Source organism: Geothrix fermentans DSM 14018 (genome assembly GCF_000428885.1).
In the GTDB taxonomy this organism is placed as follows: Bacteria; Acidobacteriota; Holophagae; order Holophagales; family Holophagaceae; genus Geothrix; species Geothrix fermentans.
Genome location: NZ_KE386810.1, coordinates 450,784 through 562,186 on the forward strand (window position 1 = coordinate 450,784; position 111,403 = coordinate 562,186).

The following is a 111,403-nucleotide window of genomic DNA, read 5'->3' on the forward strand; positions in this document are numbered from 1 at the left end:
CGGAGACCTGCTTCTCCATGGAAGTGCCCGCCGAGGCGCCGGTCCGGCTGGAGCCGAAAGAGCACAGCGAGTTCAGGTGGTGCGGGCCGGAGGAGGCCCTGGCCCTGATGAAGTGGGAGGGTTCGAAGGCGGCCCTGAGATGCCTCCAGGGCTGGTGGGCCGGGGCCTGAGGCCCCCGCAGACCTGGGAGCCCCGGCTTCCCTGGCCGGGCCATCGCCTTGGGCGCGGTCTGCGATCCGCGGCACGGCGCGACCCCGGGCCCCGGAAGCCTGGAGCCGGGTTGTTAACCTGGAGCGTCTCCGGAGCGCCCATGTTTCCCCAGTTCACCGATGACCAGACTGCTGTCCGCGACGCCGCGCGGGACTTCGCCCAGGCCGAGATCGCGCCCGGGGCCGCGGCCCGCGATGCCAGCGGGGAGTTCCCCGAGGCCATCTTCCACGAGCTCGGCGAGATGGGCTTCCTGGGCATGACGGTGCCCGAATCCTATGGCGGCGCGGGGGTGGACTTCCTCAGCTACATCCTGGCCCTGGAGCAGGTGGCCTACGCCGACGCCTCCGTGGCCGTGGCCATGAGCGTGAACAACTCCGTGGCCTGCGGCCCCATCATGGCCTTCGGCACCGAGGCCCAGAAGCAGAAGTACCTGAAGCCCCTGGCCAGCGGCGAGGTGCTGGGCGGCTTCATGCTCACGGAGCCGGACGCGGGCTCCGACGCCGCGGCCCTCAAGAGCCGCGCCACGAGGGTGGAGGGGGGCTGGCGCCTGAACGGGTCCAAGGCCTGGATCACCAACGGCGGCGTGGCCCGCTACTTCGTCACCATGGCCCGCACAGACCCGGACAAGGGCAAGAAGGGGATCAGCGCCTTCATCCTCGACGCACAGCAGCCCGGCGTGGTCATGGGCCGGCCCGAGGAGAAGATGGGCCTGCGCTCCAGCAAGACCGTGATGGTCGCCCTGGAGGACGCCTTCGTGCCCGAGGACGCCATGCTCGGGAAGCCCGGCGACGGGCTGAAGGTGGCCTTCGGCGGCCTCGACGGCGGCCGCATCGGCATCGCGGCCCAGGCCCTGGGCATCGCCCAGCGGGCCATGGACGAGAGCGTGGCCTACGCCAAGGCCCGCACGTCCTTCGGCAAGCCCATCGGCGAGCACCAGATGATCCAGACCTACCTGGCAGAGATGGAATCCCGCCTCCAGGCCGCCCGGCTGCTGGTCTACCGCGCCGCCGCCCTCCGGGGGGCCGGGAGGGCCTGCACCCTGGAGGCCGCCACCGCGAAGCTGTTCACCACCGAGAGCGCGGTCTGGATCTGCGACCGGGCCGTGCAGATCCACGGCGGCTACGGCTACTCCCGCGAGTACGCCGTCGAGCGCCTCTACCGGGACGTGCGGGTCACCACCATCTATGAGGGCACCAGCGAGATCCAGCGCATGGTCGTGGCCCGGGAGCTCCTGAAGTAATTATTTTCAACACCCGGTGAAATACTTCTTGCCCTCACCATGCGAGGGAGGCATGCTGCTTCCCTGGGCCCATCTAAACCGGCCCAAGGTCCCGCCCGTAGGCACCTTGTCCCCGTGGCGGTTCTTTTGATCCTCTAAGGAGTGGTGATGATGCGTCCCCCGATCCTCCCGGCCCTGCTCGTGGCCTTCTCCCTGGTGGGTCAGGAGGCTCCCAAGACCGGCGCGGCCCAGCCCGCCGCCACGAAGCTGACCCTCCAGAGCGCCATCGAGACCTCCCTGAAGAACAACCTCCAGGTGCAGATCGCCGTGGAGACGCGGGACTACACCCGGGCCGGGCTGACCATCGAGGAGGGCGCCTTCGACTGGAACCTCACGAGCAGCCTCAATGTCGCGAAGTCCGAGGACGCCAGCCGGACCCAGACCTTCATCGGCGGGCCCTTCACCTCCTCAGAGACCACGTCGTTCAACCGGAGCTTCACCCTGGGTTCCACCAAGGCCTTTGGCTGGGGCGGCAACCTGAGCCTGAACTACGCCCCCACGTACCGGTTCAGCAAGGGCACCGTGAACGGCGGCCCTGAGACGCCCTTCACCACCAATCCCTACGACGGCAGCTTCTCCGCCACCTACACCCAGAGCCTGCTGAGGGGCTTCGGCCGGGCCTCGACCGAAAGCCGCCTCATCGTGGCCCGCAAGAGCGCCCAGGCCGCGGATCTGAACTTCCAGCTCGCCATCATCAACCTGGTGGCCAGCACGGAGTCGCTCTACTGGGATGTGGTGTTCGCCCAGCGCAACCTGGAGAACAAGCAGCAGGCCCTCGCCCTGGCCCAGAAGCAGCTCAAGGAGAACCAGATCCGCGTGCAGGTGGGCACCCTCGCCCCCATCGAGGTGACCTCCTCTGAAGCCTCCGTGGCCCAGCGCGAGCAGGACATCATCGCCGCCGAGGCCCAGCTGCTGAACGCGAAGGACGCCCTCATCCGGGCCCTCTACCCCGTAACCGAGCGCCCGGCGGGCCTGGAACCGGCGGACGCCCCGGGCATCAAGCCCCTGGAGCTGGACGAGGCCGCCGCCGAGAAGCAGGCACTGGCCAACCGCATCGAGCTGAAGACCGCCCGTCTCGACCTGGAATCCAAGCAGGCCCTCGAGACCGCGGCCAATAACCGCACCCTCCCCCAGCTGGACGCCTACGCCACCTACAACGGCAATGCCGCCTCGCAGGTCCCGTCGGAAGGCCTCTCCGCCGTCAACAAGGACCTCTCCAAGGGCACCTATCCCGGCTACGCCGTGGGCCTCCAGTTCTCCATGCCCATCCAGAACCGGGCGGCCCGGGGCAGCCAGGCCCAGGCCCGCGCCAACCGCCGCCAGAGCGAGCTGACCCTCCGCGACCTGGAGCTGGGCATCACGCTGGAGGTCCGCCAGGCTTTCCGCAATCTGGACGCCTCGGCCAAGGGCGTCGCCGCCGCCGAGAAGACGCGGATCTTCCGGGAGAAGGACCTCGAAGCCGAGCAGAAGAAGTTCGAGAACGGCATGAGCACCAACTTCCTGGTGCTCTCCAAGCAGAACGACCTGGACACCGCCAAGAGCAGCGAGCTCCAGTCCCAGATCACCTACGCCAAGGCCGTCACCTCGCTGGAGAAGGCGCTGGGGCACCTGCTGGAGGCACGGAAGCTCGAAGTCAAGTGAGGCCTCCGCCGCTTCACGGCGGAGGCAGTTCAAAGACAGAGGAGAATAGAAGAAGCCCGGCTTTGCCGGGCTTCTTCGCGGGGGTTCGGGGGTGTGCGCGCAGCGCGGGACCCCCGGATAGCCAGAGGCTCAGTCCATCCGCAGGCTCAGGTCTGCGGCCGGGGCGCTGTGGGTGAGGGCGCCGACGCTGAGGAAATCCACGCCGGTCCCGGCCACGGACCGGGCCCGCTCCAGGGTGATGTTGCCGCTGGCCTCCAGGAAGAGGCGCCGGCCGCTGCGGTCCCGCAGGGCCACGGCCTCGCGCATCTGCTCGATGGACATGTTGTCCAGAAGCACGCCGTCCACGTCCGGCAGGTCCAGACAGGCCTTGAGCTGGCCCAGGTTCTCCACCTCCACCTCGATCTTCACGAGGTTCGGCGCCGCGCGGCGGGCCGCCTCCACGGCAGCCCGGACGCCTCCCGCGGCGGCCAGGTGGTTCTCCTTCAGGAGCACGCCATCCCCCAGGGTCAGCCGGTGGTTCACGCCGCCGCCGCAGCGCACGGCGTACTTCTCCAGGAGCTTCAGGCCCGGCGTGGTCTTGCGGGTGTCCAGGACCCGTGCGCCTGTGCCCTCGATGGCATCTACGAACTTCCGGGTGAGGGTGGCCGTTCCCGACAGGCGCTGCAGGAGGTTGAGCATCACCCGTTCGGCCAGGAGGATGCCGTGGCTGGAGCCCCGCAGCCGCATGACCTCTGTCCCCGGCCCGACCCGCTGCCCGTCATGCCGCGCCAGATCGGCATTGAGGTTCGAACAGGTGAGGCGGAGCGCTTCCACCGCCATGGGAAGTCCCGCCAGCACCAGGTCGCCCTTGGCCACCACCCGGGCCGTCATGGGCCGGTCGGGCACCGCCGACGTACTCCAGTCCTGGGTGCCCCAGTCCTCCCGCAGGAAGGCGCGCAGCTGGTCGCGGTAGGTCTCGGGGTGCGGGGGATGGAACATCGGTCACTCCGGCCCCAGCGTACAATGCTCGACACCGATCCCAAACCAGGAGCCTCCCATGTCCTTCGTTCTCGTCGAGAAAGCCGACCGCATCGCCTGGGTCACCCTCAACCGGCCCGAGAAGCTCAATGCCCTCAACAACGAGGTGCTGAAGGAGCTGGAGCAGGTCTTCGCGGAGCTGGAGCAGGATCCGGCCGTGGGCGCCGTGGTGGTCACGGGCGCCGGGGAGAAGGCCTTCGTGGCCGGGGCCGACATCGCCGAGCTGAAGACCCTCGACACCGCCAGCGCCCGGGTCCAGGCCCTCCGCGGCCAGGCCGTCTACCAGCGTATCGAGTCCATGCCCAAGCCCGTCATCGCCGCCGTGAACGGCTTCGCCCTGGGGGGCGGCTGCGAGCTGGCCCTGGCCTGCCACATCCGCATCGCCAGCGAGAACGCGAAGTTCGGCCTGCCTGAGGTGAGCCTGGGCATCATCCCCGGCTACGGCGGCACCCAGCGCCTGCCCCGCCTCGTGGGCAAGGGCGTGGCCCTCGACATGATCCTCAGCGCCGAGATGACTCCCGCCGCGGATGCCCTGCGCATGGGCCTGGTCAGCCGCGTGGTGCCCCAGGCCGATCTGAAGGCCACCGCCGAGAAGCTGGCCAAGACCATCCTCTCCCGGGGCCCCCTGGCCCTCCGCAGCGCCCTGGCCGCCGTGAACGAGGGCATCGAGATGCCCCAGGACCAGGGCCTCCAGTACGAGGCCGCCCTCTTCGGCCTCCTGGCCGCCACCCAGGACATGCAGGAGGGCATGGGCGCCTTCCTGGAGAAGCGGGCCGCGCAGTTCAAGGGCTTGTAGCCTTTCTCGTTCTCCAGAAAACGGCGGGCCGGATGGCCCGCCGTTTTCTGGAGCATGGAACAGCTACCGCTTGGCGGGGGCCCCGACGCTGACCGCCGCCGTCTGCTCATTGTTGTTCTGGTCCGCCACCTTCACGAGCACCCGGTCCCCGCGGACGGCATCACGGGGCACGACCACCTCGAAGCGCTCGTCCTTCTGGTCGAAGACGCGGTCCTCGGGCACGATCTGGAGCCAGTGCTCCCCATCGGCGCTGACGGCGGCCTCCTTCAGGGTGGAGGTCTCGTCCCGGGCCACGAAGCGGACCCGGACGCCCTCCCCTTCGGAGACGGCGCTCAGCTCGGAGATGACCGGCGGCGTGTGGTCCACGATGAAAGGGGCCGTTCGCCAAGTGCTGGTGAGGGCGGCGTTGAAGGCGGCGGTGGGTGCGTCAGAGGCCGTGACCTCCAGGCGGTAGCGGCCGTCGGGCACAGGCAGGGTGTCGAAGCTGAAGAACTTCTCCTTCCAGGCCTTCTCCAGGAGGAGGGGCGCGCCGCGGTCGGGCACCAGGCGGATGGCGAACTGGAGGGTGTCGGCGTTGGGATCGTTCACGCGGAACACGAAGCTCTGCGCGCCCCGGCGGAAGCTGCGCTTTTCGGCGCCCATGTAGCCCATGGCCGGGATGAGCTTCTGGGTTTCCAGGGGCACCCGCTCGATGCCGATGTCGTCCGGCGGAGCCGTGCGGGTGATGACCAGGCCCGGGGGCATGATGTCCACGCCCTCCCAGACCGGGGCCAGGTTGCGGTGGGCCCAGTGCACGGTGACCGTCTCCACCACCGGCGTGGCCCCCCCGCGGGTGCTGCTCAACCGCAGGCGAAACTGGGCGAAGCGGGAGGACGGCAGGGCCGGCCGCTCGCCGCTACGCAGGGGGGGCGTCCAGGGGCTCCAGGTGGCGTCCGGCGTCTCGGTGCTTCCGGTCCTGAACTGGAACTCCACGTTGGTGCCCGTGGGGGTCTCGGCGTCCAGGTAGGCCCGGCCCCAGTCCGCCAGGGGCGCGCCCTTGAGGATCTTCGACTCCAGCGTGCCCTCGGTGGCCTGGGCCTCGGAGAGCACGTGCAGCTCGGCCGGGTTGGAGCCCACCACCAGCAGGTCTCCGCCCGAGGGCAGGAAGGCCGTGGCCTGGGCCGTCCCGAGTTCCTGCACCACGGCGAAGGGATCCGTGTCGCGGGCCCTGCCCAGGGGGAGCGAGAACAGGCGCGAGCGGTTGCCCGTGCCCACCAGCAGCTGGCCCTTCCAGGCCGTCAGCGCGTAGACCTGGCTCTGCGCGCTCTGCCAGAGGGTCTCCGGGACGCGATCCCGGTCCATGCGGATGACGGCGGAGCGGGCGGCCACGGCGGTGTCCGCCTGGAGGTAGCCCTCGCGGCGCTCCAGCTGCCCCGTGCTGAACTTCGGGGTGAGCCCATTGTCCGCCCCGATGTAGAGCTGCCCGTCCGCCACCGCCAGGGCCCGCACCTCCTCGAAGGGGGTGTCCATCAGTGTCTCCAGGCGGTCGCCCTGGCGGCTGTAGCGCAGCACCAGGCCGCGGCCGTGACTGCCAAGGTACCAGCCCCCCTGCCCGTCCGGCGTCAGGGCCGTGAAGGCCGTCTCGTCCGCCAGCTCCGTGAGCCGGCGGCTGGACCCGCTCCGGGCCTGCACCAGCACGGCGCCTTTCTCCGAACCGCCCGCCACGAGGACCGCATCCCCTTCCACGGCCAGGGCCCAGACGATGCGGGCCTCGATGTCGGCGAAGGGCTTCACGTCACCGGAGGGGGAGACGCGGAAGAGCTTGCCTTCGCCGGTGGGAGCGACGATCAGATCCTGCCCCATGCGCGCCAGGGCGAACACGATGCCGCCCTTCACCTGGCCCAGGGGCTTCACCTGGCCGCCGGAGTAGTGGAACAGCTTGCCGTCGGTTCCCGCGGACAGGTAGGCGCCGCCGGCGCCATCCGCCACCGCGGCCCAGATCACGCCTTCGGGCAGCTGGCCCACGCGGCGCAGGTTCGGAGCCAAACGCAGGCGTCCGTCGGCGCCGATGCGGACGCCGCGGGTCTCGGAACCCAGCCAGTCGTTGAAGCCCGAGAAGGTGGCCGTGGGCTGCTCCGCGAAGGCCGCCATCCCCATGGCCGCGGAAAGAAGGAGGGTCATCCAGCGCATAGATCCCTTTCGTCGCAGGTCCATTGTCTATTCGATCTCCACGTCCAGCTGGCTGAGCCCCCGCACCTCCCGGTCCAGGGGCAGGACGGCGCGGCCGACGATGCGCCGCTGCAGCTTGTTGTCGCTGCTGGCGCCATCGCCGCTCACCAGGCTGGCCACCGTGGGGGGGATGCCCTCGATGCGGCTGCCGCGGAGGCCGGCGCCAGGCTGGGTCTGCACCAGCAGGGCGTAGGCGTGGTTGTTCCGGAGGGCGCCGTTGAGCAGGCGCACCACATCGCCCAGGTTGGCCACCTCGATCATCCGCTCGTCGGGATCGGCGGCCATGAGGCTGAAGCCGTCGCCCACCATGAGGGTCGCCTTGCCCTTGGCCGCAGAGGAGGGTACCTGGATGTTGAAGGTGGCCGTCTCCCGCACACCCTGGATGTTCTGGAGGGTCACCAGCACCGGCAGCACCTCGCCCCGCTTGGCCCGGGCCTTGAGCAGGCGGACACCCGCGATGCCCGACAGGTCCAGCCGCTCCTCGGCCTTGATGGTGAGGGAGATGCCCTCGAACACGGGCTTCTCGAAGGGATTGAGGGTGATGGCCTGGAGCATGGCGCCGATGTACTGGGACATGCGCGAGGGGTTCAGGTCGGCGATGACGTTCTCGATCTGGATGGCGGGATGCCCGGCCAGCTTGATGTTGCCCTGCATGGAGAGGCTCTGGAGGCCGAGGCCGCGGGTATGGGAGTCCAGCGTCTGGGCCACGGCCGTGGCCACCAGGGCCGGGGTGGCCACGGGATGGTCCATGAGCTCGAAGCGGTAGTTGAGGGTGCGCTTGCCCCCCAGGTTCAGGCCGATCCGCAGGGGCACCAGGCGCGCCTCCGCGCCCAGGAGCCCCGCCACGCCGGAGCTGCGGTCCAGGCGCAGGGCCCCGATGGGCGCCACGGGCATGGCCATCTTGAAGGAGCTCTGGTAGCTGGCCACGGTGCTGGCCACCGTGGCGGACCAGAGCGGCAGGTCCACGGCCCCGAGGTTGAACAGCTGGTGGCCGAAGAGCAGCACCCGCTTGCCCGAGATGTAGGTGATGGTGCCGGCAGCGGCCAGGTCCAGGTCCCCCTGCATGAGGGTGATGGCCGCCATGCCGCCAGGCTCGAGGGGACTGGCCTCCTCCCGGGCGCCGCCGGACAGCACCGGGGCCGCGGCGAAACTCACCGGGAGGCCCGCCCACAGGCGCCGGGCCTCGGGCCCCAGGGGACTGCCCACGAAGGACATGGGCATGGCCTGGGGGTCCGCCTCGCCCATCAGGGTTGCGAAGTCCAGCATCTGCCCCGACAGGGCGGCCTTGAGCACCTTGGGCGGTTCCAGCTTGGGCAGGATCAGCGGCGTGCGGCTGGAGGGGGTCTCCGGAATGTCCCGGAGCTGGTCCAGCATCTCTGCGATGGGCGTGATGCCGCCGATGGCCTCCTTCTCGAAGAGGATGCCGGTGCTCAGGGCCCCGATGAGCTTCCCGTCGATGTAGCAGGGGCTGCCGCTCATGCCCGCCAGAATGCCGGTTTCCGCCAGGGGGCCACCGGAGGCCCGGACCATGATCCGGCTGCGCCCGGGGGCGGCATTGCGCTGCACGCCCAGCACCTCGAACTCGAACCGGTCGATCTTGCCGCCCTGGAAGACGGTACGGCCGTAGCCCTTCATGCCGGCGCGGATCTCAGCCACGCCCAGGGTGGCGGGTCCCTGTCCGGCCAGGGGGAGCATGGAAAGGAAAGCGATGGCGAGGGCGACCAGTTTCATCGATATCTCAAGGAATGCATGAAGCCTAGCAGGACGGTCCCGTAAACCGGGACGGCCGCCGACCGGGCGCCCCTGTGAATTTCAGATGCCCCGGGTGACTTTTTCGTTCCTTGACCAACAGATCCCTTTTATTGCGATGCCCCCCGTGGCTATTCTTTGGGGAACACGGAGGAACTTCTCATGCGCTCAAGGCATTTCGCCGGCTCATCCCTTGTCGCCTTGCTCGTCGCGGCGGCCCCCATCATGGCCCAGGGTGTCTCCACCCAGCTGGGCGGGCGTGTCCTGGACAACGCCGGTGCCGGCGTCGCCGGTGCCACGGTGGTCATCCGGAACACCGAGACCGGGCTCACCCGCACCCTGCTGACCAGCAGCGAGGGCCGCTACCTCGCCACGCTGCTGCCGGTCGGCCCCTACACCGTCAGCGTCACCAAGAGCGGCTACCAGACTGCCAGCAACGTCAAGGTGAACCTGAACCTGGGCGACGCCGCGCCCCTGACCATCAAGCTGGCCCCCGAGACCGGCGCGACGGTGGAAGTGGTCGCCGCCGCCGCCGTGGTGGATTCCGAGCGCGCCAGCGCCGCCGCCATCGTCTCCCCCGACAACCTCACCAACCTGCCCGTCTTCAACCGCAACTTCACCAACCTCGCCACCCTGACCCCCCAGGTGGTGGTGGACAGCAACCGCGGCAACCTCGCCATCGCCGGCCAGCGCGGCGTGAACACCTCCATCAATATCGACGGCGGCGACAACAACGAGCCCTTCTTCGGTGGCGCCACCGGCGCGGCTGAGGGCAAGACCCCCTTCACCATCTCCATCGAAGCCATCCGCGAGTACCAGGTCATCACCGACGGCGCCAGCGCCGAGTTCGGCCGCATGGGCGGCGGCTACGTGAACGCCATCACGAAGAACGGCACCAACGACCTGAGCGGCAGCCTCTTCTACTACCTGCGCCCCCGCTCCTGGGTGGAGGCCGGCCCGACCCTGCGCCAGCCCAACGGCAGCACCACCACCAACCCCGTGGGCAACTTCCAGCAGGAGCAGTTCGGCTTCAGCGTGGGCGGCCCCATCCTCAAGGAAAAGCTGTTCTACTTCGTGGCCTACGACGCCCAGCGCCGGAAGGAGCCCATCCACCAGGTCTGGGGTGGAAACACCCCCGTGACCCTCGATCCCGCCGCCAATCCCAACGATGCGGTGCTCCTCGCCAAGGCCGGCGACTACTCCGCCAAGGCCGATTCGGACGTCTACTTCGTCCGCTTCGACTGGAACCCCACCATCGATCACAGCCTCCAGTTCCGCATCAACCACTCCAAGTTCAAGGGTGTCACCGGCGCCAGCACCATGGCCGCCTCCGAGAACCTGGCTTCGGATGACGTGACCACGGACGCCTACGTCCTGCAGTGGAACTGGGTGATCAACGCGAACTGGATGAACGAGTTCCGGGTCAGCCACACCAAGGACGACATGCCCCGGTCGACCTACTCGAAGACCCCCGAGGTCAGCATCACCAACGTGGGCTACTACGGCGCCTATCCCTTCGACCGCACCTACAACACCAAGCGCACCCAGTTCCAGGAGAACATCAGCTACGTGACCCCCACCTTCCAGGTGAAGGCGGGCCTGGACTACAACGACATCAACGTGTCGGAGTTCTTCGCCGGCAACTGGCAGGGCGTCTACCAGTTCAGCTCCCTGGCGAACTTCCGCCTGGGCAACTGGTCCTACTACCGCCAGAACTTCGGCCTGAACAGCCCCGTCCAGCAGGCTGGCCTCTTCGACACCAGCTACAAGCAGATGGCCGCCTTCGTCCAGACCGAGTGGCGCATCGCCGACACCTTCAAGCTCGGCGTGGGCGTGCGCTGGGACCGCCAGGAGAACCCGGACTACCCGATCCTGGACATGAGCAATCCCCTGGCCAATCCCATGCCGATCACGGCCAAGATCCCCTCGGACAGCCAGTTCTCGCCCCGCGTCTCCTTCACCTGGACCCCGGCCTTCGACCAGGGCAAGACCGTGATCCGCGGCAGCGTCGGCCGCTACGTGAGCACCACGCCCGCCGTGTTCTTCTACCAGGCCTATGCCGCCAACGGCGTCCGCACGGGCTCCAAGGACTTCCAGCCCGCCGAGGCCGCCACCTACGGCATCCCCCGCGGCACCGCCTTCAACGCCGCCAACCCCTTCTGGCTGGCCTCCATGCCTGCCGGGGTCACCCTCTCCGGGTTCAACATCTGGACCTTCAACCCGGACTTCAAGAACCCCTACACCGACCGTGTGAACCTCGGCGCCGAGCGGCCCTTCTTCAGCGACCTGGTGCTGGGCCTGTCCGCCACCTACGCCAAGGGCAAGCAGCTGGAGCGCACCGCCGACGTGAATCTGGGCACCCCCACCATGGGCGCCTACGGCCGTCTGCTCTACCCCGCCCGGCCCAACACCGCCTACGGCACCATGGGGATGTACTTCTCCGATGCCACCAGCATCTACCACGCCTACACGGCCAGCCTGAAGTACCACAAGGACGGCAGCCCCTTCGACGCCCAGCTGTTCTACACCTACTCCATCAACAAGGACAGCGACTCCAACGAGCGCAACTACTCCGGCATCAGCATCCAGGATGCCGGCAACCTGGGCGCCCAGTGGGGCTACGCCGACACGGACCGCCGCGAGGTCCTGACCGGCTACTTCAGCTTCCTGGACAAGCAGGTGACGGGCATCCTCACCTCCGTCTCCATCCGCTACCAGACCGGCACGCCGTACACGCTCACCTACACCAAGGACATGAACGGCGACGGCAACTCCAGCAACGACCGGTTCTTCGCGAACGGGGTGGACTACGGGCGCAACACGTACCGCGCCGGCTCCCAGCTCTTCATGGACCTGGGCCTGCGCCGGGACATCGAGTTCACCCGCCGGCTGAAGATGACCCTCTCCATGGACGTGTTCAACGTCCTGAACCGCCAGGACACCTACCTGTCCACGCGGATCAACTCCGCCAGCACCGATGCCGTCCCGCAGCTCCAGCTGCAGCAGAACTGGGCCGGTTCCGCCCGCCAGATCCAGGTGGGCGCGCGCTTCTCCTTCTAGCCCCACCGGCACCACGTAAGGGCGGCGCTCCGGCGCCGCCCTTTTTCGCTAGGCTGGAAGCATGAAGATCTTGGCGCTGGGCGATGTGGTGGGGGAACCGGGGCGGCGGCTGGTGGAGGCCTTTGTGCCCGAGCTGCGCCGGGAGACCGGGGCCGACCTGGTGGTGGTGAACGGCGAGAATGCCGCCCACGGCCACGGCATCACCGACACCATCGCCCGGGAGTGGTTCGACCGCTTCGGCGTGGATGTCATCACCACGGGCAACCACGCCTTCGACGTGAAGGGCATCGACAGCTATTTCCGCCAGGAGCCCCGGCTCCTCCGCCCCGCGAACCACCCGCCGGACACGCCGGGCAACGGCTGGGTGAAGCTCCACACGCCCTCCGGGGCCGAGGTGCTCATCATCAACCTCATGGGCCGGGTGCACATGCCCGCCTGCGACTGCCCCTTCCGCTGCGTGGACGGCATCCTCCAGAAGGAGCGGGCGGACCTGGTCATCGTGGATATGCATGCCGAGGCCACCAGCGAGGCCCAGGCCATGGGCTACCACCTGGAGGGCCGGGCCGCCGCCGTGCTGGGCACCCACACCCACGTGCCCACCCTGGACGCCAAGGTCCTGTCCGGCGGCACGGCCTACGTGACCGACATCGGCATGACCGGCCCCTACGACGGCGTCATCGGCATGAAGAAGGAGGCCAGCATCGGCCGCTTCCTCAGGGTCCAGCGCCCCAAGTACGAAGTGGCCGAGGCCGACCTCCAGCTCCATGCCGTGCTCGTCACCACCGAGGGCCGCAAGGCAACCGGCATCGAGCGGATCCTGAGAAAACTGTAAGAACACTCGCAGAGAAAAGAGGAGACAGCGGAGGGGCGCAGAGGAAGCGAATCAGCCCCTCGTCTCTGCGCACCTCCCCTTCCTCGTCCTTTCTCAGCGAGTGTCTTGAAGGCCCTTGGCCCCAACCCGACTCAGTCCTCCAGCTTCGGGAAGAGCCAGCCCGCCAGGGCCGCGCCGATGAGCGGGGCCACCCAGAAGAGCCAGAGCTGGCCCAGGGCCCAGCCACCCACGAAGAGGGCCGGCCCCGTGCTGCGGGCGGGATTCACCGAGGTGTTGGTGACCGGGATGCTGATGAGGTGGATGAGGGTGAGGCAGAGGCCGATGGCGATGGGGGCGAAGCCCGGCACCGCCTTCCGGGCGGTGCTGCCCAGGATCACCATGAGGAAGAAGAAGGTCATCACCACTTCGGTCAGGAAGGCCGAGCCCAGCCCGTACTTGCCGGGGGAGTGGTCCGCGTAGCCGTTGGCGGCGAAACCGCCGATGGGCGAGCCGTTGCCCGTGACGATGACGTAGAGGATCAGGGAGGCGACCACGGCGCCCAGCACCTGGGCCAGCCAGTAGCCCGCCACCTCCTTGTAGGGGAAGCGCCCGCCCACGGCCAGGCCCAGGGTCACCGCCGGGTTCAGATGGCAGCCGGAGATGGGGCCGATGGCGAAGGCCATGGTCAGCACCGTGAGGCCGAAGGCCACGGCGACGCCGTGAAGGCCGATGCCCACCCCCGGGAAGGCCGCCGCCAGGACCGCGCTTCCGCATCCTCCCAGCACCAGCCAGAGGGTTCCGAAGAATTCCGCAACAAGCCGTTTGTTCACAGAGCCTCCCTTGGGAAGAAACGGACGATGACTGGAAGTTCGGGGCCAGTCTAGCCGCCTTCGGGGAGGATTCAAGCGGGGTCAGGACAGGCGCTCCCAGCCCTCCAGGTAGAGGTTGAAGGCCGGATCGCCTTCGGCCTTCTGCTGGACGAGGGCGCGGATCTGGGCCTCCTCGGCCTCCATCTGCTCGGGCGTCAGGTGGCCCGAGAGGGTCATGGCCCGAAGCCACACCAGGAAGGTCGTGAGGGCATCGAACTGGTTGTAGCGGACGATGCCGGCGATGTCCCCCGTTCGCCAGAGGTCGATGACGCTCTTGCCGTCGGTGCCCAGCTTGCCCGGGATGCCGCAGGCGGTGGCCAGCTCGTGCAGCGTGGACGAGGCCTTGCCCCAGCTCCCGGTCACCTCCCGCAGGTCGATGTGCTGGTTGCCGTAGCGGTCGAAGAAATCGCCCGGGGCCCACTTCTCCGCGCTGCGGCCCAGGCCCGGGATGGACAGGCGGTGGACCATGCCCCGCTGCACCAGGATGGGCAGGTCCGCGTCCCGGGAGTTGAAGCCCACCAGCTGCGGCTTCTTGTCCCCCAGGGCCACCAGGAAGCGGCGCAGCAGGTCATCCTCCGCCAGGGGCTCCGGTCCCTCCGGCAGCGCGAAGAGCTTGTGCTGGACCTCGCCGTGCCGCACCGTGCGGATCACCGCCGCGATGGACACCACGCGGCAGAGGATGGTCTTGAGGTAGGGCCGGGGATCCGCCTCCGTGGCGCCCCCGTAGGCCCACAGGCGCTCCGTCGCCTCCTCGTCGGGCATCTCCCGCGGCAGGTCCAGCACCCGCCGCCCGGTGGCGGGATCCGGCACCCACTCGGCGTCGAAGGCGAAGATCTGGTGGTGGGGGGGACGCAGCATCGTTCGACTCCTGAAAACCACACTCGCCGAGATCACCAAGGAAACAGAGAAGAGATGAGAAAGGCGAGAACGCGTTTTCCTCTGCGAACCTCTGTTTCCTCAGCAGTCTCTGCGAGTGTATTTGCTTCCGACCGCTAACGGTCGATGGCCCACTTGCCCCCGCCCCCCACGGCGCAGGCCAGGCCCACGAGCAGGCGGAAGAGGGCGGGCAGGTTCGACAGGGGACCCGCGCCGTGCATCCAGCCGTGCACCAGGGGCCAGCCCAGGACAGCCACAAGGATGCCGCCCGCCAGGGCCACCCAGACGCCGAGGAGGATCAGGGCGCCGCAGACCAGCTCGCCGAGGGCCAGCCCCCAGGTGGAGGCCTGGGCGAAGGTGATGGCCCCGTGGGCGCGGCGGAGGATCTCGAAGCCGTGCAGGACGGCCATGCCGCCCACGGCGAGGCGCAGCAGGAAGAGGGCCCAGTCGATCCGGGTTTTGGAGGCGGCCATGAATGCTCCGGGAAGCCATCATTGTAGGCTGGAACCCTTCCCAGGACCGCCATGCGCCCCACCCTCGCCTTCGACGCCGACGACACCCTCTGGCACAACGAGAACCACTACGCGGAGACCCAGGAGGCCTTCCGCGCCCTGCTGCGCCCCTTCCACGACGACGCCTGGATCGACGCCCGCCTCCACGAGACGGAGATGCGGAACCTGAGCCGCTACGGGTATGGCATCAAGGGCTTCACCCTCTCCATGATCGAGACGGCGCTGGAGCTGACCGAGGACCGCCTCGACGGGTCGGGCCTCCGGAAAGTGCTGGAGCTGGGTCAGGCCATGCTCGACAAACCCGTGGAGCCCCTTCCTGGCGTGGCCGAGGTCCTGGCGGGGGTGGCCGGGACCTATGACCTGATGCTCATTACCAAGGGCGACCTCTTCGACCAGGAGGCGAAGCTGGCGAAATCGGGCCTCGGCGGCCACTTCTCGAAGATCGAGATCGTCTCCGAGAAGGACGAGGCCACCTATGCCGCCCTCCTCCAGCGCCACGGCATCCAGCCCGGGGCCTTCACCATGGTGGGCAACTCCGTGAAGTCGGACATCCTGCCCGTGCTGGCCCTGGGCGGCCGCGCGGTGCACATCCCCTACCACCTGACCTGGGCCCACGAGGTGGTCGCCAGCCCTCTGGAATCCCCCTTCCCCGTGCTCGGGTCCATCCGCGACCTGCCGGCCCTGCTGGCGGGCTGGTGACCCCGTCCTCCGCTATGCTTGGAGGAAAGGAGAATCCCAGATGAGCATCCAGAACATCGGCGTCATCGGCGCGGGCCAGATGGGCAACGGCATCGCCCATGTCTTCGCCCAGGCGGGCTTCAGCGTCCTGATGCAGGACATCAGCGAGGCCTTCGCCGCCAAGGGCGTGGCCACCATCGACAAGAACCTCCAGCGCGGGGTGGACAAGGGCAAGATGACGGCCGACGAGAAGGCCGCCGTCCTGGGCCGCATCCGCACCACCACCAAGCTCGAGGACCTGGCCGGCTGCGACATCGTCATCGAGGCCGCCACCGAGAAGTGGGAGGTCAAGAAGCAGATCTTCGAGACCCTGGACAAGCTCTGCAAGCCCGGCGCCATCCTGGCCTCCAACACCAGCAGCATCTCCATCACCAAGCTGGCCGCGGTCACCAAGCGCCCCGAGGCCTTCATCGGCATGCACTTCATGAACCCCGTGCCCGTCATGCAGCTCATCGAGGTCATCCGGGGCCTAGCCACCAGCGACGCCACCTTCGGGGCCGTCATGGAACTCTCGAAGAAGCTGGGCAAGACCCCCATCCACTGCAACGACTTCCCCGGGTTCGTGAGCAACCGCGTGCTGCTGCCCATGATCAACGAGGCCATCTACGCCCTCTACGAAGGCGTGGCCAGCGTCGAGAGCATCGACGGGATCATGAAGCTGGGCATGAACCATCCCATGGGGCCGCTCACCCTGGCGGACTTCATCGGCCTGGACACCTGCCTCTTCATCCTCAACGTGCTGCATGAGGGTCTGGGCGACCCCAAGTACCGCCCCTGCCCCCTGCTCATCAAGTACGTGGACGCCGGCTGGCTCGGCAAGAAGAGCGGTCGCGGCTTCTACGACTACAGCAAGGCCTGAACCCATTCTGGGGACGGGCCTCAGGGCCCGTTTCCAGGTAAGATGACCGTTTGGATTCCAAGAAGAGGTGATGTGATGGCTACGGCGAAAGTCCGCGAGATCCTGTCCTGGTACAGCTCCGAGAACCCCGGCGTGAAAGCCAACCTGGCCAGGATGATGAACACGGGGCGCCTCGCCGGCACCGGCAAGTTCGTGATCCTGCCCGTGGACCAGGGTTTCGAGCACGGTCCCGCCCGCAGCTTCGCGCCGAACCCCGCCGGGTACGACCCCCGCTACCACGTGGAGCTGGCCATCGAGGCCGGCTGCAACGCCTACGCCGCCCCCCTGGGCTTCATCGAGCACGTGGCCTCGGACTACGCCGGTGACATCCCCCTCATCCTCAAGCTCAACAACAGCGACATCCTCAGCAAGGGCCACGAGCCCTGCAGCGCCATCACCGGCAGCGTGGAAGACGCCCTCCGCCTGGGCTGCGCCGCCATCGGCTACACCATCTACCCCGGCAGCGGCGACCGCAACCTCCAGTACGAGAGCCTGCGCGAGCTGATCCTCGAGGCCAAGGCCGTGGGCCTGCCCACGGTCGTGTGGTCCTACCCCCGCGGCGCGGGCCTGACCAAGGAGGGCGAGACCGCTGTGGACGTGGCCGGCTACGCCGCCCAGATCGCGGCCCAGCTCGGGGCCCACATCATCAAGGTGAAGCCCCCCAAGAAGCACCTCGAGGTGAAGGAGGCCGCTGCCGCCTTCGAGAAGAACGGCATCGCCATCGAGACCCTGGCCGATCGCGTGAAGGAAGTGGTCCGCAGCGCCTTCGGCGGCCGCCGAATCGTCATCTTCAGCGGCGGCGAGGCCAAGGGCACCGAGGAGGTGCTGAAGGAAGTGGCTGAGCTGGCCAAGGGCGGCGCCTCCGGCAGCATCATGGGCCGCAACGCCTTCCAGCGGCCGAAGAAGGATGCGATCAAGCTCCTGCATGACGTGATGGACATCTTCAAGCAGGCTTGATCGGGGCTCGGAACGCTGCGCGTTCCGAGTGTGGAAGAGCGGCGCGAAAGCGCCGCTCTTCTGTTTTGCCCTTCTCTCTTTTCCATACTCGGAATGCGAAGCATTCCGAGCCGCCCCGGGGTTACTTGGGCGGATGCTCCAGGAACGTCAGGCCGGCGCTCTTTTCGGCCGTGGTACGCCGCTGCCAGTCATTCTCGAAGAGGATGGCAGGGTTGCCCTCCGCATCCTCCACCAGCTCTCCCCAGAACTTGCTGGGCTCGGGCCAGCCGCCCTCGATCCAGCGGGCCATCTGGAAGCCGCGGGATTCCAGCAGCACCGGACAGGCGTACTCGTCTTTGAGGCGGTGCTGGAGCACCTCGAACTGCAGGCGGCCGATGGCACCCAGGATGGGCAGGGGCGCGCCGCCCTTGGGCCAGAAGACCTGCACCACGCCCTCCTCAGCGATCTGGTTCAGCCCCTTCAGGAAGCCCTTGCGGGCGCCGGGATCCGCCAGGCGCACGGAGGCGAACTGCTCCGGCGAGAAGCGGGGCACCGCGTGGAACTCGATGGGACCGGCGGCGCTCAGCACGTCGCCGATGCGGAAGAGGCCGGGGTTGATGAGGCCCAGGATGTCGCCAGGATAGGCCTCGTCCACGATCTGCCTCTCTCGACCGAAGAACATGTGGGGGTAGTTCAGCTTGATGGATTTCTTCTCGCGCACGTGCAGGGCGTCCATGCCCCGGTCGAACTTCCCGGACACGATGCGGGCGAAGGCCACGCGATCCCGGTGGGCCTTGTTCATGTTGGCCTGCACCTTGAACACGAAGGCCGTGAAGGGCTGCTCCGGTTCCACCTCGCCGCCGTTCATGAGGGGTCTCGGGCCCGGCGCGGGCGCCAGTTCCAGGAACTCCTCCAGGAACTCCGCCACGCCGAAGTTGTTCACGGCGGAGCCGAAGAACATGGGCGACTGCTCGCCGCGGAGGAAGGCCTCCCGGTCGAAGGCGGGCAGGACATGATCCATGAGATCCACGTCGTCCTTGAGCTGCTGCAGCTCGGCAGGGGTCAGCAGGGCGGCGATCTCGGGGTCGTCCAGCCCGCCTTTCCCAGCGACCCGGGCCTTCTGGCCGGCCTTGGCCCGCTCGAAGACCTGGATCTGACCCGTGGCGCGGACGTAGACGCCCTTGAAGTCCGTGCCGGACCCGATGGGCCAGGTCATGGGCACGGCGTGGAGGCCGAACAGCTCTTCCACTTCGTCGATGAGCTCCACGGGCTCCCGGCCCGGGCGATCCAGCTTGTTCACGAAGGTGAAGATGGGGAGCTTCCGCTCATTGGCCACACGGAAGAGCTTCTTCGTCTGCTCCTCCACGCCCTTGGCGCAGTCCAGGAGCATCACCACGGCATCCGCGGCCGTGAGGGCCCGGTAGGTGTCCTCGCTGAAGTCCTGGTGACCCGGCGTGTCCAGCAGGTTGATGGCCCGGCCGTGGTACTCGAACTGCATGGCCGCAGAGGTGACGCTGATGCCGCGCTCCTGCTCGATGCTCATCCAGTCCGAATGGGCCGCGGCGCCGCCTTCGCGGGCCTTCACGCTGCCCGCGCGGTCGATGGCGCCGCCGTAGAGCAGCAGCTTCTCCGTCAGCGTGGTCTTGCCGGCATCGGGGTGCGAAATGATGGCGAAGGTGCGCCGCCGCTGGATCTCTTCGGAGAGGGACATGGGCTTCCGGACATAGAAAGGCGCGGCGATTGCCGCGCCTTCCCATTCTATACGCTTTTCCCAGCTCCAAAGGGCGCGGATGCGCCCTTTGGAGCCATGAACGGCTACTTGGTGATGCCCACCTGCTTCAACATCCACGCCGTCTCGAAGGCCTTGTCCTTCAGGGCGTCATAGCGCCCGGAAGCGCCGCCATGCCCTGCGGGGTCCATCTTGATCTTCAGCAGCAGCGGGTTGGCGTCGGTCTTGAGGGTGCGGAGCTTGGCCACGTACTTGGCGGGCTCCCAGTACATCACCTGGCTGTCGTTGAAGCTGGTGGTGACGAGGATGGCGGGATAGGCCTTCTTCGCCAGGTTGTCATAGGGGCTGTAGGTTCGCATGTAGTCGAAAGCGACCTTTTCGTTGGGGTTACCCCATTCGAGATACTCGCCCACGGTCAGCGGGAGACTGGCGTCCAGCATGGTGTTCATGACGTCCACGAAGGGCACGGCGCTGTGGACGGCCTTGAAGAGGTCGGGCCTCATGTTCGTGACCGCGCCCATGAGCAGGCCGCCGGCGCTGCCGCCCTCGATGACCAGCCGGTCCTTGCTGGTCCACTTCTCCTTCACTAGGAACTCGGCAGAGTCGATGAAGTCGGTGAAGGTGTTCATCTTCTTCATGAGCATGCCGTCGTCGTGCCAGGGCTCGCCCATCTCGTTGCCGCCGCGGATGTGGGCGATGGCGTAGACCATGCCCCGGTCCAGGAGGCTGAGCCGGGGGATGGAGAAGGCGGCGGGCATGCCGAAGCCATAGGAGCCGTAGGCGTAGAGGAAGAGGGGCGCGGTGCCGTCGAGCTTCGTACCCTTCCGGTAGACCACGGAGAGCGGCACCTTCACGCCGTCCCGGGCCGTGGCCCAGAGGCGCTCGGTGGCGTACTGGGACTTGTCGTAGCCGCCCAGGACTTCGGTCTCTTTCAGGAGCGTCTGCTTCCCGGTGGCCATGTCGCAGTCGTAGACGCTCGGGGGCGTGACCATGGACTGGTAGGCGAAGCGGAAGGCCGTGGCGGTGTACTCGGGCGTGCCGCCGGGGAAGGCCGCGTACACCCGCTCCGGGAAGGCCACATCCTTCCAGGCGCCGGTCTTGAGATCCTGGATGCGGAAGCGGTCCAGGCCCTCATGCTTTTCGGCCACCACGAGGAAGTCGCGGAAGGGCTCGATCCCCTCCAGCAGCACATCCGCCCGGTGGGGAATGAAGGTCTTCCAGTGCTTGGGGTCCGGCGTGGCCACCGGGGCAGTGACCAGGCGGAAGTTCCGGGCTCCCTTGTTGGTGCGGATGTAGAAGGTGCCCTCGCGGTGCTCCACGTCGTACTTGTGGCCCTTCTCCCGGGCCAGGAGGACCTTGAAGGCGCCCGTGGGCTTGGACGCGGAGAGGTACCGGGTCTCCCAGGTGTCCGTGGACTGGCTATCCACCAGCAGGTACTTGCGGTCCTTCGTCCGCTCCACGCCGATGCGGTACAGCTCGTCCTTCTCCTCGTAGACCAGCTCGGGTTTCCCCCCGTCCAAGTCGAGGCGCCAAAGCTGGTTGGAGCGCTTGGTGACGCCATCCTCGGTCACGAAGAAGAGGTGTCGGGAGTCGGCGGCCCAGGTGAAGGAGGTCACCCGCTCGGCGAGCGGGCCCGTCACCTTGCCCGAGGCCAGGTCCTTCGTGAAGAGCTTGAACTGGCGGAAGCCCGTCACATCGGTGCTGAACAGCAGGGTGCAGTCGTCGTCGCTCACGGCCATGCCGCCCAGGCCCAGGAACTTCAGGCCCTTGGCCAGCTCGTTCTGATCCAGCAGCACCTCCTCGGCAGCCTTCTCATCGTAGACTCCGCCCTTCCCGGCCTTCCGCCGGCACTGGATGGGGTACTGCTTCCCCTCTTCGGTCCGGGCGTAGTAGTAGAAGGCGCCGCGGCGGACGGGGACACTGAGATCCGTCTGCTTGATGCGGCCCAGCATCTCCTTGTAGAGCGCCTCGGAGAAGGGTTTGAGGTCTGCGGTCATGGCCTCGGTGTAGGCGTTCTCGGCGTTCAGGTAGGCCACCACGTCGGGGTTGGCCTTCTCCCGCAGCCAGAACCAGGGATCCTCGACCTTCTCGCCATGCCAGACGCTGGTGTGGGCCTTCTGGGGCGCGACGGGCGGCTTGGGGGCAGGATCGGCGGCCATGAGGGTTCCGTAGGCAAGCAGGGTAGCGGAAATATGAAATAATCGGCGCATCGGTTGAACCTCACGAAACAAGGTATCACACAGGAAGGGGCCCCGGGGGGCCCCTTCCATCATTCGTCCGCCCTTGGGCGGTCGGTCCTACTTGTTGTCCGCGACGGGGATGCGCATCCCGTAGAAGGAGCGCCACACGAAGATGGCCGAGACCACGAAGAAGATCAGGGCGGCGACATGGGCCGTGGCGGGGTTGAGGGTGATGGCCAGCTCCACGGCCAGGAGGCCGAAGAGGGTGGTGAACTTGATGACCGGGTTCATGGCCACCGAAGAGGTGTCCTTGAAGGGATCGCCCACGGTGTCACCCACGACGCAGGCGTCGTGGAGCTCGGTGCCCTTGGCCTTCAGCTCGGTCTCCACCAGCTTCTTGGCGTTGTCCCAGGCGCCGCCGGCGTTGGCCATGAAGATGGCCTGGTAGAGGCCGAAGACGGCGATGGAAATCAGGTAGCCGATGAAGAAGTAGTGGTTCACGCAGGCGAAGGCCAGCGTGGAGAAGAACACCGCCAGGAAGATGTTGAACATCCCCTTCTGGGCGTACTGGGTGCAGATCTCCACGACCTTCTTGGAGTCCTCCACCGAGGCCTTCTCGGCGCCGGCGTCCAGGTTGATGTTCTGCTTGATGAACTCCACCGCGCGGTAGGCGCCCGTGGCGACAGCCTGGCAGGCGGCGCCGGAGAACCAGAAGATGACCGCGCCGCCGGTGATGATGCCCAGCAGGAAGAGCGGGTTCAGCAGGGAGAGGCCCTCCTGGACCGCCATCTGGCCCGGGATCGAGGGGAGCACGGAGCCGTACTTCGCGGAGAGCACCTGGATGATGGAGAAGATCAGGGTGGTGGCGCCCACGACGGCGGTACCGATGAGCACGGGCTTGGCGGTGGCCTTGAAGGTGTTGCCGGCGCCGTCGTTCTCCTCGAGGAACATCTTGGCTTCCTCGAAGTCGGGCTTGAAGCCGAAGTCCTTCTGGATCTCCGCCTCGATGCCGGGAAGGTTCTCGATGGTGGAGAGCTCGTAGACGGACTGGGCGTTGTCGGTCACGGGACCGTAGGAGTCCACGGCGATGGTGACGGGCCCCATGCCCAGGAAGCCGAAGGCCACGAGGCCGAAGGCGAAGATGGCGGGGGCGGCCATGAAGGCGCCCAGACCGAAGGTGGACACATAGTAGGCCGCGCCCATGAGGAGCACGATCGTGAGGCCCATCCAGTAGGCGGAGAAGTAGCCGGCCACCAGGCCGCCGATGATGTTGAGGGAGGCGCCGCCCTCCTTGGAGGCCGTGACGACTTCCCTCACGTGGCCGGAGTTGGTGGAGGTGAAGGCCTTCACCAGCTCAGGGATCAGCGCGCCGGCCAGGGTGCCGCAGGTGATGATGGTCGAGAGCTTCCACCACATGCCCCCGCCGAGGAGGCCATCGGGAAGATGGCTGATGAGCAGGTAGGAAAGGACATAGGTCATCACGATCGACAGGATCGAGGTGAGCCAGACGAGGGAGGTCAGGGGGTGCTCGAAGTTGAACTTCTTGGACTCGCCATACATGGCCTTGGCGACGATGCCGTTGATCCAGTAGGAGACCGCGGAGGTCACGATCATGCCCACGCGCATGACGAAGATCCACACCAGCAGCGCCACCTGGATGGCCTGGTAGCTGGGGCCGGCGGTGACGGGATTGACGGCGAGCAGGATGAAGGTGACGAGCGCGACGCCGGTGACGCCGTAGGTCTCGAAGCCGTCCGCCGTGGGGCCCACGGAGTCGCCCGCGTTGTCGCCCGTGCAGTCGGCGATGACGCCGGGGTTGCGGGCATCGTCTTCCTTGATCTTGAAGACGATCTTCATGAGGTCGGAGCCGATGTCGGCGATCTTGGTGAAGATGCCGCCCGCGATGCGGAGGGCGGCGGCGCCGAGGGACTCGCCGATGGCGAAGCCGATGAAGCACGGGCCGGCCGCATCACCCGGGATGAACAGCAGGATGGCCAGCATGAGGAACAGTTCCACCGAGATGAGCAGCATGCCGATGGACATGCCGGCCTTCAGGGGGATCGCCATGGTGGGGAAGGGCTTGCCGCCAAGGCTGGCGAAGGCCGTGCGGGAGTTGGCGAAGGTGTTGATGCGGATGCCGAACCAGGCCACCGCCACCGAGCCGAGGATGCCGACGATGGAGAACAGGAGGACCACGACCACCTGCGCCCAGCTCATGGCCGGATGGGCCAGGAACCGGAAGTAGGCCACCATGATCACTGCGATGAAGGACCAGAGGATCGCGATGAACTTGACCTGGGTCAGCAGGTAGGTCTTGCAGGTCTCATAGATCAGCTCGGAGATCTCGAGCATGGACTTGTGGACCGGGAGGTTGCGGATCTGGGCGTACTGCACCAGGCCGAACCCGATGCCCAGCAGGCAGATGACGAGGCCGATGAGCAGCAGGTTGTGGCCCGTCATGCCCATGAAGCTGCCCTCCAGGGCGGGAATCTTCAGCTCCGCCTCGCCGCCCGCGAAGGCCGGCGTGGAGAGCAGAAGGGCGACGAGCGCCGTCATCCCCCCCTTGAAGAGTCTGGCTGGCGCCAGAGAGTCAAGGAGACGTTTCATCGTCACCATGGTTGTTCCTCCAGTTGGGTTAAGGAGAGGGAGACTGAATGGGCGTGGCTGGGAAAGGGACGGATCAGGGCGGCCTGCGCGGAAGCGGCACGAGCCCCCACCCGGGGGCGTTCCACCAAAGATCATGTCTAGATCGGGCTTGATTTTAACGGACGCCGCCTTGCAACCGCAAGGCTTCAGGCCACGTTCCGGGCCAAGGTTCCAGCGGGATGGGGCCGAAGATGCATATTGTCACAGCTTGTCTTGGGCCAGCATTAAGGCTTGGGGATCGCCGGACGACCGCAGATAATCGGGTCAGTTATGGCCCTGTCATTGAAAGCGGGCCCCGCCGCACGCCGCGGGTGCTCCGATCCACCTCCCCGTTTTTCAAAGGAGTCCCTCTATGTCCGTTGCTGAACAGAGCATCGCGGGCGCGGAAGCACGCGGCCACGGTTTCCTGGCTTCGTCGGTCGGCCGGAAGGTCGTCATGGCGGCCACCGGCGTCATCCTATTCGGATTCGTCACCGTCCACATGCTGGGGAACCTGACGTCCTACATGGGCGCCGAGGCGATGAACCACTACGCCCAGTTCCTGCGCACCATGGTCCACGGCATGGGCATCTGGGTGTTCCGGGCCGTGCTCCTCACCGCGGTCGGCCTCCACATCTGGGCCGCCACGACGCTCACCCTGGACAACATGGCCGCCCGCCCCGTCGGCTACCGGAACCAGCAGAACGTCGCCTCGACCTGGGCCTCCCGGACCATGCGCTGGAGCGGCGTCATCCTGGCCGCCTTCATCATCTACCACCTGCTCCACCTCACCACCGGCACGGTCCATCCCAACTTCGACCACGCCAACCCCTATGCCAACTTCGTGAACGGCTTCAAGGTCCCCGCGGCCGCCGGCTTCTACATCGTGGCCCAGCTCTGCCTCGGGCTGCACATGTGGCACGGCGTGTGGAGCTGCACCCAGAGCTTCGGCCTGGCCCATCCCCGCTACAACAGCCTGCGGCGCAACTTCGCCACGGGTCTGACCGTCCTCGTGGTGGGCGTGAACATCTCCTATCCCATCGCCGTCCTGACCGGCTTCATCCACTGATCCCAGGGAGCGCTCCATGGAACTCAAGTCCAAAATCCCAGACGGCCCGATCGACAAGAAGTGGGAAAAGCACAAATTCGATCTCAAGCTCGTGAATCCCGCCAACAAGCGGAAGTACAAGGTCCTCGTGGTGGGCTCCGGCCTGGCCGGCGGCGCCGCCGCGGCCTCCATGGCCGAGCTCGGCTATGAAGTCGAGTGCTTCTGCTACCAGGACAGCCCCCGCCGGGCCCACTCCATCGCGGCCCAGGGCGGCATCAACGCCGCCAAGAACTACCAGAACGATGGCGACAGCGTGTACCGCCTGTTCTACGACACGGTCAAGGGCGGTGACTTCCGCGCCCGCGAAGCCAACGTGCACCGCCTGGCCGAGGTCAGCAACAACATCATCGACCAGTGCGTGGCCCAGGGCGTGCCCTTCGCCCGGGAATACGGCGGCCTGCTGGACAACCGCTCCTTCGGCGGCGCCCAGGTCAGCCGCACGTTCTACGCCCGCGGCCAGACCGGCCAGCAGCTGCTCATCGGCGCCTACCAGGCCCTGGAGCGCCAGATCGGCCTGGGCAAGGTGAAGATGTTCCCCCGCCACGAGATGCTGGAAGTGATCGTGGTGGACGGCGTGGCCAAGGGCATCGTCGTGCGCGACATGGTGACCGGCGAGGTCACCTCCCACGTGGCGGACGCGGTCTGCCTCGCCACGGGCGGCTACGGCAACGTGTTCTACCTCTCCACCAACGCCAAGGGCTGCAATGGCACCGCCGTCTGGCGCGCCTACAAGAAGGGGGCCGCCTTCGCGAACCCCTGCTTCACGCAGATCCACCCCACCTGCATCCCCGTCACCGGCGACCACCAGAGCAAGCTCACGCTCATGTCCGAGTCGCTGCGCAACGACGGCCGTATCTGGGTGCCCAAGCGCAAGGAGGATTGCGGCAAGCCCGCCTCCGAGATCCCCGAGGAGGATCGCGACTACTACCTCGAGCGCAAGTACCCCTCCTACGGCAACCTGGCCCCCCGCGACGTCTCCAGCCGCGCCGCCAAGCAGGTCTGCGACGAAGGCCGCGGCGTCGGGCCCACCCGCCTGGGCGTCTACCTCGACTTCAGCGACGCCATCAACCGGCTGGGCGCCGCCAAGATCGAGGAGAAGTACGGCAACCTCTTCGAGATGTATGAGCGCATCACGGACGAGAACCCCTACAAGACGCCCATGCGCATCTTCCCGGCCAGCCACTACACCATGGGCGGCCTGTGGGTGGACTACAACCTCATGAGCACCATCCCCGGCCTCTTCGTGCTGGGCGAGGCCAACTTCTCCGATCACGGCGCCAACCGCCTGGGCGCCTCGGCGCTCATGCAGGGCCTGGCGGACGGCTACTTCGTGATCCCCTACACCATCGGCGGCTACCTGGCGGGCATCAAGCCCGGCACCCGCATCAAGGCCGACGATCCGGCGGTGAAGGCCGCCGAGCAGGCCGTCAACGACCGAACGGACAAGCTCATGTCCATTGGCGGCAAGGAGACCCCCACCCACTTCCACCGGGAGCTGGGCAAGGTCATGTGGGAGATGTGTGGCATGGGCCGTAACGAGGCCGGCCTCAAGAAGGCCCTGGAGCTCATCCCGCAGATCCGCGAAGAGTTCTGGAAGAACCTCCGCATCCCCGGAAGCGGAAACGACCTGAACCAGTCCCTCGAGGCGGCCGGCCGCGTGGCCGACTTCCTGGAGATCGGCGAGCTGATGTGCCTGGACGCCCTCGAGCGCCGCGAGTCCTGCGGCGGCCATTTCCGCGAGGAGTGGCAGACCGAGGAAGGCGAGGCCCTCCGCGACGACGAGAACTTCGCCCATGTGGCCGCCTGGGAATACAAGGGCGAAGGCCAGGCTCCGGTGCGCCACACCGAGCAGCTGACCTTCGAGAACGTCCACCTCGCGACCCGCAGCTACAAGTGAGGATCTGAGCCATGTCCAAGCACTTCAATCTCACCCTTCACGTGTGGCGGCAGAAGAACGCCAAGTGCGACGGCAAGTTCGTCGAATACCCCGCCGAGAACATCAGCCCCGATATGTCCTTCCTGGAGATGCTCGACGTCGTGAACGAAGGCCTCATCCGCAAGGGCGAGGAGCCCATCGCCTTCGACCACGACTGCCGCGAGGGCATCTGCGGCACCTGCAGCATGGTGATCAACGGACGCCCCCATGGCCCCCGCGAGCGCACCACCACCTGCCAGCTGCACATGCGCAGCTTCAAGGACGGGGACAGCATCACCCTCGAACCCTGGCGCGCGGAAGCCTTCCCCGTCATCAAGGACCTGATGGTGGATCGCGGCGCCTTCGACCGCATCATCGCGGCCGGCGGCTTCATCAGCGTGCCCACGGGCTCGCCCCAGGACGCCAATGCCCTGCCCATCCCCAAGGAGAGCGCTGACCTCTCCATGGATGCGGCGGCCTGCATCGGCTGCGGCGCCTGCGTGGCCGCCTGCCCCAACGCCAGCGCCATGCTCTTCGTCTCCGCGAAGATCAGCCACCTGGGTCACCTGCCCCAGGGTCAGCCCGAGCGCTACCTCCGCGTCCGCGACATGATCGCCCAGATGGACGCCGAGGAGTTCGGCACCTGCACCAACCACGGCGAGTGCGAAGCCGCCTGCCCCAAGGGCATCAAGATGGAGAACATCGCGCGCATGAATCGCGACTTCATCAAGGCCAGCCTCACCTACCGTCCTGCCACTACCAGCGGCGGTGGCGCGGGCTGAGCCCAGCCCCACCCAGGAGAAGCGCCCGGCACCCGCCGGGCGCTTCTTTTTCGTGCCCGGTCCCGGGCTACTTCCTGTCCTTGTCGTCCGAGAGGGCGTCCTTCACCGGATCCGTGAGCTCGCGGCTGGCCTTCTTGAACTCCTGGATCCCCTTCCCCAGGCTCTTGCCCAGCTCCGGGAGCCTGGACGGTCCGAAGAAGATCAGGAGCGCGAGGCCGATCAGCAGGATTTCCATCGGTCCTAGGTTTCCCATGGCAACCTCCAGTGGATCAGGGATGCGACAGATGCGGCCTTGGCCACGCCAGCGGCCAGATGCGGGGGTCCATGCAACCCGGCCTGCCAGGATGGCCCCGGAAGACGTTAAGAAAGCGTTAGGAAAACTCCTAACGGAACCTTAACGCTCCTCCTGGCCATGCTGGGGGGCCGGCCGTCCGGCGGCCCGATGGAGTCCCGATGAATCCCGCCCTTCTCATCGCCCTGATGCTGGCCCTGGGTCTGGCGGGCTACCTCGCCGTGGCCCTCCTGATGCCCGAGAGGTTCCAATGAACACCGCCTGGCTCCAGGCGCTGGCCTACCTCGGCCTGCTGCTGATCCTGTCCGCACCCCTTGGCACTTACATCGGCCGGATCCTGGAAGGAGAGCGGACCATCCTCCATCCAGCACTGGCGCCGGTGGAGCGGGCCCTCCTCCGGCTGATGGGCGTCCAGGGCGAGGAGATGGAGTGGAAGGCCTACACCGGAGCCATCCTGCTGTTCAATCTGCTTGGAGGGCTGGCCGTGTTCGCCCTTCTGAAAGGCCAGGGCCATCTTCCCCTGAATCCCGGCCACATGGGGGGACTGCCGACGGACCTGGCGTTCAACACGGCCGTCAGCTTCACCACCAACACCAACTGGCAGACCTACGGCGGGGAAACGACGATGAGCCACCTGAGCCAGATGCTCGGGCTGGCCGTGCAGAACTTCCTGTCGGCGGCCACCGCGATCGCGGTCCTGGCCGCCCTCGTCCGGGGCTTCGCCCGGCGGGAATCGAAGGGACTCGGGAACGCCTGGGTGGACCTGGTCCGGAGCACCCTCTACATCCTCCTGCCTTTGTCCTTCATCTTCGCCCTGGCACTCGTCTCCCAAGGGGTGGTTCAGACCTTCGCGGGCGCCGTCCACACGGCCTCGGGCCAGGGGATCGCCCTGGGCCCGGTGGCCTCCCAGGTCGCCATCAAGATGCTGGGCACCAACGGGGGCGGCTTCTTCAACGCCAATGCCGCGCATCCCTTCGAGAACCCCACGCCCCTGAGCAGCTTCCTCCAGATGCTGGCGATCCTCCTCATCCCCGCGGCCCTCTGCCACGCCTTCGGCCGGATGGTGCGCGACCGCCGCCAGGGCTGGGCCCTCCTGGCGGCCATGACGCTTCTGTTCGTGGGCGCGCTGGCCACGACGGCTTCGGCCGAGTCCAGACCGAACCCGCAGCTGGCCCAGATCGGCGTCGCACAGCCCGCCGGGAACATGGAGGGCAAGGAGGTCCGGTTCGGCGTACCTGGCACCGCCCTGTTCGCCACGGCCACCACCGCAGCCTCCTGCGGGGCCGTGAACAGCACGCACGACTCGCTCTCGCCCCTGGGCGGCCTGGTGCCCCTCTGGCTGATCCAGCTGGGGGAGGTGGTGTTCGGCGGCGTGGGCTCGGGACTCTACGGCATGCTGCTCTTCGCCCTGGTCGGGGTGTTCATCAGCGGCCTCATGGTGGGCCGGACCCCGGAATATCTGGGCAAGAAGATCGAGGCCTTCGAGATGAAGATGGTCTCCATCGCCATCCTGCTGCCTCCGGCCGTGGTGTTGGTGGGCACGGCCCTGGGCGTGCTCCTCCCCGCCGCCCTGCCGTCCGTCTCGAACCCGGGTCCCCACGGCTTCACCGAGGTGCTCTACGCCTTCAGCAGCGCGGCCAACAACAACGGCAGCGCCTTCGCCGGACTGAACGCCAACACCCCCTTCTACAACTGGACCCTGGCCTTCGCCATGCTGGTGGGCCGCTACGGGACCATCCTCCCGGTCCTCGCCCTGGCCGGCTCCCTGGCCAGGAAGAAGATCACCCCCGAAGGCCCCGGAACCCTCCCCACCCACACGCCGCTCTTCGTGGCGACCCTGATGGGCGTGGTGCTCCTGGTGGGGGCCCTGACGTTTCTTCCAAGCCTGGCCCTCGGCCCCATCGCCGAGCAGCTGAGCCTCCGATGAGGACCGCCATGAGCGCCTCCGCCCAGTCCCGTCCCCTCTTTGAAGGCGCCCTGGCCCGCCGGGCGGTCCTCGACGCCCTGCTCAAGCTCAATCCGCTCCACCAGCTCCGCAACCCGGTGATGTTCACCGTCTGGGTGTGCAGCGCATTCACCACAGGCCTCTGGATCCAGGCCCTGGGGGGCCACGGAGAGACCCGCCCGGGCTTCATCCTGGCCATCGCCCTCTGGCTCTGGTTCACCCTGCTTTTCGCCAACTTCGCCGAGGCCATGGCGGAGGGCCGCGGCAAGGCCCAGGCCGACAGCCTCCGCCGCTCGAAGCGGGACGTGAGGGCGAAGCGCCTCCGCGGCGCGGACCGGCTGGGCCCCTTCGACGCCGTGGATGCCCTGGACCTGCGGATCGGCGACCTGGTGCTGGTGGAGGCGGGCGCCACGATCCCGGGGGACGGCGAGGTGGTGGAGGGTGTGGCCTCCGTGAACGAGAGCGCCATCACGGGGGAGAGCGCCCCGGTCATCCGCGAGAGCGGAGGCGACCGCTCCGCCGTCACGGGCGGCACCCTGGTGCTCTCCGACTGGCTGGTGATCCGCGTCTCCAGCAATCCCGGGGACAGCTTCCTCGACCGCATGATCGCCATGGTGGAGGGGGCCAAGCGCCAGAAGACCCCCAACGAGATCGCCCTGGACATCCTGCTGGCGGGCCTCACCCTCGTCTTCCTGCTGGCGACCGCCACCCTGCTGCCCTACTCGATCTTCAGCGTGCGGGCGGCGGGACAGGGCTCACCCGTCACCCTGACCGTCCTCGTCTCCCTCCTGGTCTGCCTCATCCCCACCACCATCGGCGGCCTGCTGAGCGCCATCGGCATCGCGGGCATGGACCGCATGATCCAGGCGAACGTCATCGCCACCAGCGGCCGGGCCGTGGAAGCCGCCGGGGACGTGGACGTGCTCCTGCTGGACAAGACCGGCACCATCACCCTGGGCAACCGGGAGGCGGTGGCCTTCCTGCCCGCCGACGGCGTCTCCGTCGCGGCCCTGGCCGACGCCGCCCAGCTCTCCAGCCTGGCGGACGAGACCCCCGAGGGGCGCAGCATCGTGGTGCTCGCCAAGACCGGGCATGGCCTCCGCGAGCGGGACATCCACGCCCTGGACGCCCACTTCGTCCCCTTCACGGCCCAGACGCGCATGAGCGGCGTGAACCTGCCTGGCCCAGGGGGGATGCGTGAGATCCGGAAAGGCGCTGCCACCGCCGTCGAGGACTACCTCCACGCCGCCGGCGGGGCCTTCCCCGAGGACTTGCGCCGCCTGGTGGAGCAGATCTCCATGGCCGGCGGGACGCCTCTCGTCGTGGCCGAGCGGGTGGTCGATGGCGCCGGGGCGGCCCCATCGCGGGCCCTGGGCGTCATCCAGCTCAAGGACATCGTGAAGGGCGGCATCAAGGAGCGCTTCGCCGACCTCCGCGGCATGGGCATCAAGACTGTGATGATCACCGGGGACAACCCGCTCACGGCGGCGGCCATCGCCGCCGAAGCCGGGGTGGACGACTTCCTGGCCCAGGCCACGCCGGAGGCCAAGCTGAAGCTCATCCGCGAGTACCAGGCCGGCGGGCGGCTGGTGGCCATGACCGGGGATGGGACCAATGATGCCCCGGCCCTGGCCCAGGCGGACGTGGCCGTGGCCATGAACTCGGGCACCCAGGCCGCCAAGGAGGCCGGCAACATGGTGGACCTCGACTCCAACCCCACCAAGCTCATCGAGATCGTGGAGATCGGCAAGCAGATGCTGATGACGCGGGGGGCGCTGACCACCTTCAGCATCGCCAACGACGTGGCCAAGTACTTCGCCATCCTGCCCGCGGCCTTCGCCACCACCTACCCCGCCCTGGGGGTCCTGAACGTCATGCGGCTCCACAGCCCCGAGAGCGCCATCCTCTCGGCGGTGATCTTCAACGCCCTGGTCATCGTCGCCCTGATCCCCCTGGCCCTGAGGGGCGTGAAGTACCGCCCCGCCGGAGCGGCGGCCCTCCTCCAGCGGAACCTGCTGGTGTACGGCCTCGGGGGCCTGGTGGTGCCCTTCGCCGGCATCAAGGCCATCGACTGGCTCCTGGCCACCCTCCACCTCGCCGCCTGAGGAGCGACCCATGCCCGCGCGAACGTTCTCCGCCCGCCTCCGCCCGGCCCTGGTGGGCGTGCTCGGCCTCTCCACCCTGACGGGGATCCTCTACCCCCTGGCGGTCACCGGCCTGGCCAAGGCTCTGTTCCCGCGCCAGGCGGGGGGAAGCCTCCTCCGCTCCGGGAACCAGGTGCTGGGATCCGCCCTCATCGGACAGGCCATCAACGATCCCGGCCTCTTCTGGACGCGGCCCTCGGCCACCCTCGGCACCGATGGCAGGCCCGCGCCCTACAACGCCCTGGCCAGCGGCGGGTCGAACCTGGGGCCCTCCAATCCGGAGCTGGCCAGGGCCGCCCAGATCCGGATCGCCCTGCTGAAAGCCGCGGACCCCGGAAACCAGGCGCCCGTCCCCGTGGACCTGGTCACCGCCAGCGGGAGCGGCCTCGATCCCCACATCACCCCCGAGGCGGCGCTGTACCAGGCCGGGCGCGTGGCCAGGGCCAGGGGTCTTCCCGAGGCAGGGATCCGGGCCCTGGTGGCCGCCCACACGGAAGGTCCCCAGCTCGGGTTCCTCGGAGCCCCGCGGGTCAACGTAATGAAGTTGAACCTCGCGCTGGCCGAGCTGCGCTAGGCTGGCGCCGTGGCAGAACCCCGGCGGCCCGACCCCGACCAGCTGCTCCGGCAGGTGCAGGAGGCGGAGGCTGTCGCGCGCCGCGCCAAGCTGAAGGTGTTCTTCGGGGCGGCCCCGGGCGTCGGCAAGACCTACGCCATGCTCTCGGAGGCCCGGGAGCGCCGGGCGGAGGGGCTCGACGTGCTGGTGGGGGTCGTGGAGACCCACGGGCGCGCCGAGACCGCGGCCCTGCTCGATGGGCTGGAGCTCCTTCCCCGGAAGGAACTCGCCTATTCAGGCCAGTTCCTCCCCGAGTTCGACCTGGAGGCGGCGCTGGCCCGCCGCCCTGGGCTGATCCTGGTGGACGAACTGGCCCACGCCAACGTGAAGGGATCCCGCCACGCCAAGCGCTGGCAGGACGTCCTGGAGCTGCTGGACGCGGGCATCGATGTGTTCACCACCCTGAACGTCCAGCACATGGAGAGCCTCAAGGACGTGGTGGCCCAGATCACCGGGATCGTCGTCCGGGAGAACGTCCCGGACACGGTCCTGGAGCGGGCCGACGAGGTGGAGCTGGTGGACCTGCCGCCGGACGACCTGCTGATCCGCCTCAAGGAGGGGAAGGTCTACCTCCCGGAGCAGGCCCGGCATGCGCGCGACCATTTCTTCCGCAAGGGCAACCTCCTGGCGCTCCGCGAGCTGGCGCTGCGCCACACCGCGGAGAACGTGGACGCCCAGATGCGCCGCTACCGGGAATCCGAGGGCATCCGCAAGACCTGGGCCGCCGGGGACCGCCTCCTGGTCTGCGTGGAGCCCGATGGCCTCTCGGAGCGCCTCATCCGCGCCACCCGGCGCATGGCCGGCTCCCTGGGGGCCCCCTGGGTCGCCTTGTACGTGGAGTCGCCGCGGCACCTCAAGTTCAGCGAGGAGGAACGGGCCCGGGTGGAGGAGAACCTCCGGCTCGCGGAGAAGCTGGGCGGCGAGACCGTGGTGATCGAAGGCGGCGGGCGGGCCGACGAGGACATCCTCGCCTTCGCCCAGGACCGCAACATCACCAAGATCGTGGTGGGTAAACCCACGCGGGCGAAGTGGCTCAGCCTGCTCTCCGGTTCCCTGGTGGACGACCTCATTCGCCACAGCGGCGCCATCGACATCTACGTCATCACCGGCGAGGCCGCCAAGCCCGCTGCCATCACGAGCCTCCGGTCCCGGATCACGAGCCCGGCGCGGAACTACCTCCTCAGCGTGCTCACGGTGGGGCTCGCCACCGCCGTGGCGGGCCTGGCCTTCCGGCGTACCGAGCTGGCGGACATCGTGATGGCCTACCTGCTCGGGATCGTGCTCGTCGCCACGCGCTTCGGCCGCGGCCCTTCGCTGCTGGCCTCCATTCTGAGCGTGGCAGCCTTCGACTTCATCTTCGTGCCGCCCTACTTCACCTTCGTGGTCACGGATTTCCGCCATGTGGGGACGTTCTCCGTGATGCTCCTGGTGGGCCTGGTGATCGGCAACCTCACGGAGCGGATCCGGGCCCAGGCCCGCCTGGCCCGCGCCCGGGAGCAGCGGACCCAGGCGCTCTTCCGGCTGGGGCAGGAGCTGGCCCGAAGCGCGGGGTCCGCCTCCCTGGTGGCCTCGGCCATCCAGAACGTGGGCACCCAGTTCCAGGGTCATGCGGTGGTGCTTCTCCCCGACGCCGCGGGGCGGCTGGAGGCCCCGGCCCACCCGCTCACCTTCCCGCTGGGCGACCAGGAGAGAGGGGTGGCCCAGTGGGTCTACGAGCATGGGGATGCCGCTGGACTGGGCACCCTCACGCTCCCCGGAGCCCGCGCCACCTACCTTCCACTCCGGGGATCCCGGGGCCCCCTCGGGGTGATGGGAGTGCTTCCGGACGACACGGCCCAATGGATGGAACCGGATCGGCACCAGCTGCTGGAGGCCTTCGCCAACCAGACCGCCCTGGCCCTGGAGCGGGCCCTGCTTGCCGAGCAGGGCGCGGCGGATCGCCGGCGGGCCGAGGAGGAGCGCCTCCGGAACGCCCTCCTCAGCTCCGTCTCCCATGACCTGCGCACACCGCTCGGCGTCATCACCGGAGCCGTCAGTACCGCCCTGGAGACACCAGACCTGCCGGAAAGCTCCCGGCGGGAGCTCCTGCTCTCCGCCCAGGAGGAGGCCCAGCGCCTCCATCGCCTCGTCAGCAACCTGCTGGACATCACCCGCCTCGAATCCGGGGCCCTGGACCTCCGCCGGGAGTGGGTCCCCCTCGAGGAAGTGATCGGCGCGGCCCTGAACCGGCGTGAGCTGGGTACCGAATCCGCGCGAGTGAGGGCCCACCTGCCGGCGGACCTGCCCCTGGTGGCCCTGGACCCCGTCCTGATGGAGCAGGTGGTGGTGAACCTGGTGGACAACGCCCTGAAGTACTCCCCGCCCGGGTCGCCCGTGGATCTCAAGGCCTGGGCGGCCGGGAAGTCCCTCACCCTGTCCGTGGCGGACCAGGGGCCGGGACTCGCGCCCGGGGAGGAGGACCGGATCTTCGAGAAGCTCTTCCGCGGCGAGGCGGCGCCGGGCCGCCCGGGAGCCGGTCTGGGGCTGGCCATCTGCCGGGGCATCGTGGCGGCCCATGGAGGGCGGATCCAGGCGGTCAACCACCCCCAGGGCGGGGCCCAGTTCCTGGTCAGCCTGCCCCTGGGCACCCCCCCCACCCTGCCGGAGGAGGGCGCATGACCGCCTCCGGTCCGCTGCTCCTGCTCGTGGAGGACGAGCCCCAGATGCGGCGCTTCCTCCGGGTGGCACTGGAAGGGGGAGGATACCGCTACCTCGAGGCCGCCACGGGCCAGGAGGGCCTCGCCATGGCCGCCCAGCACCGGCCGGACCTGATCCTGCTGGACCTGGGACTGCCCGACATGGACGGCCTCGACCTCATGACCCGCCTCCGGGAGTGGGCCCGCACGCCGGTCATCATCCTCTCGGCCCGGGGCCAGGAGGCCGACAAGATCGGCGCCCTGGACGTCGGCGCGGACGACTACCTCACCAAGCCCTTCGGAACGGGGGAGCTCCTGGCCCGCATCCGGGTCGCCCTGCGGCACGCGGACACCGGCGACGTGCAGGATCCGGTGTTCTCGCTCGGGCGGTGGCGCGTAGACCTCGCCAGGCGCCAGGTGCTGGTCGAGGGGCGGGAGATCCACCTGACCCCCATCGAGTACCGCCTCTTCACCACCCTCATCCGGCATGCGGGCAAGGTGGTCACCCAGCGGCAGCTCCTGAAGGAGGTGTGGGGGGGCGTCGCGGGAGCGCAGCCCCTCTACCTCCGGGTCTACATGGCCCAGCTCCGGCACAAGCTGGAGGAGGACCCCTCCCGGCCCCGGTACCTCCGGACCGAGCCCGGGGTGGGCTACCGGCTGAGGACCGAGGACTGAACAGCCCCCGAGACAGGGACCGGGATTCACTGGATCATGGTTCTGATGGACAGCGCGATGAACCACCCAGATCCAGGCCAGGAGTCCCAGCCCTCAGAGGAACGTTCCTCCGGGATCGACCCGGTGCCCCCAGGCGACGAGGCTCCCGTTCCCGGACCGGCCGACCCGTCCCCCCTTCGCCACATGCGCGAGCTGCTCGACATGATCAAGTTCGAGCACACGGTCTTCGCCCTGCCCTTCGCCTTCCTGGGGGCCCTGGGCGCGGCCCAGGGGATCCCCCCCCTGCGGACCATCCTCTGGATCCTCGCAGCCATGGTGGGGGCCCGCACGGCCGCCATGACCTTCAACCGCCTGGTGGACGTGGACGTGGACGCTGAGAATCCCCGCACGGCCATGCGGGCCCTGCCCGCGCGCCGGGTCTCCCGGGCCGGCGCCATGCTCCTGATGGGAGCGGGCATCGTCCTCTTCGGCCTGGCCGCCGGCGCCCTCGGGCCCCTGACCTGGGCCCTCTCGCCGCTGGCCCTCGTGATCATCCTGGGCTACTCGCTATGCAAGCGCTTCACGTCCTGGGCCCACGTGGTGCTGGGACTCTCCCTTTCCGGGGCTCCTCTGGGCGCCTGGATCGCCGTATCGGGACGCATCGAGGCCCCCGCCCTGTGGCTCTCCGGTGGCGTCCTGGCCTGGACCGCGGGCTTCGACATCCTCTATTCCCTCCAGGACCAGGGCTTCGACCGCGACAAGGGGCTGCATTCCATGCCCGTCAGGCTAGGCACCAGCGGCGCCCTGATCCTCTCCCGCGTCCTGCACCTCATCGCCCTCGCGGCCTGGGCCATGTTCAACGTCCACATGGGCAGCCACCTGGTCTCCTGGGCCGGATGGGCCACCGTGGCGGTCATGCTCGCCAAGGAGCAGTGGCTGGTCCGGGGCGGCGACCTGTCGCGCATCGACCAGGCTTTCTTCACGTTGAACAGTCTGGTGGGACTCGTGTTTTTCCTTGGGCACGCCTTGGAATGGTGGCTGTCGCGGTCGCTCCTGGCCCCGCTCTAGATCCTTCGTTGTAAGAAGGCGAGTCGATCCTCCACGGATTCCCAGGTATGCTGAAGGTCCATGTCCAGCCATCAGCCCGAACGCAGACTCGCCGTGAGGTCCAGCCGACCCGATCCCGTGCGGTGGCTCACCGTGATGGTGGTCTTCAGCCACCGGACGATCCGATGGTCCCTGACCCGCCGGACGATGCTCTGGATCCTCGGCCTCGTCGCGGGCTTCTCCGCCCTGGCCATGATCGGATCGGGCTACGGGCTGTGGGCCACCAAGAAGATCATGAGCTTCGGCCGGCTCCAGAAGGAGACCCAGGAGCAGCAGGAGCAGCTCCGCTCCTCCCTGGACCAGGCCCAGGCCCTGGAGGCCGAGGTGGCCACCCTCCGGCAGCAGCAGACGGAACTGCTGAAACTGCTCGACCCGAAGGGGGCCACCGCGGCGCCCCTGCCTCCACCGCCCGGGCAGACACCGCAGCAACCCCCCGCCCCGCCTCCGCCGGGAACCCAGGAGCGGCTCTCCCGCCTCCGGCAGGACCTGGACTACACGGCCAAGCAGGCAGCCGTGGTCCGCGCCCGCATGGAGCCCGTGATCCGCGCCTGGGCCCACACGCCCTCCATCCCCCCCACCGCCGGCTACCTCAGCTCGGGTTTCGGCGTCCGGGTGAACCCCTTCACCCGCTCCAATGAAGAGGGGGAGGGCCTGCTGGGCTATCACACGGGCATCGACATCAGCAACGCCCTGGACACGCCGATCCAGGCCACGGCCGACGGCGACGTGGTGGATGCGGGCTGGATGGACCGCTACGGCTGGGGCGTCCGGATCCGCCACAACCATGAGCAGGAAACCCTGTACGCCCACCTGAACCACGTGAACGTAAAGACCGGGCAGAAAGTGTCCCGTGGGGATATCCTGGGCACCATGGGACGCTCGGGGAACGCCACCGGCGTCCATTTGCATTATGAAGTGAGGCTGAACGGCAAGCCCACGAACCCCCAGCCTTACCTCCGCCTCCAGCGCCAGTGGATCCGGGCCCTGGGCAAGAAGTCATCCTGACCCCCCGAAGGAGTGAACCATGGCCGTCTTCCGCAGCAGCAAGTCCAAACCCGAATCCGCCCCTGCCATCCATTCCCTGCTGAGCAAGGACGTGGTGCTCACCGGCGAGATCAACACCGGCTCCCAGAACCTGCGCATCGAAGGCTGCGTCGAGGGGACCATCCACTCCTGCGGCGAGGTCTCCATCGCCCCGGGGGGCTTGGTGAAGGGCACCATCTTCGCCAAGCACCTGGTGGTGACCGGCCGCGCGGAAGGGACCATGAAGATCACCGAGTGCCTGGAGATCCACGGCACCGGCTACGTGGAGGGCGAGGTGGAAGTGGGCTCCCTCGTGGTGGACGAGGGCGGCACCCTCCAGGGCGTCTGCATCCGCCGGGATCAGACCCGCAGCCTGGAGGGCGAAAGTGTCGCCAAGGGGGGCACCCTCGCTCTCACGCACACCCCCCCGCCGACCCTCGAGATGATCGAGAGCCGCGGCTGATCACCTCACCGGAACAGCGGCCCCTGGTCGGGCTTCACACCTAGGTAGACATAGGCCGCCTCGGTGGCCTTGCGGCCCTGCGGCGTGCGGTCCAGGAAGCCCACCTGCATGAGGTAGGGCTCCACCAGGTCCTCCAGGGCGCCCTCGTCCTCGCCCAGGGCCGCCGCCAGGGTGCGCAGGCCCACGGGCCCGCCCCGGTGCTTGTGGCAGAGGGCCTGGAGGTAGTCCCGGTCCAGCCCGTCCAGGCCCAGGTCGTCCACCTCGTGGAGGCGCAGGCAGGCCTCCGCAGACTCCTGGGTGATGGTTCCGTCCCCCTTCACTTCCGCGTAGTCCCGGCAGCGCCGGAGCAGGCGGTTGCAGATGCGCGGCGTCCCGCGGCTGCGGCGGGCGATGGCCTCGGCCCCCTCCGACGCCAGGTGGATGCCCAGCAGGTCCGCCGAGCGCCGGGCGATGATGGCCAGGTCCGCCCGGGTGTAGAACTCCAGGCGGTGGACCAGGCCGAAGCGGTCGTGGAGGGGCTTCGAGATGAGCCCCGCCCGGGTGGTGGCCCCCACCAGGGTGAAGGGCCGCAGGTCCACCTTCAGCGTCTGGGCGCTGGGCCCCTGGCCGATGAGGATGTCCAGCTTCCGGTCCTCCATGGCCGCGTAGAGCATCTCCTCGATGGGCGCGGACAGCCGGTGGATCTCGTCGATGAACAGGAACTCGCCCGCCTCCAGGTTGGTGAGGATGGCCGCCAGGTCCCCCTTCTTCTCCAGGGCCGGCGCCTGGATCACCTTGCAGGGCGCGCCCATCTCGTTGGCGAGCACATGGGCCAGGGTGGTCTTGCCCAGGCCCGGAGGCCCGAACAGCAGCACGTGGTCCAGCACGTCGCCCCGCTTGGTCGCGGCCTTCAGGGCGATCTCGATGCGGGCCTTCACCTTGGCCTGGCCGATATATTCCTGAAGCCGCTGCGGCCTCAGTGAATATTCAACAGGGTCCTCCAGAGAGGCGGAGGGGTCGAGGTCGGGGTGCCGGTGCATGACCTCTATTCCCTCACGGGACTTCCACTTGTGTCCAGCCGATGGCCGGATAATCTTGGGGATCGCAGTCCAGATGTCGCTTCCCCTTTCCCCGCCGCCCGCCAGGGAGATGCCGTGGCCCAGCGCTACCAGCTCCTGATCCGAGACCGACACGGTTTCGAGCGGACCGTGCCGCTCTCCCGCTCGGTCACCGTGGGCCGGCAGAGCCTCTGCGACGTGGTGCTGTCTGACAACATGATCAGCCGCAACCACCTGCGCCTGGAGCTGAAGGACGATACCTGGTGGGCCGAGGATCTCCAGACCACCCATGGCAGCTTCTACCTGGACAAGCCCCTGGGGAGGATTGCCTGGGAGCCTGGTGCCCCCCTTCTCCTGGCGGATGGGGCCTACACCCTGACCCTGCTCCGCACGGACCACAGCAGCTCCGAGATCCACCTCCAGGCCATCCTCGAGGCCGCCCAGCTCCTGGCCCAGGAAGTGGACCTGGAGGACATGCTCGAGCAGTCCCTGGACCGGCTCCTGAGCATTTCGGGCACGGACCGGGGCTTCCTCATGCTCCTGGAGGACGGTGAGCTGGCCTGCCGCGTCCAGCGCAACCTGGGCGAGGAGTTGGAGGGCCAGATCCAGCTGTCCATGTCCAGCGTCCACAAGGTGTTCGAGACCGGCGACCCCATCTGGATCCTCAACGTGGCCGAGGACGGCCACCTGCTCAGCCAGCACTCCATCCAGCGCCTGGAGCTGAAGACCATCCTCTGCCTGCCCCTGCTGCTCCAGGGGCGCCGCATCGGCGTCGTCTACCTGGACAGCCGCCGCCCCATCATCGAACCCCCGGACCGGCCGACCTTCGAGGCCATCGTCGCGCTCTGCGCCATCGCCATCGAGCGCACGCGGCTCTCCGAGGAGAACCTGCGCAGCCACGTCCTGGCCACGGTGGGCCAGGTGGCCAGCTCCATCGTCCACGACTTCAAGAACGGGCTCTTCGTGCTGCGCGGCCATGCGGACCTGCTGGAGCTGTCCACCGAGGACGGCAAGGTGCGCCACCACTGCCGCAAGATCCTGGACTGCGTGGACCGCCTCACCCTCCTCAGCCAGGACGTGCTGGACTTCGCCAAGGTGCGCGAGCCCCGCTGGGAGACCGTGGACCTCCGTCCCTTCCTCGAGGCCATCATCGAGCCCCTGGTCCCCCGGGCGGCCGAGATGGGCGTGTCCCTCCGGACCGAAGGGGACTCCTGCCTGGTCAAGCTGGATCCCGCCCGCTTCACCCGGGTCATGGAGAACCTGCTGGCCAATGCCCTGGACGCCACCGTGGACCTCAGCGGCGAGGTGGTGGTCACCTGGGTCCAGGTCACCAGCGGCGTGCGGATCTGCGTGAAGGACCAGGGCCGCGGGATCCCCAAGCGCGTGGTCAAGCGCATCTTCGAGCCCTTCTTCAGCTACGGGAAGAAGAAGGGAACGGGGCTTGGCATGGCCACGGTGAAGAAGATCGTGGAAGAGCACGGCGGCACCCTGGAGTTCATCAGCGAGGAAGGCCAGGGGACCGAGGTCCTCATCCTCCTGCCCGACCATCCCATCTCCGGCGCGATCGCGATTTCGGACGAATCCACCGGTGAGCACCGCAACCTGGGGATCCCCCGCGTATGACGCCCTTCCGCACCGGCCTGGGGTTCGATGTCCATCGCTTCGCGGAGCCCGGGGAGGCCCGCCGGCTGGTGCTCATGGGCTGCGAAGTGCCCCACGACCGGGGCCTGGCGGGGCACAGCGATGCGGACGTGATGCTGCACGCCCTCATGGATGCCCTGCTGGGCGCCGCGGGCCTCGGCGACATCGGGCAGCACTTCCCGGACACGGATCCCGCCTTCCGCGGCGCGGACTCGGCCGGCCTGCTGGAGCGGGTGATGGGCGACCTGGCGGAACGCGGCTGGCGCGTCGTGAACGCCGATGTCTGCCTCATCGGAGAGCGGCCGAAGGTGGGCCCCCACCGCCAGCGCATGCGCGAGCGCGTGGCACCCCTGCTGGGGATCCCCGTCGAGGCCCTGAACGTGAAGGCCACCACCACCGAGAAGCTCGGCTTCACCGGCCGCGGCGAAGGCCTCGCCGCCCAGGCCGTGGTGCTGATCGAGCGCTGCTAGGCTGGCGGCAGGCGCCGCTTCGCCAGCGCCACCAAGGCCTCGGGGGTGTTGAGGGACGGGTCCTCGATGACGGCTTCCAGCAGTTCCCTCTGGAGCTCGCCGAGCCAGGGCCCGCCGCGGCGCCCGGCCAGGGCCATGAGGGCCGCGCCGTCCAGGGCCAGGGCCTTCACGGCCAGGGGCGGCGCCGAGGCCGCCAGGGATTCCAGCCGGGCCAGGATCGCGGTGTGCTCCCGCTCCCTGGCCGCCAGCTCCAGCCCCTTGCCCCGCTGATCCGCCAGGCGGAAGGCCGCCCAGGATGCCAGATTCAGCCCATCCTCCCCCAGGCGCCTCAGGAACCGGCGGCAGGCGGCATCACTCCAGTCGGCGCTGGGGTGGGTGCCGTGGTGGCACACCAGGGCCAACACCTCGCGGCGGAGGGCGTGGGCGGCCTTCAGGCGGTCGAGGATGGCCTCGGCCAGAGCCAGCGACCGGCCCTCATGGCCGTGGAACCGGACCTCGCCGTCCTCGCCCACGTCGCGGGCTGCGGGCTTGCCGGCGTCGTGCAGCAGGGCGGCCCACCTCAGGCCGGGCTCTGCGGGAACCAGCCGCGCCACCTCCAGCGTGTGGTTCCACACATCGTGGCGGTGGTGGCGGTTCTGCCCGCAGCCGATCATGGGGCGCAGCTCCGGCATCCAGAGATCCAAGAGCCCGGTCCGCGCCAGGAGCTCCAGCCCACGCTGGGGCTCGGCCCCGCAGAGCAGCTTCGTGAGCTCCGTGAGGACACGCTCCGCCGCCACCTTCCGGGCCACCTCCAGCCGCCGGGGAATGGCCGCCAGGGTCGTGGCTTCGACCTCAAAGCCCAGCTGGGCGGCGAAGCGGCAGGCCCGCAGCGTGCGGAGGCCGTCCTCGGCGAAGCGCTGGAGCGGATCCCCCACCGCCCGCAGGGTCCGCGCTTCCAGATCGGCCTGGCCGCCGAAGGGGTCCACCAGCCCACCACCGGCCACGGGCAGAGCCATGGCGTTGATGGTGAAGTCGCGGCGGGAGAGGTCCTCCTCCAGGGAGACGCCCAGCTGCACGCTCTCCGGATGGCGGCCGTCCAGGTAGTCCCCGTCGCTGCGGAAGGTGGTGATCTCGACGGGCCGGTCCTCCAGCAGCACGGTGACCGTGCCGTGCTGCAGCCCCGTGGGAATGGCCTTCAGGCCCGCGGCCCGTGCCCGGTCCATCACGGCCTTCGGCAGCAGCTTGGTGGCCAGGTCCCAGTCCGCGTGGGGCCGTCCCAGCAGCTCGTCCCGGACGGCACCTCCGACCACCACCAGCTCCGCCTCGGGCCCCAGGGCCTCCTGGAGGCGCAGCAGCGGGGCCCACATCAATCCGCGCCCCCCGCCAGCCGGGCGAGCGACTCTCCCTCCACGCGGCAGGTGAGCCAGGGCCGCATGACCTTCGCTCCATGCGCCTCGTAGAACTCGATGGCCGGGGTGTTCCAGTCCAGCACCTGCCAGACGAAGCGGGTCCAGCCCTCCTTCACCGCAATCGCCGCCAGGTGCTGGAGCAGGGCCTTGCCGATGCCCTTACCCCGGAAGGCCGGGCGCACGAAGAGGTCCTCGAGGTAGATCCCGGGCTTGCCTTCCCAGGTGCTGAAGTTCAGGAACCACAATGCGAAACCCGCGGGCCGCCCCTCCCACTCCGCCATGGTCACTTTCACCAGCGGGTGGTCGGAGAAGGCATGGCGCAGGATGTCCGCCTCGGTGGCGACCGCCGCGTCCGGCTCGCGCTCATAGTCCGCCAGCTCGCGGATGTACTGCAGGATCAGCGGGGCATCGGCGGGGACGGCGGGACGGAGGCTCAGCATGGGTCTATGCTAACCCGATGGATCAGGAAACCGCGCTGCGCCTTCACGAGGCCATGCTGCTCACCCGGCTCGCGGAGGAGCGGCTGGTGAAGCTCTTCCGCCAGGGCCGCACCCTCGGCAGCATCTACCGCAGCCTGGGCCAGGAGGCCACGGCCTGCGCCACAGCCATGGCCCTGGGGCCGGACGACGTGATCGCGCCGATGATCCGCGACCTGGGCGCCATGTTCGTGCGGGGGGCGACGCCGCTGGAGCTCTTCCTCCAGTACCTCGGCCGCGCCACGGGCTCCACTGGAGGGCGGGACCACAACAACCACTTCGGATCGGTGGCCCGGGGCATCCTGGCCCCCACCTCCATGCTCGGCGCCCTCATCCCGGTGGCGGCGGGCGTGGCCCTCAGCTTCCGCCAGAAGGGCGAGCGGCGCGTGGCCATGACCTGGATCGGGGATGGCGGCAGCTCCACCGGGGCCTTCTACGAGGGACTCAACTTCGCCGTGGTGCAGAAGCTCCCCCTCATCGTGGTGGGCGAGTCCAACGGCTATGCCTTCTCCACCCCCCCCGACCGCCAGATGGCCGGCGGCATGGCGGCCCGGTCCCAGGGCGCCTTCACCCTCACCGTGGACGGCAACGACGCGGCGGCGGTGTACGGGGCTGCGACCGAAGCCCGCCAGCGCTGCCTCGACGGACGGGGACCCGCCTTCCTGGTCTGCGAGACCTTCCGGATGAAGGGCCATGCCGAGCATGACGACCAGCGGTATGTGGATCCCCAGCTCCTGGCCCAGTGGGCCGCCAAGGATCCCCTGCCCCGCTTCGAGGCCTGGCTGGGGCGGCAGGGGTGGGCCCCGGCCCCCGATCTCCGCGCCCGGCTCGAGGCCCAGCTCCTCGCCACCGCGGAGGAGGCCCTCGCCGCGCCGTGGCCGGACCCGGCCACCCTGAATGAGGGGATCTTCTCGGCCTAGTCCGGTGTCCAGGCGCCTCCGGCATGGGGACCTATTTGTCCACAATGAGGCACCCGTCACTTCCAGTGGCGGCTAGACTTTCCCTGTCATGGGGGATTCTGTGTTTGTACTCGTCCTGAATGCCGGCTCCTCGAGCCTGAAGTTCAACCTGTTCGACATGGCGAACGAGACGTCCATCGCGGAGGGGATCGCGGAGCGCATCGGCCTGGCGGAAGCCAACCTCGCCTGCTCCATCGCCGGTGAGAAGCGGAAGGAGGCCCTGTCCCTGCCGTCCCACCGCGAGGCCCTCCAGGCCATCCTGGACCGCCTGCACGCCAACGTGCTGCACGACACGCCCATCCATGCGGTGGGCCACCGGGTGGTCCATGGCGGGCCGAAATACGGGGACTCGGTCCTGGTGACCAACGAAGTGCTCCAGGACATCGACCACTTCGCGATGTACGCGCCCCTGCACAACCCGGCCAATGCGCTGGGCATCCGGACGGCCATGGCCGCCTTCCCCGACGTGCCCCACGTGGCGGTCTTCGACACGGCCTTCCACCACCACATCCCCGACCACGCCCGCACCTACGGCATCCCCTACGAGATGAGCCAGAAGTACGGCATCCGCCGCTACGGCTTCCACGGCACCAGCCACGCCTTCGTGGCCGCCCGCACGGCCATCCTGCTCTGCCGGCCCCTGCGCTCCCTGAAGGTCATCACCTGCCACATCGGCAACGGCACCAGCATCTGCGCCGTGGGCCAGGGCAAGAGCATGGACACCAGCATGGGCATGACCCCCCTGCAGGGCGTGATCATGGGCACCCGCTGCGGCACCATCGACCCCAGCGTGGTGGAGATGCTCATGGAATACGAACACCTGGACTACGAGGGCATCACCAACCTGCTCAACAAGAAGTCCGGCCTGCTCGGCATCTCCGGCGTGTCCTCGGACTTCCGGGAGATCGAGCTGGCCGCCGACGGCGGCAACGACCGGGCCCGCCTGGCCCGGGACCTCCTGACCTACAACGTGCGCCAGTACATCGGCGCCTATGCCACGGTCCTGGATGGCGTGGATGCCATCACCTTCACCGCCGGCATCGGCACCCACAGCACCTTCGTGCGGGCCAAGGTCTGCAGCAAGCTCGGCTTCCTGGGCGTGAAGCTGGACCCCGAGGCTAACGAGCACGGCACCGGCGAGCGCATCATCAGCACGCCCGATTCCCGCGTGGTGGTCACCGTGGTGCCCACCAACGAGGAACTGATGATCGCGCGGGAGACCGTGCGCTAAGCACTCCTCCGGCTCACACAAGCGGCCCCCGGTCGAGGGCCGCTTGTGTGAGGAGGAAAACCTACTTGCCCTGGGCCTGCATGCGCTCGCCCTTGCGTTCGACGCGCTGGCCGCGGCGCTCCTTGCGTTCGCCCCGGCGCTCCTGGCGCTCCCCCTTGCGCTCCTGGGCCTGCCCCACCTGCTCGCGGCGCTCGCCGGCCTGCTGGAGAGCCTGGCCCTCGGCCACCTTGCCCTGGGCCTGGAGGGCCTCGCCCCGCCGCTCCATGCGGGCGCCCTGGCGCTGCTTCCGCTCGCCCCGGCGGTCGTTCCGTTCGCCGCGTCGCTCCTGGCGCTCGCCCCGGCGCTCGAGACGCTCGCCCTTCTGTTCCACCTGCTGGCCGGTCGGCGGGGGCACGGGGGCCTGGGCCATGAGGGAGACGCCGATGAGACCCGCCGCCACGGCGAGGGCCACGCGCTTCTGGAGGTTGGACATGGTGTGCTCCTGGTGCGGCCAGGCCGCGAAGGGGAATCGTCCCGGAACGGCCTCATGCCGCCCTCGTGCCAATCCACAACACAGTTAGGCCCGAGCAATTGGGAAAGGTTTAATCCATCCTCCGTGGAACCTTGCCTCAGCCCCGTGGCGGAATGCCACGGCCGGACCGCCCGCCGGGTCCGGGCATTGGCCGGTCCCCGCCCACCAGCCGCCGGTACTCGGGAGATTCCCGCCTAAACGGCCCCAGACTCTGGCCCGTAGGACATCCATCATCCCGGCAAGCCCGGCATCTTTCCCATCAGGGGGGTTCCATGCGAAAGCGATGGGTCATCGTCTCCGTGGCCGGAGTGGCCTTGGCGACGGGCATGTTCTTCACCCTCAGGGGCGGTGACGGCAAGGGGAAGAAGAAGGCGGAAGCCTCCACGCCCTTCCGCCTGGGCAAGGTCCAGGCAGAGGACCTCCAGGTGAGCGTCCGGGAGGTGGGTGTGGTGGATCCCCTGACCAAGGTGGACGTGAAGTCCACGGTCTCGGGCCGCATCGTGGGCCTGAAGGTCCGCGAGGGGGCGACCGTGAAGGCCGGCGAGGTGCTGGCCGAGGTGGAACCCGACGTGAACCAGGCCCAGACCCTGTCCGACGTGCAGGGCAGCGTGTCCCAGGCCCGGGTCAGCTTCCGGAACGCCGAGCAGGACTTCGCCCAGCAGTCCGAGCTCTACAAGTCCGGCCTGATCTCCGACCAGGCCTACCGCGGCGCCAAGACCACCCGCGACCTGGCCGAGGAGGCCTTCAAGAGCGCCCAGACCCGGTACCAGATCGTGGAGGATCGGGGCATCCCCATCAGCGGCAACGCCTCCACCCAGAAGGCCCGGGTCACCGCCCCCATGAACGGCGTGGTCATCAAGAAGGGCGTGGAGCTGGGCGACACCATCACCTCGGGCGTCAGCTCCTTCAACGCCGGAACCGTGGTGTTCACCGTGGCGGACCTCCAGTCCCTCATCGTGAAGGTGAACCTCAACGAGGTGGACATCGCCAAGGTGAAGGTTGGACAGGCGGTGCGCATCACCCTGGACGCCTATCCCCAGAAGGCCTTCACGGGCAAGGTGCGCTTCGTGGCCCCCGCCGCCGACCTGGTGGAGAAGATCAAGGTCTTCAAGGTGGAAGTGGCCCTGGACGAGCTCACGGAGGCCTTCAAGACCGGCATGAGCGCCAACGTGGAGATCCTGGGCGAGAAGCGCAACAAGGCCGTGAGCATTCCGCTGGAGGCCCTCCAGCGCCGCGACGGCCAGACCGTGGTCTACCGCCTGAAGGAGAACCTTCCCGCCCAGGATCTCGCCAAGGCCAAGGAAGGCCTTAGCGGCCGCGGCAAGTTCATCTGGCTCTCCGACCACTGGAAGGAGTTCTTCGACGTGGTTCCCGTCCGGGCCGGCATCGCCACTCTGGAACGCGTGGAGATCGTCACCGGCCTCAAGGCCAACGACCAGGTGAGCCTGGAGGACCCCAGCAAGAAGAAGGTCGAGAAGGACGACGAGAACAATTGATGCTCCGTGGGGGGACCGCCTGCTCGCTGCGCTCGCGATGTCCCCCCACACCCCCACCCTTCGGTCGGCCTGCGCCTCCCTCAGGGCCCCGCTCCTTCTAGGGATCTCCCATGAACCCCATCATCGAAACCCAGGGCCTGACGAAGGTCTACGGCAGCAACGGGACCGCGGTCCACGCCCTGCGGGGCATCGACCTCACCGTGGCGAAGGGCGAGTTCGTGGCTCTCATCGGGCCCTCGGGCTCGGGCAAGTCCACCCTCATGGCCATCCTGGGCTGCCTGGACCTGCCCACGGAGGGCACCTACACGCTGGACGGCCGCCAGGTTCAGGGCCTCTCCGGCGGCGAGCTGGCGCGGATCCGCAATGAGAAGGTGGGCTTCGTCTTCCAGAGCTACAACCTGCTGCCCAAGGCCAGCATCGCACGCAACGTGGAGCTGCCCATGCTCTACGCCGGCGTGGGGCGCAAGGAGCGGCGCGAGCGCGCCCTGGCCCTGCTGGAGAAGGTGGGCATCGCCGACAAGGCCGACAAGCTGCCTGGAACGCTGTCGGGCGGCCAGCGCCAGCGCGTGGCCGTGGCCCGGGCCCTGGCCAACGAGCCGGCCCTGCTGCTGGCGGACGAGCCCACGGGCGCCCTGGATTCAAAGACCGGCGCCGAGGTGCTGGGCCTCTTCCGCGAGCTGCACGAGCAGGGCAACACCCTGCTGCTGGTGACCCACGATCCCTCCATCGCAGCCCTCGCGGAACGCAGGGTCGAGATCCGGGACGGGCTGATCGCCTTCACCGAGGGTGCCGCATGAAGACCTCCGACGCCTTTCGCGAGCGGCTGCTCGGGGCCTGGGTGGAGATCCGGGAGAACCTCGGCCGCTCCGTTCTCCAGGCCCTGGGCGTCCTCCTGGGCGTGGCCTCGGTGCTGGGGGGCTTCTCCATCTCCGACAGCCAGCGGAAGCGCGCCGACGAGATGTTCGTGAAGATGGGCGGCCTGGACAAGCTCAACGTCCAGCCCAAGGCCGCCGTGCGCGACGGCCGCCCCACGGCCCTGCAGCAGGCCAACCTCGGCCTGCGGGACGAGGATGCCGTAGGCGGCGAGGCCCTCAAGGCGGATGCCATCCATGGCGTGAGCCGCCAGAAGTTCGCCCGGGCCCGGGTGGTGTCGCCCTATGGCGACCAGGACCGCCAGATCAGCGGCATCGGCGGGGACTTCATCCCGGCCAACGGCTACGGCGTGGCCCGGGGCCGGGCCTTCTCCGCCAGCGAGATGGACTCGGGCGCTCCCGTCGTCATCCTGGGCACCGAGGCGGCCCAGGTCTTCTTCCCCAAGGGCGACGCCCTGGGCCAGACCCTCCGCATCGGGACCGTGCCCGTCACCGTCATCGGCCTCTTCGAGGAGCGGGTCTTCCGCTTCCGGGAGGGCCAGCGCAACCAGTTCTGGTGGCGCAACCGCATCATCGCCGTGCCCGCCAACCTGGTGCAGCGGCGCATGAACGGCGATGCCTACCGCCGGGTGGACCGGGTCACCTTCCGCATCCCCGACCTGGGTGCCATGGGCGGCTTCGCCAAGCAGCTCTCCGACCTCCTCAGGACGAACCACCGCCTCCAGGAGGACTTCCGCCTGGACGACGTGGCCGCTCGCATCCGGCGCCGCAACAGCCAGGGCGACGTTTACGACATCATCTTCCTGCTTTCGGGCGTCCTGGCCCTGGTGGGCGGCGGCATCGTCAACGTGAACATCCAGATGGCCGGCCTCAAGGAGCGGGTCCGCGAGGTGGGCGTGAAGATGGCCATCGGCGCCTCGGGCCGCGAGATCTTCAAGGGCTTCATGACCGAGGCCCTGCTGCTCACGGCCCTGGGCAGCCTGGCGGGCCTGGCGCTCGGCGTGGGCTTCTCCTGGATCATCACCAAGAACCTGGGCATCCCCCTCTACATGACGCCCGCCAGCTTCCTCTGGGCCTACGGCCTGGCGGCGGCCTTCGGGTTCCTCTTCGCGCTCTACCCAGCTTGGAAGGCCTCGCGCCTGTCTCCCATGGAAGCCCTGCGCTATGAGTGACGAGACCTTCATCCTCCGCTCCCCGGGCCCTTCCCTGCTGGACGGCGAGGCCCCCGCACCGCGGGCCAAGACTCGCGGATTCAGCCTGGCCATGCTCTGGGAGGTGGTCCGCACGGGCCTGGTGGAGCTGTGGGCCCACAAGGTGCGCAGCCTCCTCACCCTCACCCTGCTCATGCTGGGCGTCTTCGCGCTGGTGGTGATGACCTCCGTGCTCGACGGCGTCATGGACAAGATCAGTACCGGCTTCGCCGGCATGAGCTGGGACGGCACGGTCCGCATCGCCCCCAAGACCGCGGAGACCGCCGAGGAGCGCAGCCGCTTCGTCATGAGCCCGGGACTGCGCCAGGAGGACCTGTCGCGCCTCACGGCCCCCCACCCCAAGGTGCTGGCCTTCCTGCCCCGGGCCCAGCGCGCCTCCTCGGTGCGAATCACCGGCGACACGGAGCGCATCTTCGTCACCGGCGTCACGCCGGACTATGCCGTCTGGATGAACCGCCCCATCGGCCTGGGACGCAACCTCACCGAGGACGACCAGCGGCGCCGCTCCACGGTAGCCGTGGTGGGGGCGACGCTGGCCGCCAAGCTCTTCGGCGGGGCCGATCCGGTGGGCCGCGACCTGGTGGTGGAGGGCGTGCCCTTCCGAGTCGTGGGCGTCCAGGCGCCGGGCCAGATCTTCAACGAGGAGAACTACACCGACGCCAACGGCATCCTCATTCCGCTGGAAGCCTACATGGACCGCATGGACCCGGCCCACAAGCTGGCCCAGGTCACGGTGAAGCTTCGCCACACCGAAGACGCGGGCGAAGTATCGGCCATGCTGCTGAGCCGAGTGCGCCAGGCCCACCACGGCATCGAGGACGCCGAGATCGTGGACCTCGATGCGGAGGCCGCCAAGGCCTACCAGAACTTCCTGGAGCAGATGCACGGCTGGCAGGTGGTGCTGCTGAGCCTGGCCGGCACGGTGCTGCTGGTGGGCGGCGTGGGCGTGCTGTCCGTCATGCTCATCAGCTTCAGCGACCGCCGCTTCGAGATCGGCCTCCGCAAGGCCCTGGGCGCCTCGGACCACGAGATCTTCATCCAGTTCCTGCTGGAGGCCGTGGTGCTGGCGGCCCTCGGGGCCCTCATCGGCACCGTCTCCGGCGGCCTCCTCTGCCAGGCCCTCTCCGCCAGCTTCCCCTATGGCCTGGTGGTGAATCCCATCGGCCTCATCACGGCCTGGATCGTGGCCCTGGCCCTGGCCCTCATCTTCGGCCTCTATCCGGCCTTCCGCGCCATGCGCCTCAGCCCCATGGAGGCGATGAGGTAGGATCACCCCATGGCCGATCCCATCCACGTCACCGCCAGCGTCCGCATCCCCGGCGAGGCCATCCGCTTCAAGGCGGTGCGGGCCGGGGGCGCCGGTGGTCAGAACGTGAACAAGGTGTCCTCCAAGGTGGAGCTGCGCATCGATCTCGGCGCCATCGAGGGCCTGCCCGAGGATGCGCTGATCCGCCTCCGCTTGGCCCAGCGCAACCGCCTGGATGCCGACGGCCTCTGGATCGTGGTCAGCGACCGCACCCGCGACCAGCTCAAGAACCTGGAGGACGCCCGGGAGAAGGCCGCGGCGGCCGTCCGCGCCGCCCTGGTGCGGCCCCTGGCCCGCCACGCCACGCGGCCCACACGGGCCTCGAAGGAGCGCCGCCTCGAGTCCAAGAAACGGGCCTCGGAGCTCAAGCGGCGGCGCAGCGGGCCCCTGGAGTAACCTGGAAACCTCCCGGGAGATGACATGTCCGCGCCCCAAACCTACGCGACCCACCGCCGCTTCGATCCGCCGTACCACTTCGTCCTGCTCCCCTTCTTCCTGGTGACGGTGATCGCCACCGTCACCACCTTCGTCCGCCGCCCGGCCCTGGCCACCTTCTGGATCGCCCTCCTGGCCCTGGCGGTGACCTTTCTCGCGCTGAAGGTCCGCGTCTACGCCCTCCGGGTGCAGGACCGCATCATCCACCTGGAGGAGCAGCTCCGGCTCGCCCGTCTCCTGCCCGAGGACCTGAAGGCCCGCATCCCGGAGCTGAGCGTCAAGCAGTGCGTGGGGCTCCGCTTCGCCTCCGATGGCGAGGTGGCCGACCGCATGCGGGAGGCCCTCCGGGAGAACCTCGACGGCGAGGCCATCAAGAAGCGCATCCGCACCTGGCGCCCGGACGAGTTCCGGGTCTGATCCCGGGATCAGGCGGGGTTCGCCTCCAGGCGTCCCCGCAGGAGCTCCGCGCGGATCACTTCGGCGATCTGCCCGGCGGCCTCGGATCCGGCCTCGTCGCCGGAAACGTGGCGGGCCTGCTGCACCCGCTGGGCGATGGCGATGCAGGCCTCGACGGTCACCTTCTCGACCACCTTGGCCGGGGCTTTGGCGTGGGTGTTTCCGGGCGGCATGGGTCCTCCGGATCTGTTGGGGAGCGTTTGGACAGAAGATAACCCTCGCGCCAAAACAATCAATGCATCTATTTTCCTATTTTGAGCCAACCGAACGGTCTGCCTGGAGCTCCACCCCAGATGACCTGAAGCCCCTCAATGGCTGCCGTAGTCCTTCTCGCCCGCCCGGATCGCGAGGCGGAGTTCGTTCCGCTTGGGCGGCAGCGGACAGGTGGCGAAGTGGGAGAAGGCGCAGGGCGGGTTGTAGGCGCGGTTGAAATCCAGGACCACCTTCCCGTCCTTCGGCATGGCGGCCGTCAGGAAGCGCCCGGCGGGGTAGGTCGTCTTTCCGCTGGTGGCATCGCGGAAGATGAGGAACAGCTCCGGGTGGGCCGGGTCTTCGACGACGGGCTCCAGCGTGTAGGTCCGGCCCTTCACCTTGAAGCGCAGGAGGCCGGGCGACGTCATGGGCTCCGAGGTACCCAGCACCGTGGGGATGGCCCGGGTCTGCGGGGTGGCGTAGGGGACGAAGTCGGCCTCCACCCGCCAGGCCGCATCCACCGGGAACCTCGCCACGCCATGGAAGGCCTTGCGGGCAGGGGCCTCGGGATCCTTCAGCCGGATCCCGAACCGGTCCCCCCGGCGGATCACGTAGAACCGGATACGGCCCGCCTGCAGCAGGTCGGGCTGGCCGTCCACGTCCGCCCGGAGCGTCGCCTCGGTCGCGGGCTTCCCGTTCACAAGGATGCCGCTTCCCTCGGCCAGGCGCAGCCGCACGGTGCCGCCATCGACCGTGAAGGTGCCCGCCTGGGCCGCGGCCGTGCCCTCCGGCAGCAGCACCGTGGAACCGGGGGCGGTGCCCAGGGTGTTCTCGCCGGGCTTGAGCCAGTCGAGGCCCACCAGGGTCAGCCAGCCATCCTCGGCAGCCAGCCGGGCCGTGCGCTCGGCATGCCAGGCATCCACGGACGCCACGTAGGCGTCCCCGGGCGGCACGGCCCCGAGCAGGAGGCAGGAGAGTGCGGGAAGCAGGAAGCATCGCATGCCGGTCATCGTACCAGCCGGGGGTAGGATGGGGGCACGTCCCACCGCCGGAGCCCCCATGCGCCTGCTTGCCCTCGCCCTCCTGTCGCTGGTCCTGCGCCTGCCCTTGCCTCTGCGGGCCGGCGAGGTCCCGCGCCGCCCGGTCCACACCTACTCCATCGTGGCGCGGGATACGGTGACGGGAGACCTGGGCGTGGCGGTGCAGAGCCACTGGTTCTCCGTGGGCGCCGCCGTGCCCTGGGCGGAGCCGGGCGTGGGTGCGGTGGCCACCCAGAGCTTCACGGAGCCCAGCTACGGGGCCCTGGGCCTGGCCCTCATGAAGGCGGGAAAGCCCGCGCCGGAGGCCCTGAAGGCCCTGCTGGCGGCCGATGCGGACCGCGAAGTGCGCCAGGTGGCCATGGTGGACGCCCAGGGCCGTGCCGCGGCGCACACGGGCGCCAAGTGCATCCAGGCCGCCGGCCACGAGGTGGGCGAGGGCTTCACGGTGGAAGCCAACCTCATGGACCGGGCCACAGTCTGGCCCGCCATGGCCAAGGCCTTCCGCGCCGCCAAGGGCGACCTGGCGGACCGGCTCCTGGCGGCCCTCCGCGCGGCCCAGGCCGAAGGCGGCGACATCCGCGGCCAGCAGAGCGCGGCCATCCTCGTCGTGAAGGGCAAGGCCTCCGGCCAGCCCTGGAATGACCGCCTCTTCGACCTGCGGGTGGAGGACAACCCCGACCCCCTGAAGGAGCTGGGCCGCCTCATCCAGTTGCGCCGGGCCTACCGCCTCATGGACGAGGGTGACGGCTACGTCACCGCCGCCAAGTGGCCCGAGGCCAAGGCCGCCTATGCCGCGGCCGCGAAGCTGGCCCCGGGCATCTGGGAGATGCCCTTCTGGCAGGCCGTGGCCCTGGCCTCCAGCGGCAAGCGGGACGAGGCCCTGCCCATCTTCAAGCAGGTCTTCGCCGCCGAGCCCTTCTGGAAGCGCCTCGTCCCCCGCCTCGCTGACGTGGACCAGCTCCCCAAGGATCCGGCCCTGCTGAAGGCCATCGAGGCGCAGTAGGAAAACGGAAAAAAGCCAACGCAGAGGCGCTAAGGCGCAAAGAAAGAACGGCATCCCTGGCAGGGATTTCTTTGCGCCTCTGCGCCTTTGCGTTGATCAGTTCTCCGTGGGCCTGTGCTCAGCCTTCGGGGCCAGCAGCAGCCGCAGGCCGTAGAGGATCGCCCCCACGAGGATGAAGCTGTCGGCGAGGTTGAAGGTCCAGTAGTGCCAGGTGCCGAAGACGAAGTCGAGGAAGTCCACCACGGCGCCGCGCACCAGCCGGTCGATGCCGTTGCCCAGGGCGCCGCCCAGGATGAGGCCCAAGGCCACGCGATCCAGCGTGGAGGTGCCGTTCGCCAGGAAGAGGCGGCCGAAATAGATCAGGGCCGCCAGACCCGCCAGGCCGAAGACGGCGAACCGGGCCATCTCCGGCATCCAGGTCAGGCTGCCGAAGATGGCCCCGCGGTTGAAGCCCAGGGTCAGGTAGAAGAATCCCTTGATGACCGGCAGGGACTCACCCTCCCGCAGGGTGCCGAGGATCCAGGCCTTGGAGGCCAGGTCCGCAGCCAGGGCGACGGCAGGGAGCAGCAGCCAGGGCAGACGGCGCACTAGGCCACCACCACCGAGGCGCAGCGGACGCAGAGGGCCGCGTCCTCGCCCGTACCATGACCACCCTTGCGGTTCCAGCAGCGGGGGCACTTCTCCCCTGCGTGAGGAGTGACGGTGACGATGGGTCCGGCGGAGGCGCCAGGGTCTTCGATTCTGGCGATGGATGAAACCACAAGCAGATCATCCAGCGATTCGCCAATGCCGTCGAGCAGGTCCCACTCGGCCTGATCCTTCAGTGCGATCGTCACTGCGGCATCCAGGCTGGTGCCAATGGTCTTCGCGGCGCGGTGAGGCTCCATGGCGGCCTGCACCGCCTCGCGGACCTCCCACAGCTTGTCCCACGCTTTATCTTTTCCCTGCTCAGCGGCGGAGCCGCTGAGCAGGGGGAACCGCTGCTCGTGGACGCTGCCTTCGCAGCCCGGGATCTGCTCCCAGGCCTCGTCCGCAGTGAAGCTCATGACGGGCGCCAGCAGGGCGCAGAGGCCCTTGGCCAGCTCCGAGCAGGTGTAGCGGCAGCTGCGGCGCCGGGGCGAGTCCAGGGCATCGCAGTAGAGGCGGTCCTTGATGATCTCGAAGTAGCGGCCGGAGAGCTCCAGCTGGCAGAAGCCCAGCAGGGCCTGGGTGGCGCGGTGGAACTCGAAGCGGGTGTAGGCGTCCCGGACCTCCCGGGTCAGGCGGGCGAAGGCCGCCAGCACCCAGCGGTCCAGAGGCGCCAGCTCGCCTGCGGCCACGGCATCCCGGGCCGGATCGAAGTCCGCCAGGGCGCCCAGGAGGAAGCGCAGCGTGTTGCGGGTCTTGCGGTAGGCGTCGGCGCTGCGGTCGAGGATCTCCTTCGAGATGCGGATGTCCTCGCTGTAGTCGCTGCTGGCGGCCCACCAGCGCAGGATGTCGGCGCCCAGGGTCTTGAGGATCTCCTCAGGGGTGATGACGTTGCCCAGGCTCTTGGACATCTTCTGTCCCTTGCCGTCCAGCACGAAGCCGTGGGTCACCACCTGCTTGTAGGGCTTGGTGCCGGTGGCCGCGAGGTTGAACAGCAGGGAGCTGTGGAACCAGCCCCGGTGCTGGTCCGAGCCCTCGAGGTAGATGAAGTCGCCGTAGTCGGCGCGCTTGAGCTCCGGATGGGATTCGCAGACCACGGAGGCGCTGACGCCGGAGTCGATCCAGACGTCGAGGATGTCCGTCTCCTTCTGGAAGACCGTGGACCCGCACTTGCACACACTCCCGGCGGGCAGGAGGGCCTCCACGGGCAGGCCGGCCCAGGCCTCGATGCCCCCCTGCTCGATGGCGGCGGCGGCGGTCTCGAAGATGCTGTCGGCCACCAGGGGCTCGCCGCAGGCCTCGCAGCGCAGCACGGTGATGGGTGTGCCCCAGGCACGCTGGCGGCTGATGCACCAGTCGGGGCGTCCCTCGATCATCGCGTGGATGCGGTTCTGGCCCTGGGCGGGCACCCACTGGGTCTGTTCCACGCCCTCGAGACCCAGTTCCCGCAGGCTGCGCCCCTTCCCGTTGAGCTCGGAGTCCATGGTGATGAACCACTGCTCGGTGGCGCGGAAGAGGATGGGCGTCTTGGTGCGCCAGCAGTACGGATAGCTGTGGGTGAGCGTCTCCTCGTGGATGAGCCGCCCCTCCCGCCGCAGGCGGTCCACCACCAGGGGATTGCAGTCGAAGATGTTCTTCCCCTCCAGCTCGGGATCATTCACGGCGGGCAGGAACCTGCCGTCGGGCCCGACCAGCTGGAGCAGGCCCAGGTGGTGGGCGAGGTTGAAGTCGTCCACGCCGTGGTCCGGAGCCGTGTGCACCAGGCCGGTGCCGGTGTCGGCGGTGACGTGCTCGCCCAGCAGCACCGGACTCGCACGGTCGATCCAGGGGTGGCGCGCCACCAGCGTCTGGAACTCCTTCCCCCTGCGGATCTCCACCGTGTGCAGCGGCATCCCGAGCTTCTTCGCGAAGTCCTCCCGGAGGGTCACGGCCACGAGGTAGTGGCGGCCGTCCGCCCGCACCACGGCGTATTCCAGGTCGGGATGCATGGCCACCGCCAGGTTGCTGGGCAGCGTCCAGGGCGTGGTGGTCCAGATGGGCAGGAAGAGGGGGACGGGCAGCTCCAGGCGCTTCGCCTCGGCGTCCGAGACGGGGAAGGCCACGGTGATGGCCGGGCTGGTCTTGTCGGCGTACTCGACCTCGGCCTCGGCCAGGGCCGTGCGGGCGCCGTAGCTCCAGTGGACCACCTTCAGCTTGCGGGTAACCGAGCCGCTCTCGAAGAGCTTCGCCAGGTGCCGCACGGTCTCGGCTTCGTAGCGCGGGGCCATGGTCACATAGGGCTGCTCCCAGGCGCCGAGCACGCCCAGGCGCTGGAAGGCCGTGCGCTGGGTGTCGATCCACTTCTGGGCATAGGTGCGGCACCGGGCCAGGAACTCGGCGCGGGGCATCTCCCGGCGCTTGGGCCCCAGGTCCTTTTCGACGGCGTGCTCGATGGGCAGGCCGTGACAGTCCCACCCGGGCACGTAGGGCGATTCGTAGCCCTCCATCCAGCGGGACTTCACCACCACGTCCTTGAGGATCTTGTTGAGCGCGTGCCCCATGTGGATGGCGCCGTTGGCGTAGGGCGGGCCGTCATGGAGGATCTCGCGCCCCCTGCCCTTCCCGGCCGCGTTGTCGGCCTGCCGCTTGGCCTCAATGCGGGCGTACAGGCCCTCGGCCTTCCAGCGCTCCAGGCGCTTCGGCTCGCGCTGCGGCAGGTCCGCCTTCATCGGGAAAACGGTCTTCGGAAGGAAGACGGTGTACTTTTTGACCGGAGCCTGCTCGCTCATCGGCGCCCTCGTGCGTCGGAGGGACGCACCCGAGCGCCCCTGAGGTTGAACCTCCAGTTCACCACGGAAGGCCTTGTGATCACAAGGGAAAGGGCCCGGAAACCCGGGCCCTCCCATGCGATCGGTCCAGACTCAGAGCTGGCTGGTGCAGTGCTTGCAGCGGGTGGCCTTGAGGGGCACCTGCTCCAGGCAGGCGGGGCACTCCTTGGTGGTGGGAGCGGCCGGAGCCTCTTCCTTCTTCATGAACCGGCCCAGGAACTTGATCAACACGAGGAAGACCACCAGGGCGATGATCAGGAAGTTGATGGTGGCGCCGAGCACGGCCCCGATACGGAAGTTGCCGAGAACCCACTCCTCCCACTTGATGTTGGCGGGGAGCACGTAGCTCACCAGCGGCATGACCAGCCCGTCCACGAAGGCGGTGACGATCTTGCCGAAGGCGCCGCCCACGACCACGGCGATCGCCAGGTCGACCACGTTGCCCTTCATGATGAAGGCCTTGAACTCGTCTTTCAGGGACATGGCACTCCTCGCAGGACAAGGTCGGGCGGGGACCGGAGCGATCCCCGCCCTTCGTGGCTACTTCTTCGGAGCGGAGTCCACGGTGTCCGTCGTGATCTGGCGGACTTCGGCCTTGGCGTCCTTCACCTTCACGTCGATCTCGACGCGGCGGTTCTTGGCCTGGCCTTCCTTGGTCTTGTTGTCGGCGATGGGCTTATCGGGACCCACGCCCACCGTGCTGACCTTGGCGGCGGGAATGCCCGAATCCACCAGGACCTTGGCCACGGCGTCGGCCCGGCGCTTGGCCAGGGCCTTGTTCACGGCCTTGCTGCCCGTGGAGGAGGTGTGACCGCTGACTTCCAGGGAGTACTCGCCCGGATAGGCCTTCAGGCTGTCGGCCACCTTGCGGATGGCGGCGGTGGCGTCGGGACCGAGGTCAGCCTTGCCGTTGGCGAAGTGCAGGACGGCCTCGTCGAGGACGATCTTCGCCGGGGGCGGCGGCACGGGCTTCACCACTTCCTTGGGCGGCTCGGGAGCCGGCGGCGGAGGCGGCGGCGGCGGAGGCGCCACGGGCTCGGGCTTCGGCTCGGGGGCCGGAGGCGGGGGAGGCGGCGGCGGAGCGGGAGCGGCCTTCCTGCCGCCGCCCCAGGTGTAGCCCAGGCCGAGGGTGGCCAGGTACTCGGTGCGGGCCTCGGGAAGCTCCACACGGACAGCCTTGGCGCTCAGGTCCATCATGAAGTGCTCGGCCAGCTTGCCCATCACGCCGAAGCCGCCGTGATAGTTGAAGCGGGTCGTGGCCTCACCCTTGCCGGAGTACGGGGACTCGACGTTGGTGCCGCCGATGCCCAGGGCCGCGTAGGGATACCAGTTCTCGGCGCCGGGACGGAAGTTGAAGAGGCCGGACGCCAGCAGGTGGGTCTGCTTGGCCGAACCGATGCCGAAGGGATTGGTGTCCAGCTGCAGATCGTTCTGGAGAGCCCGGAGATCGAGACCCCAGCGGTTGGTGTACCAGTGGCCCACGCCAAGCCCGTAGTGCAGCTTGTCCTTGAGGTTGGCGTCATTCTCGAAAATCGTCTGGCCGACGTGGCCCATCACCCAAGCCTGGCCCTCCTGAGCGGACAGGGTGAGCGCCGACCCCGCCAGCAGGAATAGGAGCGTTTTTTTCATGCAACCTCCAGTTAATGTGATTCACATCACGCCACAAATTAGCGCTCAAACGCACTTTCCATCAACAAAAAATGGGGCGTAACCCCCTTTTTATACCGCTTCTAGATCGAAAGTATGTCTCGCGCAACGATAGGAATTAATCGATTACCACAACAGGCAATTTGAATATAAATAGGCCAAACTTGCCTTGAATTTCAAGCAAAGTTGGGGCAGTCGGCCTCGAATGCTGACTTTGGGTAGAACCACTCTTTGAAAAGCCTCAGCCCTCGGGCGCCACGGTGATGAGCGAAGCCCCCGTCTCCACGGTGGCGCCCTCCTGGACGTGCACGGTCCTCACGGTTCCCGTGGTGGTGGTCTTCAGCTCGTTCTGCATCCTCTTGGTATCGCCTGCGGCGATACGCAAGACCTCCCGCTCAGCCCTCGGGCGCCACGGTGATGAGCGAAGCCCCCGTCTCCACGGTGGCGCCCTCCTGGACGTGCACGGTCTTCACGGTTCCCGTGGTGGTGGTCTTCAGCTCGTTCTGCATCTTCATGGCCTCCATGACGAGGAGGGTCTGGCCTTCCTGGACGGTGTCGCCCGGGGCCACCAGGAGCTTCACGACCTTGCCGGGCATGGGGGCCGCCAGGACGCCGCCACCGGCACCCGCGGCGCCGCCTCCGGCCAGCAGGGCCCGCCGGGGATCCACCAGGGCGAACTCGTAGGCACCGTCGTAGAGCATCGCGCGATAGGCGTGGGTATCGGGGTCCGGGGACTTGGCGCCGTCCAGCCGTACCTCCACGGAGCGTCCCTCCAGGAGGATCGAGTAGCAGCCTGGTTCCAGCTCGAGGATGTCGATGGAGTGGCTCTCGCCCTCCCAGATCAAGGTGGTGGCGCCGTCCTGGTGGAGCATCTCCACGTCGTGGGAGTCCTTGCCGATGAGAAGGGTGCGTTTCATCTCGTGCTCCTCAGAACCGGTTGAACCGGCCCCACTGCTTCCAGGCATCCGCGGTTCCGCCGGCGCCCGCGGCGGGCTGGGCCGCCCGGCGCTGTTCGGTCTCCAGCTCGTGCAGCAGGGCTGCCGCCACGGCGAACTTCAGGTCGGGCCCCTGTTCCTTCTTCTTCCAGAAAGGCTTGTCGAGCATGCCCGTGTGGAGCGCACCCTCGCGGAAGGGCCCGTGCTCCATGAGCGCCTCGTGGAAGGCGATGTTGTGCCGGATGCCGCCGATGCGGTACTCGCCGAGGGCGGCGCGCATGCGCTCGATGGCTTCGAGGCGGGTCGGTCCCCAGGTGCTGAGCTTGCTGATCATGGGGTCGTAGAACATGGGCACGTCGGCGCCCTCGTACACGCCCCCGTCGTCGCGCACATTGCGGCCGCTGGGCGTGCGCAGGAACGTGATCTTCCCCGGGCTGGGCATGAAGTTCTTGTCGGGATCCTCGGCGTAGACGCGACACTCGATGGCCCAGCCGTTGAGGGGGATCTCCTCTTGGGTCATGGGCAGCTTCTCGCCCCGGGCCACGAGGATCTGCCACTTCACCAGGTCGAGGCCCGTGATCCACTCCGTGACGGGGTGCTCCACCTGGAGGCGTGTGTTCATCTCCAGGAAGTAGAAGTTGCGGTCCGCGTCCGCCAGGAACTCCACGGTGCCGGCGCCCACGTAGTTCACGGCCCGGGCCACCTTGAGGGCCGCCTCGCCCATGGCCTTGCGCATCTCCGGCGTGACGTGGGGACTGGGCGCCTCCTCGATCACCTTCTGGTGGCGGCGCTGCACGGAGCACTCGCGCTCGTGCAGGTAGACGTGGTTGCCGTGCTTGTCCGAGAACACCTGGATCTCGATGTGGCGTGGCTGGACGATGGCCTTCTCCACGTAGACCGAGTCGTCGCCGAAGCTGGAGAGGGCCTCGCCCCGGGCCCGGGCCAGGGAACTGGCGAACTCCTCAGGCTTGTGAACCAGGCGCATCCCCTTGCCGCCGCCGCCCATGGCGGCCTTGAGCATCACGGGGAAGCCGATCTTCTGGGCCGCAGCGAGCAGCTCGTCATCGGCCATGGTCTCCTGGATCCCCGGCACCACAGGACAGCCCGCCGCGATGGCCACCTCACGGGCCGCGGTCTTGGAGCCCATGCTCACGATGCACTCAGGGCGCGGTCCGATGAAGGTGATACCCGCGGCCTCGAAGGCCTTCGCGGCCTCCGCGTTCTCCGACAGGAACCCATAGCCCGGATGGACCGCGTCGGCGCCGCTGCGCTTGCAGACATCCAGGATCTTCTCCAGCACTAGGTAGCTCTCCCGGGCCGCGGCGGGGCCGATGAAGTAGGCCTCGTCCGCCATGCGCACATGGAGAGCGCCGCGGTCCGCCTCGGAGTAGACCGCCACGGTGGGAATCCCCATTTCCCGGCAAGTCCGGATGACGCGCACGGCGATCTCGCCCCTATTGGCAATGAGGATCTTGGTCACGGGCATGGCTGGGCCTCGTCTTCGGGCATGATGGATGGTGATGCGATCCCCCAGACTAGCAAACCCGCTGCTCGCCATCACGCTCGGACTCCTGACAGTCCACTGCGGGCGGAAGGGTGACCCCATCCCGAGGCCCCGGGCGGCGGCCCAGGCCATGGAAGCCCGGCTGGAAGGGCTACGGAAGATCCGCCTCGTGCTGCCGTCCGCGGACGTGAACGGCGTTCCCCTGGCGGGCGTCGAATCCCTGCGGGTGATCTACCTTCCCCTGGGCCTCGCGAAGCCCAGCCCCGAGGACGTCTTCAGCCGGGGCGAGGTCGTGCTGGAGCGGCGGCGGCCAGATCTGGCCGGACCCGGCGAGACCCTCCTCCTCGATCTGAAGTCCCTTCAGCGCCCCCCCGGCTGGATCGTGGTGGTGGCCGTGCGCCTGGGCGAGGTGGCCGGGCGACCCAGCGACGTGCTGCCCTGGATGGACCCGGCGCTCTGAGAACTACCGTCCGCTGTCCAGGGATTCGAGCCTGCGGGCCCACCACTGGACCACGGCCCGCGCCAGCAGGTCCTTCGGAAGGGGGCCGAGAGAAGCCTGGGGCCCCTCGGCCGTGATGGGCGTCAGGGTGTTCGCCTGGGCGCCGAAGGCCCTGCCCCGCTGGACGTCGTTCACCAGGATGGCGTCCAGGCCCTTCTTCTGCAGCTTGGCGGCGGCATGGTCCAGATGCTTCTCGCTCTCCGCGGCGAAGCCCACCATCCACTGCCCTGGCCGCCGGGCCGCGGAGAGCGTGGCCAGGATGTCCGGCGTGCGCACCAGGGCCATGGTCTCGGGCCCCTCGCCCTTCTTCACCTTCTCGGCGGCATAGGTCTCCGGCCGCTGGTCGGCCACGGCGGCGGCTCCCACCAGGCCGTCGGCTGCGGCCCACCGCGACTGGCAGGCCGCCAGCATCTCCTGGGCGCTGCGGACGCGGACCGTCTCCACGCCCCAGGGCTCCGGCAGGTCGCCTCCCAGCACCAGCTGCACACGGGCGCCCGCGTCCCGGAAGGCCCGGGCCAGCTCGAGGCCCATGGTTCCGGTGCTCCGGTTGGTGAGGGTGCGGACAGGATCGAGGTCCTCCCGCGTGGGGCCCGCAGTGATGAGCACCCGCCGGCCGTCCAGGCTCCGGAGCTTGGGACTGCCATACATCAGGATGGCTTCGGCGATGGCCGGCACCTGGGCGAGCTTGCCCGAGCCTTCCTCCCCGCAGGCCAGGAGGCCGTCGTCGGGATCCACCACGGAGTGTCCGAAGGAGCGCAGCCTCTCCAGGTTGGCCTGGACGGCCGGATGCCCCCACATGCCGGTGTTCATGGCCGGGGCCCAGAGGATGGGGGCCCGTGTGGCCAGCAGCACCGTCGTGAGCAGGTCCGTGGCCAGGCCGTTGGCGGCCTTCCCGATGACATCGGCCGTGGCCGGCACCACGGCCACGAGGTCCGCCCAGCGGGCCAGCTCGATGTGCTCGATGCTCGGGTTGGCGCGCCACTCTCCCTGGTCCGGATTGGCCCCGTAGCAGGGCTCGGCGGTCAGGCTGCTGAGGGTGAGGGGGGTGATGAACCGGGCCCCCGCCTCGGTGAGGATGCAGCGGACCCGATGACCGTCATTGGCCAGCAACCGGGCCAGATCAGCGGACTTGTAGGCGGCGATGCCGCCCGGGATGCCGAGGACGATCTGCATCGGGGCTCCTGGAACGCTCCATGCTACTCCATGCACGTTGATCCATGGCTCCACGGGTGTTATGCTTCCTGGTTCGGAGTGGCCCATGACCCAGCGCACCATCGTCCGTGTCCCGGAAGAAATCGGTAACAAGTACCGCTTCGTCGTCGTGGCGGGCAAGCGCTGCGACCAGCTCCAGCGCGGCGCCTTCCCCAAGGTCGAAGTGGTCGTGCCCGTGAACAAGCACGGCCAGGCCCAGGACGCCCCCAAGCTCGCCTCTTTCTGGGGCCAGGTGGCCATGGCCGAGGTCGAGGAGAACCGCATCGCCTTCGAGGAGCCCGAGATCCTCACCATCGAGGACACCACGGTGGTCCCCATCTCGGGCGAGTGAACGGAATCCTCCCTTCGGAACGCCCCCGCGATGGGGGCGTTCCTTTGTCGGGCCTCGATTTCCACGGACGATGAAATAGTTCTTGCCAAGCGGTGGGGGCGAAGCGATGATTCAACGTCTGTTGAATTGGAGCATCATGCCCACCCACCCCCGCCCCCGCGGACCCAAACCCAACCGGATGGACCCCGACCAGCTCCTGGACGCCGCCCAGGAGGTCTTCGCGCGGGACGGCCTCCGGGCCGCCAGCCTGCGTGCCATCGCGAAGCAGGCCGGGTGCGACCCGGCCCTGATCTACTACCACTTCGACAGCAAGGAGGCCATGTTCGCCGCCCTCCTGGCCCGCCGGTTCCCTCCCATCCAGAAAGAGCTCGAGGCCCTGTCCGCGCCGGAGGATCCGCGTCCCACCGCCCTGAGGCTCTGGGAAGTCGTGCGGATCTACCACCGGAACCTCAAGGATGATCCGGGAATCCGGTCCCTCATCCGGGGCGAGATCGTGCACGGGGCCGAGGGGCTCGCGGACATCCTCCAGGAGCGGATCCGCCCCATCATGATGGCGGTCAAGAGCATCCTCGACCGGGGCATCGCGCTCGGGGAGCTGCGGGCGGACCTCCACCCCCTGCTGGGCACCTTCTTCCTTGTGCGGATGCACCTCGAGATCCTCGACCTGCTGCCCACCGTGCTGTCCCGCCTCATGGGGCTCCCCCGCGACCGCGCCGTGGAGACCGGACTGCAGGCCTGGTTCGACCTGTACTGGCGGGGCATCGCGAAGGATCCGTCCATCCCGTTGCCACCCTTGCCCGAGCTTTCCGCAGACGTGAACGCCACCAAGGAGACCCACCCATGACACCAGCCCGCCGGCCTCTTTCCTTCGCCCTGGGGGCCCTCCTCGGCGGCGCGGCCCTTCTGGCCGTCGGCTGCCGGAGCCGGCAGGATGACAGGATCAAACTCTCCGGAAACATCGAGGTCATCCAGGTGGAAGCCAGCTTCCGGGTGGCCGGGAAAGTGCTCGAACGCCCGGTGGACGAAGGCCAGGCGGTCCAGGCCGGGCAGCTGCTGGCCCGGCTCGATGCCAGGGATCTCGAGCAGCAGGTGGCCATTCGCCAGGCGGACGCCGCCACGGCCCAGGCCGCGTTGAATGCCGCGCTGGCGGGCTCCCGCAAGGAGGAGATCGCCGCCTCCAAGGCCGCTCTGGAGCAGGCCCAGGCGGACCTCCGCCGACTGGAACCCGACGAGGCCCGCATCCGCGACCTCTACCAGAAGGGCATCCTTTCGGTGCGCGACTACGAGGCCAGCCGCGCCTCCCTGGAGGCCTCCCGCGGGAAGGTCCAGCAGGCGGACCAGCAGTACACGCTGGTCCGGAAGGGCCCCCGCAAGGAGGACATCGACCAGGCCCGCGCCCGCTTCGAGCAGGCCCGGCAGGCCCTCGAGCTGGCCCGCACCCAGCTGGGCTACGCCACGCTCATGGCACCGAGCGCCGGGGTGATCCTCTCCAAGAATGTCGAGCCCATGGAGTACGTCTCTCCGGGCACGGCCGTGGTCACCATGGCCAACCTCGACCAGGTGTGGCTGCGCGCCTACGTGGAGGAGGCGGACCTGGGCCGGGTGAAGGTGGGGCAGAAGGCCTACGTCACCACCGACTCCTTCCCCGGGAAGCGCTATGAGGGCCGCGTGGCCTTCATCGCCTCCGAGGCCGAGTTCACACCCAAGGCCGTGGAAACGCGCAAGGAGCGCACGAAGCTCGTCTATCGCATCAAGATCGACATCGCCAATCCCGCTATGGAGCTCAAGCCCGGCATGCCCGCAGACGCCGAGATCCTCCTGGACGGCCGGTGATGGAGACCCTCCGGACCCAGGCGCTGACGCGCCGCTTCGGGGATCTCGTGGCCCTCGACCAGCTCACCCTCGCCGTGGAGGAGGGAGAGATCTTCGGGCTGGTCGGGCCCGACGGCGCGGGCAAGACCACCACCATGCGGCTGCTGACCGGGATCCTCGAACCCAGCTCCGGCGAGGCCTGGGTGGACGGCCTGCACACGGTCCGGGAAACCGAGGCCATCAAGGACCGCATCGGCTACATGTCCCAGCGCTTCGGCCTGTATCCCGACCTCACCGTGCAGGAGAACATCGACTTCTACGCGGACCTCTACGAAGTGCCGAAGGCCGGCCGGGGCGAGCGGATGGAGCGCCTCCTGGCCTTCAGCAACCTCACGCCCTTCCGGCGCCGCCAGGCCGGCAACCTCTCCGGGGGCATGAAGCAGAAGCTGGGGCTCGCCTGCGCCCTCATCCACACGCCGCGGGTGCTCTTCCTGGATGAGCCCACCAACGGCGTGGACCCGGTCTCCCGCCGGGACTTCTGGCGCATCCTCTACCAGCTCCAGCAGGAGCGGGTGACCATCTTCGTCTCCACGGCCTACCTGGACGAGGCGGAGCGCTGCAACCGCATCGGCCTGCTCCACCAGGGCCGGCTCATGGCCTGCGACACCGTGGATGGCGTGAAGGGGCTCCTGCGCGGTGCCCTCCTGGAGCTCCGTTGCGAGGCCCCGCGTCCCGCGGCCCGCCTCCTGCGCGAGGCCGCCATCGGCTCCGTGGCCCTCTTTGGGGACCGCCTCCACGTCCTGGTCGAAGACGAGGCGCGGGGACGTCAGGCCGTGGAGGCGGCCCTCCGGGCGGGGGGGATCGCCCTCCGCGAGCTGCGGACCATCGAGCCGAGCCTCGAGGACGTCTTCACTTCGGCGCTGCCGGGAGGCTCGGCATGACCGACGCGGCCGGATCCTACGCCGTCACCCTGCGGAACCTCGAGCGCCGGTTCGGAGAGTTCGTGGCCGTGAACCGCATCAGCCTGGACGTCCGCCAGGGCGAGATCTTCGGGTTCCTGGGTCCCAATGGGGCCGGGAAGTCCACCACCATCCGCATGCTCTGCGGGCTTCTGGAGCCCTCCTCCGGCGAGGGCACCGTGGCGGGCCTCGACATCCGCACCCAGCGCGAGGAGATCAAGCGGCGCATCGGCTACATGAGCCAGAAGTTCAGCCTCTACGACGACCTGACGGTAGAGGAGAACATCGACTTCTTCAGTGGCATCTACCGCGTGCCCCGCGAGAAGAAGGCCGCGCGGAAGGACTGGGTGCTGGACATGGCCAACCTCCAGGAGCACCGCCACACCCGGACGGGCCTCCTTCCGGCCGGCTGGAAGCAGCGCCTCTCCCTGGGCTGCGCCCTCCTCCACGAGCCCCGGATCCTCTTCCTGGACGAACCGACCTCGGGTGTGGACCCCCTGAGCCGCCGCACCTTCTGGGACCTCATCTACGAGATGGCCAGCCAGGGTGTGACGGTCTTCGTCACCACCCACTACATGGAGGAGGCCGAATACTGCGACCGGCTGGCCCTCATCTACCGGGGGGAGCTGGTCGCCCTCGGCACGCCCAGCGACATGAAGGGCAGCCTCATGGCCGACCAGGTGCTCTCCGTCTCCTGCGAGCGCCCCCACGAGGCCCTGGGCGTGGCGGCCGGCCTGGAGGGCGTCCGGGACGCGGCCCTCTTCGGACGGGACATCCACCTCATGACCGAAGACGCCGGGGACCTCGCGCCCCGCCTGCGCCAGGTCCTGGAGGCCCGGGGCTTCCAGGTGGGCACCATGGAGCCCATCACCCCCTCCCTGGAAGACGTCTTCGTCTCCCTCATCGAGGCCCGGGACCGCGCCGACGGCTCCCAGCAGGAGTTCAAGGCATGAGCGGCTTCCGTTTCTCCCGCCTCCGCGCCGTGGCCCACAAGGAGTTCATCCACGTCTTCCGGGATCCGCGCGCCCTGGGCATCGCCATCGTGCTGCCCATGATCATGCTGATGATCTTCGGCTACGCCCTGACCATGGACCTGGACCGGGTGCCCCTCGCGGTGTGGGACCAGAGCCGGACGCCCCAGAGCCGGGAGCTGGTGAGCCGCTTCGAGGGCTCCCGCTATTTCTCCCTGGTGGCCAGCCCGGACACCTACCGGGACGTGGAGGAGGGGATCGTGACGGGCCGGGTGATGGTGGCCCTCGTGATCCCCGTGGAGTTCGGCAGGCAGGTGGCCTCGGGCCGGAAGGCCCAGGTGCAGGTCCTGACGGACGGAAGCGACGCCAACACCACCACCCTCGCGCTCGCCTACGCCGATGCCGTCGTCAAGACCTACTCCCAGGAGATCCTGGTGGAGAAGGTCCGGCGCCTCACGGGACGCCCCCCCGCCCTGCCCCTGGACCTGCGTTTCCGGGCCTGGTTCAACACGGACATGGAGTCCCGCATCTTCATCGTGCCGGGCCTCATCGCCGTGATCATGATGCTCATCGCGGCGCTGCTCACCTCCCTCACCGTGGCCCGGGAGTGGGAGACGGGCACCATGGAGCAGCTCATCTCCACGCCCCTGCGGGGAAGCGAGCTGATCCTCGGCAAGCTGGCGCCCTACTTCGCCATCGGCATGGTGGACATGCTGCTCTCGGTGCTGGCGGGCCGCTTCCTGTTCGACGTGCCGCTCCGGGGCAGCCTCCTGCTGCTCTTCGGGGTCTCCGCCGTCTATCTGGTGGGCGCCCTCTCCCTGGGCATCCTCATCAGCGCCAAGGCCAAGTCCCAGCTCCTGGCCAGCCAGTTCGCGTTCGTGGCCACCTTCCTGCCCGCCTTCATGCTCTCGGGCTTCATGTTCGACATCAAGAACATGCCCCCGGCCCTCCAGGCGTTCACCTATCTCATCCCCGCGCGGTACTTCGTCGTCTTCCTCCGGGGCCTCTACCTCAAGGGGACCGGCCTCGCCGAACTCTGGCCCCAGGGCCTCCTGATGGCGGTCTTCGGGGCGGCGATGCTCATTCTCGCGATCCGCAGCTTCAAGAAGCGCCTGGCCTGAGGAGGCCCCATGCTCGAACGCCTCATCCGGATGCTGATCAAGGAATTCATCCAGGTGCTCCGCAACCCGAGGATGCGGGCGGTCCTGTTCGTCATGCCCGTGGCCCAGGTCATCATCATCGGCTACGCGGTGAACACCGACGTCCGCCACGTGCCCATGGCCGTCTACGACCTGGACCGCACCCCGGCCACCCGCGACCTGGTGGCCCGCTTCGAGGGCTCAGGCTGCTTCGATGTGGTGAGGCACATCGGCTCCGAGCCGGAGATCCAGGAGATCCTGGATTCGGGCGAGGCCAAAGCGGTGCTGCGGCTGAACCGGGGCTTCGCCGAGGCCCTGTCCGGCGGCGGCACGGCCCAGGCCCAGTTCCTCCTCGACGGCTCGGACTCGAACACGGCCAGCGTGGCCCTGACCTATGCCGCGCAGATCTCCGGGGACTTCAACCGCGCCCTCCTGGGCCAGCGCTTCGCGCGCACCGCCGGCGTCCGGGTGGACGCCGAGCCCGTCACCGTGGTGTCCCGGGCCTGGTTCAACGCCAACCTGGACAGCCGCCACTACTTCGTTCCCGGCGTGCTGGCCATGATCGTCGCCGTGCTCACCATCATCCTCTCCAGCATGTCCATCGTCCGGGAGCGGGAGGTCGGAACCATGGAGCAGATCATGGTCACGCCCATCGGGCGGCTGGAGTTCATCCTCGGCAAGACCATCCCCTTCGCGATGATCGGGTTCGTGGACGTGGCGATCATCGCCCTCATCAGCGTCTTCTGGTTCCAGGTGCCGCTCCGGGGCTTCCCCCCGTACCTGTTCCTGGGCACGGCCCTCTACCTGCTGAGCACCCTGGGGATCGGCCTCTTCATCTCGACGGTCAGCTCCACCCAGCAGCAGGCCATGATGACGGCCTTCTTCTTCATGCTGCCGGCCTTCATGCTCTCGGGCTTCGTCTATCCCATCGCCAACATGCCCAAGATCGTGCAGATCCTCACCCTCCTGAACCCCATCCGCTACTACCTCGTGATCATCCGCAGCGTGTTCCTAAAGGACCTGAGCCTCGGGGTGCTCTGGCCGCAGATGCTGGGGCTCCTTCTCCTCGGAGGCACCATGCTGCTGCTCGCGGCCAGCCGGTTCAGGAAGACCATGAGTTGAGGCGGGCGGGGTGAGGCAAGCCGGCCCCGCCCGGACTCAGGCGAACCGGTAGCTCGCCAGGCTCAGGCTGCCCAGCTGCCAGCCTTCGAAGAGCGGCTCGGGAACCACCTGGGCGGCGCCCAGCGCCACGAACAGCGGATCCAGGTGCTCGGAGGTCGGAACCGATTCCGCGGCGCCGGGGGCCTTCCGCCAATCCGCGAGGCCCGCCGCATCCCCCGCCGCCAGGCGCTGGTCCACCCAGGCCTGGAAGTCCCGAGCCCAGGGCTGGGGACCGGTGGCATCGGACCAGTCCAGGCGCCGGAGGTTGTGCACTACGCCCCCGCTGCCGACGATCAGCACGCCCTGCTCGCGCAGGGGGGCCAGCGCCCTGCCCGCCGCGAGGAGCAGCTCCGGGGTCCGGGGCCGGGGCAGAGAGAGCTGCAGCACCGGCACCTCGGCCCTGGGAGCCAGGTAGCGGAGAGGGACCCAGGCCCCGTGGTCCAGGGGACGCTGCGCGTCCAGCGCGGCCTCCAGCCCGGCGGCCCGGAGGAGACCGGCCGCCTCCGCGGCCAGGCCCGGCGAACCCGGCGCAGGATAGTCCAGGGTGTACAGGACTTCAGGGAAACCGCCGAAGTCGTGCATGACGCCCGGGGTTTCTGCCGAAGAGAGGAGGAAGGGGCCCGCGGATTCCCAGTGAGCGGAACAGACCAGGATGGCGCGCAGGGCGGGCAGTTCGTGCCCAAGGGTGGAAACCGCCTCGCCCCAGGCGCCGCCCTCCAGGGCGAGCATGGGCGAGCCGTGGGCGAGGAAGAGCGCGGGGAGAACGGAGGATCCGGCCATGAGCTAAGGATGGTTCTTTTTTTATGTGTTTCAACTTCTTTTTTTGGAACCGCCTCCCCGGTCCTTCCCCGCGATTGGAGGGTAAGCTAAGGGACATCAGCTCCTGGAGCCCGCATTGAACCTCAGGCTTGGCGTCAACATCGATCATGTGGCCACCCTCCGGCAGGCCCGGGGAGGCCATGAGCCCGAACCCGTCGCCGCGGCCCTGCTGGCCCAGAGCGCCGGGGCCCATGGCATCACCGTCCACCTCCGCGGCGACCGCCGGCACATCCAGGACCGCGACCTCCGGGTGCTGAAGGAGGTCCTCGCGATCCCCCTGAACGTGGAGTGCGCGGCCACGCCCGAGTCCCTGGAGGCGGTCGTGCCCTTCCGGCCCTCCTGGATCACCCTGGTGCCGGAAAGCCGCGAAGAACTCACCACTCAGGGTGGCCTCGACGCCATCTTCCTCCAGGGGATGCTGCGTCCCGTCCTGCGGGAGCTGCGCAGCGCGGGCATCCGCGTGAGCCTCTTCGTGGACCCGGTGCTGGATCAGGTGAAGATGGCCGCCAAGCTCGAAGCCGATGCGGTCGAACTGAACACGGGGATCTACAGCGACCTGCCCATGGATTCCGACGCCACCCTCGAGCTGGGCCGGATCCGCGACGCGGCCCGCCTGGGCAGCCGCCTGGGCCTGCGGGTGCTGGCCGGCCACGGCTTGAACCTCCAGAACGTGGGGCCCGTCGCCGCGCTGCCCGAGATCGAGGAGCTGAACATCGGCCACAGCCTCATCGGGCGCGCGGTGCTCGTGGGCCTGGAACGCGCGGTGGAGGAGATGCTCGGGGCCATGGCGGAGGCCAGGCCTTGAGCAATCTCCGCGGTACCCTGGAAAGCATTGCCCTGACCGACGTGGTCCAGCTGCTCCACGTCAACCGCAAGGCCGGCATGCTCCAGGTGACCTCGGGGAAGACCAGCGGCGTCCTCTACTTCTCCCAGGGCGAGGTCATCCACGCAGAAACAGTCGCTGCGCGCGGCGAGACCGCGGCCTTCGAGATCCTCGAGTGGGCGACCGGGCAGTTCGAGTTCCTGGCCACCCAGATCCAGGTCCCTGCCTCCATCCGCCGCACGGTGCCGGACCTGCTCATGGACTCGGCGCGCCTCCAGGACAGCCGCCGGCGCCTCCACGGCATCTTCCCCAGGCTCACGGCCGTTCCCTGGCCCACCATGAGGCCGCCGGAGCTCCTCGAAGGCATCAAGGTGTTTGCCGAGGACCGCCGGGTCATGCCCTTCTTCGATGGCTACCGGGACTTCCAGGACATCATGGCCGCCACGGGCCAGAACGACGTGGCCGTCCTCCAGGCCGCCTCGCTGCTCAAGGAGGCGGGCCGGCTCGAGGTGCTGGAGCCGGACGCCCATGTCACGGTCGCCGAGTTGAAGACCGGCCTCTTCCGGAAGGCGGACCACCTGGGGCTGCCCAAGGCCATGGAGGGATGGTGGACGGTGCTGGGGCCCTACCGCCATGGCATCCAGAACCTGCGCGTCATCTGGCCCAAGGGACCCGCGGTGGAGCGGGTGGAGTTCCTTCCAGGGCTCCCCGAGAAGCACGTGGCCATCCCCCGGGACATCCTGCAGGCCTGGGGATTGTCCGAAGGCGCGCACGTGAAGGTTCGGCCCGCCCCCTGATGGGGATCAGACCAGGGTGATCTCCAGATTGCCGATGCCCTCGATTCCGCAGGTCACGCGGTTCCCGCGGACCAGGGCCCCCACGCCCGAAGGCGTGCCGGTGAAGATGAGGTCACCGGGCGCCAGGGCCACGTAGGCCGACAGGTGGGCGATGACCTCCGCCACGTTCCAGGTCATCTGGGACAGGTCGCCGCGCTGGCGGTCGACGCCGTCCACGGCCAGCCAGATGGCACCGGCACCAGGATGGCCGCAGGTCGAGACCGGCATCAGCGCCGACACCGGTGCCGACTGGTCGAAGCCCTTGGCCATCTCCCAGGGCTGGCCCTTGTCCTTGAACTTCGCCTGGAGATCCCGCCGGGTGAGGTCGATGCCCACCGCATAGCCGTAGACGCAGTCCAGGGCCTTCTCCGCGGGGATGTCCCGGCCGCCCGCGCCCAGGGCCACCACCAGCTCCACCTCGTGGTGGAGGTTCGAGGTGAGGGGCGGGTAGGCGATCTCGCCGCCGAGGGGTACCACCGCATCCGAGGGCTTGCCGAAGAAGAAGGGCGGCTCGCGGGTGGGATCGCCGCCCATCTCCCGCGCATGGTCGGCGTAGTTCCTTCCCACGCAGTGGATCCGGCGCACCGGGAAGCGGCCTTCGGTGCCGACCACCGGCAGGGCCGGCCGGGGGAGGGTGGGAATGACAAACGCCATGGGGATGCTCCTAGCCTTTCGCCCGGGGATGGGCCTTCTCGTACGTGCGAGCCAGCTCTTCGAGGCCCAGATGAGTGTAGCGCTGGGTGGTGCTCAGGCTGGCGTGGCCCAGCAGTTCCTGGATGGCGCGCAGGTCCATCCCGCGGTTCAGCAGGTGGGTGGCGAAGCTGTGCCGGAGGGCGTGGGGGCTCACCCGCGAGCGCACCGCCGCGGCCTCCAGCGCCGTCCTCAGGAAGGCCCGCACGCTGGTGGGCGTGAGCCGGCCTCCGCGCTGATTCAGGAAAAGGGCCGGACTGGGGGGCAGTTCCTTCTGGGCGAGGAACGCGGACCTTAACCCCAGGTAGGCATCCAGAATGGCCGCCGCCTGCGCGTGGTAGGGCACCAGCCGCTCCTTGCGCCCCTTGCCCAGCACCCGCAGCGTGCGCTGTTCCGTGAGCAGGTCCTGGAGGTCCAGGCCCACCAGCTCGGACACGCGGAGGCCGGAGGCATAGAGCAGCTCCAGCAGGCAGGCCAGCCGTGCCGAGGGGAAGTCCACGGCGGGCGGAAGATCCAGCAGGGCCTGGCTCTCGCCCTCGGTGAGGAAGGCGGGCAGCCGCTTGGGCTGCTTCGGGTTCCGCAGTCCCGAGGCGGGGTTCTTCGGGATGCGCCGGGTCTCCCACAGCCAGCGGAAGAAGGCGCGGGCCGTGGAGAGGATGCGGGCCTGGCTGGCGGGATCCAGGCCGCGATCACCCAGCTCCAGCGCGAAGCCCCGCAGCGTGCGGGGGCTGATATCCCAACCTACCCAGAGACAACGTACGGCATGGTCCAGAAGTTTTTCCAGATCGCCATGCTGGGCCCGCGCCGTGTGCGGGGACACTCCGCGCGCGCGCTGCTCCAGGTGGAAGGCCTGGATGCCCTCGCCCAGCGGTACCGCGCCCTTCCCTGCTACCATGTCCGCACATCCCCAAGTGTCCGGAGTCATTGTGGCGCAGCCCGTCGAGACCATTGCCCAGCTTTTCTATGCCGCGGCGGAGCGGAACCTTCCGGACGCCCTGGCCTCCAAGCAGAACGGTGTCTACGTGCCCATCTCCCACGCGGAAGTGGTGGCGCGGGTCGAGCGGCTGGCGCTGGCCATGGCGGCCCATGGACTCAAGGCCGGGGACCGGGTGGCCTTCATGTCGGAGAACCGCCCGGAGTGGGCCATCGCGGACTTCGCCTGCGCCATCCAGGGCATCCCGGACGTCACCATCTACGCCACGCTGAACGCCGAGCAGGCCGCCTTCATCCTCAGGGACAGCGAGGCCCGCTGGGCGCTCTGCTCCACCCGCGAGCAGCTGGACAAGGTGCTGGGCCACTGGAACGAGCTCCCCCGCCTCGAGGCCGCGATCCTGATCGACGGCGAGCTGCCCGCCGGCACGGGCCGGACGCTCTTCCTGTGGTCCGATCTCCTCCGCGAGGGAGAGGGCATGGAGGCCCGCCGCCCCGAGGTCCGCGCCTGGGGCGCGCAGCGGAAGGCCTCGGACATCCTCACCCTCATCTACACCTCGGGCACCACCGGCGATCCCAAGGGCGCCATGCTCACCCACGGCAACCTCGTGTCCAACGTCCTGGCCTCCCGCGCCACCGTGAGCAACATCGGGGAGGGCGAGCGGGCCCTGAGCTTCCTGCCCCTCACGCACATCTTCGAGCGCATGGCCGGCCACTTCCTGTGGTTCCACGCCGGCGCCTCCATCTACTACGCCGAGAGCGTGGCCACCGTGGCCGCCGACATGCTGGAGGTCAAGCCCACGCTCATGGCCTCGGTCCCGCGCATCTACGAGAAGATCTTCGCGAAGATCTACGACACGGTGTCGGCGGGCAGCTTCATCAAGCGGCTGATCTTCCACTGGGCCATGCTGGCCGGCCGCCAGGCGGTGCCCTACCTCATGAAGGGCCAGGAACCCCCTTCATGGAAGGGCATGTGGTACCGCACCGCCAAGGCCGTCGTCTTCGAGAAGATCCGGCAGCGCACCGGCGGACGCCTGAAGATCGCCATCAGCGGCGGCGCGCCCCTGGGCGGCAAGATCATGGAGTTCTTCTGGATCATCGGACTGCCCATCCTCGAAGGCTACGGACTGACCGAGACCAGCCCCGTCATCACCGTGAACCGGCTGGGCGACGTGATCCCCGGCTGCGTGGGACTGCCGCTCTACAAGGAATGGGAGGGGCGCCCCTTCGTGAAGATCGCGGAGGACGGCGAGATCCTCTGCCAGGGGCCCAACATCATGACGGGCTACTGGAACAACGAAGCGGCCACCCGGGAGGCCATCGATTCGGAGGGCTACTTCCATACCGGGGACATCGGCCATCTCGACGACCAGGGGCGCCTCTACATCACGGACCGGAAGAAGGAGCTCATCGTCACCAGCGGCGGCAAGAAGGTGGCCCCCCAGCCCATCGAGAACATGCTCAAGGTGGACAAGTACATCTCCCAGGCCGTGCTCATCGGCGACAAGCGGAACTTCATCAGCGCGCTCATCGTGCCGAACTTCGACAGCCTGGTACGCTGGGCCGGCTACAAGAAGATCACCTTCAAGAGCCACGCCGACCTCATCCAGAACCCCCTGGTCTATGCCAAGATCGGCAGCCGCGTCGAGCGCATCAACGAACGCCTCTCGAACTACGAGCGCATCAAGAAGATGGTGCTGCTCGCCGAGGAGATGACCCTGGAAGGGGGGCAGCTCACGCCCTCGCTGAAGGTGAAGCGGCGGGTCGTCAACCAGATGTACGCCTCGCAGATCGAGTCGATGTACCAGGATTCCAAAATCTGAACCCCGCAGGGGCCGGTCAGGTCCGGCCCTGCCTGGCCAGGTAGCGGCGCACGGCCTCCTGGGTCTCGGGCGCCTTCATGCCAGCCTCGGCGGCGATCCGCATGGCCTCAGGCACCGGCATGCCCTTGTCCAGGACCAGCCAGGGGCAGACGGCCGCGGCGGCCCGGTTGCCATTGCTGCAGTGGACCACGACCTTCGAGCCCTTCGGCATGTCCCGCAGCACCGACCTCAGGAACTCGAAATCCGCGGCGGGAGGCGTCTTGCTGATGGCGTACCGCAGGTAGCTGATCCCCAGATCCTGCAGGCGGGAGGATTCGGACTCGCAGTCCAGGTCAGGCTCATCATCCCGACGGAGGTCGATGACATGGGTGATGTGCTCTTTCTTCATGGCCACGCAGGTCGCCGGGTTCGGCGGGCCCTTCAGGACATAGATGCCCGCGCGCACCTCCACGGCGTTGGGGATGGCCGACTCCCCGGCCTGGAGCACAAGCGCCGGAAGCAGCAGGAACAGGGTCCGGGACATGGAATCCTCCGCGAGTACGCCTGGACATCCAGGCCGGGTCGCGGAAACCACCGGAGAGGCCTTCGGCTGCGGAGCCAAGGCCCGGGCGGGCGGGTCTCCACAGCCATCAATGTAGGCCTTGTGGTCAGCTATTCAATGCCGGGCGTCACACCGTCCTGGAAAAAGGCGTCTTGGCGCTGAGCTTGGCGAGGTAGGCGTCGAAGGGCTGCACCAGGTTGCGGACGAAGCGCCGGCCGAGCTGGGTGATGAAGACGCCCTCGGGGCGGACCTCCACGGTGCCCTGGGGCACCTCCTCCTGGAGCTGCGCGACGGCATCGGCGAAGAGGACCGGGCCGTCCACGCCGAAGCGCTGCTTCAGGTCGGCCCACTTGAGCTCGAAGTGGCCCATGAGGTGGTGGATCACCCAGCGGCGCAGCTCGTCGTCCTCGGACAGGCGGTGGCCCTTGTGGACCGCCAGGTGGCCGTCCGTGATGCTGCGCTCCCACTTGGCGAGGATCTTCTCGTTCTGGGCGTAGACACCCGCCACGTTGGAGATGGCGCTGGGACCGAAACCCACCAGATCCGTGCCGGCAGCCACGGCGTAGCCCATGAAGTTGCGGATGAGCCGGCCCTCGTTCACGGCCTTGGCCATGGGGTCGCTGGGATGGGCGAAGTGGTCCATGCCGATGGCCACATAGCCCGCCTTCTCCAGGATGTCCGAGGCCAGGAGCAGCAGGTCCAGGCGCAGGTCCGGGGAAGGCAGTGTCTCAGCGGGAATGCTGCGCTGGAAGGGCATGATGCTGGGCAGGTAGGCGAAGCCGTAGATGGCCATGCGGTCCGGGTTCAGCTCCAGCGTCGCCTTCAGCGTGTGGCGGAAGGTGTCCATGGTCTGGCCCGGCAGGCCGTAGACCAGGTCCAGGTTCACGCCCTCGAAGCCCAGCTCCCGGCACTGCTTCATGGCCGTGAGGGTGTGGTCCCAGGTCTGGCCGCGGGTGATGAGGGCCTGCACGTTCTCGTCCAGGTCCTGCACGCCGAACGACACCCGGTTGAAGCCCAGCTCGCGCAGCGTCGGCAGCTGGTCCGGCTCCAGGAAGGTGGGATCCACCTCGATGGCGATCTCGGCGCCGGGCTGGAACTCGAAGCGCTCCTTGAACAGGTTGAAGGTCCGCTTGAGGTCAGCCGCCTTCAGGTAGGTGGGCGTGCCGCCGCCCCAGTGCAGCTGGAGGGCCTTGCGGCGGTCCTTCAGGCGGGCGCAGACCAGGTCCAGCTCCTTCGTCACGGCCGCCAGGTAGGCCTCGACGGGATCGTACTGGGGGCTCACCACCACGTTGCAGCCGCAGTAGGCGCAGCGGCGGGGGCAGAAGGGGATGTGGAGGTAGAGCGACAGGGCCTCGTCCTTGCGGGCATCGGCGCGCTCGAGGGCCGAGAGGACCTCGGGCTCCGGGAAGTCGTCGGACCAGGCCGGGGGCATGGGATAGCCCGTATAGCGCGGGCCGGGACGGTCGTAACGGCGGATGAGATCGGCGAGCTGGTTCATGCGGAGGTCCGTTCGGAAACGAGGAGAGAAACTGCTTACCACCAAGACACCAAGACACCAAGAACTGCGAAGGAATGCTTTTGCATTTCTTGGTGCCTTGGTGTCTTGGTGGTGATCCTTTTCATGCCTTTACTTCATCGAGCACCGCCCCCACCACGGCGGGGTCGGTCTCGGGGGTCAGGCCGTGGCCGAGGTTGAAGATGTGGGGATGGCCCTTCATGGCGTCCACGATGGCCCGGGCCTTCCGGGTGGCGGTTTCCTTGCCGGCCAGCAGGGCGACGGGGTCGAGGTTGCCTTGGAGTACCATCTTGGGGAAGCGGCGCCGGGCCTCGGCGATGGGCACCTGCCAGGGCACCGCCAACCCCTTGCAGGGCAGCTGGTTGAGGCTGTCCGGGAGGTAACCGGTGCGGGCGAAGAAGAGGGTGGGCGCCGCCGTCACCTGGGAGAGGGTGCGCTCCACGGCAGGCAGCGCGAAGGTCGCGTAGTCGTCCGCGTCCAGCTCGCCGGCCCAGGTGTCGAAGAGCTGCACGCCCTGGGCCCCGGCCTCGATGTGCAGGTTCAGGAGGCGGGCGGCGGCGTCCGCCAGCTTGTCCATCCACTTGCGGGCCAGCACGGGCTCCTGGTGGATGAAGGCCTTGGCCTTCGCCCAGCTCTTGCTGCCCTTCCCTTCGATGCCGTAGGCCAGCAGGGTCCAGGGGGCGCCGGCGAAACCGAGCATGGTCACCTTGGCGGGCAGTTCCCTCTTCACCTTGCGGATGGCCTCGCAGACAGGCTCGAACACCTTCTCGTCCAGGGGGCGATCGAGGTCGATCTGATCCAGGGTCTTGCCGATCCGGGGGCCGCCCTCGGGAATCGTCACCTCGCAGCCCAGGGCGTCGAGGATCACCAGGATGTCGCTGAAGATGATGGCGCCGTCGATCTGGGGAAAACGGCGGATGGGCTGTAGCGTCACCTCCGCGGCCAGGTCCGAATCGTTGAGCAGCTGCTCGAAGGTGGCCTTGGCCCGCACGGCGCGGTACTCGGGCAGGAAGCGCCCCGCCTGGCGCATGAACCATACCGGGGGCTTGTCGAGGGCGTTGCCATTCAGGACATGAAGAAGGGGCTGCATCGATGCTCCAATGATTTCAATTCAAGGAAACGACACTCGCAGAGGTTCGCAGAGAAGGCAGAGGGCACGGAGAAAGACAAAAGGAAAGCACCACTCTGCAACCTCTGTCTCCTCAGTCTTTGTCTCTGCGAGTGTTTTCATCTTCCACCAAGTCAGGCGAAACCCTTGGCCACGGCGGCCACGGCCTGCTTGAAGTGGGCCAGCTCGGGCTCGCCGTGGGCGGCGCCCAGGAAGGCCACTTCGTAGCCGCTGGGGGGCAGGTAGACGCCCTGGCCCAGCAGGGCCTTGTGCAGGCGGTTGAAGCTGCTGATGGCCTCGCCCTTCACGGCATCGCTGCGGCGCACGCCATCCTGGAACAGCGGCCAGAGCAGGCTGCCGTAGCGGGGGCAGTGGAGGCCCGGGATGGACTCGAAGGCCTCGGCCCACTTGGCGGCGTTGGCTTCCAGGCCGGCGTAGAAGGCCGGCGTCAGCTTCTCCATGGTGGCGAGGCCCGCGGCCATGGCCACGGGATTGCCCGACAGCGTGCCCGCCTGGTAGACCGGGCCGTCTGGCGCCACCACGCCCATGATGTCCTTGCGGCCGCCGTAGAGGCCCACGGGCATGCCGCCCCCGATGATCTTGCCGTAGGTGGCGAGATCGGGCGTGATGCCGAGGCGCTCAGCCGCGCCGCCGGGGGCCACGCGGAAGCCGCTGATGACCTCGTCGAAGATGAGGACCACGCCGTGCTTCGTGCACAGCTCGCGCAGCCGCTTGAGGAACTCGGGCCTCTGGAGCAGCAGGCCGTTGTTGGCGGGGATGGGCTCGATGATGGCCGCGGCCAGCTCGTTTCCGATCTCGGCGAAGGTGCGCTCCAGGGTCTCCAGGTCATCCAGCGTGACCACGGAGGTCAGCTCGGCGATGCCCTTGGGCACGCCCGCGCTGGTGGGGGCGCCGAAGGTGATGAGGCCGGAGCCGGCCTTCACGAGGAGACCGTCGCTGTGGCCGTGGTAGCAGCCCTCGAACTTGAGGATGCGGTCGCGGCCCGTGAAGCCGCGGGCGGCGCGCAGGGCGGACATGACGGCTTCCGTGCCCGAGGACACGAAGCGCATCTTCTCCACGAAGGGCACCATCGCCTTGATCTTGCGGGCCAGGGCCAGCTCGCGGCGGCTGGGCGCGCCGAAGGTGAGGCCCTCCTGCATGGACTCGGTCACGGCCGCAAGGATGTCGGGGTGGGCGTGACCCAGGATCAGCGGGCCCCAGGACATGCAGAGGTCGAGGAACTTCTGACCGTCCTCGTCCTCGAACCAGGCGCCGCTGGCCTTCTTGAAGAACTTGGGCGTGCCGCCCACGGCGCGGAAGGCCCGCACGGGGCTGGAGACGCCGCCCGGAAAATGGGTCAGGGCCTCGGCAAACAGGGTTTCGTTCGACATGGTTATTCCTCTTCCTTCCTTCGTGGTCTTCTGGTCTTCGTGGTCGGTGTAATCAGGAAATCCAGCCCTTCTCCACGGCCTCGCGCCCCGCGTAGGTGACGATCATGTCGGCGCCGGCGCGCCGGATGGCCAGGAGGTGCTCGTACATCAGCTGGTCGCCGTTCACCCAACCCAGGCGGTCCGCGGCCTTCACGCTGCTGAACTCGCTGGACACGTGGTAGGCGCAGATGGGGGCCAGGGTGCGCTCGCGAAGGCGCCAGATGAGGTCCAGGTTCGGCAGGGCGGGCTTGACCATGAGCATGTCCGCGCCTTCCTCGATGTCCAGCAGGGCGTCGCGCAGGCCTTCGCGGGCGTTGCGGGGATCCATCTGGTAGGTCTTCCGGTCGCCGAACTTGGGGCTGCTGTGGGCGGCCTCGCGGAAGGGGCCGTAGTAGGCGCCGGAGTGCTTGATGGCGTAGCTGAGGATGCTGGTCCGGGTGAAGCCGTGCTGGTCCAACAGGGCGCGGATGGCCGTCACGCGGCCATCCATCATGTCGCTGGGGGCCACCACGTCCGCGCCGGCCTCGGCGTGGCGCAGGGCCATCTCGGCCAGGATCGGCAGCGTGGGATCGTTCACCACCACGCCCTCGTCGTCCACCAGGCCGCAGTGGCCGTGGCTGGTGGCGCCGCAGAGGCAGACGTCCGTCATGACGATGAGGTCCGCGCCGAAGGCCTGCTTGAGGGCCCTGACGGTCTTCGGCACCACGCCCTGGGCGTCCTTCACGTAGGCCGCGTCGGCGCTCTTGAGGGCATCCTCCGGCACGCCGAAGAGCAGCACGCTGGAGATCCCCTTCTTGAGGTCCTTCTCCACCTGGCGGACCGTCTCCTCCACGCCGGCATTGAAGATCCCGGGCATGCTGGAGATCTCGGTCTGGCCGGGCTGGGGCTGCACGAAGTGCCCCTGGATGAGGTGGCGAGGGCGCAGATCGGTCTCGGCGACCAGGTTGCGCATGGCGGCGCTGGTGCGGAGGCGGCGGGAGCGGTTCAGCATGGGGATTCCTCCTTCTTCAGATGTTTCGCGAGCATGGCCCAGAGCAGGCTGGGCTTGGGTTCGCACCAGGCGTGGGCCGGAGCGCCGCCCTTGGCGAAGGCCTCGGCGGTGGCCTCTCCCCAGGCGTAGCGCTGCACGCCGTGGGCGATGGGGGCCAGGATCTCGGCCTGGAGCGGGCTGAGGGCCAGGACGCCCTCCACTTCAGGCAGGGGCGGGAAGGGATCCCGCGCCGCCTCGCGGTGGGTGATCCAGGGGTGGATCCGCCAATCCGTGCCCCGGGAGGCCACTTCCAGGTACTCCCGGCTGCGCTCCCCGCGGGCGAGGATGAAGTCGCCGCCCTGGGGGAACCGGGTGCGCAGCAGCTCCCACAGCGCCTCGGCCCGGGCCTCGGCGGGGACGTGCACCTCCAGGTCCTCGCGACCGAGGGCGTCCGCCGTGCCCGCCCCCTGCAGCAGGCACACCGTCCCGGCCGGAAGGGCTGGAGCGGCCATCCGCGCCCCGGCAGGGCTCAGCGCCAGGAAGGCCGTGGCATCCCCGAAGCCGAAGGGAGGCGGATTGCCGGTCACCTTCAGGCTGGTGAAGGCATAGGGAACCGGCTCCCAGCCGGCCTTCCGCACGGTGTCCGCCAGCGGGTGCTGGGCGGGCCGGGCCAGGGCCAGGCCGGGGGCGGCGAGATCGCTCATGACAGGCCCAGCCCCTGGAGGACCGTCTTCAGCAGGAGCGCGTCGTCGGTGCCCCGGGCCTCGGCCCGGCGGAGGTCCCCGTCGGGAGCGTAGGCGGCCCGGAGCAGCAGGGTGCCGTCCGCCTGGGGCGTGGCCAGGGCGCCCAGGGGCTGCTGGCAGCCGCCGCCGATGCCCGCGAGCACCTTGCGTTCGAGCGTGACGCAGCGGGCGGTCAGGGCGTCGTGGACTTCGGCCAGGACCTCCACGAGATCCGGACGGTCCGCCCGGGCCTCAGCCAGGAGGGCCCCCTGCCCCGGCGCCGAGGGCAGCTCGTCGGGGGTCAGCGGACGCACCGTGAGGCCCGAGAGGTCCAGTCCCAGGCGCTTCAGGCCCGCGGCGGCAAGGAGGGTGGCGTGGAGGGGGGCGTCGCGCAGCACGCCGTCGCGCACCCTCTGGAGGCGGGTCTGCACGTTGCCGCGGATCCAGGTGAACTTCGCCTTGGGGAAGAGCTGGCTCAGGACCCGCTCGCGGCGCACGGCGCTGGTGCCGATGGTGAGATCCTCAGGCGCGTCGGGCCGCATCACCAGCCAGTCCGAGGGATCCTCGCGCTTGGGGATGCAGGCGGAAACGATGCCCGCAGGCCGCTCCAGGGAGACGTCCTTGAGACTGTGGATGAGGAGGTCCGCGGCGCCAGCGGCCATGGCGTCCTCCAGCTCCTTGGTGAAGAAGCCGCCGCCCACCTGCTTGTCCAGGGGGCCCTGGAGCCACTGGTCGCCGGAGGTCGAGAACTTCCGCCAGGACACCTCGTAGCCCTTTGATTCGAGGAACCTCACCAGAGGCTCGGCCTGGCCCACGGCCAGGGCGGATCCGCGGGTGGCGACGGTGACGTGCTTCATGGTTTGGCTGCCTCTCCGTTCGGGTCCGGCTTGGGTTGGGTCTGGATCAGGGCCCGGAAGGCCAGAGTGCGGCCGCGGGTCAGGATCTCCTTGAGGGCCTCGCGTTGGGTCTCGTCCAGCCCCTGCATGGAATCCTCAAGGGCCTTCACTTCCGCCTCCAGGGCACCCCAGGCCGAGTCCAGGCGCTCCTGGGCGGAGGCGAGGTGGCGCTTGTGGCCCCGGGCATGGGCGCGGTGGCGCAGACGCCCCGCGGCCCCCACGAGGAAGGCCTCGGCCTTGGTGGCGGCCTCGGCCCGCTGGGCCCGTGCCGTGGCGGTCTGGGCCAGGAAGGCGGAGAGGTCCACGCGGTGCACCCAGGGCAGCTGCTCCAGGCCGGGCTCGGAGTCCGGCGGCAGGGCCAGGTCGAGGATGCGGAGCAGGGGGCGCTTGAGCGTCTGCCAGGCGTCCAGGGTGAAGATCGGCTCCGGCGCGGCCGTGGCGCTCACGATGGCCTGGAACCCGGCGGGATCGCGCTGGAGCACCGGGAGGTCCACCACCGCCAGGCCCAGGGGATCCGCCAGGTCGTGGGCCTTGCTCCTGGTGCGGTTCGCGATGGCGACCTTGAAGCCGCGCTCCGGCAGCCGCTCGGCCAGGTACTGGGTCATGGGTCCCACCCCGACCAGGGCGACGGAGGAGCCCTCCGGCAGCCCCTCGCAGAGGTGCTTGAGGGCCACCGTGGCCACGCTGACGTTGCCGTCGGCCAGCCCGAGGCGCGAGCGCAGCCGCAGGCCCTCGCGGATCACATCCTCGAACACCGCCTGGGCCTCTTCGCCGGCCACGCCCACCTGGCGGGCCTGCGCGAGGGCATCCTTCATCTGCCCGGGGATCTCGCGATCACCCAGGTTGGCGGATTCCAGCCCGGCGGACATGGCGAGGAGGTGCACCCAGGCCTCCTCTCCCTCGTATCGGCGGACGCCGGGCCCCGGGTCCAGAGCTCCGGGATCGCCGCCCCAGACCATCCAGAGCACCCGCTGGCAGGTGGCCAAGTAGACGAGCTCCCGGGCCCCGGAGGCGCGCTGCCACTCCCGCAGGCGGGCCGGCACGCCATCCCTCACCACGTGCTGGGCCACCTGGTCCAGGTCGTGTACGGGGGCGTGGAAACTGAGGAGGACGGGTTCCATATCGGATCCGATTGTCAATTGGTCCTGGAGGGGCAAGGTCACCGCTTCGTCATGACGCCGCGATGTGGCGGCCATCACAGCCATCATCCTCCGAACAGCCCCTCGATGGCGTCCCAGTCCCATTCCGCCACCGGCGCCACCGAGCCCTCCCGGAGGGCCTGCTGCGTGAGCCACGCATCATAGACCACCAGGGCGCACATGGCCTCCGCCACCGGCACAACGCGGGGGGCGATGCAAGGATCGTGGCGCCCCTTGGTGGAGATGTCGGCGGCATGGCCCTCGCGGTCGATGGTCTTCTGCACCTTCGAGATGGAGCTGGTGGGCTTCACGGCCAGGCGCACCACCACGGGCGCCCCGGTGCTGATGCCTCCGAGGGTTCCTCCGGCGTCGTTCTTCAGCGGCCCCCCGGGGCCCAGCGGGTCGTTGTTCTCGCTGCCGCGGCGGCGGGCGCTCTCGAAGCCCGCACCCAGCTCCACACCCTTCACGGCGCCGATGGACATGCAGGCCAGAGCCAGCAGGCCGTCCAGCTTGCCGAAGGCCGGGTCACCCAGCCCCACGGGCAGCCCCTCGATCCACACCTCGCAGACCCCCCCCACGCTGTCGCCGTCCGCCAGGGCCGCCTCCACGGCGGCCCGCTGGGCGGGGAAGGTCTCCGGGTCGGCGACGCGGAGCGGGTTGGTCTCCACGAAGGCCCAGTCCAGCGCTGAGCCGGCGATGCCTGCGATCTCCCGGTTGAAGCCCCGAACCGTCACGCCCAGGGTGGCGAGCTGCTGCTTGGCCCAGGCGCCGGCGGCGACGCGGGCCAGGGTCTCCCGGCCGCTGCTGCGCCCGCCGCCGCGGGGATCGCGGATTCCGTACTTGCGATCGTAGGTGAGGTCCGCGTGGCCGGGCCGGAACAGGTCGGAGATGGCCTTGTAGTCGGCGCTGCGCTGGTTCTCGTTGAACACCGCCAGCGCGATGGGATGGCCCGTGGTGCGGCCTTCGAAGACCCCGCTGAGGACGTGCAGGCGGTCCGCCTCCTTCCGCGGTGTCACCAGGTCCGACTGGCCGGGCCGCCGGCGGTCCAGATCCCGCTGGATGGCTTCCAGGTCGAAAGGCAGGCCGGGCTTTACACCGTCCATCACGACACCCACCGCCGACCCATGGCTTTCGCCGAAGGTGACGATGCGGAACGTCCGGCCGAAGGAGGAGGGGGAATCGAAGAGCATCCCCCAGTCTAGGGTCTGTTTTGGAAATAGGCCCTGGTTCAGGCCTCCGACAAAAGCCCCATGAGCTGGGGGCCGACGGTCTCGACGCCATACCGGGCCCGGCAGGCACGGTCGGCGGCCTCCCGCCGGCGATCCACCTCGGCATCGTCCAGGCTCCAGATCTGCTCCAGGGCCTCCGCCAGGGCCTCCGGGGAAAAGGCGTCCACCACCCAGCCCAGGCGCCCCCCGTCCAGGATCTCCATGGGGCCACCGTGGTCGGGGCCCACCATGAGCAGGCCCTTGGCCGCGGCCTCCGGGTAGACCATCCCGAAGGGCTCATCCAGGGTCAGGAGGGCGAACACATCACAGGCCTCGTAAACCCGCCGGAGTTCCTCATCCGGCAGGTAGCCGTGGAACCGGATCGAGCCGGCCGGGCATAGGCTTCCGGCCAGGGTTTCCAGACGGTTGAGGAAGGGCCCCGCGCCCACCACGTGGAGCTCGCAGGGGACCGGGCTGGCCGACTGGAAGGCGGCGAAGCCGCGGATCACCGTATCAATGTTCTTGAGGACCTCCAGGCGCGAGTGGACCAGCACCCTGCGCACGGAACGCTCCAGCCCCGCCCGGTTCCGGCCGCCTTCGGGGAATCGAACGATGGGGTAGATCACCTCGTCCCTGCACCGGCCGTAGATGCTCCGCGCGTTATCCCGGCTGAACTCGCTGATGGCGTAGATGACGTCGAGGTTCCGGATAACCTCCAGGTCGTAGGTGTACCGCGCGTGGACGCTGGAATCGCGGCGCATCGACTGGTCGTGGTTGGCGAGCACCTTGGCGAAGGCCCGGGTGGCCTCCTCCGGGCCCTCGCCGCCGGTGATCGCGAGACGCGCCGCCAGCGCGGGATTGGCCTCGCGCATGTGGATGCCCCGTGGGGGCTCGTTGCACTGCCAGATCTTCCGCGCCCGGATGGGGGCCGCTCCGAGCATGGCGCTGGACGGGAAGTTGTGGGCGATCACCAGGTCGTAGCTCTTCAGCGCCTGGGAAGCGCGAATTCCCCGGCGGCGCAGCTTGGCCAGCCGGCTCCATCCGTACAGGGGATCGGTCCAGTGCCGTTTCTTCACGGTGTGGATGGGGATTCCCGCCAGCCGGGCGCCCCACCGGGCCTCGTCGAAACCCAGGGTCACGATCTCCGGCGCGGCCCCCTGGGCCCGGAAATGCTGAGCCTGGGCGGCCACCAGAAGCTCCGCGCCCCCGACGGTCTCGAACGATGGATGAAAGATGCCAAGGCGCACCAGGCCTCCTCTGTGATCCGCCCACATCCTGGACTTGAAGAAGGTGATGTTAGCATTGCGTTTCCCAATGTCCTGCAACGCCCTGAGCCGCCCTCGTGGCGGGGCCGCGCCCTCCCCGCATCCATGGAGCCCAACGCATGAAAGTCCTGGTGGTCGGAGGGTCTGGATTCGTGGGGAGGGCCCTCACCTCCCGGCTTCTCGAAGCCGGCCATGAGGTCGAGTCCTGGGATCGGGCTCCGCGCGACGGCGGTCCCGGATTCATGGCCAGGGCCGTGGATCTCCTGGGCGATGGAGAGCTTCCCCGGCCGGAAGGTGGCCCATGGGATGCCGCCTTCCACCTGGCCGCCTACTCCGTCCCGGGCATGGGGTGGACCCAGGACCTGGTCTTCGCCAACCTGCGCATGACGGCCCGGATCTTCGACCACTTGGCGGCCGTCGCCCCGGGCTGCCGCGCCATCTTCACTTCCAGCGCCTTCGTGTATGCCCCGAGCCCCCGCCCCCTCCGGGAAACAGACCCCCTTGGCTCCACCCATCCCTACGCCTTGTCCAAACATCTTGGGGAGACCTGGGCCCTGAGCCGCCGTGAGGCCCTGAAGGTTTTCATCGTTCGCCCCTTCAACCAGCTCGGCCCGGGGATGGCCGCCGGTCTGCTCGTCCCCGAGCTCCTGGAACGAATCCAGCGGGGCGAGAGCCCCATCCGCATGACGGGCCGGGATGATGTGCGGGACTTCCTCGACTGGCGGGATGCCATGGACGCCTACCTGCGTCTGCTGGAGGTCGACGCGCCCAGCGGCTCCATCTGGAACCTCTGTTCCGGACGCCCCACCCGGGTGTCCGAGCTGGTGCACGGCCTCCTGAGGGCCTGCGGCCAGGAGCGCCCGGTCCTGTTTGCGAATCCAGCGGTGGAGGCCCTGATCGGCGACCCCGCCCGGCTCATGGCCGACACGGACTGGCGGCCCTCCCGCACCCTCGAGGACACGGTCCAGGCCATCGCAGCCCTATCCTGAACCCCGGGGCGAAGCTGCTTTCTCCCGGTCTGCCCGCCGGTTAGAGTGAAAGTTTCGACGCAGAGGACTCCATGCAGAAGACCGCACTCATCACGGGCGTGACCGGCCAGGACGGCAGCTATCTGGCGGAGCTTCTGCTGTCCAAGGGCTACCAGGTCCATGGCGTGGTGCGCCGGGCCAGCCTCTTCAACACGGATCGCATCGACCACCTGCACGTGGGCGAGACGCCGGACCCCGCCTTCTTCCTGCACTATGGCGATCTCTCGGACGCCGGGGCCCTGCGGAACCTGCTGGACGAGATCCAGCCCGATGAGGTCTACAACCTGGGCGCCCAGAGCCATGTGCGCGTGAGCTTCGACCAGCCCGAGTACACCGTGGATGTCGTGGGCGTGGGCGTCATCCGGCTGCTGGAGGCCATCCGCAGCTACATGAAGCACACGAAGAAGCAGATCCGCTTCTACCAGGCGGGCAGCTCCGAGATGTTCGGCAGCGCCAAGCCGCGCCAGCACGAGGGCACCCGCTTCGAGCCCCGCAGCCCCTATGCCTGCGCCAAGGTCTACGCCCACTACCAGGTGATCAACCACCGGGAGAGCTACGGCCTCTTCGCCTGCAACGGCATCCTGTTCAACCACGAGAGCCCGCGCCGGGGCGAGACCTTCGTGACGCGGAAGATCACCCGGGCCGCCACGCGCATCAAGCTGGGCCTCCAGGACAAGCTGTTCCTGGGGAACCTCGACGCCAAGCGGGACTGGGGCTTCGCGGGCGACTATGTGGAAGCCATGTGGCGGATGCTGCAGCAGGACAAGCCCGATGACTACGTGGTGGCCACGGGCGAGAGCATCAGCATCCGGGACTTCCTGGGACTGACCTTCGGCCGCCTGGATCTGGACTGGCAGAAGCACGTCGAGATCGATCCCCGCTACTTCCGGCCCGCCGAGGTGGACCACCTGGAAGGCGATCCGTCCAAGGGCCGCCGCATCCTGGGCTGGGAGCCCAAGACCGACATCCGGACCCTGGCGGCCATGATGGTGGACTCGGACCTCAAGCTGGCCCAGAAGGAGCTGGTGCTCCGCGAGGCCGGCCACGCCGAGGCCCCCCGCGCCGGCTACCGCTGAAGCGCCATGCCCTCACCGTTCAGGGACTTCTTCCGGCGGATCCGGCACCGCCGCTGGGGCCGGGTGGTCCGGCGGATCGACCAGCTCGGAACCGAATTGGAGGCCCTGCGGAAGCAGATGGCGACCACAGCCGAACTGGTGGGCGGAATCGAGTGCCGGCGGGTGGCCGGCCTTCCGGACCACACGCCCTTGAAGGAGGCGGAGTTCCGCGTCCACTCCCAGTTCGGCGATGACGGCGTCATCCAGTACCTGTTCAGCCGCATTCCCGCCGTCCGCACCTTCATCGAGTTCGGCGTGGAGGACTACACCGAAGCCAACACGCGGTTCCTCCTGGTCCATGACGACTGGCGGGGGCTCATCCTCGATGGGCGCCCGGACCTGGATGCCGTGGTGTCGGCCCAGGGATTGCCGATGCTCCATGACCTGGAAGTCCGGAGCGCCTTCATCACGGCGGAGAACATCAATGGCCTGATCCGGGACGCCGGGTTCTCCGGAGAGATCGGCCTCCTCAGCATCGACATCGACGGCAACGACTACTGGGTGTGGCGGGCCATCACCGGTGTGTCCCCCCAGGTGGTGGTGGTGGAGTACAACGCCGTCTTCGGTCGCGACCGGGCCGTAACCATCCCCTACGACCCGGCCTTCACCCGCCAGGCCGCCCATCATTCCTGGCTCTACTTCGGCGCCTCCCTCCGCGCCCTCTGCCAGCTGGCGGAGGAGAAGGGCTACGCCTTCGTGGGCTGCACCAGCGCCGGGAACAATGCCTATTTCGTCCGCAAGGACCTGGCCGGTCCCTTCAGGATCCTCACGCCGGAGGAAGGCTTCGTGGACAGCCAGTTCCGGGAGTCCCGCGATGAGCGGGGCCGGATGAGCCGCCTGGGGGGATCCGCCCGCTGGGATGCCATCGCCCACCTTCCGGTGGTGGACCTGGTTTCGGGAGCCACGGTGCCCTTGGATCATGGGGATGTCCAGTGAACCACCCGACGAGACGAATCGCCCCAGCCGCCCTCCTGGCCTGTCTCCCCGTCCTGGCCCAGTCCCCCCGCTTCGGGCAGGGTGATGCCATCCGGGCCGAGTGGGCGCGCCAGCCCCTGGCCTGGACCGAGTCCCGGAAGGCCGCGCTTCCGCCCGAGGATCGGGAGCGGCTGGAGCGGACGATCCGCCGCCTCGGCGTCCCAGGCACCCCCACCCTGCTGCCGCCGGAGCTGGCCCAGCCCACCGAGGCCCTCTGGCTGGCGAAGGCCACCGCCGCCAGGACGCCCCGGGAACGCTTCGACGCCCTGTTCTTCCTGAACCGTCTGAAAAGCCCCAGGGCTCTTCTGGCCCTGGATGGGCTGGGAGCCCTGGAGGCCGCAACCTGGCCGAAGCACCTGCACCTGGAGGCCGCCATCGCCACCGCGCGCCTGAACGGCGGGGACCCTTCGCCCACCCTTCAGGCCTTCCTCGATGCCCTTCGGAAGGCCGGCAAGGTGGATCCCGTCCGCGCCCAGGCCGCCCGCCTGAGGCTGGTGATGGCCGGGAAGGAGAGGACGCTGCTGCCACCGGTCCCCGCGACCCCCGGCTCGATCCTGGCCCTGATGGATGCATGGAACCGGGCGCCCTGGCCCCTTCGCCGGGACCTGGCCCTGACCGCCTTCGCGACGCTTTCCCCGGACTCCCCCGCCTGGGGCCGGATGGGCCTCGCCCGCCCTGAGAAGGCCACCCTGGATCGGGCCTGCGTGGGCATCCTCTCCCGCCTGGCCGAAGGCGTCCCCAGGCCCGCCCCTGCTGAGGCCTTCGAGGTGCAAGGCTCCCCCTGGTCCTGCTCGATCCACCCTCTGGCCCAGTGGTACGGATTCCAGGCCCTGGCCCGCCTCGAGTCCCCCCTGCCCCGCCTCCAGCCGCTCCTGGACACAGACCCGCCCCTGGGCGCCTCGAGCCCTCTTCTCCGGGGTGCGCTGCTGCCCGCCTTGCGGATCCAGCGGCCCGGACGGGCGGATCAGCTGCGCGCCCGGCTTCTGTCCGGATCGGACCCCCTCGCCCGGGCCGCCGCCATCGAGGATCTCCCGGCTCCGCCGGCCGATCTCGAAGCTCTGACCCGGCAGGTCTGGGAGGACACCCAGTTCGAGGCGCAGCAGACCCTCATCCAGAGCTACGCCCGCTGGAAGATGTCCGCGGAGGACCAGAAAGCGCAGTTGCGTCCCTGGCTCCGGCATCCCAACTGGACCTGCCGCCGGGAGGCCTACCAGGCCCTGGCAAAGCTGGATCCCGGCACACCTTGGCCCGCCACGCCCAAACCCACGGCCATGGACGAGGCCATCTTGAAGGAAGCCACCCGGCTGGCCGAACGGGGCAAACCCGTACGCCTTCGCATCTCCCTGAGCGGAAAGCGGAGCTTCACGCTGCGTCTCGACCCATCCGTGGCGCCCATGAACATCGCCAACCTGGTGCTGCTGGCGCGGAAAGGCTACTTCAACGGGCGCGTGGTGCCCCGGGTGGTGCCGGACTTCGTGGTGCAGATGGGCAGTCCGGTGGACACCATGGACGGCGGCCCCGGCCACACGGTGCGCTGCGAGGACTCGCTGGACTGGTACGGCCCCGGCAGCGTGGGCATGGCCCTGTCCGGAAAGGACACCGGCGGCAGCCAGTTCTTCATCACCACCAACGCCACCCCCCACCTCACGGGCCGATATACGCGCATGGGCGAGGTCGAGGACCTGGACCGCGCGATGAAGATCCTCGACGACCTGGAGCTGGGCGCCAGGATCGTGTCGGTCACCGTCCTGGATGCCTGAACCCGCCGTTCGAAGGGAGCCTGCCCTGTTCCGCACACGCCGATTCCTCCACCTCACCGCCCTGATCTGCAGTGCCGCCCCGGCGGCTCTGGCCCAGGCGCCCCTGCTCCAGGACGGGGCCCAGGAACTCCGCCAGGAACGCCTCGCCTGGGCCGTGGGAGAGCCGGTGCCTCCCCCGTTCCGTGTGCCTTCGCTTGAAGTTGGCCTGGGCGGGGCCGGATCGGAGGGCCTCTACGCACCCCTCGTGGGTGGCGAGGGATTCGGCCACGGCATGCAGGGCTGGGGCGTGGGGCTCCAGGGGAAGTACTTCCGGGGCGGCCTCTCCCTGTCGGCCACCGTCGTGGCGTTCCGGGATGGCGAGATCACCCGGGGCATCCTCCAGCGGGGTGGCATCGCCTACCAGACCGAGGGCGGCTGGCGCTTCGCCCTGGAGCAGGCTCCCTTCCAGTGGGGCTTCGGCCTCAATGGCGGCTACCTCATGGGGGACTCGGCCCGCCCCTTCCCCCGGGTGTCCATGGGAACGCCGGAGGCGGCCCTGCACCTGTGGCGCGTCCCCCTGGGCCACTGGCGGGCCGAGCTCTTCTACGGACGCCTGGAGTGGAACCGGCCCATCCCGGAATGGATGGCCAACCGGCTGAACCAGGAGGCGGAGGTGGCCAAGGCCGGGGACATCCGGCGGCCGGACATCTCCGGCCTTAGGGTGCAGGGCCGGTTCGGGCCCCACGTGGAGCTGAACCTCGGCGTGGTGTCCATGTGGGGCGGCGTGGACCCCCAGGGCAACAACCGCCAGCGCGGCTACACCTGGGACGACTACCTTCTCGGTTTCATCGGCGCGGAGAACATCGGGCGCACGGAGGCCAGCGGCAGCCCCTTCAACTTCGACACGAGCAACTTCAAGCAGATCTCCATGGGCCACGCCCTGGCCGAGGCCCGGGTGCGCATCCCCGCCCTGGCCTCCACCTTTGGCGCGAAGGGCGCCTCCGTGTACCTCAGCCGCGGCTCCAAGAACGTCAACTGGCAGTGGAAGGACTTCCTCCACCACCCGGGTGCGGCCATCCACCGGGACCTGAGCAAGGACTGGGAACTCGTCAAGCGCGGCAAGGTCACCGGCGGGGACTACACGGACAGCCTCTGGGGACGGGGCATCCGGGAGGCGGTACCCACGCTCGAACACGCCAACGACATCCTGGGCCTTCAGCTGGTCTGGGAGCGCTGGGACCTGGGCCTGGAATATGCGGATACCGTGAACGTCCCCTGGGATGGGGGTGGGTATCGGGTCTATTCCCATAGCACCTACCTCGCCGGCTATTCCCGCTACGGCGACCCGTTGGGCATGGCCTTCGGGGGCGATGTCATCACCCGTACGGTGGACCTCGGCATGCCCCTGTTCCTGGAGGGCAAGGGGCGACTCAAGGTGGTCAGCGGCATCCGGGCCTTCCGCGACAAACTCGAGCTGTGGAGCGCCGCCCATCCCGGGTCGGTGCCCGAGCTCGACCGCTTCTGGTTCCTCCAGATGGACGCCCAGTGGCGCACGCCCACGGGGCGGATCGGGGCCTCCATCTCCTCAGAGCGCGACCGGAACCCCCAGTTCGTCGACGGGGCCACACCGCGCTGGGGCTGGGCCTTCACGGTCTTCCAGAGCTTCCGCGTGTTCTGAGCCCGGGACTGCCTGCGCTATCCTGGTTCCCCTTGCTCGAGGTCCGCATGGCGTTGTCCCGCGATCAGCTCGTCCGCCGCGCCGCGCAGGAATTGCGTGACGGCTATTACGTGAACCTGGGCATCGGCATCCCCACCCTCATCGCCAATGCGATTCCGGAGGGCGTGGACGTCATCCTCCAGAGCGAGAACGGCCTCCTGGGCATCGGTCCCTTCCCCACGCTGGAGGAGGTCGATCCGGACCTCATCAATGCGGGCAAGCAGACCGTGACGACGGCCCCGGGCGCCAGCTTCTTCAGCAGCGCCGACAGCTTCGCCATGATCCGCGGCGGCAAGATCGACCTGAGCATCCTGGGCGCCATGCAGGTGGACATGGAGGGCAACCTCGCCAACTGGATGATCCCCGGCAAGATGGTGAAGGGCATGGGCGGCGCCATGGACCTGGTGGCCGCGGCCAAGCGGGTGGTGGTGGTGATGGAGCACACCAGCAAGGACGGCGAGCCCAAGATCCTCCGCAGGTGCACCCTGCCCCTCACCGGCCAGCGCTGCGTGCACCGCATCATCACCGATCTGGCCGTCATCGACGTGGTGCCGGGCCGCGAGGGTCTGCGGCTGGTGGAGGTGGCCCCGGGCGTCACCCGGGAGGAGGTCCAGGCCAGGACCGAGCCGCCCCTGGTCATGGACCGCGTGACCGGCATGACCGGTGTGTGAGGCTGTCCCATGCTGCTGCGCTCTCTGCCCTTCGCTCCTCTCCTGCTGGCCCTCGCCTGCGCGACCCCGGGGGACTCCGTGCCCGCCAAGCCCAAAGAACCCTTCAAGCCCGCCCTGAGCCTCCGCCCCGTGGCCGTCAGCCTGGTTCCTGGCGGAACCCAGTCCTTCCAGGCGGAGGTCAACTACCCCGAAGGCGTTCGCTACCTGCGCCAGCCGGTGGGGTGGCGCGTGGTGGAGGCTGGAGGCGGGACCATCACCGGTGCCGGCCTCTACACCGCCCCGGCAACGGCCGGTACCTACCATGTCGAGGTGCGCCGGGAGGATTTCCCCGAGGTCTCCGCCACGGCCGCGGTGACGGTGAAGTGATGGATCTGTACCGCGCCCTGCGGCCCCTGATCTTCCGCCTCGACCCCGAAACCGCCCACAACCTGGCCTTCCGCCTGGGAGCCGTGGCCTGCGCGTTACCCGTCCTGCCCAAGCCAACCCATGCCGCCAGCCTGCGCCGGACGGCCTTCGGACTGGACTTCCCCACGCCCCTGGGCCTGGCCGCCGGCCTCGACAAGGGGGCGACCCTGCTGCCCCTGTGGAAGAGCCTCGGCTTCGGCCATGTGGAGATCGGCACGGTCACGCCCCGGCCCCAGCCCGGCAACCCCAGGCCCCGCCTGTTCCGCTTCCCCGAGGTGGGCCTGATCCTCAACCGCATGGGTTTCAACAGCGAGGGCGCCGAGGTGGTGGCTGCGCGCCTTCGCCACCGCCCGGCGGGTCTCATCGTGGGCGGCAACCTCGGGAAGAACAAGGAGACGCCCGAGGCTGGAGCCCTGGACGACTACCGCGCCGCCTACCGGCTGATCGCGCCCCAGGTGGACTACACCGCCCTGAACGTCAGCAGCCCCAACACGCCGGGCCTGCGGAACCTCCAGGCCCCCGAGGCCCTGAAGCCGCTCCTGGCGGGCATGCTGGACCTGCGCCGGGAGATGGGCCTGGAGCGGCAGCCGCTCCTCCTGAAGCTGGCCCCGGACCTGGCCCCGGAGGACCTGGACGCCATCGTGGAGGTGGCCGTGGCCTCGGGCATCTCCGGCCTCATCGCCACAAACACCACTCTGGACCGAGGGGTAGTGGCCGGGGCCCTGCGGACCCTCGTCGAATCGAAGGGCGCCGGCGGCCTCAGCGGCGAGCCGCTCAAGGCCAAGGCCCGGGATGTGCGGAGGCGCATCCTCGCGGCCCTGCGCGGCCGCCTGCCGCTGGTGGCCTGCGGCGGGCTGGGAACCGCGGAAGATGTGCAGGGCGCCCTGGATGATGGCGCGGCCCTGGCCCAGATCTACAGCGCGTTGATCTTCGAGGGGCCGGCGCTCATCTCCCGAATCCACCAGGGGCTGAGATAGCCCAAAAAGCGACGGAATTTGATAAGCGGAGGGAAGCGGAAGCGCGGAGGAGAGCGGAGACAAGCCTTGTGCTTTCTCAGCTTTCCTCAGCCCCTCAGCTGTCCTCCGCTTTCATATATTCCTTTCCCAAGAACAATCGATTCGTCCCCGCCGGGGTACACTGGAAGGCCGAGGTTTCGATGTTGTCACTCCATTCGAAGATCCGCGACTCGCGCCTGCTGCCCCTGGCGGACAAGGTGCTCCGCGGTGAGCGCCTGACATTCGACGACGGGATGCTGCTCTACGAGAGCCCGGATCTCACGGGCATCGGCGCCATGGCCCACCACGTGCGCCTCCAGAAGAACGGCCGGGCCGCCTACTACGTCATGAGCCGGCGCCTGTCCTACACCAACGTCTGCTTCACCCACTGCCAGTTCTGCGCCTTCCAGGCCAAGCCCGGCGATCCCCGGGCCTACGCGCTGTCCGCCGAGCAGATCATCGCCGAACTGGAGAAGCCCGAGAACGCCGGCGTGCGCGAGCTGCACATGACCTCGGGGCACAATCCGAAGCTCAAGATCGAGTACTTCGAGGACCTGTTCCGGAAGATCAAGGCCCGATTCCCGTCCATCCACCTCAAGGTCTTCACCATGATCGAGATGGACTACTACGCCCGCATCTCGGGCCTCAGCACCGAGGCCTTCCTGGACCGCTGCATGGCCGCAGGCCTGGAGAGCTGCCCCGGCGGCGGCGCGGAGATCTTCGACGAGGAGCTGCGCGAGAAGATCTGCATCGGCAAGAAGGACGCCCAGGTCTACCTGGACACAGCCGCCCTCTGCCACCGCAAGGGCCTGCCCACGAACTGCACCATGCTCTACGGCCACATCGAGGAGGCCCGCCATCGCGTGGACCACCTCCTGCGCCTGCGCGACCTGCAGGACCGCTCCCAGGCCGCGGGCTACCAGGGCTTCCTGGCCTTCATCCCCCTGGCCTACCAGAACGAGGACAACGAGCTGAGCGCCACCCACGTGATCCACGAGACCACGGGCACCCAGGACCTGCGCGAGATCGCCGTGGCCCGGCTGCTGCTCGACAACGTCCCGCACATCAAGGCCTACTGGGTGATGATCACGCCGGGCCTGGCCCAGGCCGGCCTCAGCTACGGCGCCGACGACGTGGACGGCACCGTCATCGCCGAGGAGATCGCCCACGACGCCGGCGCCAAGACGCCCCAGGGCCTCCAGCGCGGCGAGCTGGTGCGGCTCATCGAGGAGGCCGGGTTCGAGGCCCTGGAGCGCGACAACCTGTACAACGTCTACGCGACTGCCTAGTCGACTTTCCGTTTTTCGTACGTCTTCGAAGAATCCAGCGGGAAGGCGTAGCGGCTGGTCCACAGGCGGTCATGGATCCGCACGGCCTGGGCGGCCAGGGGCGAGTCCCGGAAGATGAGCTCGACGTTTCGGGAGTCCATGAAGTAGCTCTCCTCCCAGTTGCTGGTGCCCAGGGCCAGGTGCGTGCCGTCCACCACCAGGTACTTGCTGTGGATGACCCGGGCGTAGGGGATGTGGCCTTCCTTCGCCTCGGGGATGGAGACCACCTTCACTTCCAGGTTGGGAATCAGGGTCAGTGCCTTCAGGTGCGGCAGGGCCCGGCTGCCCAGCGCCCAGTCGGACACCATGAGCCGCACCCTCACGCCGCGCACGGCGGCGGCCCGGAGCGCATTGTCCAGCACCGGCCAGAAGCCGTCCCGGCCGGCGAGAGGCGAGTAGGTCAGCAGCTGCACCCGCACACTCGTCTTGGCCTGGCCGATCAGCTCCACCAGGGCTTCGATGGCCGGGCGGACATCCTTCGGCGTGAGGAAGGGAGGGCTGGCCACCAGCTCGACCTCGGGCCGGAGCGCCGGCGTGGGGCGGCCTGGAAGCTCCGGAAGCTTCCCGCTGCCAGCGAAGGCCCAATCCAGAGCGAACAGCTCGGCCAGGCGGGCGACGATCCTGGGGTCGGAGGTCCGGACGCCCAGCTCGTGGATGTGCTCCAGGGCCCGCCAGTCGAAATTCTGGCTGCCCAGGCAGGCCTCCCGGCCGTCCACCACGAAGTACTTGGCGTGGAGGATGCCCTTCGAGACGCTGGCAAGGTCGAAGCTCCGCACCTCGGCACCGGGAATCCGCCGGATCCGCGCCACGGAGGCGGGATCCTGATCCAGCATCTTCGCGGAGAGGAGGAAGCGCACCTTCACCCCGCGAGCCCCGGCCTTCTCCAGTTCCGCCAGCACGGGCTCCAGGGCGCTGCCGGGCCGGTTGGTGACATAGAACTCTCCGGCGTCGACGCTGACCTTCGCGCCGCGGATCATGGCCACCCACTCGTCTCTGGCGAAGGGCAGTGCGGGATCGGCCAGGTCCGTCCCGGCGGGGATGGATTGCACCAGGGTGGTGGGGGGCTGGGCGGCGAGGATGAGGCTGGCGCCCAGGGCCAGGAGCAGGGAACGGATGGTCATGGCGGCACTCCTCGCAGAGGATACCCCGTTGACGGGCCTCCTCCGGCCCTGATGAGGTGAAGGGATGGAGACGAAAGCCGAGTTCCGCGCCCACCTCAAGATCCGCCGGGACGCGCTGCCCGCGGCATCCCGTGCGGCCTGGTCCGCGGCCATCGGCGGCCATCTCGACCGCCTCTGCCGGGACCGCCGCGTGACGCGCATCGGCGCCTTCTGGCCCTTCGGTTCGGAGATCGACCTCCGCCCGGCGGTCTCGGCCCATCCAGATTGGCTGTGGTTCTTCCCCCGGGTGGCCTCCACCCACCCGCCCCGCCTGGCCTGGGGCACGGAGCCTCTGGAGAAGGGTCACTGGGGTCTCCTGGAGCCGGCCTTGGCCCAGCACTTCCTCCCGCCGGTGCAGCTGCTGCTGGTGCCCGGACTGGCCTTCGACGATGAGGGCTACCGCATCGGCTACGGCCGCGGATTCTATGACGCCCTCCTTGCAAAGCTGTCCGAGGACATCCTCACCGTGGGCGTGGGCTTCGAGGCCCAGATGCACCTGCCCGTCCCCGTGGACCCCCACGACTGGCCGGTCCAGGCCCTCCTGAGCGAGCGCGGCCTCCGACAGCTGATAGCTGATAGCTGATAGCCCCCCTACCTCAGCTTCAGGATGCTCGACCCATCCGCGTACCCCTCCGTGGGCGCCTCGCGCATCTTCTGCAGCACCTGCACGAGGTCCCGGATGCGGTCCGCCATCTCGCCGATCTTGGCGAGCCGGGCCTCCTCGGGGTACTTGCGCTGGAGCATCTCCACCTGCATGAAGATCACCGCCAGGGGGTTGTTGATCTCGTGCTTGAGGGTGCCGGCCAACTGGCGGAGCGACTCCAGCCGCTCGGCCGCCAGGGCCTCCCCCTTCTGCTGGTCCGCCAGGAGGAGGGCCTGGCGCAGCCGGGCCTGACGCAGCACCAGGGAGCCCCGGCGGGCGAAAGCCTGGAGGGTGGCCAGATCGATCCGGCCGATGGGCGTGGCGCCGGGTTTCCGCTCCAGGTAGATGGCGCCCACCTGGGCCGCCTCAACCGTCAGGGCCGCACAGAGGAGCGGCCCCCACCCCGGCGTTTTCGGCACCGCACCCTCGAACCTGGGGTCCGCCGGGAGCCGGTTGGAGAGGATCGCGGTCCGTTCCCGCACCACGTAGTCCAACACAGCCCGCGGGGGCTCATCGTCGCCGGCCGCCCCGACCCGGTGGATCGTTCGCCATCCCCCCGAGTCCTCCCGCCGGACGAAGAACCCCCGGTCGCCGGCCATCAGGCGCAGGGCCTCCCCCAGGAAGGACCGCTCCAGAGCCTCCGAGTCCGCCTCCCCCAGGAGCCGTTCCGTCGCGTCGTACAGGCGCTTCAGCTCAGCCAGGAAGCTCCGCCCCTCCTGGGCCTGCATCTCGGCGAAGAGGTCCCCGGCCCGCTCCACGAAGGCGGTCCCGTCGAGCCCGGGGAAACCCTCGGTGAAGGTCAGCCGCCAGGGCCCCAGGGCCAGTTCGTCTCCATCGCGCAGGATCATCGCCCCGGAGGACTCCACGGCGCGCCCGTTCACCCGGGTCCCACCGGCGGACAGGTCCCTCAGATGCCACCCACCCTCGGCCGGGGCCAGGGAGGCATGGACAGGGGCCAGGGCCTCCAGGGCGGGCCGGGCGACGGCACAGGCCGCCGGGTCCCGGCCGAGCAGGCAGGATCCCTCCCCCAGCCCGTGCCGGACGAGGCGATCCCCCTCCATCCAGGACAGGTAGGGCATGGGAACTCCTTTCTCCGGCTCTTCGGACGGGGACGTCCAGGACCTGAGTCAGCCCGGCAGGGGGTAGCGCGTCTCGCGGGTGCGGCTGGGTCGGAAGAACAGCATGGTGTGGCCGATGGTCCAGACGTGCTCCAGGCCCGGTACCGCGGCGCAGAGGGCCGCGACGGCCGAGGTCTCGTCCTCGAAGCTGTTCTGGTTGATCTTGATCTTCACGAGCTCCAGGCTGTCCACCATGATGTCCAGCTCCGCGGCCTGGGCGGAGGTGACACCCCCCTTGCCCACGTGCATGACGGGCTTCAGGCGATGGGCCTGGGCCTTGAGGAACTGGCGCTGTTTCGACGTGAGCATCCGGAACTCCAGGGGACCAGTCTATCCTCGATGGCGAGGTGTCCCATGCTGCGTTCCCTGGTCCTCTCCCTCGCCGCCCTGGCCTGCCTGGCCGCTCCGCCCCGCACCCTCCGGGTGGACTACGGCCACACGGGCGACGCAGCCTCGGAGCGCTTCGGCGTGGACCGCGTGGTCCTGGAGCCCCTGCCCTGGCCCGGCGACCTCGCCAAGGCCATCGACGCCAGCAACCTCGGAAAGTACTGCTTCGAGGTAGCCGACAAGGCCACCGGCAAGCTCCTCTATTCCCGCGGCTTCGCCAGCATCTTCGGCGAGTGGGAGACCACGGACGAGGCCAAGTCGCTGAGCCGGACCTTCGGCGAGTCCCTGCGCTTCCCCCGGCCCGAGGGCCCCGTCCGCATCACCGTGAAGAAGCGGGACGAGCGGAACGCCTTCAAGGCCATGTGGACCTTCGAGCTGGATCCCAAGGATCCGCTCATCGAGCAGGCCCCCGCCCCGGAGATCGGCGCCCTCATTCCCCTCCAGAAGGCCGGCGATCCGGCGGACAAGGTGGACTTCCTCATCCTGGGGGACGGCTACACCGCCGCCGAACGGGGCAAGTTCGAGGCCCAGGCCCGGAAGGTGATGGAGCTGCTCTTCCAGCAGACCCCCTTCAAGGAGCACCGGAACGACTTCAACGTGTGGGCCCTCTGCCCCGCCTCGAAGGAGAGCGGCATCTCCCGGCCCTCCACCGGAGTCCACAAGCGCACGCCCCTGGGCACCACCTACGACGCCTTCGGCAGCGAGCGCTACGTGCTCACCTTCGACAACCGCGCCTGGCGCGACATCGCGGCCTGGGCGCCCTACGAGTTCGTGGAGATCCTCACCAACTCCGAGACCTACGGCGGCGGCGGCATCCACAATCTCTACAGCACGGCGTCGGCCGGCAACAGCACCATCGGCTACCTCTTCGTCCACGAGTTCGGCCACCACTTCGCCGGCCTGGCGGATGAGTACTACACCTCGGACGTGGCCGTCACCAACAGCCCGTCCCGCCCCGAGCCCTGGGAACCCAATGCCACGGCGGACCCGAAGAACCCCAAGTGGAAGGCCCTGCTGACGCCCGGTGTGCCGCTGCCCACGCCCTGGAAGAAGGACGAGTTCGAAGCCCACAGCCACGCCTACCAGAAGGAGCGCCGGGCCATCCGGGCCGCCAACAAGCCCGAATCCGAGATGGATGCCCTCTTCGCCAAGGAGAAGGCCTACGAGACGAAGCTGCTGGGGACCGATGCCCACAGCGGCCAGGTGGGAGCCTTCGAGGGCGCCAACTACGAGGCCAAGGGTTACTACCGGAGCCAGGAGGACTGTCTCATGTTCACCCGCGATGAGGTGGGCTTCTGCGCCGCCTGCCGGGCGGCCATCGAGCGGGTCATCCGCCAGTACGCCAAGTAGGCGACTTCCACCCAGTCAGAAGAGCTTGGATTCCTCCCGGCGTCCGGCCACAATCTTCGCACTTCCATGCTTTCCCCCGGTTCGTGCCTCGGTCCCTACGAGATTCAATCGCCCCTTGGTTCCGGGGGCATGGGGCAGGTCTACCGGGCCCTGGACACCCGCAGCCGGCAGGGCGTGGCCCTCAAGATCATCGGAGGCCCCCAGGGTCAGGCCGGAGAGCGGCTGGCCCGCTTCCAGCAGGAAGCGCGGACCCTGGCGGCCATCAAACATCCGGCCCTCCCGGCGCTCTATGAGTGGGACACCGAAGGTGCCACGCCCTACATCGCGATGGAGCTTCTCGAAGGCGAGACCCTCCACGAGCGGATGCTGCGCGGCGCCCTCCCCCCCGACGAAGCCATGGACCTGGCCCACCAGCTGGCCCTCGGGCTGGCGGCCACCCACGAGCGGGGGATCATCCACCGCGACCTGAAGCCGGAGAATCTGTTCATCACCACTGAAGGCCGCCTCAAGATCCTCGATTTCGGTCTGTCGAAGGCGCTTCCGACCCACTTGGATGAACATACCCTGATCCAGCGGCCGGAGACGAGCCATCCGACCCAGGTCGGAACCGTGATGGGCACCGTCGGCTACATGGCCCCGGAACAGGTCCGGGGGTGGGAGGTGGATTCCAGGGCCGACCTCTTCGTCTGCGGCATCCTGCTCTACGAGATGCTGTTCGGCCGGCGGGCCTTCTCCGGGGACTCCTCCGTGGAGACCCTCAACGCCATCCTCAAGGAGGAGCCGCCCCTCCGCGCCACCTCCCCAGGTCCCTACTCGCCGGAGCTGATCGCGCTCCTGAAGCACTGCCTCGAAAAGAATCCCGCGGACCGCATCCCCACAGCCACTCAGCTGGCCTCGCGCCTGGAGGCCATCCAGCGCAAGGGTGTCGCCCTCCGGGGGCTCGCGCGCCTCCTCCCGGGCCGGGCGGGCTGGGTGGCGCTGGCCTTGGCCACGGGCGCCCTGGGCCTCGCCGCAGGGCACCACTGGACCCACCAGGATCCGCCCGTCCTCAAGCGGCTCACCTTCCGGCAGGGACTCATCCGGAATGCCCGCCTGAGCCCCGACGGCCAGGAGGTCCTCTACAGCGCCGCCTGGTCCGGCGGCCCCCTCGTCATCTACTCCACCCGCCCGGACAGCCCTGAAAGCCGCACCTTGGAGCTGCCCGAGGGGGACCTCCTGGGCCTCTCCCGCTCCGGGGAGCTCGCCATCGCCATGGGCAGCCGCCCCATCCAGAGCTGGATGTGGCGAGGCACCCTGGCCGTGGTCCCCCTGGCCGGAGGCGCTCCCAGGGCCCTGATGGAGCGCGTCATCGCCGCCGACTGGGGCCCCGGTGGCTCGGAACTCCTGGTGGTCCGCAACCTGGAGGGCCGGACCCGGATCGAGTTCCCCTCGGGCCATCCCATCGCCGAGTCCTCGGGGTGGATCAGCCATCCCCGGGTCTCTCCGCGAGGGGACCGCGTCGCCTACCTGGAACACCCGGTTTCGGGAGATGATGCGGGCTATCCCGTGGTGGTAGACCGGCAGGGGAACCGGCGCGTCCTGACCGAGTCCTGGCCCAGCATCCAGGGCCTGGCCTGGAAGGGCGACGAGGTCTGGTTCACGGCCGCCGAGCATGGCGTGGCCCGGGGCCTCTATGCCGTGGGCAGTGGCACCCCGCGGCTGATCCTGAAGGTGCCCGCCCCCCTCACCCTGCACGACATCTCCCTGGACGGGCGCCGGGTGCTCCTCGCCAAGGAGGTCATGCGCACGGGCATCCAGAGCCTCCGGCCCGGCGCCGACCGCGAGCGGGAGCTGTCCTGGCTGGACTGGTCCCTCGTGCAGGATCTCTCGGCGGACGGCTCCACCCTCATCTTCAATGAGCAGGGCGAAGGCTCAGGGGCCGCCTACGACATCTACCTCCGCCGGACCGATGGGAGCCCGGCCGTGAGGCTCGCCAAGGGAGCCTACCCGATCCTCAGCCCCGACGGGCGCCAGGTGGCGGCCGTGGCGGTCGGGGTGCCGCGCCGGATCCAGATCCTTCCCACCGGGACCGGGGACGCCCGCACCCTTCCCGACTCGGGCCTGGAGACCTTCCACAGGCTGAGGTGGTTCCCCGATGGCAAGCGCCTCCTGGTGCAGGCCAACCGCGCCGGCGAGGGCACACGCCTGTTCGCGGTGCCCCTGGACGGCGGCCCGGCCGAACCCCTGACTCCGCCGGGCCATCAGATCTTCGGCCAGCCCATCAGCCCTGATGGCCGCCACATCGTCACCCGCGTGGGCGAACAGGAGGACCGCATCCTCTCTCTGGACAATGGCCAGTCCCAGGCCATCCTGGGCCTCCTGCCTACCGAGCGCGTGGTCCGCTGGACCCCGGATGGCAAGGGGCTCTGGGCCGTGGACCTCCACGAGATGCCCTGCCCCGTCCATCGCCTGGACCTGGCCACGGGGACCCGTAAGAAGCTCCTGGAGATCTCCCCGGAGGACCTGGCGGGCATGACCGTCAGCAACTTCCTCCTTACCCCTGACGCCAGGGGCTACGCCTACGCCTACCGGCGTGTGCTCTCCGAGCTCTATCTCTACGAAGGGCTGCGCTGAATGGAGCTGTTCTTCGACGCCATCCTGCGGGCCGGACGGGGGGCCGTGGAGCTGTCCCTCTTCGTGCTGCTTCCCATCATGGTGGTGATGCTCTCCGCCATGCGGCTGCTGGAAGCGAAGGGCGTGCTGGACTGGCTGGTGGCGCGCCTCGCGCCCATCCTCCGGCCCCTGGGCCTGACGGGCCTGGGCGTGTTCGCGGCCCTGCAGATCAGCTTCGTGAGCTTCGCGGCTCCCGTGGCGACCCTGGCCATGATGGAGCAGCGGGGCGCCTCGGACCGGCATCTGGCCGCCACCCTGGCCATGGTGCTGGCCATGGCCCAGGCCAACACCGTGTTCCCCATGACGACCATGGGCCTCCGCCTCCTGCCGGTCCTGGCCCTCTCCCTGCTGGGCGGCCTGGTGGCCGCGGCGGCCACCTACCACGGCTTCGGGCGCCGCCTGGACCCCGACGAGCGGGCGCTGGAGGAGACCCTCCCCCATCCCGTCGCCGACTCCACCAAGGGCCTGCTCGAGGCCATCAACCGGGCCGGGGCCGAGGCCTTCCGCATCGCCATCGGGGCCATCCCCATGCTGGTCCTCTCCCTGGCGGTGATCACCCTCCTCCGGAGCGCCGGGGCCATCGGCCTGCTCACCCGCGCCCTGGGCCCGGCCATGGCGGCCCTGCGGCTGGACCCGGCCCTGATCCTGCCCACCCTGACCAAGTACCTGGCCGGAGGCACTGCCATGATGGGGGTGGTGGACGAGATGACCCGTCAGGCCCAGATCACCGGAGCGCTGGTGAACCGAAGCGCGGGCTTCCTCATCCACCCCCTGGATGTGCCGGGCGTGGCGGTGCTGATCTCCGCCGGCCGCCGGGTGGCCACGGTCTGGAAGCCCGCCGTCCTGGGTGCCTGCGCCGGCATCCTCGTGCGAACGCTGGGGCACGCGCTCCTGGGCTAGATTTCCGGTCCGGTGGCCGGGATCAGGCCCGCCCCCAGCAGCCGCTCCCGGCGGGCGTGGAGGATGCGGTCGCGGACGGCCGCGGCATCCTCGAACTTCATCTGGGAGGCCAGCTCCTTCATGCGCTTCTCCAGCTTGGCGACCTCGCGCTCGAAGGCCTTGTCCTCCAGGTAGAGCAGCGGCTCCTCGGCGGCCTGCTCCTCCTTGGCGACGTTGATGAACTCGCGGGCCAGGGCCTCGCCCATGACGTCGTCCAGGTTCCGCTTCACGGTCTCGGGCGTGATGCCATGCGCGGCGTTGTGGGCCAGCTGCTTCTGGCGGCGGCGCTCGGTCTCGCCGATGGCCTGCTTCATGGAGCCGGTCATCACGTCGGCGTAGAGGATGGCCTTGCCGTTCACGTGGCGCGCCGCGCGGCCGATGGTCTGGATGAGGCTGCGGGTGTTGCGGAGGAAGCCCTCCTTGTCCGCGTCCAGGATGGCCACCAGGCTCACTTCCGGAAGGTCCAGACCCTCGCGGAGGAGGTTGATGCCGATGAGCACGTCGAACACGCCCCGACGCAGGTTCTTCAGCAGCTCCACCCGCTCCAGCGTGTCGATCTCGCTGTGCAGGTACTCGGCCTTGATGCCCAGTTCCTGGTAGTAGGCCGTGAGCTGCTCCGCCAGCTTCTTGGTGAGCACGGTCACCAGCACCCGCTCGTCCCGGGCCACGGTCTTGCGGATCTCCTCCAGCAGGTCGTCCACCTGGGTGCCCACGGGGCGCACCTCCACCAGCGGATCCACGAGGCCCGTGGGGCGCACCACCTGCTCCACGAAGGCCCCACCGCTCTGCTGCAGCTCGTAGTCGCCCGGAGTCGCTGAGACATAGACCACTTGTTTGACCCGGCTCTCAAATTCTTCGAATTTGAGAGGGCGGTTGTCCAGGGCGGAGGGGAGGCGGAAGCCGTAGTCCACAAGGGTGGTCTTCCTTGAGCGGTCGCCGTTGTACATGCCGTGGAGCTGGCCAGTGGCCACGTGGCTCTCGTCCATGAAGACGATGAAGTCCTCGGGGAAGTAGTCCAGCAGGGTGTGGGGCGGCTGCCCGGGCTGGCGGCCGTCCAGAAAGCGGCTGTAGTTCTCGATGCCGCTGCAGTGGCCCATCTCCTTCATCATCTCCACGTCGTAGATGACGCGCTGGTGGAGGCGCTGGAGTTCCACGATCTTGCCCGCGGCGCGGAACTCTTCCTCCCGGGCCTCCAGCTCCTCCTTGATGTCGCGGATGGCGGCCTTGAGCTTGTCCTCGGGGGTCACGTAGTGGGTCTTGGGCCAGATGGTGAGCTCCTCCAGCTTCTCGATGACCGCGCCGCGCAGGGGATCGATCTTCGAGAGGCGCTCCACCTCGTCATCCCAGAGCTCGATGCGGTAGGCCACATCCTCGTAGGCCGGATAGACCTCCACCACGTCGCCCCGGACGCGGAAGATGCCGGGCTCGAAGCTCAGGTGGTTGCGCTGGTACTGGATGGCCACCAGATCCCGCAGCAGCATGGCCCGGTCGATGGTCTGCCCGGTCTTCAGATTCACCGAGAGGTTCAGGTACGAGCTGGGATCGCCCAGACCGTAGATGCAGCTCACGGAGGCCACCACGATGGTGTCGCGGCGCTCCAGCAGGCAGCGGGTGGCGCTGAGGCGCAGCTTCTCCAGCTCCTCGTTGATCTTCGCGTCCTTGTCGATGAACAGGTCCCGCTCGGGCACGTAGGCCTCGGGCTGGTAGTAGTCGTAGTAGCTGACGAAGTACTCGACGGCGTTCTCGGGGAAGAACTGCTTGAACTCGCTGAAGAGCTGGGCCGCCAGCGTCTTGTTGGGCGCGAAGATGAGCGCCGGCCGGCCGGCCCGGGCGATGGTCGAGGCCATGGTGTAGGTCTTCCCCGAGCCCGTCACCCCCAGCAAAGTCTGGGCCCGGTCGCCCCTCTCCAGCCCCGCCACCAGCTGCCCGATGGCCTCCGGCTGATCCCCGGCGGGCGAGTAGGGCGAGACGAGCTTGAAGGGGATTGCCTTGGCCATGGGAGAAAAGAAAACCACAAAGACGCGAAGAAAAAAAGAAAGAACCACCACTCACGCGGAGGGCCACAGAGGAAACCGAGGTTGCCGGGAAAAGACAGACCTTCCCCCCCGCGATCTCCGCCATCTCCTCTTTTCTCAGCGAGTGTTGTTGTCCCTGCTGCCTCGGCTCTTCGCGGAGGCCTGCCTTGCCGGTCAGACCTTCCGCAGGATCAGGCAGCCGTTGGTGCCGCCGAAGCCGAAGCCGTTGTTCATCACGTACTCGGAATCCAGGGTGCCGGCCACGTTGGCCGTCACGTCCAGGTCGCACTCGGGATCCTGGTGGTCCACGTTGATGGTGGGGGGGATCTTCCCGGTCTGGACGGCCTTCACCGCCACGATGGTCTCCAGGCCGCCGGCGGCGCCCAGCAGGTGGCCGTGCATCGACTTGGTGCTGCTCACCTTGATCCGGTTCGCGTGGTCGCCGAAGACCTTCCGGATGGCCATGCACTCCAGCTTGTCGCCCACGGGCGTGCTGGTGCCGTGCATGTTCACGTAGCCCACCTCCTCGGGCGCGATGTCCGCGTCCTTGATGGCCGCGCGCATGACGCGCTGGCCGCCCTCGCCCTCGGGGGCCGGGGTGGTGATGTGATTGGCGTCGCCGCTCATGCCGTAGCCTGCGACCTCGGCGTAGATCTTCGCACCACGGGCCTTGGCCAGCTCGTATTCCTCGAGGATGACGATGCCGGCGCCCTCGGCCATGACGAAGCCGTCGCGGTCCACGTCGAAGGGCCGGGAGGCCCGCTCGGGCTCATCATTGCGGGTGCTGAGGGCACGCATGGCCGCAAAGCCGCCCACGCCCAGCTGGTTGATCACCGAATCGCTGCCCCCCGCCATCATGCGGTCGGCGTAGCCGAAGGCGATGAGGCGGGCTGCGTCGCCGATGGCGTGGGCGCCGGTGGCGCAGGCCGTGGCCACGGCGCTGTTGGGGCCCTGGAGGCCGTACTTGATGCTGGCCTGGCCGCTGGCCAGGTTCACGATGAGGCTGGGGATGAAGAAGGGGCTGGTGCGGCGGGGCCCACGATAGCCGTTGGCCTCGTCCCAGATGGTGCTGAGGCCGCCGATCCCGCTGCCGATGTAGACGCCGAACACCTCGCGCTCGGCCTTGGTGAGCTGCACTTGGTCGAAGCCCGCGTCCGCCCACGCCTCGTGGGCCGCGCCCAGGGCATAGTGGATGAAGATGTCCATCTTCTTCTGTTCCTTCTTCTCGATGAACAGATCGGGGTTGAAGCCCTTGACCTGGCCGGCGATCTTGCAGGCGAAGTCGGTGATGTCGAAGCGTTCGATGGTGGAGATGCCGCTCTTCCCTGCCAACAGGTTGTCCCAGGTCTCGGGCACAGTGAGGCCGCAGGGGTTGATGGTCCCCATGCCGGTGATGACGACGCGACGGCGCTGGACGGTCCTGGTCATGGCTTCACCTCTGAGCTTTAGATGTCAGGCTGAAAACGGACGTGCCGCAGGGCCGTGGGGGCGCTGCGGCACGTCATGATCGCGATGGATCAGCCCTTCGCGTGCTTCTCGATGTAGGTAATGGCATCGCCTACGGTGCGGATCTTCTCCTGCTCGCTCTCGGGAATCTCGAGGCTGAAGGCCTCCTCGATGGCCATGATGATCTCGACGGTGTCGAGGCTGTCGGCCCCGAGGTCGTCCACGAAGTGGCTGGACTCGGAGATGGAATCTTCGGGCTTGGCCAGCTGCTCGGCAATGATCGCAATGACCTTCTTACGCACATCAGCCATCGTGGGCTCCTCCAAACGAACCTGGAAACCCTAACATACCCCCGGGCCGATGTCCAAACCCCGGGTAAAGCATGTTCCCTCTCCGCCCGCAGGGAGTGGGGATTGCGCCTGCGCCGGGACCGTGGAGGATGGACCCATGCCCCGCCCCAGGACCCACGAGGAACCCGAGTGCGGCTGGCCCCTCGGCTGGGGCGCCAGCCTGCGGGAGTTCCGCACGTTCCTGGCGGTGGAGCGGGGGCTGTCGCCGCACACCGCCTCCGGCTACCTCTCGGACCTGAATCACCTGGCCGTCTGGGCCTGCGGCCGGGAGCTTCCCGCCACGGAGCTCTCGCGCGACCACCTCACCGCCTTCCTCGTGGCCCAGCAGTCCGAGGGCAAGGCCCCCCGCAGCCTCGCCCGGCTGAGCTCGAGCCTGCGCGCCTTTCTGTCCTTCCTGCGGATGGAGGGTGGCGAGGGCGCGGGACCCGAGGCCGTGGTGAAGCCTCCGCGTCCGCCCCGCATCCTGCCCCGCACGCTGGGGGAGAGCCAGGTCGAGGCCCTGCTCGCCGCCCCGGATACCTCCACGCCCCTGGGCGTGCGGGACCGGGCTTGGCTGGAGCTGCTCTACGCATCGGGCTTGCGCGTCTCCGAGCTGGCCGAGCTCCCCGCCCTGTCCGTGTTCCTGGACGAGGGCTTCCTCAAGGTCATGGGCAAGGGGCGCAAGGAGCGGCTCATCCCCTTCGGCGCCGGCGCCGAACGGTGGATCCGCGCCTGGCTGGCCCTGCGGCCCGGCTTCAGACCCAAAGGCGGGGAGCTCTTCGTGGGCCAGCGGGGCGAGGGCCTCACCCGCCAGCACCTCTGGCGCCTGCTGAAGGGCTATGCGCGCGGCGCCGGCCTGCGGCCCGAGACCGTGAGCCCCCATGTGCTCCGCCACGCCTTCGCCACCCACCTCCTCGACCACGGCGCCGACCTCCGCGCCGTCCAGGCCATGCTCGGCCACGCCGACATCAGCACGACGCAGATCTACACCCACGTCCACCAGGCCCGCCTCCGCGCCCTCTACGACCAGATGCATCCCCGCAGCCACGCCGACCGCTGACCGCTGACCGCTGACCGCCGAGAGCTGACAGCTGACAGCTGACAGCTGACAGCCGATCAGCCATGATGGGCCAGGAGCCGCAGACCCATGGCCGTGACCAAGACCCCTCGCAAGAAGCCCACCGCCGCCGCCGTCGAGGTGGAGAAACCGGCCCCCAAGGCCAAGGCCGCCCCGGCGAAGAAGGCCGCAGCCGCCAAGAAGGCCGAGACCCCGGCCGCCCCGAAGAAGGCGAAGGCCCCTGCCAAGACCAAGGTCGCGGCACCCGCGGAACCGGTGCCGGCGCCCGTCGCGCCCGAGCCGGCCGCCGCCGCTCCTGAAGTGAAGAAGGCCGCCGCCAAAAAGACCGCGTCCCCGTCCGCCCTGCCTCCCCTCGTGGAGGCCCTGCTCGCCGCCATCCGCGAAGGCCGGGCCGTGGAGTTCATCTTCGCCGATGCCGATGCCAACGCCCCGCGCACCTTCGAACCCCGGCAGCTGACCTTCGACGCCCTGGCCCAGGCCTGGTTCGTGTGGGGCTGGGATCGCCGCTACAACGCCGAGCGCCACCACCGGGTGGACCTGCTCGCCGAGGTGAACGACGTGGAGGGCGTGGGCCGCGCCGCCCAGGGCCCCTACGCCGAGGGCACCCCCGCCAACCAGATCGGCGGCTGGCTGGGCGGCGACCCCATCGCCGTGAAGGCCACCCTGCTCAAGCAGTGGGTCTTCGCCGTGAAGCAGGCCCCCCCGGCCTTCCCGCACTTCAAGCTCGAGGAGCAGGGCGACGGTCAGGCCCTCGTGACCTTCACCGCCACGGACCTCCGCGCCATCGCCCGCTGGGCCATGCAGTTCGGCGACGGCATCCAGGTGCTGGAGCCCGCGCGCCTGGTGGACCGCGTCAAGCAGGTGGGCGCCGTGTGGGCGGGCCGGGAGCGTCAGGCCGGCGCACCGGCACCCAAGCCCGCCTCCCGGCCCGAGCCCAGGCCCGAGCCCGAACCGCGGCGCCAGGAGCCCCGGCACCACGCCGAGGCGAAGCCCGAGGCCCGGCCCGAGCCGAAGCACAGGGACCGCGAGCGGGAGGAGTCCCCCAAGGGCAAGGCCGGCAAGGTGGAGATCATCCACTTCGACCGGCTCTGAGGCCCGCTCAGGGCTGGGGATTCTCCAGCTTCCAGCCCCGCTTGCCAGGCCAGAAGCCGTAGGCCTGCCCGAGCACGTTGAAGGACACGCCCCGCAGGCGGCTGTCCGCGAGCACCCGCACCAGGATGTAGTTGAGGGGGATCACGGGCTTGTCCCGCCAGATGATCTCGGAGAGCTTCAGGTAGATCTTGCGGCGCGAGACCCGGTCCAGCGTGTAGCGGCCCTCCTCGAAGAGCCGATCCACCTCCGGGTTCAGGTAGCTGCTCACGTTCGCCTTGGTGCGGTAGCCCTCGCTCGTGAAGAGCGGAGCATCCACGTCGGG

102 protein-coding genes (2 of these 102 running past the window's edge) are annotated in these 111,403 nt (G+C 68.8%); 58 read left to right on the forward strand and 44 right to left on the reverse strand.

Annotated elements, in window-relative coordinates:
• The 3 genes from lipB to G398_RS0112580 all read left to right on the forward strand — a co-directional run.
• Positions 1-170 carry the 3' portion of a lipoyl(octanoyl) transferase LipB gene (lipB, locus tag G398_RS0112570; protein ID WP_169720666.1) on the forward strand. The gene continues 961 nt to the left of window position 1, outside the view, so 170 of the gene's 1,131 nt are visible here — the last part of the coding sequence; its start codon lies off the left edge, out of view; the stop codon is at positions 168-170.
• Between the two features lie 140 nt (positions 171-310).
• The gene (locus G398_RS0112575) at positions 311-1,450 is read left to right on the forward strand and encodes an acyl-CoA dehydrogenase family protein (protein ID WP_026853840.1); all 1,140 of its coding nucleotides are present in this window, start codon (positions 311-313) and stop codon (positions 1,448-1,450) included.
• Between the two features lie 147 nt (positions 1,451-1,597).
• A complete protein-coding gene (locus tag G398_RS0112580; protein ID WP_026853841.1) occupies positions 1,598-3,130 on the forward strand; it encodes a TolC family protein in 1,533 nt (510 codons plus the stop codon).
• Between the two features lie 129 nt (positions 3,131-3,259).
• Here G398_RS0112580 and nadC read toward each other — a convergent pair whose 3' ends face one another.
• Positions 3,260-4,108 carry a carboxylating nicotinate-nucleotide diphosphorylase gene (nadC, locus tag G398_RS0112585; RefSeq protein WP_026853842.1) on the reverse strand — a complete coding sequence of 283 codons (849 nt, stop codon included), beginning with the start codon at positions 4,106-4,108 and terminating at the stop codon, positions 3,260-3,262.
• A 58-nt stretch (positions 4,109-4,166) separates the two neighbouring features.
• On the opposite strand from nadC, the gene G398_RS0112590 reads away from it, so the two are divergent.
• On the forward strand, positions 4,167-4,943 hold the full coding sequence (locus G398_RS0112590; RefSeq protein WP_026853843.1) for an enoyl-CoA hydratase/isomerase family protein: 777 nt from the start codon (positions 4,167-4,169) through the stop codon (positions 4,941-4,943).
• Between the two features lie 63 nt (positions 4,944-5,006).
• Here the strand turns inward: G398_RS0112590 and G398_RS0112595 are convergent, their stop codons facing one another.
• Entirely contained in the window at positions 5,007-7,103 is a 2,097-nt protein-coding gene (locus G398_RS0112595; RefSeq protein ID WP_157492414.1) for a hypothetical protein, read from the reverse strand.
• Positions 7,104-7,139: 36 nt separating this feature from the next.
• The gene (locus G398_RS0112600) at positions 7,140-8,882 is read right to left on the reverse strand and encodes a SpoIVB peptidase S55 domain-containing protein (RefSeq protein WP_026853845.1); all 1,743 of its coding nucleotides are present in this window, start codon (positions 8,880-8,882) and stop codon (positions 7,140-7,142) included.
• Positions 8,883-9,062: 180 nt separating this feature from the next.
• On the opposite strand from G398_RS0112600, the gene G398_RS0112605 reads away from it, so the two are divergent.
• Both G398_RS0112605 and G398_RS0112610 read left to right on the forward strand, forming a co-directional pair.
• Positions 9,063-11,960 (forward strand): TonB-dependent receptor, encoded by a 2,898-nt coding sequence (locus tag G398_RS0112605; RefSeq protein ID WP_084512609.1) that lies wholly within the window; start codon positions 9,063-9,065, stop codon positions 11,958-11,960.
• 61 nt (positions 11,961-12,021) lie between these two features.
• Positions 12,022-12,792 (forward strand): TIGR00282 family metallophosphoesterase, encoded by a 771-nt coding sequence (locus tag G398_RS0112610; protein WP_026853847.1) that lies wholly within the window; start codon positions 12,022-12,024, stop codon positions 12,790-12,792.
• A gap of 131 nt (positions 12,793-12,923) precedes the next feature.
• Here the strand turns inward: G398_RS0112610 and aqpZ are convergent, their stop codons facing one another.
• From aqpZ to G398_RS0112625, 3 genes are all read right to left on the reverse strand, one after another.
• A complete protein-coding gene (gene aqpZ / locus G398_RS0112615) occupies positions 12,924-13,601 on the reverse strand; it encodes an aquaporin Z (RefSeq protein WP_026853848.1) in 678 nt (225 codons plus the stop codon).
• Positions 13,602-13,682: 81 nt separating this feature from the next.
• A complete protein-coding gene (locus tag G398_RS0112620) occupies positions 13,683-14,498 on the reverse strand; it encodes a 3'-5' exonuclease (protein WP_026853849.1) in 816 nt (271 codons plus the stop codon).
• Between the two features lie 134 nt (positions 14,499-14,632).
• Entirely contained in the window at positions 14,633-14,989 is a 357-nt protein-coding gene (locus tag G398_RS0112625; RefSeq protein ID WP_026853850.1) for a hypothetical protein, read from the reverse strand.
• A 51-nt stretch (positions 14,990-15,040) separates the two neighbouring features.
• On the opposite strand from G398_RS0112625, the gene G398_RS0112630 reads away from it, so the two are divergent.
• The 3 genes from G398_RS0112630 to G398_RS0112640 all read left to right on the forward strand — a co-directional run bounded on the left by G398_RS0112630 (position 15,041) and on the right by G398_RS0112640 (position 17,621).
• Entirely contained in the window at positions 15,041-15,727 is a 687-nt protein-coding gene (locus G398_RS0112630; protein ID WP_026853851.1) for an HAD family hydrolase, read from the forward strand.
• Positions 15,728-15,767: 40 nt separating this feature from the next.
• Positions 15,768-16,625: a 3-hydroxybutyryl-CoA dehydrogenase gene (locus G398_RS0112635; protein WP_026853852.1), complete on the forward strand. Its 858-nt coding sequence runs from the start codon at positions 15,768-15,770 to the stop codon at positions 16,623-16,625.
• A gap of 75 nt (positions 16,626-16,700) precedes the next feature.
• The gene (locus G398_RS0112640) at positions 16,701-17,621 is read left to right on the forward strand and encodes a class I fructose-bisphosphate aldolase (protein ID WP_084512612.1); all 921 of its coding nucleotides are present in this window, start codon (positions 16,701-16,703) and stop codon (positions 17,619-17,621) included.
• Positions 17,622-17,742: 121 nt separating this feature from the next.
• On the opposite strand, the gene G398_RS0112645 is transcribed toward G398_RS0112640, so the two are convergent.
• The 3 genes from G398_RS0112645 to G398_RS0112655 form a co-directional block, all read right to left on the reverse strand.
• Positions 17,743-19,311 carry a peptide chain release factor 3 gene (locus tag G398_RS0112645; protein WP_026853854.1) on the reverse strand — a complete coding sequence of 523 codons (1,569 nt, stop codon included), beginning with the start codon at positions 19,309-19,311 and terminating at the stop codon, positions 17,743-17,745.
• Between the two features lie 104 nt (positions 19,312-19,415).
• Positions 19,416-21,488 (reverse strand): S9 family peptidase, encoded by a 2,073-nt coding sequence (locus tag G398_RS0112650; RefSeq protein WP_026853855.1) that lies wholly within the window; start codon positions 21,486-21,488, stop codon positions 19,416-19,418.
• Between the two features lie 138 nt (positions 21,489-21,626).
• Positions 21,627-24,065 (reverse strand): sodium-translocating pyrophosphatase, encoded by a 2,439-nt coding sequence (locus G398_RS0112655; RefSeq protein WP_157492415.1) that lies wholly within the window; start codon positions 24,063-24,065, stop codon positions 21,627-21,629.
• 442 nt (positions 24,066-24,507) lie between these two features.
• Here G398_RS0112655 and G398_RS0112660 point away from each other — a divergent pair, with 442 nt between their 5' ends.
• Genes G398_RS0112660 through G398_RS0112670 form a run of 3 tightly spaced genes read left to right on the forward strand, consistent with a single transcriptional unit; the run spans position 24,508 to position 27,939 of the window.
• Positions 24,508-25,203, forward strand: a complete 696-nt coding sequence (locus G398_RS0112660) for a succinate dehydrogenase cytochrome b subunit (protein ID WP_026853857.1) — start codon at positions 24,508-24,510, stop codon at positions 25,201-25,203.
• A 16-nt stretch (positions 25,204-25,219) separates the two neighbouring features.
• Positions 25,220-27,139: a fumarate reductase/succinate dehydrogenase flavoprotein subunit gene (locus G398_RS0112665; RefSeq protein ID WP_026853858.1), complete on the forward strand. Its 1,920-nt coding sequence runs from the start codon at positions 25,220-25,222 to the stop codon at positions 27,137-27,139.
• A gap of 11 nt (positions 27,140-27,150) precedes the next feature.
• Entirely contained in the window at positions 27,151-27,939 is a 789-nt protein-coding gene (locus G398_RS0112670; RefSeq protein ID WP_026853859.1) for a succinate dehydrogenase/fumarate reductase iron-sulfur subunit, read from the forward strand.
• 67 nt (positions 27,940-28,006) lie between these two features.
• Here the strand turns inward: G398_RS0112670 and tatA are convergent, their stop codons facing one another.
• The gene (tatA, locus tag G398_RS0112675) at positions 28,007-28,192 is read right to left on the reverse strand and encodes a twin-arginine translocase TatA/TatE family subunit (protein ID WP_026853860.1); all 186 of its coding nucleotides are present in this window, start codon (positions 28,190-28,192) and stop codon (positions 28,007-28,009) included.
• A gap of 200 nt (positions 28,193-28,392) precedes the next feature.
• On the opposite strand from tatA, the gene kdpF reads away from it, so the two are divergent.
• The 9 genes from kdpF (at position 28,393) to G398_RS19880 (ending at position 38,855) form a co-directional block, all read left to right on the forward strand.
• The gene (kdpF, locus tag G398_RS20480; protein WP_084512616.1) at positions 28,393-28,485 is read left to right on the forward strand and encodes a K(+)-transporting ATPase subunit F; all 93 of its coding nucleotides are present in this window, start codon (positions 28,393-28,395) and stop codon (positions 28,483-28,485) included.
• Positions 28,482-30,158 carry a potassium-transporting ATPase subunit KdpA gene (gene kdpA / locus G398_RS0112685; RefSeq protein WP_026853861.1) on the forward strand — a complete coding sequence of 559 codons (1,677 nt, stop codon included), beginning with the start codon at positions 28,482-28,484 and terminating at the stop codon, positions 30,156-30,158. Before kdpF ends, kdpA begins: the two co-directional genes overlap by 4 nt.
• 8 nt (positions 30,159-30,166) lie before the next feature.
• On the forward strand, positions 30,167-32,281 hold the full coding sequence (gene kdpB, locus G398_RS0112690) for a potassium-transporting ATPase subunit KdpB (protein ID WP_026853862.1): 2,115 nt from the start codon (positions 30,167-30,169) through the stop codon (positions 32,279-32,281).
• 10 nt (positions 32,282-32,291) lie between these two features.
• On the forward strand, positions 32,292-32,894 hold the full coding sequence (gene kdpC, locus G398_RS0112695) for a potassium-transporting ATPase subunit KdpC (protein ID WP_026853863.1): 603 nt from the start codon (positions 32,292-32,294) through the stop codon (positions 32,892-32,894).
• 9 nt (positions 32,895-32,903) lie between these two features.
• Positions 32,904-35,591 carry a sensor histidine kinase gene (locus G398_RS0112700; protein WP_026853864.1) on the forward strand — a complete coding sequence of 896 codons (2,688 nt, stop codon included), beginning with the start codon at positions 32,904-32,906 and terminating at the stop codon, positions 35,589-35,591.
• Entirely contained in the window at positions 35,588-36,283 is a 696-nt protein-coding gene (locus tag G398_RS0112705) for a response regulator (RefSeq protein ID WP_026853865.1), read from the forward strand. Before G398_RS0112700 ends, G398_RS0112705 begins: the two co-directional genes overlap by 4 nt.
• 123 nt (positions 36,284-36,406) lie before the next feature.
• Positions 36,407-37,330, forward strand: coding sequence for a UbiA-like polyprenyltransferase (locus tag G398_RS0112710; protein WP_245576304.1), 924 nt, complete (start codon positions 36,407-36,409; stop codon positions 37,328-37,330).
• Positions 37,331-37,390: 60 nt separating this feature from the next.
• Positions 37,391-38,374 carry a M23 family metallopeptidase gene (locus G398_RS19875; RefSeq protein WP_052571931.1) on the forward strand — a complete coding sequence of 328 codons (984 nt, stop codon included), beginning with the start codon at positions 37,391-37,393 and terminating at the stop codon, positions 38,372-38,374.
• A gap of 19 nt (positions 38,375-38,393) precedes the next feature.
• Positions 38,394-38,855 carry a bactofilin family protein gene (locus tag G398_RS19880; RefSeq protein ID WP_052571932.1) on the forward strand — a complete coding sequence of 154 codons (462 nt, stop codon included), beginning with the start codon at positions 38,394-38,396 and terminating at the stop codon, positions 38,853-38,855.
• Between the two features lie 5 nt (positions 38,856-38,860).
• Here the strand turns inward: G398_RS19880 and ruvB are convergent, their stop codons facing one another.
• Positions 38,861-39,874 carry a Holliday junction branch migration DNA helicase RuvB gene (gene ruvB / locus G398_RS0112725; RefSeq protein WP_052571933.1) on the reverse strand — a complete coding sequence of 338 codons (1,014 nt, stop codon included), beginning with the start codon at positions 39,872-39,874 and terminating at the stop codon, positions 38,861-38,863.
• 114 nt (positions 39,875-39,988) lie between these two features.
• Between ruvB and G398_RS0112730 the strand changes: the two genes are divergently transcribed.
• Both G398_RS0112730 and ispF read left to right on the forward strand, forming a co-directional pair.
• Positions 39,989-41,515, forward strand: a complete 1,527-nt coding sequence (locus tag G398_RS0112730) for a sensor histidine kinase (RefSeq protein ID WP_052571934.1) — start codon at positions 39,989-39,991, stop codon at positions 41,513-41,515.
• Complete coding sequence (gene ispF / locus G398_RS0112735; RefSeq protein WP_026853869.1) at positions 41,512-42,003, forward strand: 2-C-methyl-D-erythritol 2,4-cyclodiphosphate synthase; 492 nt, start codon at positions 41,512-41,514, stop codon at positions 42,001-42,003. The genes G398_RS0112730 and ispF overlap by 4 nt, the downstream gene beginning before the upstream one ends.
• Here the strand turns inward: ispF and G398_RS18375 are convergent.
• Together G398_RS18375 and G398_RS0112745 are read right to left on the reverse strand one after the other, a co-directional pair.
• The gene (locus G398_RS18375; protein WP_043484934.1) at positions 42,000-43,349 is read right to left on the reverse strand and encodes a CCA tRNA nucleotidyltransferase; all 1,350 of its coding nucleotides are present in this window, start codon (positions 43,347-43,349) and stop codon (positions 42,000-42,002) included. The two genes, ispF and G398_RS18375, sit on opposite strands and share 4 nt — an antisense overlap.
• Positions 43,349-43,831: a GNAT family N-acetyltransferase gene (locus G398_RS0112745; protein ID WP_026853870.1), complete on the reverse strand. Its 483-nt coding sequence runs from the start codon at positions 43,829-43,831 to the stop codon at positions 43,349-43,351. The genes G398_RS18375 and G398_RS0112745 overlap by 1 nt, the downstream gene beginning before the upstream one ends.
• Before the next feature lie 53 nt (positions 43,832-43,884).
• Here G398_RS0112745 and G398_RS0112750 point away from each other — a divergent pair, with 53 nt between their 5' ends.
• Both G398_RS0112750 and G398_RS0112755 read left to right on the forward strand, forming a co-directional pair.
• Positions 43,885-44,787, forward strand: coding sequence for a thiamine pyrophosphate-dependent dehydrogenase E1 component subunit alpha (locus G398_RS0112750; protein WP_169720667.1), 903 nt, complete (start codon positions 43,885-43,887; stop codon positions 44,785-44,787).
• A 100-nt stretch (positions 44,788-44,887) separates the two neighbouring features.
• Entirely contained in the window at positions 44,888-46,057 is a 1,170-nt protein-coding gene (locus tag G398_RS0112755; RefSeq protein WP_026853872.1) for an acetate/propionate family kinase, read from the forward strand.
• A gap of 61 nt (positions 46,058-46,118) precedes the next feature.
• Here the strand turns inward: G398_RS0112755 and G398_RS0112760 are convergent, their stop codons facing one another.
• Positions 46,119-46,529 (reverse strand): hypothetical protein, encoded by a 411-nt coding sequence (locus tag G398_RS0112760; RefSeq protein ID WP_026853873.1) that lies wholly within the window; start codon positions 46,527-46,529, stop codon positions 46,119-46,121.
• Positions 46,530-46,840: 311 nt separating this feature from the next.
• Between G398_RS0112760 and G398_RS0112765 the strand changes: the two genes are divergently transcribed.
• The 6 genes from G398_RS0112765 (at position 46,841) to G398_RS0112790 (ending at position 52,305) form a co-directional block, all read left to right on the forward strand.
• Positions 46,841-48,064, forward strand: a complete 1,224-nt coding sequence (locus G398_RS0112765) for an efflux RND transporter periplasmic adaptor subunit (protein ID WP_169720668.1) — start codon at positions 46,841-46,843, stop codon at positions 48,062-48,064.
• 110 nt (positions 48,065-48,174) lie between these two features.
• A complete protein-coding gene (locus G398_RS0112770; protein ID WP_026853875.1) occupies positions 48,175-48,861 on the forward strand; it encodes an ABC transporter ATP-binding protein in 687 nt (228 codons plus the stop codon).
• Positions 48,858-50,108 (forward strand): ABC transporter permease, encoded by a 1,251-nt coding sequence (locus G398_RS0112775; protein WP_026853876.1) that lies wholly within the window; start codon positions 48,858-48,860, stop codon positions 50,106-50,108. Before G398_RS0112770 ends, G398_RS0112775 begins: the two co-directional genes overlap by 4 nt.
• Positions 50,101-51,414, forward strand: a complete 1,314-nt coding sequence (locus G398_RS0112780; RefSeq protein WP_026853877.1) for an ABC transporter permease — start codon at positions 50,101-50,103, stop codon at positions 51,412-51,414. Before G398_RS0112775 ends, G398_RS0112780 begins: the two co-directional genes overlap by 8 nt.
• A 9-nt stretch (positions 51,415-51,423) precedes the next feature.
• Positions 51,424-51,849, forward strand: a complete 426-nt coding sequence (gene arfB / locus G398_RS0112785) for an alternative ribosome rescue aminoacyl-tRNA hydrolase ArfB (protein ID WP_026853878.1) — start codon at positions 51,424-51,426, stop codon at positions 51,847-51,849.
• A gap of 24 nt (positions 51,850-51,873) precedes the next feature.
• Positions 51,874-52,305 carry a DUF6526 family protein gene (locus G398_RS0112790; protein WP_026853879.1) on the forward strand — a complete coding sequence of 144 codons (432 nt, stop codon included), beginning with the start codon at positions 51,874-51,876 and terminating at the stop codon, positions 52,303-52,305.
• A gap of 8 nt (positions 52,306-52,313) precedes the next feature.
• Here G398_RS0112790 and G398_RS0112795 read toward each other — a convergent pair whose 3' ends face one another.
• Both G398_RS0112795 and G398_RS0112800 read right to left on the reverse strand, forming a co-directional pair.
• Positions 52,314-52,517, reverse strand: a complete 204-nt coding sequence (locus G398_RS0112795; RefSeq protein WP_026853880.1) for a hypothetical protein — start codon at positions 52,515-52,517, stop codon at positions 52,314-52,316.
• A gap of 135 nt (positions 52,518-52,652) precedes the next feature.
• A complete protein-coding gene (locus G398_RS0112800; protein WP_026853881.1) occupies positions 52,653-53,537 on the reverse strand; it encodes a DUF1684 domain-containing protein in 885 nt (294 codons plus the stop codon).
• Positions 53,538-53,595: 58 nt separating this feature from the next.
• Between G398_RS0112800 and G398_RS0112805 the strand changes: the two genes are divergently transcribed.
• Positions 53,596-54,579: a DUF1028 domain-containing protein gene (locus G398_RS0112805; RefSeq protein ID WP_026853882.1), complete on the forward strand. Its 984-nt coding sequence runs from the start codon at positions 53,596-53,598 to the stop codon at positions 54,577-54,579.
• Between the two features lie 96 nt (positions 54,580-54,675).
• Here the strand turns inward: G398_RS0112805 and lspA are convergent, their stop codons facing one another.
• The 7 genes from lspA to accC all read right to left on the reverse strand — a co-directional run bounded on the left by lspA (position 54,676) and on the right by accC (position 62,081).
• Complete coding sequence (lspA, locus tag G398_RS0112810; RefSeq protein WP_043484938.1) at positions 54,676-55,167, reverse strand: signal peptidase II; 492 nt, start codon at positions 55,165-55,167, stop codon at positions 54,676-54,678.
• Positions 55,167-57,974, reverse strand: coding sequence for an isoleucine--tRNA ligase (gene ileS, locus G398_RS0112815; RefSeq protein ID WP_026853884.1), 2,808 nt, complete (start codon positions 57,972-57,974; stop codon positions 55,167-55,169). Before ileS ends, lspA begins: the two co-directional genes overlap by 1 nt.
• Before the next feature lie 132 nt (positions 57,975-58,106).
• Entirely contained in the window at positions 58,107-58,496 is a 390-nt protein-coding gene (mscL, locus tag G398_RS0112820; protein ID WP_026853885.1) for a large conductance mechanosensitive channel protein MscL, read from the reverse strand.
• 57 nt (positions 58,497-58,553) lie between these two features.
• Entirely contained in the window at positions 58,554-59,642 is a 1,089-nt protein-coding gene (locus G398_RS19885) for an OmpA family protein (RefSeq protein WP_052571935.1), read from the reverse strand.
• A 259-nt stretch (positions 59,643-59,901) separates the two neighbouring features.
• Positions 59,902-60,015: a biotin/lipoyl-containing protein gene (locus tag G398_RS22050; RefSeq protein ID WP_157492416.1), complete on the reverse strand. Its 114-nt coding sequence runs from the start codon at positions 60,013-60,015 to the stop codon at positions 59,902-59,904.
• 40 nt (positions 60,016-60,055) lie between these two features.
• Positions 60,056-60,577 carry a biotin/lipoyl-containing protein gene (locus tag G398_RS19890; protein WP_052571936.1) on the reverse strand — a complete coding sequence of 174 codons (522 nt, stop codon included), beginning with the start codon at positions 60,575-60,577 and terminating at the stop codon, positions 60,056-60,058.
• A 10-nt stretch (positions 60,578-60,587) separates the two neighbouring features.
• On the reverse strand, positions 60,588-62,081 hold the full coding sequence (accC, locus tag G398_RS0112840) for an acetyl-CoA carboxylase biotin carboxylase subunit (RefSeq protein ID WP_026853886.1): 1,494 nt from the start codon (positions 62,079-62,081) through the stop codon (positions 60,588-60,590).
• 34 nt (positions 62,082-62,115) lie between these two features.
• Here accC and G398_RS0112845 point away from each other — a divergent pair, with 34 nt between their 5' ends.
• On the forward strand, positions 62,116-62,559 hold the full coding sequence (locus G398_RS0112845; RefSeq protein ID WP_157492417.1) for a hypothetical protein: 444 nt from the start codon (positions 62,116-62,118) through the stop codon (positions 62,557-62,559).
• A gap of 3 nt (positions 62,560-62,562) precedes the next feature.
• On the opposite strand, the gene coaBC is transcribed toward G398_RS0112845, so the two are convergent.
• Positions 62,563-63,771, reverse strand: a complete 1,209-nt coding sequence (gene coaBC / locus G398_RS0112850) for a bifunctional phosphopantothenoylcysteine decarboxylase/phosphopantothenate--cysteine ligase CoaBC (RefSeq protein WP_026853888.1) — start codon at positions 63,769-63,771, stop codon at positions 62,563-62,565.
• An 85-nt stretch (positions 63,772-63,856) separates the two neighbouring features.
• Here coaBC and G398_RS0112855 point away from each other — a divergent pair, with 85 nt between their 5' ends.
• From G398_RS0112855 to G398_RS0112885, 7 genes are all read left to right on the forward strand, one after another.
• Positions 63,857-64,141 (forward strand): DNA-directed RNA polymerase subunit omega, encoded by a 285-nt coding sequence (locus tag G398_RS0112855; protein WP_026853889.1) that lies wholly within the window; start codon positions 63,857-63,859, stop codon positions 64,139-64,141.
• Between the two features lie 136 nt (positions 64,142-64,277).
• Positions 64,278-64,985, forward strand: coding sequence for a TetR/AcrR family transcriptional regulator (locus tag G398_RS19895; RefSeq protein ID WP_052571937.1), 708 nt, complete (start codon positions 64,278-64,280; stop codon positions 64,983-64,985).
• Positions 64,982-65,974, forward strand: a complete 993-nt coding sequence (locus G398_RS22055) for an HlyD family secretion protein (protein WP_026853890.1) — start codon at positions 64,982-64,984, stop codon at positions 65,972-65,974. Before G398_RS19895 ends, G398_RS22055 begins: the two co-directional genes overlap by 4 nt.
• Entirely contained in the window at positions 65,974-66,894 is a 921-nt protein-coding gene (locus G398_RS0112870; RefSeq protein WP_026853891.1) for an ABC transporter ATP-binding protein, read from the forward strand. Before G398_RS22055 ends, G398_RS0112870 begins: the two co-directional genes overlap by 1 nt.
• The gene (locus G398_RS0112875) at positions 66,891-67,865 is read left to right on the forward strand and encodes an ABC transporter ATP-binding protein (protein WP_026853892.1); all 975 of its coding nucleotides are present in this window, start codon (positions 66,891-66,893) and stop codon (positions 67,863-67,865) included. Before G398_RS0112870 ends, G398_RS0112875 begins: the two co-directional genes overlap by 4 nt.
• Complete coding sequence (locus G398_RS0112880; RefSeq protein ID WP_026853893.1) at positions 67,862-69,004, forward strand: ABC transporter permease; 1,143 nt, start codon at positions 67,862-67,864, stop codon at positions 69,002-69,004. The genes G398_RS0112875 and G398_RS0112880 overlap by 4 nt, the downstream gene beginning before the upstream one ends.
• Positions 69,005-69,013: 9 nt before the next feature.
• Positions 69,014-70,144 carry an ABC transporter permease gene (locus G398_RS0112885; protein ID WP_026853894.1) on the forward strand — a complete coding sequence of 377 codons (1,131 nt, stop codon included), beginning with the start codon at positions 69,014-69,016 and terminating at the stop codon, positions 70,142-70,144.
• 36 nt (positions 70,145-70,180) lie between these two features.
• Here G398_RS0112885 and G398_RS0112890 read toward each other — a convergent pair whose 3' ends face one another.
• Positions 70,181-70,963, reverse strand: coding sequence for a DODA-type extradiol aromatic ring-opening family dioxygenase (locus G398_RS0112890; protein WP_026853895.1), 783 nt, complete (start codon positions 70,961-70,963; stop codon positions 70,181-70,183).
• Between the two features lie 115 nt (positions 70,964-71,078).
• Between G398_RS0112890 and G398_RS0112895 the strand changes: the two genes are divergently transcribed.
• A complete protein-coding gene (locus tag G398_RS0112895; protein WP_026853896.1) occupies positions 71,079-71,807 on the forward strand; it encodes a pyridoxine 5'-phosphate synthase in 729 nt (242 codons plus the stop codon).
• Positions 71,804-72,622 carry a DUF4388 domain-containing protein gene (locus tag G398_RS0112900; RefSeq protein ID WP_026853897.1) on the forward strand — a complete coding sequence of 273 codons (819 nt, stop codon included), beginning with the start codon at positions 71,804-71,806 and terminating at the stop codon, positions 72,620-72,622. Before G398_RS0112895 ends, G398_RS0112900 begins: the two co-directional genes overlap by 4 nt.
• Positions 72,623-72,628: 6 nt before the next feature.
• Here G398_RS0112900 and G398_RS0112905 read toward each other — a convergent pair whose 3' ends face one another.
• Positions 72,629-73,315, reverse strand: coding sequence for a fumarylacetoacetate hydrolase family protein (locus G398_RS0112905; protein ID WP_026853898.1), 687 nt, complete (start codon positions 73,313-73,315; stop codon positions 72,629-72,631).
• 10 nt (positions 73,316-73,325) lie between these two features.
• Positions 73,326-74,246 (reverse strand): tyrosine recombinase XerC, encoded by a 921-nt coding sequence (locus tag G398_RS20880; protein WP_043484943.1) that lies wholly within the window; start codon positions 74,244-74,246, stop codon positions 73,326-73,328.
• Positions 74,247-74,277: 31 nt separating this feature from the next.
• Between G398_RS20880 and G398_RS0112915 the strand changes: the two genes are divergently transcribed.
• Positions 74,278-76,104, forward strand: a complete 1,827-nt coding sequence (locus G398_RS0112915; protein WP_052571938.1) for an AMP-dependent synthetase/ligase — start codon at positions 74,278-74,280, stop codon at positions 76,102-76,104.
• A gap of 16 nt (positions 76,105-76,120) precedes the next feature.
• Here the strand turns inward: G398_RS0112915 and G398_RS0112920 are convergent, their stop codons facing one another.
• The 10 genes from G398_RS0112920 to G398_RS19900 all read right to left on the reverse strand — a co-directional run bounded on the left by G398_RS0112920 (position 76,121) and on the right by G398_RS19900 (position 86,881).
• The gene (locus tag G398_RS0112920) at positions 76,121-76,627 is read right to left on the reverse strand and encodes a protein-tyrosine phosphatase family protein (protein ID WP_026853901.1); all 507 of its coding nucleotides are present in this window, start codon (positions 76,625-76,627) and stop codon (positions 76,121-76,123) included.
• A 145-nt stretch (positions 76,628-76,772) separates the two neighbouring features.
• Positions 76,773-78,143 (reverse strand): oxygen-independent coproporphyrinogen III oxidase, encoded by a 1,371-nt coding sequence (gene hemN, locus G398_RS0112925; protein WP_026853902.1) that lies wholly within the window; start codon positions 78,141-78,143, stop codon positions 76,773-76,775.
• 121 nt (positions 78,144-78,264) lie between these two features.
• Positions 78,265-79,251 carry a uroporphyrinogen decarboxylase gene (hemE, locus tag G398_RS0112930; RefSeq protein ID WP_043484946.1) on the reverse strand — a complete coding sequence of 329 codons (987 nt, stop codon included), beginning with the start codon at positions 79,249-79,251 and terminating at the stop codon, positions 78,265-78,267.
• Positions 79,252-79,403: 152 nt separating this feature from the next.
• Positions 79,404-80,660 (reverse strand): glutamate-1-semialdehyde 2,1-aminomutase, encoded by a 1,257-nt coding sequence (gene hemL, locus G398_RS0112935; protein WP_211229089.1) that lies wholly within the window; start codon positions 80,658-80,660, stop codon positions 79,404-79,406.
• Positions 80,661-80,712: 52 nt separating this feature from the next.
• Positions 80,713-81,690 (reverse strand): porphobilinogen synthase, encoded by a 978-nt coding sequence (gene hemB, locus G398_RS0112940; RefSeq protein WP_026853905.1) that lies wholly within the window; start codon positions 81,688-81,690, stop codon positions 80,713-80,715.
• A complete protein-coding gene (locus G398_RS0112945; RefSeq protein WP_026853906.1) occupies positions 81,684-82,373 on the reverse strand; it encodes a uroporphyrinogen-III synthase in 690 nt (229 codons plus the stop codon). Before G398_RS0112945 ends, hemB begins: the two co-directional genes overlap by 7 nt.
• The gene (gene hemC / locus G398_RS18395; protein WP_043484950.1) at positions 82,370-83,248 is read right to left on the reverse strand and encodes a hydroxymethylbilane synthase; all 879 of its coding nucleotides are present in this window, start codon (positions 83,246-83,248) and stop codon (positions 82,370-82,372) included. The genes G398_RS0112945 and hemC overlap by 4 nt, the downstream gene beginning before the upstream one ends.
• Positions 83,245-84,408, reverse strand: a complete 1,164-nt coding sequence (locus G398_RS0112955; protein WP_026853907.1) for a glutamyl-tRNA reductase — start codon at positions 84,406-84,408, stop codon at positions 83,245-83,247. The genes hemC and G398_RS0112955 overlap by 4 nt, the downstream gene beginning before the upstream one ends.
• 83 nt (positions 84,409-84,491) lie before the next feature.
• Complete coding sequence (gene aroC / locus G398_RS18400) at positions 84,492-85,616, reverse strand: chorismate synthase (protein ID WP_084512643.1); 1,125 nt, start codon at positions 85,614-85,616, stop codon at positions 84,492-84,494.
• Between the two features lie 38 nt (positions 85,617-85,654).
• The gene (locus G398_RS19900) at positions 85,655-86,881 is read right to left on the reverse strand and encodes a glycosyltransferase family 4 protein (protein WP_052571939.1); all 1,227 of its coding nucleotides are present in this window, start codon (positions 86,879-86,881) and stop codon (positions 85,655-85,657) included.
• A gap of 137 nt (positions 86,882-87,018) precedes the next feature.
• On the opposite strand from G398_RS19900, the gene G398_RS0112970 reads away from it, so the two are divergent.
• The 9 genes from G398_RS0112970 (at position 87,019) to mqnE (ending at position 96,833) form a co-directional block, all read left to right on the forward strand.
• On the forward strand, positions 87,019-87,888 hold the full coding sequence (locus tag G398_RS0112970) for an NAD-dependent epimerase/dehydratase family protein (RefSeq protein WP_026853908.1): 870 nt from the start codon (positions 87,019-87,021) through the stop codon (positions 87,886-87,888).
• A 71-nt stretch (positions 87,889-87,959) separates the two neighbouring features.
• Complete coding sequence (gmd, locus tag G398_RS0112975) at positions 87,960-89,003, forward strand: GDP-mannose 4,6-dehydratase (RefSeq protein WP_026853909.1); 1,044 nt, start codon at positions 87,960-87,962, stop codon at positions 89,001-89,003.
• 6 nt (positions 89,004-89,009) lie between these two features.
• Positions 89,010-89,978, forward strand: a complete 969-nt coding sequence (locus G398_RS18410) for a hypothetical protein (RefSeq protein ID WP_211229090.1) — start codon at positions 89,010-89,012, stop codon at positions 89,976-89,978.
• Entirely contained in the window at positions 89,975-91,777 is a 1,803-nt protein-coding gene (locus G398_RS21210; protein ID WP_211229091.1) for a peptidylprolyl isomerase, read from the forward strand. The genes G398_RS18410 and G398_RS21210 overlap by 4 nt, the downstream gene beginning before the upstream one ends.
• Positions 91,770-93,434, forward strand: coding sequence for a capsule assembly Wzi family protein (locus tag G398_RS0112990; RefSeq protein WP_026853911.1), 1,665 nt, complete (start codon positions 91,770-91,772; stop codon positions 93,432-93,434). Before G398_RS21210 ends, G398_RS0112990 begins: the two co-directional genes overlap by 8 nt.
• A 47-nt stretch (positions 93,435-93,481) precedes the next feature.
• Positions 93,482-94,144 (forward strand): 3-oxoacid CoA-transferase subunit B, encoded by a 663-nt coding sequence (locus G398_RS0112995; RefSeq protein WP_026853912.1) that lies wholly within the window; start codon positions 93,482-93,484, stop codon positions 94,142-94,144.
• Between the two features lie 9 nt (positions 94,145-94,153).
• On the forward strand, positions 94,154-94,510 hold the full coding sequence (locus G398_RS0113000; protein WP_026853913.1) for a hypothetical protein: 357 nt from the start codon (positions 94,154-94,156) through the stop codon (positions 94,508-94,510).
• Complete coding sequence (locus tag G398_RS0113005; protein WP_026853914.1) at positions 94,510-95,526, forward strand: quinone-dependent dihydroorotate dehydrogenase; 1,017 nt, start codon at positions 94,510-94,512, stop codon at positions 95,524-95,526. Before G398_RS0113000 ends, G398_RS0113005 begins: the two co-directional genes overlap by 1 nt.
• A gap of 179 nt (positions 95,527-95,705) precedes the next feature.
• Positions 95,706-96,833: an aminofutalosine synthase MqnE gene (mqnE, locus tag G398_RS0113010; protein WP_043484954.1), complete on the forward strand. Its 1,128-nt coding sequence runs from the start codon at positions 95,706-95,708 to the stop codon at positions 96,831-96,833.
• Here the strand turns inward: mqnE and G398_RS0113015 are convergent.
• A complete protein-coding gene (locus tag G398_RS0113015) occupies positions 96,830-97,993 on the reverse strand; it encodes a phospholipase D-like domain-containing protein (protein ID WP_026853916.1) in 1,164 nt (387 codons plus the stop codon). The genes mqnE and G398_RS0113015 overlap by 4 nt on opposite strands.
• A 64-nt stretch (positions 97,994-98,057) precedes the next feature.
• On the opposite strand from G398_RS0113015, the gene G398_RS18415 reads away from it, so the two are divergent.
• Positions 98,058-98,615 (forward strand): 5-formyltetrahydrofolate cyclo-ligase, encoded by a 558-nt coding sequence (locus G398_RS18415; RefSeq protein WP_052571940.1) that lies wholly within the window; start codon positions 98,058-98,060, stop codon positions 98,613-98,615.
• 8 nt (positions 98,616-98,623) lie between these two features.
• Here G398_RS18415 and G398_RS0113025 read toward each other — a convergent pair whose 3' ends face one another.
• On the reverse strand, positions 98,624-99,754 hold the full coding sequence (locus tag G398_RS0113025) for a histidine kinase dimerization/phospho-acceptor domain-containing protein (RefSeq protein WP_026853917.1): 1,131 nt from the start codon (positions 99,752-99,754) through the stop codon (positions 98,624-98,626).
• Between the two features lie 48 nt (positions 99,755-99,802).
• The gene (locus G398_RS0113030) at positions 99,803-100,102 is read right to left on the reverse strand and encodes a YhbY family RNA-binding protein (RefSeq protein WP_026853918.1); all 300 of its coding nucleotides are present in this window, start codon (positions 100,100-100,102) and stop codon (positions 99,803-99,805) included.
• 45 nt (positions 100,103-100,147) lie between these two features.
• Here G398_RS0113030 and G398_RS0113035 point away from each other — a divergent pair, with 45 nt between their 5' ends.
• From G398_RS0113035 to G398_RS0113045, 3 genes are all read left to right on the forward strand, one after another.
• Complete coding sequence (locus G398_RS0113035; protein WP_043484956.1) at positions 100,148-101,530, forward strand: IgA Peptidase M64; 1,383 nt, start codon at positions 100,148-100,150, stop codon at positions 101,528-101,530.
• Positions 101,531-101,596: 66 nt separating this feature from the next.
• On the forward strand, positions 101,597-104,143 hold the full coding sequence (locus tag G398_RS18420; protein WP_084512650.1) for a protein kinase domain-containing protein: 2,547 nt from the start codon (positions 101,597-101,599) through the stop codon (positions 104,141-104,143).
• A complete protein-coding gene (locus tag G398_RS0113045) occupies positions 104,144-105,082 on the forward strand; it encodes a nucleoside recognition domain-containing protein (protein WP_026853920.1) in 939 nt (312 codons plus the stop codon).
• On the opposite strand, the gene uvrB is transcribed toward G398_RS0113045, so the two are convergent.
• The 3 genes from uvrB to acpP all read right to left on the reverse strand — a co-directional run bounded on the left by uvrB (position 105,079) and on the right by acpP (position 108,893).
• The gene (gene uvrB, locus G398_RS0113050; RefSeq protein WP_084512653.1) at positions 105,079-107,118 is read right to left on the reverse strand and encodes an excinuclease ABC subunit UvrB; all 2,040 of its coding nucleotides are present in this window, start codon (positions 107,116-107,118) and stop codon (positions 105,079-105,081) included. The genes G398_RS0113045 and uvrB overlap by 4 nt on opposite strands.
• A gap of 192 nt (positions 107,119-107,310) precedes the next feature.
• Complete coding sequence (gene fabF, locus G398_RS0113055) at positions 107,311-108,564, reverse strand: beta-ketoacyl-ACP synthase II (protein ID WP_026853922.1); 1,254 nt, start codon at positions 108,562-108,564, stop codon at positions 107,311-107,313.
• An 89-nt stretch (positions 108,565-108,653) separates the two neighbouring features.
• The gene (acpP, locus tag G398_RS0113060; RefSeq protein WP_026853923.1) at positions 108,654-108,893 is read right to left on the reverse strand and encodes an acyl carrier protein; all 240 of its coding nucleotides are present in this window, start codon (positions 108,891-108,893) and stop codon (positions 108,654-108,656) included.
• A gap of 136 nt (positions 108,894-109,029) precedes the next feature.
• Between acpP and G398_RS18425 the strand changes: the two genes are divergently transcribed.
• Positions 109,030-109,971, forward strand: a complete 942-nt coding sequence (locus tag G398_RS18425; RefSeq protein ID WP_052571941.1) for a site-specific tyrosine recombinase XerD — start codon at positions 109,030-109,032, stop codon at positions 109,969-109,971.
• An 87-nt stretch (positions 109,972-110,058) separates the two neighbouring features.
• Entirely contained in the window at positions 110,059-111,081 is a 1,023-nt protein-coding gene (locus G398_RS19905; protein WP_052571942.1) for a helix-turn-helix transcriptional regulator, read from the forward strand.
• A gap of 7 nt (positions 111,082-111,088) precedes the next feature.
• On the opposite strand, the gene G398_RS0113075 is transcribed toward G398_RS19905, so the two are convergent.
• Positions 111,089-111,403: the final stretch of an ABC transporter substrate-binding protein gene (locus G398_RS0113075; protein ID WP_026853924.1), read on the reverse strand. 1,260 nt of this gene lie beyond the right edge of the window; the window shows 315 of its 1,575 coding nt (coding positions 1,261-1,575); its start codon lies beyond the right edge, outside the window — the gene reads right to left on this strand; its stop codon occupies positions 111,089-111,091.

Bases quoted from the DNA above. Each gene is read 5' to 3' on its own strand.
- G398_RS0112745 (WP_026853870.1), bottom strand. From the start codon at position 43,831: ATGCTGAGCCTCCGTCCCGCCGTCCCCGCCGATGCCCCGCTGATCCTG.
- G398_RS0112610 (WP_026853847.1), top strand. From the start codon at position 12,022: ATGAAGATCTTGGCGCTGGGCGATGTGGTGGGGGAACCGGGGCGGCGG.
- aroC (WP_084512643.1), bottom strand. From the start codon at position 85,616: ATGCTCTTCGATTCCCCCTCCTCCTTCGGCCGGACGTTCCGCATCGTC.
- kdpB (WP_026853862.1), top strand. From the start codon at position 30,167: ATGAGCGCCTCCGCCCAGTCCCGTCCCCTCTTTGAAGGCGCCCTGGCC.
- G398_RS0113025 (WP_026853917.1), bottom strand. From the start codon at position 99,754: ATGCCCTACCTGTCCTGGATGGAGGGGGATCGCCTCGTCCGGCACGGG.
- mqnE (WP_043484954.1), top strand. From the start codon at position 95,706: ATGTTGTCACTCCATTCGAAGATCCGCGACTCGCGCCTGCTGCCCCTG.
- kdpF (WP_084512616.1), top strand. From the start codon at position 28,393: ATGAATCCCGCCCTTCTCATCGCCCTGATGCTGGCCCTGGGTCTGGCG.
- G398_RS0112945 (WP_026853906.1), bottom strand. From the start codon at position 82,373: ATGAGCGATCTCGCCGCCCCCGGCCTGGCCCTGGCCCGGCCCGCCCAG.
- G398_RS0112590 (WP_026853843.1), top strand. From the start codon at position 4,167: ATGTCCTTCGTTCTCGTCGAGAAAGCCGACCGCATCGCCTGGGTCACC.
- G398_RS0112665 (WP_026853858.1), top strand. From the start codon at position 25,220: ATGGAACTCAAGTCCAAAATCCCAGACGGCCCGATCGACAAGAAGTGG.
- G398_RS19895 (WP_052571937.1), top strand. From the start codon at position 64,278: ATGCCCACCCACCCCCGCCCCCGCGGACCCAAACCCAACCGGATGGAC.
- G398_RS18375 (WP_043484934.1), bottom strand. From the start codon at position 43,349: ATGTGGGCCCCGCTGCTGCGCCTCCAGGAGGCCCTGGGGCCCGAGGCG.
- G398_RS0112885 (WP_026853894.1), top strand. From the start codon at position 69,014: ATGCTCGAACGCCTCATCCGGATGCTGATCAAGGAATTCATCCAGGTG.
- G398_RS0112990 (WP_026853911.1), top strand. From the start codon at position 91,770: ATGCCTGAACCCGCCGTTCGAAGGGAGCCTGCCCTGTTCCGCACACGC.
- G398_RS0112645 (WP_026853854.1), bottom strand. From the start codon at position 19,311: ATGTCCCTCTCCGAAGAGATCCAGCGGCGGCGCACCTTCGCCATCATT.
- G398_RS0112775 (WP_026853876.1), top strand. From the start codon at position 48,858: ATGAAGACCTCCGACGCCTTTCGCGAGCGGCTGCTCGGGGCCTGGGTG.
- fabF (WP_026853922.1), bottom strand. From the start codon at position 108,564: ATGACCAGGACCGTCCAGCGCCGTCGCGTCGTCATCACCGGCATGGGG.
- G398_RS22050 (WP_157492416.1), bottom strand. From the start codon at position 60,015: ATGCAGAACGAGCTGAAGACCACCACCACGGGAACCGTGAGGACCGTG.
- hemC (WP_043484950.1), bottom strand. From the start codon at position 83,248: ATGAAGCACGTCACCGTCGCCACCCGCGGATCCGCCCTGGCCGTGGGC.
- G398_RS0112995 (WP_026853912.1), top strand. From the start codon at position 93,482: ATGGCGTTGTCCCGCGATCAGCTCGTCCGCCGCGCCGCGCAGGAATTG.
- G398_RS19885 (WP_052571935.1), bottom strand. From the start codon at position 59,642: ATGAAAAAAACGCTCCTATTCCTGCTGGCGGGGTCGGCGCTCACCCTG.
- G398_RS19905 (WP_052571942.1), top strand. From the start codon at position 110,059: ATGGCCGTGACCAAGACCCCTCGCAAGAAGCCCACCGCCGCCGCCGTC.
- arfB (WP_026853878.1), top strand. From the start codon at position 51,424: ATGGCCGATCCCATCCACGTCACCGCCAGCGTCCGCATCCCCGGCGAG.
- G398_RS0112790 (WP_026853879.1), top strand. From the start codon at position 51,874: ATGTCCGCGCCCCAAACCTACGCGACCCACCGCCGCTTCGATCCGCCG.
- G398_RS0112650 (WP_026853855.1), bottom strand. From the start codon at position 21,488: ATGGCCGCCGATCCTGCCCCCAAGCCGCCCGTCGCGCCCCAGAAGGCC.
- uvrB (WP_084512653.1), bottom strand. From the start codon at position 107,118: ATGGCCAAGGCAATCCCCTTCAAGCTCGTCTCGCCCTACTCGCCCGCC.
- G398_RS0112845 (WP_157492417.1), top strand. From the start codon at position 62,116: ATGCGATCCCCCAGACTAGCAAACCCGCTGCTCGCCATCACGCTCGGA.
- mscL (WP_026853885.1), bottom strand. From the start codon at position 58,496: ATGTCCCTGAAAGACGAGTTCAAGGCCTTCATCATGAAGGGCAACGTG.
- G398_RS0112765 (WP_169720668.1), top strand. From the start codon at position 46,841: ATGCGAAAGCGATGGGTCATCGTCTCCGTGGCCGGAGTGGCCTTGGCG.
- G398_RS0112635 (WP_026853852.1), top strand. From the start codon at position 15,768: ATGAGCATCCAGAACATCGGCGTCATCGGCGCGGGCCAGATGGGCAAC.
- G398_RS0112600 (WP_026853845.1), bottom strand. From the start codon at position 8,882: ATGAAACTGGTCGCCCTCGCCATCGCTTTCCTTTCCATGCTCCCCCTG.
- G398_RS0112780 (WP_026853877.1), top strand. From the start codon at position 50,101: ATGAGTGACGAGACCTTCATCCTCCGCTCCCCGGGCCCTTCCCTGCTG.
- hemE (WP_043484946.1), bottom strand. From the start codon at position 79,251: ATGCAGCCCCTTCTTCATGTCCTGAATGGCAACGCCCTCGACAAGCCC.
- G398_RS18425 (WP_052571941.1), top strand. From the start codon at position 109,030: ATGCCCCGCCCCAGGACCCACGAGGAACCCGAGTGCGGCTGGCCCCTC.
- G398_RS0112595 (WP_157492414.1), bottom strand. From the start codon at position 7,103: ATGACCCTCCTTCTTTCCGCGGCCATGGGGATGGCGGCCTTCGCGGAG.
- accC (WP_026853886.1), bottom strand. From the start codon at position 62,081: ATGCCCGTGACCAAGATCCTCATTGCCAATAGGGGCGAGATCGCCGTG.
- G398_RS0112955 (WP_026853907.1), bottom strand. From the start codon at position 84,408: ATGGAACCCGTCCTCCTCAGTTTCCACGCCCCCGTACACGACCTGGAC.
- G398_RS0113005 (WP_026853914.1), top strand. From the start codon at position 94,510: ATGGATCTGTACCGCGCCCTGCGGCCCCTGATCTTCCGCCTCGACCCC.
- G398_RS0112625 (WP_026853850.1), bottom strand. From the start codon at position 14,989: ATGGCCGCCTCCAAAACCCGGATCGACTGGGCCCTCTTCCTGCTGCGC.
- G398_RS0112605 (WP_084512609.1), top strand. From the start codon at position 9,063: ATGCGCTCAAGGCATTTCGCCGGCTCATCCCTTGTCGCCTTGCTCGTC.
- G398_RS0112905 (WP_026853898.1), bottom strand. From the start codon at position 73,315: ATGGCGTTTGTCATTCCCACCCTCCCCCGGCCGGCCCTGCCGGTGGTC.
- tatA (WP_026853860.1), bottom strand. From the start codon at position 28,192: ATGGGAAACCTAGGACCGATGGAAATCCTGCTGATCGGCCTCGCGCTC.
- hemL (WP_211229089.1), bottom strand. From the start codon at position 80,660: ATGTCGAACGAAACCCTGTTTGCCGAGGCCCTGACCCATTTTCCGGGC.
- G398_RS0113015 (WP_026853916.1), bottom strand. From the start codon at position 97,993: ATGACCATCCGTTCCCTGCTCCTGGCCCTGGGCGCCAGCCTCATCCTC.
- G398_RS0112705 (WP_026853865.1), top strand. From the start codon at position 35,588: ATGACCGCCTCCGGTCCGCTGCTCCTGCTCGTGGAGGACGAGCCCCAG.
- G398_RS0112655 (WP_157492415.1), bottom strand. From the start codon at position 24,065: ATGACGGCGCTCGTCGCCCTTCTGCTCTCCACGCCGGCCTTCGCGGGC.
- G398_RS0112800 (WP_026853881.1), bottom strand. From the start codon at position 53,537: ATGCGATGCTTCCTGCTTCCCGCACTCTCCTGCCTCCTGCTCGGGGCC.
- G398_RS0112760 (WP_026853873.1), bottom strand. From the start codon at position 46,529: ATGTCCAACCTCCAGAAGCGCGTGGCCCTCGCCGTGGCGGCGGGTCTC.
- G398_RS22055 (WP_026853890.1), top strand. From the start codon at position 64,982: ATGACACCAGCCCGCCGGCCTCTTTCCTTCGCCCTGGGGGCCCTCCTC.
- ispF (WP_026853869.1), top strand. From the start codon at position 41,512: ATGACGCCCTTCCGCACCGGCCTGGGGTTCGATGTCCATCGCTTCGCG.
- G398_RS0112630 (WP_026853851.1), top strand. From the start codon at position 15,041: ATGCGCCCCACCCTCGCCTTCGACGCCGACGACACCCTCTGGCACAAC.
- G398_RS0112795 (WP_026853880.1), bottom strand. From the start codon at position 52,517: ATGCCGCCCGGAAACACCCACGCCAAAGCCCCGGCCAAGGTGGTCGAG.
- G398_RS19880 (WP_052571932.1), top strand. From the start codon at position 38,394: ATGGCCGTCTTCCGCAGCAGCAAGTCCAAACCCGAATCCGCCCCTGCC.
- G398_RS18410 (WP_211229090.1), top strand. From the start codon at position 89,010: ATGCCCTCACCGTTCAGGGACTTCTTCCGGCGGATCCGGCACCGCCGC.
- G398_RS0112750 (WP_169720667.1), top strand. From the start codon at position 43,885: ATGCTGCTCACCCGGCTCGCGGAGGAGCGGCTGGTGAAGCTCTTCCGC.
- coaBC (WP_026853888.1), bottom strand. From the start codon at position 63,771: ATGCAGATCGTCCTCGGCATCCCGGGCGGCATCGCCGCCTACAAGTCC.
- G398_RS0113045 (WP_026853920.1), top strand. From the start codon at position 104,144: ATGGAGCTGTTCTTCGACGCCATCCTGCGGGCCGGACGGGGGGCCGTG.
- G398_RS0112870 (WP_026853891.1), top strand. From the start codon at position 65,974: ATGGAGACCCTCCGGACCCAGGCGCTGACGCGCCGCTTCGGGGATCTC.
- G398_RS0112970 (WP_026853908.1), top strand. From the start codon at position 87,019: ATGAAAGTCCTGGTGGTCGGAGGGTCTGGATTCGTGGGGAGGGCCCTC.
- G398_RS0112620 (WP_026853849.1), bottom strand. From the start codon at position 14,498: ATGCTGCGTCCCCCCCACCACCAGATCTTCGCCTTCGACGCCGAGTGG.
- G398_RS0112640 (WP_084512612.1), top strand. From the start codon at position 16,701: ATGGCTACGGCGAAAGTCCGCGAGATCCTGTCCTGGTACAGCTCCGAG.
- G398_RS0113035 (WP_043484956.1), top strand. From the start codon at position 100,148: ATGCTGCGTTCCCTGGTCCTCTCCCTCGCCGCCCTGGCCTGCCTGGCC.
- G398_RS0113000 (WP_026853913.1), top strand. From the start codon at position 94,154: ATGCTGCTGCGCTCTCTGCCCTTCGCTCCTCTCCTGCTGGCCCTCGCC.
- G398_RS0112770 (WP_026853875.1), top strand. From the start codon at position 48,175: ATGAACCCCATCATCGAAACCCAGGGCCTGACGAAGGTCTACGGCAGC.
- G398_RS0112880 (WP_026853893.1), top strand. From the start codon at position 67,862: ATGAGCGGCTTCCGTTTCTCCCGCCTCCGCGCCGTGGCCCACAAGGAG.
- G398_RS0112890 (WP_026853895.1), bottom strand. From the start codon at position 70,963: ATGGCCGGATCCTCCGTTCTCCCCGCGCTCTTCCTCGCCCACGGCTCG.
- G398_RS0112660 (WP_026853857.1), top strand. From the start codon at position 24,508: ATGTCCGTTGCTGAACAGAGCATCGCGGGCGCGGAAGCACGCGGCCAC.
- G398_RS18420 (WP_084512650.1), top strand. From the start codon at position 101,597: ATGCTTTCCCCCGGTTCGTGCCTCGGTCCCTACGAGATTCAATCGCCC.
- G398_RS0112875 (WP_026853892.1), top strand. From the start codon at position 66,891: ATGACCGACGCGGCCGGATCCTACGCCGTCACCCTGCGGAACCTCGAG.
- G398_RS19875 (WP_052571931.1), top strand. From the start codon at position 37,391: ATGTCCAGCCATCAGCCCGAACGCAGACTCGCCGTGAGGTCCAGCCGA.
- G398_RS0112580 (WP_026853841.1), top strand. From the start codon at position 1,598: ATGATGCGTCCCCCGATCCTCCCGGCCCTGCTCGTGGCCTTCTCCCTG.
- kdpC (WP_026853863.1), top strand. From the start codon at position 32,292: ATGCCCGCGCGAACGTTCTCCGCCCGCCTCCGCCCGGCCCTGGTGGGC.
- ileS (WP_026853884.1), bottom strand. From the start codon at position 57,974: ATGAGCGAGCAGGCTCCGGTCAAAAAGTACACCGTCTTCCTTCCGAAG.
- G398_RS0112805 (WP_026853882.1), top strand. From the start codon at position 53,596: ATGCGCCTGCTTGCCCTCGCCCTCCTGTCGCTGGTCCTGCGCCTGCCC.
- G398_RS18415 (WP_052571940.1), top strand. From the start codon at position 98,058: ATGGAGACGAAAGCCGAGTTCCGCGCCCACCTCAAGATCCGCCGGGAC.
- gmd (WP_026853909.1), top strand. From the start codon at position 87,960: ATGCAGAAGACCGCACTCATCACGGGCGTGACCGGCCAGGACGGCAGC.
- G398_RS0112855 (WP_026853889.1), top strand. From the start codon at position 63,857: ATGACCCAGCGCACCATCGTCCGTGTCCCGGAAGAAATCGGTAACAAG.
- hemB (WP_026853905.1), bottom strand. From the start codon at position 81,690: ATGCTGAACCGCTCCCGCCGCCTCCGCACCAGCGCCGCCATGCGCAAC.
- ruvB (WP_052571933.1), bottom strand. From the start codon at position 39,874: ATGCACCGGCACCCCGACCTCGACCCCTCCGCCTCTCTGGAGGACCCT.
- G398_RS0112670 (WP_026853859.1), top strand. From the start codon at position 27,151: ATGTCCAAGCACTTCAATCTCACCCTTCACGTGTGGCGGCAGAAGAAC.
- acpP (WP_026853923.1), bottom strand. From the start codon at position 108,893: ATGGCTGATGTGCGTAAGAAGGTCATTGCGATCATTGCCGAGCAGCTG.
- G398_RS19890 (WP_052571936.1), bottom strand. From the start codon at position 60,577: ATGAAACGCACCCTTCTCATCGGCAAGGACTCCCACGACGTGGAGATG.
- G398_RS0112575 (WP_026853840.1), top strand. From the start codon at position 311: ATGTTTCCCCAGTTCACCGATGACCAGACTGCTGTCCGCGACGCCGCG.
- G398_RS20880 (WP_043484943.1), bottom strand. From the start codon at position 74,246: ATGGTAGCAGGGAAGGGCGCGGTACCGCTGGGCGAGGGCATCCAGGCC.
- kdpA (WP_026853861.1), top strand. From the start codon at position 28,482: ATGAACACCGCCTGGCTCCAGGCGCTGGCCTACCTCGGCCTGCTGCTG.
- G398_RS0113030 (WP_026853918.1), bottom strand. From the start codon at position 100,102: ATGCTCACGTCGAAACAGCGCCAGTTCCTCAAGGCCCAGGCCCATCGC.
- nadC (WP_026853842.1), bottom strand. From the start codon at position 4,108: ATGTTCCATCCCCCGCACCCCGAGACCTACCGCGACCAGCTGCGCGCC.
- hemN (WP_026853902.1), bottom strand. From the start codon at position 78,143: ATGAACCAGCTCGCCGATCTCATCCGCCGTTACGACCGTCCCGGCCCG.
- G398_RS0112920 (WP_026853901.1), bottom strand. From the start codon at position 76,627: ATGTCCCGGACCCTGTTCCTGCTGCTTCCGGCGCTTGTGCTCCAGGCC.